At 61.9% G+C, this 86519-nt stretch carries 71 protein-coding genes, 1 tRNA gene and 2 pseudogenes; 39 read left to right on the top strand and 35 right to left on the bottom strand.

Annotated features, from left to right (window positions below; translation table 11 throughout):
- Positions 1 to 293: pseudogene (gene frdB, locus FYJ44_RS10550) on the top strand (fumarate reductase iron-sulfur subunit); the annotation flags it as partial.
- Between the two features lie 570 nt (positions 294 to 863).
- Here frdB and FYJ44_RS10545 read toward each other — a convergent pair.
- The 9 genes from FYJ44_RS10545 to FYJ44_RS10505 form a co-directional block, all read right to left on the bottom strand.
- A tRNA-Thr gene (locus FYJ44_RS10545) sits at positions 864 to 939 on the bottom strand.
- Between the two features lie 130 nt (positions 940 to 1069).
- Positions 1070 to 1441 (bottom strand): hypothetical protein, encoded by a 372-nt coding sequence (locus FYJ44_RS10540; RefSeq protein ID WP_288230584.1) that lies wholly within the window; start codon positions 1439 to 1441, stop codon positions 1070 to 1072.
- A gap of 34 nt (positions 1442 to 1475) precedes the next feature.
- Positions 1476 to 2468, bottom strand: a complete 993-nt coding sequence (gluQRS, locus tag FYJ44_RS10535; protein WP_154511877.1) for a tRNA glutamyl-Q(34) synthetase GluQRS — start codon at positions 2466 to 2468, stop codon at positions 1476 to 1478.
- 4 nt (positions 2469 to 2472) lie between these two features.
- Positions 2473 to 2985: a rhodanese family protein gene (locus FYJ44_RS10530; protein ID WP_154511875.1), complete on the bottom strand. Its 513-nt coding sequence runs from the start codon at positions 2983 to 2985 to the stop codon at positions 2473 to 2475.
- 8 nt (positions 2986 to 2993) lie between these two features.
- On the bottom strand, positions 2994 to 3893 hold the full coding sequence (locus FYJ44_RS10525; protein ID WP_154511873.1) for a C40 family peptidase: 900 nt from the start codon (positions 3891 to 3893) through the stop codon (positions 2994 to 2996).
- 102 nt (positions 3894 to 3995) lie between these two features.
- A complete protein-coding gene (locus tag FYJ44_RS10520) occupies positions 3996 to 4376 on the bottom strand; it encodes a flagellar basal body rod protein FlgC (RefSeq protein WP_154511872.1) in 381 nt (126 codons plus the stop codon).
- A gap of 124 nt (positions 4377 to 4500) precedes the next feature.
- The gene (gene folE2 / locus FYJ44_RS10515) at positions 4501 to 5289 is read right to left on the bottom strand and encodes a GTP cyclohydrolase FolE2 (RefSeq protein WP_154511870.1); all 789 of its coding nucleotides are present in this window, start codon (positions 5287 to 5289) and stop codon (positions 4501 to 4503) included.
- A complete protein-coding gene (nikR, locus tag FYJ44_RS10510; protein WP_154511868.1) occupies positions 5289 to 5708 on the bottom strand; it encodes a nickel-responsive transcriptional regulator NikR in 420 nt (139 codons plus the stop codon). The genes folE2 and nikR overlap by 1 nt, the downstream gene beginning before the upstream one ends.
- A 68-nt stretch (positions 5709 to 5776) precedes the next feature.
- Positions 5777 to 6487: a class I SAM-dependent methyltransferase gene (locus FYJ44_RS10505; RefSeq protein ID WP_195841012.1), complete on the bottom strand. Its 711-nt coding sequence runs from the start codon at positions 6485 to 6487 to the stop codon at positions 5777 to 5779.
- Positions 6488 to 6607: 120 nt separating this feature from the next.
- On the opposite strand from FYJ44_RS10505, the gene FYJ44_RS10500 reads away from it, so the two are divergent.
- The 4 genes from FYJ44_RS10500 to FYJ44_RS10485 are packed head-to-tail and all read left to right on the top strand — an operon-like array spanning position 6608 to position 12069.
- Entirely contained in the window at positions 6608 to 7096 is a 489-nt protein-coding gene (locus tag FYJ44_RS10500; RefSeq protein ID WP_154511866.1) for a CvpA family protein, read from the top strand.
- Between the two features lie 29 nt (positions 7097 to 7125).
- A complete protein-coding gene (gene mazG, locus FYJ44_RS10495) occupies positions 7126 to 7935 on the top strand; it encodes a nucleoside triphosphate pyrophosphohydrolase (protein WP_154511864.1) in 810 nt (269 codons plus the stop codon).
- A 10-nt stretch (positions 7936 to 7945) separates the two neighbouring features.
- Positions 7946 to 10141: a hypothetical protein gene (locus FYJ44_RS10490; RefSeq protein ID WP_154511862.1), complete on the top strand. Its 2196-nt coding sequence runs from the start codon at positions 7946 to 7948 to the stop codon at positions 10139 to 10141.
- Positions 10138 to 12069 carry a hypothetical protein gene (locus tag FYJ44_RS10485; protein WP_229772663.1) on the top strand — a complete coding sequence of 644 codons (1932 nt, stop codon included), beginning with the start codon at positions 10138 to 10140 and terminating at the stop codon, positions 12067 to 12069. Before FYJ44_RS10490 ends, FYJ44_RS10485 begins: the two co-directional genes overlap by 4 nt.
- A 107-nt stretch (positions 12070 to 12176) precedes the next feature.
- On the opposite strand, the gene FYJ44_RS10480 is transcribed toward FYJ44_RS10485, so the two are convergent.
- The 8 genes from FYJ44_RS10480 to FYJ44_RS10445 all read right to left on the bottom strand — a co-directional run bounded on the left by FYJ44_RS10480 (position 12177) and on the right by FYJ44_RS10445 (position 20866).
- Entirely contained in the window at positions 12177 to 13142 is a 966-nt protein-coding gene (locus FYJ44_RS10480; RefSeq protein ID WP_154511860.1) for a GGDEF domain-containing protein, read from the bottom strand.
- 30 nt (positions 13143 to 13172) lie between these two features.
- Positions 13173 to 13697 carry a V4R domain-containing protein gene (locus FYJ44_RS10475; RefSeq protein WP_154511858.1) on the bottom strand — a complete coding sequence of 175 codons (525 nt, stop codon included), beginning with the start codon at positions 13695 to 13697 and terminating at the stop codon, positions 13173 to 13175.
- A gap of 183 nt (positions 13698 to 13880) precedes the next feature.
- The gene (locus tag FYJ44_RS10470; RefSeq protein WP_229772662.1) at positions 13881 to 14396 is read right to left on the bottom strand and encodes a serine/threonine protein phosphatase; all 516 of its coding nucleotides are present in this window, start codon (positions 14394 to 14396) and stop codon (positions 13881 to 13883) included.
- 21 nt (positions 14397 to 14417) lie between these two features.
- Positions 14418 to 15401: a class II fructose-bisphosphatase gene (gene glpX / locus FYJ44_RS10465; protein ID WP_154511854.1), complete on the bottom strand. Its 984-nt coding sequence runs from the start codon at positions 15399 to 15401 to the stop codon at positions 14418 to 14420.
- 104 nt (positions 15402 to 15505) lie between these two features.
- Positions 15506 to 17167: an NAD+ synthase gene (locus tag FYJ44_RS10460; RefSeq protein ID WP_154511852.1), complete on the bottom strand. Its 1662-nt coding sequence runs from the start codon at positions 17165 to 17167 to the stop codon at positions 15506 to 15508.
- 18 nt (positions 17168 to 17185) lie between these two features.
- Positions 17186 to 19054, bottom strand: coding sequence for a UbiD family decarboxylase (locus tag FYJ44_RS10455; RefSeq protein ID WP_154511850.1), 1869 nt, complete (start codon positions 19052 to 19054; stop codon positions 17186 to 17188).
- Positions 19054 to 19551, bottom strand: coding sequence for an NUDIX domain-containing protein (locus FYJ44_RS10450; protein ID WP_154511848.1), 498 nt, complete (start codon positions 19549 to 19551; stop codon positions 19054 to 19056). Before FYJ44_RS10450 ends, FYJ44_RS10455 begins: the two co-directional genes overlap by 1 nt.
- Positions 19552 to 20170: 619 nt before the next feature.
- Positions 20171 to 20866: an L-threonylcarbamoyladenylate synthase gene (locus FYJ44_RS10445; protein ID WP_154511846.1), complete on the bottom strand. Its 696-nt coding sequence runs from the start codon at positions 20864 to 20866 to the stop codon at positions 20171 to 20173.
- On the opposite strand from FYJ44_RS10445, the gene FYJ44_RS10440 reads away from it, so the two are divergent.
- Positions 20865 to 21338 carry a 23S rRNA (pseudouridine(1915)-N(3))-methyltransferase RlmH gene (locus tag FYJ44_RS10440; protein WP_154511844.1) on the top strand — a complete coding sequence of 158 codons (474 nt, stop codon included), beginning with the start codon at positions 20865 to 20867 and terminating at the stop codon, positions 21336 to 21338. The two genes, FYJ44_RS10445 and FYJ44_RS10440, sit on opposite strands and share 2 nt — an antisense overlap.
- A 242-nt stretch (positions 21339 to 21580) precedes the next feature.
- Here FYJ44_RS10440 and FYJ44_RS10435 read toward each other — a convergent pair whose 3' ends face one another.
- Both FYJ44_RS10435 and FYJ44_RS10430 read right to left on the bottom strand, forming a co-directional pair.
- Positions 21581 to 23824 (bottom strand): STT3 domain-containing protein, encoded by a 2244-nt coding sequence (locus FYJ44_RS10435; RefSeq protein ID WP_154511842.1) that lies wholly within the window; start codon positions 23822 to 23824, stop codon positions 21581 to 21583.
- Complete coding sequence (locus FYJ44_RS10430; RefSeq protein ID WP_229772661.1) at positions 23812 to 24531, bottom strand: 16S rRNA (guanine(527)-N(7))-methyltransferase RsmG; 720 nt, start codon at positions 24529 to 24531, stop codon at positions 23812 to 23814. Before FYJ44_RS10430 ends, FYJ44_RS10435 begins: the two co-directional genes overlap by 13 nt.
- Before the next feature lie 288 nt (positions 24532 to 24819).
- Between FYJ44_RS10430 and FYJ44_RS10425 the strand changes: the two genes are divergently transcribed.
- The 10 genes from FYJ44_RS10425 to FYJ44_RS10380 all read left to right on the top strand — a co-directional run bounded on the left by FYJ44_RS10425 (position 24820) and on the right by FYJ44_RS10380 (position 35335).
- Positions 24820 to 25764 (top strand): ACP S-malonyltransferase, encoded by a 945-nt coding sequence (locus FYJ44_RS10425; protein ID WP_154511840.1) that lies wholly within the window; start codon positions 24820 to 24822, stop codon positions 25762 to 25764.
- A 37-nt stretch (positions 25765 to 25801) separates the two neighbouring features.
- Positions 25802 to 27457, top strand: coding sequence for an arginine--tRNA ligase (argS, locus tag FYJ44_RS10420; RefSeq protein ID WP_154511838.1), 1656 nt, complete (start codon positions 25802 to 25804; stop codon positions 27455 to 27457).
- A 5-nt stretch (positions 27458 to 27462) separates the two neighbouring features.
- Positions 27463 to 28305, top strand: a complete 843-nt coding sequence (locus FYJ44_RS10415) for an SPOR domain-containing protein (RefSeq protein ID WP_154511836.1) — start codon at positions 27463 to 27465, stop codon at positions 28303 to 28305.
- Between the two features lie 8 nt (positions 28306 to 28313).
- Positions 28314 to 29117 (top strand): MlaE family ABC transporter permease, encoded by an 804-nt coding sequence (locus FYJ44_RS10410; RefSeq protein ID WP_288230942.1) that lies wholly within the window; start codon positions 28314 to 28316, stop codon positions 29115 to 29117.
- Between the two features lie 8 nt (positions 29118 to 29125).
- Positions 29126 to 29941, top strand: a complete 816-nt coding sequence (locus FYJ44_RS10405) for an ABC transporter ATP-binding protein (RefSeq protein WP_154511834.1) — start codon at positions 29126 to 29128, stop codon at positions 29939 to 29941.
- A gap of 100 nt (positions 29942 to 30041) precedes the next feature.
- Entirely contained in the window at positions 30042 to 30491 is a 450-nt protein-coding gene (mlaD, locus tag FYJ44_RS10400) for an outer membrane lipid asymmetry maintenance protein MlaD (protein WP_154511832.1), read from the top strand.
- A 1-nt stretch (position 30492) separates the two neighbouring features.
- The gene (locus tag FYJ44_RS10395) at positions 30493 to 31146 is read left to right on the top strand and encodes a Tgt2/MlaC family protein (protein ID WP_154511830.1); all 654 of its coding nucleotides are present in this window, start codon (positions 30493 to 30495) and stop codon (positions 31144 to 31146) included.
- Positions 31136 to 32011, top strand: a complete 876-nt coding sequence (locus tag FYJ44_RS10390) for an MlaA family lipoprotein (protein WP_229772660.1) — start codon at positions 31136 to 31138, stop codon at positions 32009 to 32011. The genes FYJ44_RS10395 and FYJ44_RS10390 overlap by 11 nt, the downstream gene beginning before the upstream one ends.
- Positions 32012 to 32150: 139 nt before the next feature.
- The gene (locus FYJ44_RS10385; RefSeq protein ID WP_154511828.1) at positions 32151 to 33134 is read left to right on the top strand and encodes an ABC transporter ATP-binding protein; all 984 of its coding nucleotides are present in this window, start codon (positions 32151 to 32153) and stop codon (positions 33132 to 33134) included.
- Between the two features lie 461 nt (positions 33135 to 33595).
- A complete protein-coding gene (locus tag FYJ44_RS10380; protein WP_154511826.1) occupies positions 33596 to 35335 on the top strand; it encodes a methyl-accepting chemotaxis protein in 1740 nt (579 codons plus the stop codon).
- 93 nt (positions 35336 to 35428) lie between these two features.
- Here FYJ44_RS10380 and FYJ44_RS10375 read toward each other — a convergent pair whose 3' ends face one another.
- Positions 35429 to 35695 (bottom strand): hypothetical protein, encoded by a 267-nt coding sequence (locus FYJ44_RS10375; protein ID WP_154511824.1) that lies wholly within the window; start codon positions 35693 to 35695, stop codon positions 35429 to 35431.
- Positions 35696 to 36361: 666 nt separating this feature from the next.
- On the opposite strand from FYJ44_RS10375, the gene FYJ44_RS10370 reads away from it, so the two are divergent.
- Together FYJ44_RS10370 and FYJ44_RS10365 are read left to right on the top strand one after the other, a co-directional pair.
- Entirely contained in the window at positions 36362 to 38020 is a 1659-nt protein-coding gene (locus tag FYJ44_RS10370) for a methyl-accepting chemotaxis protein (protein ID WP_154511822.1), read from the top strand.
- A gap of 914 nt (positions 38021 to 38934) precedes the next feature.
- Entirely contained in the window at positions 38935 to 40674 is a 1740-nt protein-coding gene (locus FYJ44_RS10365) for a methyl-accepting chemotaxis protein (protein ID WP_154511820.1), read from the top strand.
- A 384-nt stretch (positions 40675 to 41058) separates the two neighbouring features.
- Here the strand turns inward: FYJ44_RS10365 and FYJ44_RS10360 are convergent, their stop codons facing one another.
- Positions 41059 to 41316, bottom strand: coding sequence for a helix-turn-helix domain-containing protein (locus FYJ44_RS10360; protein WP_154511818.1), 258 nt, complete (start codon positions 41314 to 41316; stop codon positions 41059 to 41061).
- Positions 41317 to 42204: 888 nt separating this feature from the next.
- Between FYJ44_RS10360 and FYJ44_RS10355 the strand changes: the two genes are divergently transcribed.
- The 3 genes and pseudogenes from FYJ44_RS10355 to FYJ44_RS14750 all read left to right on the top strand — a co-directional run bounded on the left by FYJ44_RS10355 (position 42205) and on the right by FYJ44_RS14750 (position 49441).
- Entirely contained in the window at positions 42205 to 43944 is a 1740-nt protein-coding gene (locus FYJ44_RS10355) for a methyl-accepting chemotaxis protein (RefSeq protein ID WP_154511816.1), read from the top strand.
- 972 nt (positions 43945 to 44916) lie between these two features.
- Positions 44917 to 46656: pseudogene (locus FYJ44_RS10350) on the top strand (methyl-accepting chemotaxis protein).
- Between the two features lie 745 nt (positions 46657 to 47401).
- The gene (locus tag FYJ44_RS14750) at positions 47402 to 49441 is read left to right on the top strand and encodes a methyl-accepting chemotaxis protein (RefSeq protein ID WP_229772659.1); all 2040 of its coding nucleotides are present in this window, start codon (positions 47402 to 47404) and stop codon (positions 49439 to 49441) included.
- A gap of 122 nt (positions 49442 to 49563) precedes the next feature.
- Here the strand turns inward: FYJ44_RS14750 and ilvC are convergent, their stop codons facing one another.
- The 7 genes from ilvC to FYJ44_RS10310 all read right to left on the bottom strand — a co-directional run bounded on the left by ilvC (position 49564) and on the right by FYJ44_RS10310 (position 55214).
- Complete coding sequence (ilvC, locus tag FYJ44_RS10340; protein ID WP_154511814.1) at positions 49564 to 50565, bottom strand: ketol-acid reductoisomerase; 1002 nt, start codon at positions 50563 to 50565, stop codon at positions 49564 to 49566.
- 142 nt (positions 50566 to 50707) lie between these two features.
- Positions 50708 to 51196 carry an acetolactate synthase small subunit gene (ilvN, locus tag FYJ44_RS10335; RefSeq protein WP_154511812.1) on the bottom strand — a complete coding sequence of 163 codons (489 nt, stop codon included), beginning with the start codon at positions 51194 to 51196 and terminating at the stop codon, positions 50708 to 50710.
- Between the two features lie 9 nt (positions 51197 to 51205).
- A complete protein-coding gene (gene ilvB, locus FYJ44_RS10330; protein WP_154511810.1) occupies positions 51206 to 52897 on the bottom strand; it encodes a biosynthetic-type acetolactate synthase large subunit in 1692 nt (563 codons plus the stop codon).
- Between the two features lie 24 nt (positions 52898 to 52921).
- Positions 52922 to 53149, bottom strand: a complete 228-nt coding sequence (locus FYJ44_RS10325; protein WP_154511808.1) for a DUF465 domain-containing protein — start codon at positions 53147 to 53149, stop codon at positions 52922 to 52924.
- A gap of 198 nt (positions 53150 to 53347) precedes the next feature.
- Positions 53348 to 53650: a YggT family protein gene (locus FYJ44_RS10320; RefSeq protein WP_154511806.1), complete on the bottom strand. Its 303-nt coding sequence runs from the start codon at positions 53648 to 53650 to the stop codon at positions 53348 to 53350.
- A gap of 35 nt (positions 53651 to 53685) precedes the next feature.
- Entirely contained in the window at positions 53686 to 54345 is a 660-nt protein-coding gene (locus FYJ44_RS10315) for an HAD family hydrolase (protein WP_154511804.1), read from the bottom strand.
- Positions 54342 to 55214: a hypothetical protein gene (locus FYJ44_RS10310; protein WP_154511802.1), complete on the bottom strand. Its 873-nt coding sequence runs from the start codon at positions 55212 to 55214 to the stop codon at positions 54342 to 54344. The genes FYJ44_RS10315 and FYJ44_RS10310 overlap by 4 nt, the downstream gene beginning before the upstream one ends.
- 219 nt (positions 55215 to 55433) lie before the next feature.
- Between FYJ44_RS10310 and pdxS the strand changes: the two genes are divergently transcribed.
- From pdxS to FYJ44_RS10290, 4 genes are all read left to right on the top strand, one after another.
- Positions 55434 to 56315, top strand: coding sequence for a pyridoxal 5'-phosphate synthase lyase subunit PdxS (gene pdxS / locus FYJ44_RS10305; RefSeq protein WP_154511800.1), 882 nt, complete (start codon positions 55434 to 55436; stop codon positions 56313 to 56315).
- Position 56316: 1 nt separating this feature from the next.
- Positions 56317 to 56895 carry a pyridoxal 5'-phosphate synthase glutaminase subunit PdxT gene (pdxT, locus tag FYJ44_RS10300; RefSeq protein WP_154511798.1) on the top strand — a complete coding sequence of 193 codons (579 nt, stop codon included), beginning with the start codon at positions 56317 to 56319 and terminating at the stop codon, positions 56893 to 56895.
- A gap of 227 nt (positions 56896 to 57122) precedes the next feature.
- A complete protein-coding gene (locus FYJ44_RS10295; protein ID WP_154511796.1) occupies positions 57123 to 57512 on the top strand; it encodes a TraR/DksA family transcriptional regulator in 390 nt (129 codons plus the stop codon).
- A 44-nt stretch (positions 57513 to 57556) separates the two neighbouring features.
- Positions 57557 to 59302, top strand: a complete 1746-nt coding sequence (locus FYJ44_RS10290) for a bifunctional lysophospholipid acyltransferase family protein/GNAT family N-acetyltransferase (RefSeq protein WP_154511794.1) — start codon at positions 57557 to 57559, stop codon at positions 59300 to 59302.
- A gap of 148 nt (positions 59303 to 59450) precedes the next feature.
- On the opposite strand, the gene FYJ44_RS10285 is transcribed toward FYJ44_RS10290, so the two are convergent.
- Both FYJ44_RS10285 and FYJ44_RS10280 read right to left on the bottom strand, forming a co-directional pair.
- Positions 59451 to 60371, bottom strand: coding sequence for an SPL family radical SAM protein (locus FYJ44_RS10285; RefSeq protein ID WP_154511792.1), 921 nt, complete (start codon positions 60369 to 60371; stop codon positions 59451 to 59453).
- Between the two features lie 164 nt (positions 60372 to 60535).
- Positions 60536 to 62212 (bottom strand): bacteriohemerythrin, encoded by a 1677-nt coding sequence (locus tag FYJ44_RS10280; protein WP_154511790.1) that lies wholly within the window; start codon positions 62210 to 62212, stop codon positions 60536 to 60538.
- Positions 62213 to 62314: 102 nt separating this feature from the next.
- On the opposite strand from FYJ44_RS10280, the gene yedF reads away from it, so the two are divergent.
- The gene (yedF, locus tag FYJ44_RS10275; protein ID WP_154511788.1) at positions 62315 to 62926 is read left to right on the top strand and encodes a sulfurtransferase-like selenium metabolism protein YedF; all 612 of its coding nucleotides are present in this window, start codon (positions 62315 to 62317) and stop codon (positions 62924 to 62926) included.
- A gap of 101 nt (positions 62927 to 63027) precedes the next feature.
- Here yedF and FYJ44_RS10270 read toward each other — a convergent pair whose 3' ends face one another.
- The 3 genes from FYJ44_RS10270 to hydG all read right to left on the bottom strand — a co-directional run bounded on the left by FYJ44_RS10270 (position 63028) and on the right by hydG (position 69310).
- Positions 63028 to 64227 carry an iron-containing alcohol dehydrogenase gene (locus FYJ44_RS10270; protein WP_154511786.1) on the bottom strand — a complete coding sequence of 400 codons (1200 nt, stop codon included), beginning with the start codon at positions 64225 to 64227 and terminating at the stop codon, positions 63028 to 63030.
- A gap of 311 nt (positions 64228 to 64538) precedes the next feature.
- Positions 64539 to 67544: a hypothetical protein gene (locus FYJ44_RS10265; protein WP_326833681.1), complete on the bottom strand. Its 3006-nt coding sequence runs from the start codon at positions 67542 to 67544 to the stop codon at positions 64539 to 64541.
- A gap of 374 nt (positions 67545 to 67918) precedes the next feature.
- Positions 67919 to 69310: a [FeFe] hydrogenase H-cluster radical SAM maturase HydG gene (hydG, locus tag FYJ44_RS10260; protein WP_154511784.1), complete on the bottom strand. Its 1392-nt coding sequence runs from the start codon at positions 69308 to 69310 to the stop codon at positions 67919 to 67921.
- Positions 69311 to 69531: 221 nt separating this feature from the next.
- Here hydG and FYJ44_RS10255 point away from each other — a divergent pair, with 221 nt between their 5' ends.
- Positions 69532 to 70629: a BMP family ABC transporter substrate-binding protein gene (locus FYJ44_RS10255; RefSeq protein WP_154511782.1), complete on the top strand. Its 1098-nt coding sequence runs from the start codon at positions 69532 to 69534 to the stop codon at positions 70627 to 70629.
- A gap of 251 nt (positions 70630 to 70880) precedes the next feature.
- On the opposite strand, the gene FYJ44_RS14490 is transcribed toward FYJ44_RS10255, so the two are convergent.
- A complete protein-coding gene (locus tag FYJ44_RS14490) occupies positions 70881 to 71288 on the bottom strand; it encodes a hypothetical protein (protein ID WP_195841011.1) in 408 nt (135 codons plus the stop codon).
- On the opposite strand from FYJ44_RS14490, the gene tpa reads away from it, so the two are divergent.
- The 11 genes from tpa to FYJ44_RS10195 all read left to right on the top strand — a co-directional run bounded on the left by tpa (position 71287) and on the right by FYJ44_RS10195 (position 84727).
- Positions 71287 to 72663, top strand: a complete 1377-nt coding sequence (gene tpa, locus FYJ44_RS10245) for a taurine--pyruvate aminotransferase (RefSeq protein ID WP_154511778.1) — start codon at positions 71287 to 71289, stop codon at positions 72661 to 72663. The two genes, FYJ44_RS14490 and tpa, sit on opposite strands and share 2 nt — an antisense overlap.
- A gap of 285 nt (positions 72664 to 72948) precedes the next feature.
- A complete protein-coding gene (locus FYJ44_RS10240; protein WP_154511776.1) occupies positions 72949 to 74118 on the top strand; it encodes an NAD(P) transhydrogenase subunit alpha in 1170 nt (389 codons plus the stop codon).
- 91 nt (positions 74119 to 74209) lie between these two features.
- Positions 74210 to 74491, top strand: a complete 282-nt coding sequence (locus tag FYJ44_RS10235) for an NAD(P) transhydrogenase subunit alpha part 2 (RefSeq protein ID WP_154511774.1) — start codon at positions 74210 to 74212, stop codon at positions 74489 to 74491.
- Between the two features lie 58 nt (positions 74492 to 74549).
- Complete coding sequence (locus FYJ44_RS10230; protein WP_154511772.1) at positions 74550 to 77618, top strand: NAD(P)(+) transhydrogenase (Re/Si-specific) subunit beta; 3069 nt, start codon at positions 74550 to 74552, stop codon at positions 77616 to 77618.
- 341 nt (positions 77619 to 77959) lie between these two features.
- Positions 77960 to 78715 carry an ABC transporter ATP-binding protein gene (locus FYJ44_RS10225; protein WP_287700878.1) on the top strand — a complete coding sequence of 252 codons (756 nt, stop codon included), beginning with the start codon at positions 77960 to 77962 and terminating at the stop codon, positions 78713 to 78715.
- Positions 78716 to 78755: 40 nt separating this feature from the next.
- Entirely contained in the window at positions 78756 to 79550 is a 795-nt protein-coding gene (locus FYJ44_RS10220) for an ABC transporter permease (RefSeq protein WP_154511768.1), read from the top strand.
- A 3-nt stretch (positions 79551 to 79553) separates the two neighbouring features.
- Positions 79554 to 80399 carry an ABC transporter permease gene (locus tag FYJ44_RS10215; RefSeq protein WP_154511766.1) on the top strand — a complete coding sequence of 282 codons (846 nt, stop codon included), beginning with the start codon at positions 79554 to 79556 and terminating at the stop codon, positions 80397 to 80399.
- Positions 80400 to 80423: 24 nt separating this feature from the next.
- A complete protein-coding gene (locus tag FYJ44_RS10210) occupies positions 80424 to 81209 on the top strand; it encodes an ABC transporter ATP-binding protein (protein ID WP_154511764.1) in 786 nt (261 codons plus the stop codon).
- 112 nt (positions 81210 to 81321) lie between these two features.
- The gene (locus FYJ44_RS10205) at positions 81322 to 81873 is read left to right on the top strand and encodes a hypothetical protein (protein ID WP_154511762.1); all 552 of its coding nucleotides are present in this window, start codon (positions 81322 to 81324) and stop codon (positions 81871 to 81873) included.
- A 90-nt stretch (positions 81874 to 81963) separates the two neighbouring features.
- Entirely contained in the window at positions 81964 to 83043 is a 1080-nt protein-coding gene (locus FYJ44_RS10200; protein WP_154511760.1) for an ABC transporter substrate-binding protein, read from the top strand.
- A gap of 487 nt (positions 83044 to 83530) precedes the next feature.
- The gene (locus FYJ44_RS10195) at positions 83531 to 84727 is read left to right on the top strand and encodes an MFS transporter (RefSeq protein WP_154511758.1); all 1197 of its coding nucleotides are present in this window, start codon (positions 83531 to 83533) and stop codon (positions 84725 to 84727) included.
- A gap of 90 nt (positions 84728 to 84817) precedes the next feature.
- On the opposite strand, the gene FYJ44_RS10190 is transcribed toward FYJ44_RS10195, so the two are convergent.
- Entirely contained in the window at positions 84818 to 85855 is a 1038-nt protein-coding gene (locus FYJ44_RS10190; protein ID WP_195841010.1) for a bifunctional methionine sulfoxide reductase B/A protein, read from the bottom strand.
- 199 nt (positions 85856 to 86054) lie between these two features.
- On the opposite strand from FYJ44_RS10190, the gene FYJ44_RS10185 reads away from it, so the two are divergent.
- On the top strand, positions 86055 to 86201 hold the full coding sequence (locus FYJ44_RS10185; RefSeq protein WP_229772657.1) for a hypothetical protein: 147 nt from the start codon (positions 86055 to 86057) through the stop codon (positions 86199 to 86201).
- Positions 86202 to 86519: the final 318 nt, after the last annotated feature.

The raw sequence follows: 86519 nt of genomic DNA, 5'->3' as shown, positions 1-86519 counted from the left end.
AGGATTTCATCGGGGCCACGGCCATCAACCGTATGGCCCGCTTTTACCTGGACCCGCGCGACAACCGCACCCCTGCGGACTACTACGAGCTGATCGGGGACGACAACGGGGTGTTCGGCTGCATGGGTCTGCTGGCCTGCGACAACGTCTGCCCCAAGCAACTGCCGTTGCAGGACCAGCTGGGCATCATGCGCCGCATGGTGTCCGCCGAATCCGTACGCGGCATCCTGCCGGAATTCCTGCGTAAAAAACTGCAGGGCTGCGGGTGCGGCTGTCAACAGAAACAGCTTTGATTGATGTGCGGATCAGCTTCCAGCTGAATCCGGCGATCTGCGCGTGCTTGAGGATATAACTATGATGTCAAGATAACTATATAACTTTGCAAACCAGCTGCTTATAGATCTGTCATGACCATTCCCCACACTCAAACCTGGGGTGTGGGGATAGTAGGAGCTTGGAGCGAATACTTGGTTCTGACAGTCCTGCTTGGCCGGCAGCTGGCGAGCGGCCCCGCATTTGCCGGTAACTTATGCGGGGCTTTTCTTTTGGCGAACGACGGCCGCCGGAACGGATTTTTCTGTGCGTGTGGTGTGGTTGTAAAGGCTTGCATTTTCCAGGGTGGAAATATCAAGCGTTTGCCCGCTCTGCGGTAAGGGATAAGATTCGCGGCAAACCACCTTTTCCTTTTCGGACGGACCGGGCATGACTGGGGCATGGCCGCATTGTGAATGGTGCAACGGGTTCCAGTTACGGCTTGCATTCTGCGACCGGGGAAAGAGCAAGGAAGAAGAAGAAGAAGAAGAAGAAGAAGAAGAAGAAGAAGGGCTTACGCAGATACCTCCTGCGTAAGCCCTTATATCTTATGGAGCCGCCTGTCAGATTTGAACTGACGATCTGCTGATTACGAATCAGCCGCTCTACCAGCTGAGCCAAGGCGGCAAGTTCCTATAATTACTAAATTATGTCCCTTTCATGTAGAAATTGCGTGCGAGTCAGTTGCTCTACCAACCGAACCGCGCTGTCGGTCGGCTTCTATTGCCAAAAAAGAACCGCTCTGTCAATACGGGCATCAGGCCCGTTCCAGCACCAAGGGAATGGCATGCAGTTCATGGCTGATTTCTTCCGTAGGTTCCAGCTTCCAGGGTGTGTTTTCGGGCCAGCCCAGGCGTTTCGCCACGGCCTTGGCCACGCCGGCCACATTGAGCACCGGATGGCGCTGAAAAACCTGCGGCAAACCATAGGTCAGGTTGCAGACCAGACATTTGCCGGGCCGCTGGCGCAGTTCAAAGGCCAGTTGCGCCCTGACGGGCGTCACGTTCCGGCAGACCAGCCGGATGTCGTAGGCCCCTTCCTCGGCGCCGCCGAACAGGGCGTCAAAAAAATCATCGGTCCGTTGAGCCGGAAAAATTTCATCCACAAAAGCCTGATCAAGCGTTGCCACGTTCTATACACTCCTGCTGAGAGATACGCGCCTGTTACGGCGCAAGCTGACGCAAATCCTGATCCGTCACGCGCTGATCCGTGCCGGGCAGGCGCTCCAGAGCGAAATCCGGCAGCAGTTCCGCCGGACTCACGGGCACGCCGCGCGGGTTGAGCCCGGCCAGCCGGGACAGCAGTCCCACAATACGGCGCGGGGTTACGCCCTGTTCCCGCAAGGACCGCAGGGCCAGACTCCGGTGGCGTTTGGCCAGACGCCGGCCCTCGCCGTCCAGGAGCAGCGGAATATGCGCATATTGGGGCGCGTTATGGCCAAGCAGCCGCAAAAGCGCGATCTGGCGCGGCGTGGAGGGCAATATGTCGCGCCCGCGCACAACCTGATTCACGCCCATGAGCGCGTCGTCCACGGCCACGGCCAGTTGGTAGGCCACCACGCCGTCGGAGCGCCGCAAGGCGAAATCCCCGCCGCATTCTTCCAGCCGGAAGGACTGCGGCCCCAGCAGCGCATCTTCAAACTCGACGGACTCGCCGGGGCAGCGCAGACGCACCGCCGCCCTGCGGCCGCTCCTGAACAAGGCCTCGCGTTGCGCCGCGTTCAGCTCACGGCAGGTGCCGGGATAAGGCGCGCCCGCGTCATCCACATGCGGGGCCGCGGCCAGCAGGCGCAACTCCTTGCGGGTGCAGAAGCAGGGATAGGTCAGACCGGCGGCCTCCAGCCGGGCCAGCGCTTCCGCGTATGCGGCTCCGCGCCGACTCTGTTCATACGGCCCCAGCGGGCCGCCCACATCCGGTCCCTGATCCCAGTCCAGTCCCAGCCAGCGCAGGTCTTCCAGCAACGCCGCCGCAAACTCGGGCCTGGAGCGCTGGGGGTCAATATCCTCCAGCCGCAGGATCAGAACGCCCTTGCGCGCCCGAACCGCCAGCCAGGCCAGCAGGAAAGCCCAGGCGTTGCCCAGATGGGCATAGCCCGTGGGGCTTGGCGCCAGTCGCCCGCAGATCCGGGCGGACCCGTCCGCTCCGCATGGCGGCATAAAATTATTTTTTGTTCCAGGGCATGGCTGAAAGCAGCAGCCCCAGGCCGCAGAAGCCGGTCACCCCGGCGAACACCAGCCCCGCGCCCACAAAGGCGGACAGCCAGATCATGGGCGGCCAGACGAACACGCCCGCCAGACCCAGCAGCACCAGCGCGCCCGCGCCGATCTGAATCTGGCGGAACAGGGGCATGCGCTGTTGCCCGCGCTCCACAGGCAGGCCTTCCTTGGCCCAGGCGCTGACGCCGCCCTCCATCTGCCAGGCGGGACCACCGGCCAGTTCTTCCAGCAGATCGCTCTGCTTGCTGGTGCGGTTGCCGGAATTGCAGGTGAAGACAATAGGCTGGTCCGCGTCGGACAGGGCCAGATGCGACCATTTGATGACTGAAAGCGGCGCCACTTCCGCGCCGGGCACGCGCACCGCGTTCACTTCATCCGGTTCACGGATATCGACAAGACGGATTTTTCCGTCCCGGAGTTTCTGCAACGTTTCAGCCGGGCTGATGACGGGAAGCATATATCCGCCTATGATTTCTTACGGTTTTTGGCGCCGGAAGTCTTTTTATTTTTCTGATGGGAAGAGGAAAGCGCCTTGCCGGAGGATTTTTTCTCCGCAACGTTGCTCACCGTGCTTTTGCCATTTTTGGCGGACTGAGTGGCTTTGCTTTTTTCCGCCCTGGCGGCCTTGACGAGCGCGGTCTTGCGTTCGCCGGAAACCTTGGTATGGCGGCGCGTGTCGCTGCTGGCCACCTGCACGACCTTGTCGCGTGAGACGCGGCGCGTTTTGACGGCGCGGCGGGATTTGGCCGGACTTTTTTTCGAGGCGGAAAGTTCGCGTACGGCCTTTTCCTCGGCGTAGTCGCTGAGGCGGCTTTCGGCCTGGGCCACCAAATTTTCATTGCCTTCAAAATTCACGCGGCGCGCGCCCAGAAAGGTGCTGCTGAAATAGGGATCGCTGAGAGAGTTGATCCGCACGGTGGTACGACGACGCGGGCTGTGGATGAATTTCCCGTCGCCCACGTAAATGCCCGTGTGGTAGCCCCGGCGGGGGTGGCGGAAGGCCACGATATCGCCGGCGCGCATATCTTCCTGGTTCTTGATGCGCTCGCCCACCACGGACTGTTCCCGGGCGGTGCGCGGCAAATCCACGCCCACGCTCTTGTAGGCCCAGCAGACAAAGCCCGAGCAGTCAAAACCGCCCGGACTGGAACCGCCCCGCACATAGGGGGTGCCGATGGCCGAGCGGGCTTTGCGCAGCAACTGGCGGCTGGCCTGGGCCTGATCCTCGTCCAGCGCCGCCTCATAGGAGCGGCGGAAGCGCTCCACGCGCAATTGATCATCATTGGTGCTGTTCTGCTTGGTCGCGCAGCCGAACGCCAGACCGCAACCCATAATCAGCGCGCATATTTTCAGATACTTACCCATTCGCACTCCATTCCCGGTGATGGCCGCTCCGCCGCGCGGACGGCGGGCAACGGGACAAAAAAACGGGCAGGTCCGTCCCGCCCATTTCGGCATATGCCTGTATCAGGCCTTCATATCCAGCAGTACCCCCAGCATGGCGTCGCCGGTGCGGACGGTTTGGGCGTTGGCCTCATAGGTCCGCTGTGTGGAGATCATCTGCGTCATTTCACGTCCCAGATCCGTGCCGCTGGGATTCACGAACTCCGGCGGCATGGACGGATCACTGTTTGTCGCGGCGTCGAGCCGCCCGGCAGCGCCCGCGTCCTGAAGCACGGCATCCAGACGCACGCCCCGGCCGCCGGGACCGGTGGCGTAGACCGCCCGTTGCGGCGTAAAGCCCGCCGTGTTCACGTTGGCCACATTGTGCGCCGTGACGGCCATACCCCAAGAGTGGGCATCCATGGCCGACGCGCCGATATACATGCTGCCGGTAATGCCGCTCATCAGTCTGCACCTGTTTGCGATTTTTCTAACATAAAAACCTTTCGCTGCAAAACGCTTTTTCCAGGGCCGGTCCGCCCCCGCCGGGGCCAAGGTTCATGCGCTTTTTCGGGCTCTCCGGCCGGGTTCAGTCCCGCTCCGCGTTCAGGACGTCGCGCTCGATGCGGGCAAAGGCGTTGTGATTATGAATGGATTCCATGCTCTCCACTTCCACGCTGAACCACTCCACATGCGCGTGCCGTGAAAGGCGCTGGGCCACGTTGCGCACCACGTCCTCCACAAAGGCCGGATGGGCGAAGGCGTGCTCGGTGACGAATTTCTCGTCCTCGCGCTTGAGCAGGGTATAGACCGCCGAGGAACCCGACTCCTCGGCCATATCAATAAATTCCTCCAGCCAGGAAAAACCGTTCATGCGCACGCTCATGCGCACGATGGAACGCTGGCTGTGCGCGCCCTCGCGGCTGATGGCCTTGGAACAGGGGCAAACGGTCATCACCGGCACGTCCATATCCAGCAGAAAGGATTGGCCGCTCTCGTCCAGTTCGCCGGTGAGGCGGCATTCATAGGCCACCGTGCCGGGGCTGCCCGAAGCCGGGGCCGTCTTGCGGATGAAATAGGGAAAGCTGAAGCGCGCCCAAGCCCGCCGCGCGCCCAGGCGCTCCTTGACGGTTTCCAGCAGGCGGCGCACCGACTGATAGCTGATTTCCTCGTTCCACCCTTCCAGGGCTTCCACAAAACGGCTCATGTGGGTGCCCTTGAAGGCCGAGGGCAGATCCACGCCCAGATCAACGCTGGCCACGGTCTGCTGGCGGCCCTTGGCGCGGTCGCGCACCAGCAGGGGCAGCCTGAGTTCGCGCACCCCCACGCGGTCAATGCTCAGGGGCACCGTGGGGGCATGGCTTTGTACGTCTTCCATCAGGCCAGATCCTGTCCGGTTGTGGTCACGCTGAACGTGCCGTGCTTGACGCCGCGGCAGGAGATCAGCCGGTCGGCCAGAGCCCGCACCCGCGCGGCCTCGCCCTTGAGCACCAGCACCTCCAGGCAGTTGTAATGATCCAGATGCACATGCAGGGTGGTCACGATAATGTCGTGATCGTCATGCTGGATCTTCATCAGCCGCCGGGCCAGATCGTTTTTATGATGATCGTAGACCAGGGTCAGCGTGCCCGCGCCCTGGCCCCCGGCATCCCGCCAGTCATCCTCCACCAGAGCTTTGCGGATCAGATCCCGGATGGCTTCCGAGCGGTTGGAATAGCTTTTGCGCGCGCAGAGCGCGTCAAAAGGCTCCAGCAAATCCTCATCCAGCGATACGCCGAAACGCACTAATTTTCCCATGTATTCCGCCTGCCGTCTGTCTCGTGCCCGGCGCGCGTCCCTAGAGCGGAACCTGTTCCGCCCGGACTTCAGGGCGTCCCGCGCCGGATTTCCCATACCTGCACGGTCACCGGCACAGGCTGGGCGTAAAGGGGCTCCACCCGTGCCGTGTGGACGCGCCGCCCCTGCCAGCCGCCGCCGTGCAGGGCGTGCAGAAAAGCCTCATAGACCGAGCGCCCCGGCTCGGCCACCCAGGCCGCGCCGTCCGGGGCCAGGGCATGCGTCAGAAAACGCAGCACCGGTGCCACAAAACGCTTTTCATACATGATGTCCCCGCCCCAGATCCGCGCCATGCTCCGGGCGCGCACCGCCGGACGCCGCCAGTCCATGACCGTCCAGCAGGGCTGCGCCACCGCGTTGCGGTCCGCATTCAGGCGCGCGAAGCGCAGGGCGTCTTCCTCATAATCCACAGCCGTGACCCGAGCGCCCAGCCATTGGCCCACCAGGGCGGTGAGGCCCAGGCCGCAGCCCAGATCCAGGCAGGCGCGGCCCGCGATTTCCTCCCGCCGTTCCGCCAGCCAGCCGGCCAGAGCCACGCTGGACGGCCAGAGTTCGGTCCAGTAGGGCAGCCGCTCGTCCTCGAAATTGCGGGGATCGTCGGTCATGGCATCCCAGAGCTGCTCCAGGTCGGCGGCGCGCGTCAGACGCCAGAGCCGACCGGCCGCGTTGACGGCGATTTCCGGCGCGTAGGCCTGCAGGGGCGTCTGTTCCACGGCTTCCCGCCCGGCCGGAGCTGGCATTGAGGACGTCGGTTTCACGTCCGGCAATATAGCCCAATGGCCGGGGGCTGTACAGCGGGCCGCATTGTCTCATGGCGGCGCTTCTGCTATGGTGCGCCACGGAGGCTGACGGAACCACATATGGGGCAGGATATTTTTGATCTGATCATCGTCCTGGCGCTGGTCTTTTTCGCCGGGCGGGGTTTTGCGCACGGTTTTGTGGGCGAAGTGGCCGGGGTGGTGTCGCTGGTGGGCGGCTTCTGGGCCGCGCATGCCTATCATCCCCTGCTGTCCCCGCGCCTCACGTCCATCGCCGATCCGGCCTGGCGGACCATCGCCGCCTACGTGCTGATCTTTCTGGCCGTGATCCTGGCCGTGGCCGTGCTGGCCCGCATTCTGCAAAAAATCCTTTCCTTTTCCTTCGTCTCCTGGGCGGACAGGCTGGCCGGCGGGCTGCTGGGCCTGGCCAAGGGCGTGCTGCTCTGCGCGCTGGCTCTGCTGGTGCTGCAAAAATTCTTTCACGATGCGCCCTTTATGCGGCATTCGCGCGCCCTGCCCTATTTCAACGCCCTGATGGAGCAGGTGCGCACCTGGCTGCCGCCCGATCTTGTTTCCCGGCTGGGAATCTGAACCCCATAGTATAAAGGATGCACCGCGTCATGGAAAAAAGCGCCCTGGAAGAACTGCAAAGCGTCATCGAACGCCTGATCAGCCCGGACGGCTGCCCCTGGGACAAGGAACAGAGTCCGGAAAGTCTGACCGACTACGTCATTGAGGAAAGCCACGAGCTTGTCAGCGCCATCCGCTCGGGCAAGGCCGACGAGATCCGGGAAGAACTGGGCGACGTGGCCTTTCTGCTGCTCTTCGTGGCCCGCCTGTGCGAGAAGCGGGGCCAGTTCAACTTTGACGACGCCCTGAACACCAGCCGCGCCAAGATGATCCGCCGCCATCCGCACGTCTTCGGCGATACGGTTTTTGAAAATCTGGACGAGCAGCTCAAGACCTGGGAAGCCATCAAACGCGCCGAACACGCGGACGCCGACGGCAAGCCCCAGGGCGTTTTCGACAGCCTGCCCGCCAGCCTGCCGCCCCTGGTCAAGGCCTACCGCATCCACTCCAAGGCCGCGCGCGCGGGCTTCACCTGGCCCGAGGACGAAGAGGTGGAGCAGCAGGTGGAGGCCGAATGGCTGGAATGGCTCGACGCCTCGGCCAACGGCGACGCGGAAGCCCAGAAGCATGAGCTGGGCGACCTGCTCTTCAGCATCACCGAGCTGGGCCGCCGCAAGGGCATCAAGGCCAGCGAGGCCCTGGATCTGGCCACACTGCGCTTTCTGCGCCGCTTCGCCCGCATGGAGGAGCTGGCCCGGGAGCAGGGTCGCGATTTCACGGAACTTTCCCTGGATGACAAGGACGAACTCTGGAACGCGGCCAAGGCGGAGGAAACAGCCGCATCCGCCGACAAGGCCTGACGGAGACGCCATGCCCCTGCCGCGCCGCACGCCCCGCCTTCTGGCTGTTCTGCCGGCCGTTCTGCTGATCTGCTGTCTGACGGCGGCCTGCACGCCCCCAAAACGCGCGGCGCACCCGACCGGCGTCCCCTCAGCGGCGGCCGCCGCAGGCAACGGCCTGCCCAGAGCCGACCCCGGCTATCTGCAATGGCTTGAACGGCAGTCCATGCTGGGAGCCGCGCCGGAACTCACGGCCCAGGTCTCGGGCACGGAACGCATCTGGCGCAACAGCAGCACGGCCCGGCGTCTGCCCGTTCTGCTGGGAGCCGCGCCCAACTGGTTCGCGCTCAATCCCTACACCGTCAGCGCCGGTCAGCCCCTCTTCCGGACGCTGTCCGGCGGGAGCGGGGGCGGCTTCCCGGACGTTCTGCCCCAGGCCGGGCTCAACGGTCTGTTCATTTCCCCCACCGGCGAACGCGCCGACATCTGGAACAAGCGCAACCAGCCTTCTCCCGGCGGGGAAAACGTGGCCTCCCTGCGTTTTGATCCGGCTCTGGGCGCGGACGCGGATTTCGAAAAACTGGCCCAACGTCTGGAGCGGCTTCAGGTCCAGACGGGCGGCGAACTGCCCCCGGCGGCCACGGGCCTGGGACCGGATTTCATACTTCAGGCCCGGCGGGCCGCGCGTTTCGACGGCGTCTACGCCATGATCGCCGTGCCGCAAAAGGACTGGGACATTCTGCCCCGCCTGCCGGACGAATGGGAGTGCCTGCCCCTGCGACCAGAAGCCGTGGCGCAACTGGCCGGGCGCGGACTTTTGCCCGAAGCCCTGGTGCGCGACAGCCTGCCCTGGGCCACGCCCGGCGGCTGGGCCGCGACCGGCGAGGTGCGCGGGGCCGACGGCCAGATCCGGCGCTGGGTCTATCGCTACAGCGGCGACGCCCTGCGCCCGGTGCTGCTCTGGCAGGATCCTTCGGGCCAGGCCCGGCGCATTTTTTCCGCCGCCATCATCCAGCATACCGGCCTCCAGCAGCAAACCCTCACCGGCCTGCGCCTGGAAGCCCTCATGGGCCTGGACGTGCCCCCCGGCGCGGCGGAAGACGCGGCCCAGACACAGCCCCCCCATCCCAAAGGCGCAAATATGCCGGACCAGACCCGGCTGACCCCGGGCCTGGACGCTCTGGACGAGGCCGCGCGCGAGGTGCACCGCTACGGCGGCTGGGCCATGCAGGACGACGTGCTGCCCCCCTCGCTTACGGCGGCGGTGCTGGCCGGGGCCGTGGATTTCACCCGCGACACCATCACCCCGGCGGCTGCCGCCTATGCCCTGCTCAGCGGCGACGCGGCGCCGCTGGCCGCCCTGCTGCGCGCCGCGCAGGCCGCCGGTGTGGACCAGAGCCGTCTGGCGCGCGGCCTGCACGACTGGCAGGCCGTGGACTGGCGGCCCCTGCTGGACCTGCCGCGCGGCCGGGAACTGATCCGGGAGGCACAGAAAAAAGCCGGCGGCCCGCCCGATGCCCTGCGGCTCTGGACCACACCGGCCTCTCTGGCCGCGCGCGCTCTGGGGCTGAAGCCCTCCGACGCAGCCGCCTCCAGCGGTCCCGCCGCCACTGCGGACAAGAACGCGGCCCTGCGCGAAGCCTGCCTTCTGCTGCTGAGCTGGCGCGTCGGCCTGCCGGGCCTGAGTTTTGTAAGTCCGCAGGATCTGGCCGGGACGCTGGACCTGCCGCGCGCCACGCCGGATCTGCCCGCCAGCCTGGGCCTGACGCCCCTCTGGCTGGAGAGCGCCACAGGCTCCAGACCGCCCGCGCCGCTGGCCTTCGGCCCCCTGGACCGGCAATGGGCGGACGGGCAAAGCTTTCTGCACGCTGTGAGCGGCCTGCTGCACGCCCGCCGCGACACGGGCCTGGCGCGGGGCAGGCTGCTGGCGGTGTTCAGCGGCCCGCCCGGCTGCGCGGCAGTGCTCAGCGCGCTGCCCGATGGCGGCTATTGGCTGCTGGCGGCCAATTTTTCCGCTGAAAAGCGAACCTTTTCCCTGACCCTGCCCAACGGCGTCACAGCGAACGCGGCCCGCGACATTCTCAGCGGCCGGGCCCCGGCCTCCGCTCTGGCGCAAGACGGGAGCGGTCTCAGACTTGATCTTGACGCCCGCCAGGCCCGCCATCTGCTGCTTGGCGGCCGGGCGGCGGATTTGTTTCTCTCACGTCAACCAGGAGCGACGCCATGACCTCAGACAAAGCCCCCAATCCTTCCCCGGACGCCACGCCGGAGAGCGGGACGGACGCCGCTCCGGAAGCTTCGGCAAACGCGGCTTCCGCTCCGGCGGATGCCACGGCCGCGTCCGGCGGCCGGGATGCCGACGGCGGACGGCCCGCGCGGGAAACGCGCAAGGACGGCATGAACGCGCCCGCGTCCAAATCCGCGCCGGTTCCGGGCCGGGCGGACAACTTCTTTCAGGCGCTCTGCCGCCTGGGCCCTCTGTTCCTGCTGCTGGTGCTGGCGGCCCAAGCCTGGCCGGACTTCTGGCAGGCCTGGCGCGGCGACGCCCTGTATTGCCCGGCCGAGATCCAGAACATCCGGATTTTCCTGCACACCGCCCAGAACGGGCCGTGGCTGGCCCCCACTGCGGGTTCGACGCCCGAACTGGCGGGCCAGATAACCTGCCTGGCCGCACAGTGGCCGGGCTTCACCTGGTTCATGGCTCTCCTGGCGGTCCTGCTGCCGCAGGCCGCGTCCGCCCTGCTCTTTCCCCTGGCCGGGGCGCTGGCCGCGGCTCTGGCCCTGCTGGGCGTCTGGGGTCTGAGCCGCGCGGCGGGTTTCGGTCCCAAGGCCGCTCTGGCCGCCGGGCTGATTCTGCTCTGCGCGCCGATTTTTGCACCCCTGGCCCACTTCACCGGCTCGGCGGCTTTATCCGCCGCCCTGCTGCTCTTTTCCCTGCTCTGTTTCTGTCACGGCTGGCAGGCCAAGAGCGCCTGGTTCTGCCTCCCGGCGGGCTTTGTGCTGGCTGGTCTGGCGGGTCTGACCGGCGGGCTTTTCCATCTGCTGCTGCCCCTGCTGGCCAGTGTTGTTTTTTTGCTCTGGCGCGGCGCGTTCCGCCGGGCTCAGGCCCTGGACGCCCTGACCGGCTTTGTCCTGCTTTTGCTGCTTCTGGCCGGCTGGCTGGGCAGCGTCATTCTCTGGACCCACGCCGAAGGCTATATGCAAAGCCTCTACGCCACGCTGGCCCGCTGCCCCTGGCCCCTGCCGGCCCGCTGGTGGTGGCCCCTGGCCGGGGCCGCTCTGGGCCTCGCGCCCTGGCTCGCCCTGGTGGTCTGCGTCTCCTGGCAGCGGGTGCTGCGTTCGGCCTGGAGTGATCTCAAGGCCTCCCGCGCGGAGCGCGCCGGTTCGGCCTTTGTCTGGATCAGCCTGGTTCTGGGCTGCCTGTTCAGCCTGCTGACGCCCGCCGCGCGGATGCAGGGCGTGGCCGTGGCCCTAGCCTGCCTGGCCGCCCCGCTGCTGGGCAAAGCCCTGCTGCGCCTGCCGCACCTGGGCAGCCGCCTGTTCTACCTCATCGCGGCCCTCTGCCTGCTGCACGCCGGCCTGGCCCTGACTGCGGCGGGCTTCGGCTTCTCCCTGGACTGGACGGCGCGCTTTTTCTCCCATCCGCTCAGCCCGGAACAGCGTGAAATGATTCTGGGCCTCACGGCGCTGCCCGTGCTCGGCGTGCTCTGTCTGCTGACCGCCGTGGCCATGACCCGCTTCATCCGGCGGGATCATCCGGGCGGCGCGCTGCTGTTCTGCACGCTGGCGGCCGTGATTCTTACCCAACCAGCGGCCCTGATGCTCGCGCCGGAGCTGGCCGCCCTGCCGCAGGCCGGTTTGAGCCGTCTTCAGGATATCCAGACCCCGGCCGCGCCGGAAAACAGCGTGACGCCCGCCGCGCCGGACGCGGAAAAAATAGGTGAAATTCCGGCCGCGCCGGAAGCCGCTCCGGCTCTGATTCCGGATCAGGCGCCCGCGCGGGAACCCGTTGGGGCGAAGAATGCCCCCTTGACGGAACAGGAAGCCGCGCCCGCCGTTGCTCCGGAAGGCGACGCGCCCTTGGCGGACCCCCAGCCGGAAGCGCCCGATGCGGGGGATGCGCCCGCCGCGCTTCCCGCTCCCACCGGCAATTAAATCCCACCCTCAGACAACAACAAGCCGCTCCGGAGAATATCCTCCGGAGCGGCTTTGTTATTTGAAAAGCCAGACGCAACCTTAAAAACAGTTCGCCGTTTTCAATCTCAAACGCACTGCGCCACAGGTACGTCCTCTTCGCAGATGACGGTATTCCGCCCCGCTTTTTTGGCCTGATAAAGGCAATCATCGGCGCACTTCACGGCCGAAGCGAATTCCACCATGATTTTCTTTCTGGTCCGCGGCTGCGGCACGGTAAAGCTGCTCACGCCGAAACTGGCGGTGATGCGGAGGTCCACGCCCTCGGCGGAGATAGTCATGTCCTCCACGCCCCGGCAGAGCCGTTCCGCCACGGCTACGCCCACCTCAAGCGCCGTGCCCGGCAACAGAATGACGAATTCCTCGCCGCCGTAACGGCAGGACAGGTCATGGGGCCGTAGCAGCGAGGATATTTTTTCGGCGAAGGCGCGCAATACCGCATCGCCGCACAGATGACCGTAGGTGTCGTTGACTTTTTTGAAATGGTCGATGTCCGCCATGATTATGGTTGACGGAAGTTCGCTCTGCCCGGCTCCCTCCAGAGTATCCGCCACCACGCTTTTAAAGGAACGGCGGTTGTACAGACCGGTCAGCGGGTCTTTGGCGGACAGTTCCTTGTACTTCTGGGACAAACGCATCAGTGCGGAAACATTTTTGTCCAGTTCCACGACCATTTGATTGAAGGCCGTGGAAAAGTCGCCCATGAAGTTCACCCGGTGCTGGTATTCCCCCTTGGCGATGCATTGGGTCTGCCAGGTAAGATGGTACAGATTGGATTGCAGGGTCTTGAGCGCGCCGATGACGCAGCCTTTACCCTTGCAGACATACTTGAGATCCCCCCTGCCCAGCGCGTACGCCAGACGGCGGATATCCCAAAGCAATGCGTGCAGATCTTCGATTCCCTTGAGGCCCCGGAGATTTTCGGGGATCTCCCCTTCATGGAACGAGTTCCGCGCAAGCACGTTCATTACGAAGTCGAGAAGCTCCTCCGAGGGATCGGTGAGATTCTCGAGCTGTGCGGAAGGGTTGAGCATGCGGTACGCTTATGGTTTTCAGCGCTCCTGTCAGGCCGCGCTTTTGGGTTTGACCTCAAAACGGCAGGTCCGGTCGCCCGTGCACCAGCAGTCGATTTCCTTTACATCAAAATCCTGGCCGGTGAATACGTTGAAGATGCCGGCAATAAAGCCTTCATCATAGGTGCAGACGGCGTGCTCCATGTCGGGCAGGCCCGAGCAGTCAAGGTCTTCGGCCACGGTCAAGGTGAAACGGGCGTTTTCCCGGTCTTCGCTTTCCATCCGCAGAAGGCCGACCTTGAGATCCAGCAGGGCGCGCTGCACGCCGTCCACGAAATCATCGAACGATTCGCGCGGCCCGACAAATTTTTCGCAAAAATTTTTCCCGGCCAGAAAGCCCGCCTCATAGAGAATGCGGTCGGATTCCTCTGTGCCGTAGCGCGCTTCCAGAACGTCACGCAAGGTATACTGGAACAGGCGGTAGACTTCGATGCGCGTGGTATTGCCGAGGTTGGGCCTGCCGTCCTCAATATCGCCGATAAAATCCCATGAAAACCGGTAAAGCCGAGATTCCATAAAACATCCCCATAGTTATGACTGTATTTAGATGATCCATTAAATAAAGTCAATTTTTGATACCAGCTTTCAGCAGCAACTTCAAGCACACGCCATGCGGAAGAAAAAACTCAAAGAACGCTCCGCGCACAAAAAAACGCTCCGTCAGACGGAGCGTTTTTTTGTGCGCGGAGTGCGCGACGTTCAGCGATTGATAGGCGGCGCGTTGCCGCCGGCCTTGAGCATTGTGCCCAGATGGCGACGGGCCAGGGCCAGTTCCTCTTCCGTGACGCCGGGCATGTCGCGCGGGCGGGTGCCGCTCATATCGTTGCCTTCTTCCACAATCACCAAGGCGGCGGCCATGCGGCCCATGACGCAGAAAAAGCGTACCGGGTCCCAGCCCTGGGCGCGCACCCACTCCGCCGCCTGGGGCGAATAGAGAAAGTCCGCTTTGCCGTTGCGCAGCACCGGATGGGCCTCTTCCTTGTTTTCCTTGGCCCAGGCCCGGAAGCGGGGCAGGATTTCAAGAAAACCGACCAGTTCCTTGTCGGTGACCGGCGGCTGGTTGTCATAGATTGTGGTAACCTGGACGGCCTTTTTCTGGGCGGCGCGCGCCGCCAGCGCTTCCGGGGCCGGAACCGCCAGCAGGCTCAGGGCCGCAGCCAGCACCGCCGCCGAGGCCGGACCGGCCCGGAAAATCCGGCGCCACAGCGCCGACAAAATAAAATAACCATTATTCATTCAATACCGAACCGCACTGATTTTAGAAAGTCTGTCCATATTGTGATAGGACTCCACATACCGCAGGGTGCCGGTTTTGCCGCGCAAAACCAGCGAATGAGTCACCGCGTGACGGGCGCTGTACCGCACGCCGCGCAAAAAATCGCCGCCGGAAATGCCCGTGGCCGCGAAGAAGCAGTCGTCGCTGCGCACCAGATCATTGACTGTAAGCACTTCCCGCAAATCAATGCCGGCCTCGTTGATGGCCTCTTTTTCCACATAGGACTGCGGGTCCAGCCGGGCCAGAATCTGCCCGCCCATGCCCTTGATGGCGCAGGCCGCCAGCACGCCTTCCGGGGTGCCGCCCGTGCCCATCATCAGGTCCACTTCGGAACGCGGGTCCACAGCCATCAGCGAACCGGCCACATCGCCGTCGGTCTGCAGCTGGATGCGCGCTCCGGCTGTGCGGATTTCCTCAATCAGACGCTGATGGCGCGGTTTGTCCAGCACGAAGACCACCAGGTCCTGCACGCTTTTGCCCATGGCCTTGGCCACGTTGACCAGATTGTCTTTAACCGGCGCGTCCAGGTCAATGACGTCGCGCGCCTCTCGCGAAACCACCAGCTTTTGCATATAAAAGCTGGGGCCGGGATTGAACATATTGCCCTTGGGAGCCACGCCCACCACGGAAATGGCGTTGGGCCGCCCGTAAGCCAGCAGATTGGTGCCTTCCACCGGGTCCACGGCCACGTCCAGGCTGGGGCCGTCGCCCATGCCCACCTTTTCGCCGTTGTAGAGCATGGGCGCGTGGTCTTTTTCGCCTTCGCCGATGACCACCATGCCGTCGATGTGCAGGGTGGCGAAGCTGATGCGCATGGCATCCACCGCCGCGCCGTCTCCGGCCTCCTTGTCGCCCCGGCCAAGCCAGCGGGCCGATGCCAGGGCCGCGGCTTCGGTGATGCGTACAATATCAAGGGCCAGGTTTTTCTCCGGTGCTTCCGCCATGACATCCTCCACTCATGGAACTGCGTTGTTTGGAATCTGTTTTTACCCCACTGCGCGTCGGGCTTCAAGGGGAAAGCCGGGCGACGTCACAGGGCCGGCGTTCCTTACGGCAGCCGATAACGCCCGGCCACCGGCGCCTGCCAGCCCGCGCCGAAGGGCACCCGGCTCACATGCAGGGCCAGCGGCTCCTGGCGGCGCTTGAATTCCGCCCGGAACAGCTTGTCGCGCACCTCACGACAGACGTCGTCGAGGGGTTTGTCCACGCTCTCCGCCGGCGGTTCCAGCAGGGCCTCCAGCACGGGATCCAGCTCCTCGTAGGGCGGGATGCTGTCCGCGTCTTTCTGGCCGGGGCGCAATTCGGCGGATGGGGCCTTGTCGAAAACATTTTGGGGAATGATTTCCGCGCCCCGGTATGTATTGTACCAGCGGGCCACGGCGTAGACCTGGGTTTTGGTCAGGTCCGCGATAACCCCCAGCGCGCCCACGGCGTCGCCGTAAAGGGTGCAGTAGCCCATGGCCCCTTCGCTCTTGTTGCCGGTGTTCAGCACCAGGGCTTTGGCCCGGTTGGCCAGGGAGGTCAGCAGCGTGCCCCGGATGCGGGCCTGCACGTTCTCAAAAGTCACCTCCCCCTCATAGGGCGGGAAAAGATCCAGACCCGGTTTGAGCGCTGCCTCAAAGGCGCGCATCAGGGGTTCGATGGGCAGGGTCACGGTGGTCACGCCCAGATTGTCCGCCAGTTGGCGGGCGTCGGTCAGCGAACCCTCGCTGCTGTAGGGCGAGGGCATCAGCACGCCGGTGACGTTGCCCGCGCCCAGAGCCTCCACCGCGATGCAGCAGACCAGGGCCGAATCCATGCCGCCGGACAGGCCCACAATGGCCCGCTGCGCGCCGCATTTATGCACAAAGTCGCGCGTACCCAGGGTCAGGGCGCGCCACTCGGCCTCTTCGGCGCTTTGGCAGAGTTCTTCCACCGCGTCCGCGCCGTGACCGGCCGTGTCCACCACCAGCACATCCTCGGCAAAGGCCTTGCCCCGCGCCAGCAACTGGCCGGTGGGGTCAAAGGCCAGGCTCTGCCCGTTGTAGATGCGGCTGTCGTTGCCGCCCACCAGATTGACCGAAAAAAGGTGCACGTGATGCCGGGCCGCCACGTGTGAAAGCATGTGCTCGCCCGCCTCCTGCGCCCCCACGCAGAACGGCGCGGCCGCCATGTGCACGACGGCGTCCACCCCGCGCTGGATCAGCTCCATAAGCGGGTTGTGCCCGCTGGCGTACTGGGTCTGCCAGAAAGCGCCTTCCTCGGCCACGGCGTCCTCGCAGAGAACCACGCCCAGCCGCCAGCCGCCCAGAGTCAGAATGCCGCAGGACACGCCGCGGTCAAAATAGCGCACGTCGTCGCCCTGGCCGCCGCTCCGGCCCATATTCTGATAGACCTTGCGCGAAATCACCTGCCACTTGCCCTTGTCCACCAGCACACCGGCATTGGAGAGCAGGCCGACGGCATAGACGCTGGGCACCGGCGCGCCCACCAGAAGCGGCGGCCCGTCCTTGAGGGCGTCGGCCAGATTCTGCAGGGCCGCGCGGCAGCCCTGGGCGAAATCGGCGGCGCACAGATAGTGGCCCGGAGTCACGCCGCAAAGGGCCAGTTCCGGCGTGACGCAAAGGTCCGCCCCGGCCTCGGCGGCCCGGCGCGCGGCCTCCAGAATGCGGGTCTGGTTGCCGGCCACGTCGCCGGTGACGCTGTTGCACTGCAGTAAAGCGATTTTCATGAAGTTGCCTCCCCCGAATTAAAAGTATCCATGCAAAGGCCCGCCGGGCGCTGCCAGCGCCTCCACCCGGCGCGTGACGGCCGGGTCCTCTTCCAATGGGGGGGCATGAAAAGGCTTGAGGCGGGCGTCCAGAATCAGGGGCGCGGCGCAGGACCAGTGCTTGGCGCGGGTCTGAGCGTGCGCGCCGTAGCTGTCCGTGGCCGGGTCCGAGCGGGTGAAGACCACCCAGAGGAAATTGTCCAGACCGGCGGCGCAGAAAGCGGGATCGTCCACCACCGCCACCAGCGGAAAGCCTTCGCGATTGGGCCAGGCCTCCAGGCAGCGGGCCAGGTCTTCCAGACGCGGGTCCGGTTCGCCGCGCTCCAGGCTATGCGCCGGGCCACGCAAAACCAGCATCCCCGGCCCGGCCACGCGCGCTTCGGAAAAGCCCTCGGGCAGGTCCGGCAGGGCGCGCGGCTCCAGGGCCAGTTCGCGCCGCTTTTCCCCGGCCGAGGCCCAGATCAGCTTGGAACCCTCGTGCAGACCGCTACCCGTGTAATCCAGGGTGTCGCTGGTGCTGCGGGTCAGAAAATGCAGATCGCGGCTGAAGTCGGCGCGCTCCAGCACATGCCGCAGAAAGGCGGGCACGTCGCGGGCGCGCAGGCCGGGCGCATCCTCATGCGCGGCCAGCAGCACGTACTTTGCCAGGGCGGTCTGGGTGGCGCCCAGCAGGTGCAGGGCCGCCGTGAGCAGTTCGCGCGGCTTGCGCTGCGCCTCATAGGGCGTGTAGCGCTCGCTGCCCAGCGCCAGCAGAAGGGGATGCACCCCGGCGACGTCCACGGCATGCACCTCGAGCACGCCCTGAAAAACCTGCGGCACCAGGGGCGCGGTGAGTTCATGGATGAAGTCACCGAACACCGTATCTTCCTGCGGGGGACGGCCCACGGCCGTAAAGGGCCAGACCGCGTTCCGGCGGTGATGCACGGCGTCCACCTTGAGCACCGGGAAATCATGCCGCAGGCTGTAATAGCCCACATGGTCCCCGAAGGGCCCCTCGGGCTTGAGCTCCGGCACGAGACGCCCGCTGATGCAGAAATCCGCCTCGGCCAGAACGGGCAGGCGCAGACCCGGGCAGCGGGCCAGGGCCATGCGGCGTCCGCCCAGCAGCCCCGCGAAGCGCAGTTCGGAAAGGCCTTCGGGCAGGGGCATCACCGCGGCCACGCTGAGCGCGGGCGGCCCGCCCACATAGACGTGCACCGGCAGTTCCCGGCCCTGGGCCAAAGCATGGGCATGGTGCACGCCGATGCCCCGGTGGATCTGATAGTGCAGGCCCGCTTCATCGGGCGCGTAGGCGTTGCCCGCCAGCTGCACCCGGTACATGCCCAGATTGGAAGCGTTCAGGCCGGGACGGTCGGGATCTTCGGTATAAACCAGGGGCAGGGTGATAAAGGGACCGCCGTCCCGGGGCCAGCAGGTCAGACGCGGCAGATCCGCGAGATTGCAACTGCATTCCAGCACCGGAGCCCTGCCGCCCCGCCCGCCGTCACGGCCTTGAACGCGTTTGACGCGCGGCAGCATATGGACCAGGCCGGGCAACGCCGGCAGCGAACGCCAGGGCCGCCGCAGGGCCGCCATGGGATCGGCCTTGGCCGCCAGCACGGCGTCCACGGCCCGCAGGCTGTCCCGGAAAATATAACGCAGACGTTCATGCGTGCCGAAGAGATTGGCCAGCATGGGAAAGCGCGTGCCCTTGACCCTGGTGAACAGCAGGGCCGGAGCCTTGGCCCGGAAGGCCCGGCGCTGCACGGCGGCCAGTTCCAGATACGGGTCCAGCTCCGCGTCCACGCGTTTGAGCTGGCCCTGGGCCTCCAGGTCCGCCAGGCACTGACTCAGATTGGCGTAGCCCATCAGCTGTTCCTTTCCCGCGCCAAGGGCTCCACCGCGCCCAGGGTCCGCCGCCCGGCCAGAACCTCGCGGAAGTCGGCCAGAATGCGGGCGTGGTCAAAGGCCAGGGGTTCGGGCAGAGCGTCCGGGGGATAAAAAGCGGCCTGGGCCGCGTCGTCCCCGGCGCGCAGGGCCAGGGGATCACGCGGCCTGCCGGTGAAGACCATGCTCAGGGTGTGCTGGCGCGGGTCGCGGTCCGGGCGGGAATACACGCCCAGCAGACCGGTCAGTTCCACGTCCAGGCCGGTTTCCTCGCGCATTTCGCGTACGGCGGCGGCCTCGGCCTGCTCGCCTTCCTCGATGAAGCCGCCGGGCAGCGCGTAGCCCAAAGGAGGATTGGCCCGCGCGATAATCACCACCCCGCGCGTCGGCTCGTAAATGACCACGTCCGTGGTGGGCGTGGGATTGCGGTAACAACTGTAGGCTTTGCCGCAGTGCGGACAGATCACGTCTTTTTTCATGCGCTTCCCTGAACAATGAGGTGCGCCCCATGGTAAGCCAGTCCGGCCCGCGCCGCAAGGTGATGGCGCGGAGCTCACAGGACAGACGCATCTAAAAAATCTTTATTTATTGACTAGATAGCCTAGTAACAGACAAAAAGGGGTAAAGCCGCCTCTGCTCCGCCGAAGCAAAGCGCAGGCGGATGGCTGGTGTCGGGAGAATCCTAAAAAATGCGTTAGCCGTTGCCGCGCCAGCGGCTTACCTTCCCTGGACACAATTTCGTGTAACTCATTGCTGTCTTCAGCCGTAGCTGGCAGTACTGTCTTTATCCGTACGGCTCACAAGCTCGCCTACGGCTAAAGCTCCTGCGTCGCAACGGCTGAAGCAAGATTTTTCGGCGCTGACAAGGAAGATGGCGCTTTTTGCGCGGAAACCGACCGGAAGGCGGCCCAAAGGGCCGTGCCCGTTGGCGAGGCGTAGCGAGCTTACGGGCATCGAGAGCAGAGATGTACTCAGGCACGTGAGCAGCGAAAAGCGCCAGATGACGCCGCCGGCGCCGAAAAGGCCGGTTTTGACGGATAATCACGACAAATAACAGACCGGCAAAACTGAAATGAGATGCGTCTGCCCTGGCGGAGCTCAGTCCACGCAGACGAAACCCGCTTCCGCCAGAGCACGCGCGCTGACGGCTCCGGCCCGCAGCAGGCGCAGGCGAGGCCTCCCGTCCCCGTCGGGCGGCAGGGGTTCGGCCAGGGTGGACGGCGCGCCGCCGGGGGGCTGCTCCGCTTCACTGACGGCGGGCAGCAGGCCGCCCAGATCGCCCAGTTCCGCCAGGGCGGCCAGCAGTTCCGGGTCCAGCTCTTCCAGGCGCCGGGCCGGAGCGCGGCCGCTCAGATTGGCGCTGCTGGCGGTCAGCGCGCCTCCGGCCAGGCGCGCCAGACGGGCGGCCAGCGGATGCGGCGACACGCGCAACGCGGCCTTGCCCGCCGCTCCATCCTCACCTCCGGCCCCGGCGCTGACCAAAGGGGCGGGCAGGCCGGGCCGGACCGGGAGCAGCAGGCTCAAAGGACCGGGCCAGAAACGCGCGGTCAGTTCCGGCGGCGCGGCCTCCAGCCAAACCACGGCCCCGGCCTGGTCCGCGTCGGCGGCCAGCAGGGGCAGAGGGCGCTGGACGGGCCGTCGCTTGAGCTGATAGATACGGGCCACGGCCGCCGCGTCGGCGGCCAGACAGCCCAGGCCGTAAAAGGTTTCGGTGGGGAAAATCACAACGCCGCCACGGCGCAGACATCGGGCCGCGGCGGCGCAATCAAGCACACGGCAGGGGGAATCGGACATGACAGGCAAACCTTTGCGGCTGATCAGCGTGGGCCGGCTGAAGACGCCGTTCTGGAAAGACGCCGCCGCCCACTATCTGGCGCGGATCACGCGCTGGCGGCGTCTGGAATGCACGGAAGTGCGGGACGGCGACGCGGCCCTGCCCCCGGACAAGCGCAACGCCCTGGAAGGCCGCCGCATTCTGGACGCCCTGGACCCGCAGGACGTGCCTCTGGTGCTGGACGAGCGCGGCGCGGGCCTGACCTCGCCGCAACTGGCGGATCTGCTGCGGCAACTGGACCACGAGGCGCGCGGCCGCGCCTGCTTCATCGTGGGCGGGGCGTACGGTCTGGACGAGGCAGTGCGCGGCCGCGCCTTCCGCCTGCTCAGCCTTTCGGCCATGACCTTTCCGCACGAAATGGCCCGTGTGGTCCTGCTGGAGCAGCTCTACCGGGCCGAGTGCATTTTGCGCAAGATCCCCTACCACCATTAGAGCGTTTTCATTTTGAAACGCTCTAACGAGGCTGCACAGCAGCCTCGCGCCATAAAGCCGTAAACGCAATTTAGCGCTATCCGTTATGCGGCTGTGCCGCATTACGGATAGCGACAGCATAGCTTTTGCACTGTTAAGTGTTTGAAATGTACACATTTCAAAGTTAATCTGCTCCAGAGCAATTTTGAAGCAACATTGCTCCGGCAGTTGCGGGAGCAGCCGCCCACCACGAAAAAGGTGTTCTACAGAACTTCATAAATCCGGGCAAAGACGTTGTCGTAGACCAGCTTGAAATAGGGCGAAAAGCGCGCGTCCTGCGGATCGCCCACCAGGAGCTGGATCATCAGAGAATTGTACAGCCCCTCGTCCACAGCCAGCTTTTCGTCCGTGACCCGGTTGAAGAGGAAGTTCACGTTCCGCCGCCCGGCCAGAAATTCCCTCTGCTCCTCGGCCGTGGCCTTGGGGTGGGCGTCGAACCATTCCTGAACGTAATTGCGGCGGGTCACGCCGGTTTCCTCAAACACGCTGATGGACGAGGCGTAAATGGTGCTGGCGCTGTCCTCCAGCCGCACTTCTCCGGTGTCCAGGCGGTAGGCCAGGGCCTGCGGCACAATGGACAGCGCGCCGCCCTCGCCCTGACGGGTCACGAAATTCCAGTTGCCGAAATTGCTGATCCAGAAGCCCAGGCGCAGCATTTCAAAGCTGACCACCACAAAAAGCCGTCCCTTGGCTTCCACCAGCGGGGTTTCCGGCGAACGCAGCCTGTCCATGAGAGCCTGCGCCGCCTGACCGTCCAGACCTTCAAACACATGGCCCGGTTCGTTGCCCATCTTGGCCGTGTAGCGGATCAACTGCCGGGCGAAGCGCGCGTTGTCCGTGGCAAAGACCGCCGCCGGCAGATAAAGAGAGGGCCCGGCGTGCTGCGCGCCGTCCGCGATGGTCGAGCGCCGCGCGAAGTGATGGGCCGCGTAGCCCCAGTCCCACCAGAGCCAGAGTTTGGCATCTTCGGGGGTCATGGTGCGCGCGCGGGTCAGGGCTTCGGCGTGGCGGCGGTTGATGATGGGCCCCTGGGAGATGGCCTGGATCATGTCCGCGAAAGGCGCCACCAGCAGGGCCAGCAGAATGCAGGAAGTGGCCGCTCCGGCCACGGCCCCGCGCAGGTCCGCGCGTAACAGGCGTTGCAGCAGCCAGTACAGGGGCAGGGCCAGGCCCACGGCCACCACCGGCGCGCCGAACATGACCATGCGGCCCCCCAGCTTGGTGCTGAGCAGGCCCAGAGCCGCCAGAGGCAGCAGAAAGAGCGCGCCGGGCCGCCGGAAGAGCACCAGGACAAAGCCCGCCAGGCCCGCGATGGCCGCCTCCATCCAGGGATGGAAATAGGAGAAGAGCGCCGCGAAGCCCAGATCCTGCACTTCAATGATGGATTGGGCCACCGAAGGATAGACCAGGCTGACGCCCTCGCCCGTGCTCCGCACGTCGCCGCTGTGCTTGAGGTAGGCGTTGGCGTGGTTGATCAGGGTGGTCAGGATTTCACCCTGCACCAACAGCGCCGCCACGCCCAGCCAGAGCAGGACCAGCGTCAGCGGGCGGCAGAGAATATGGCGCAGCTTGCGGCCCGCCCGGCTGCCCGCCAGAAGCAGAAGCAGGCTGAAGCCGAAGCCCGCCGGGCCGCCCAATGTGGGCAGGGCGTAGGCCAGCCCGCCCAGCAGCAACAGGCCGCGCCGCCCGCGCGGAGCCATGACCAGACCCATCAGGCCCAGCAACAGCACATTGTACCGGATCAGATAGGGAAAGACCGAATGCCATTCCTGGGTCCACCAGGAAATGACGCCCGACGCGCCCAACAGCAACACCCACGGCCAGTGCAAAGGATTGCCCAGGCGCTCCAGATGCGTCTCGTCCGCGCCGCGCACGCCCCAGAGGCGTTGCTCCGCCTTCAGGCCGGAACCCAGCGCCAGCCGCCGCAAGATCATTTGGGGCAGCAGCATGTAGCGCATGGCCCAGCAGGCCGGGGCCAGGGTCATCAGCAGGGGGAAGAAAAGCGTCACCAGATCGGTGTCGTAATAGCCCAGCAGGGTGCGGGCCAGAAAACCCGGCGCCAGAGAGGTGATCAGCCCGGCGGCCACGCCCGCCTCCATGCTGCCCAGAGCCCAGACCCAGGCGAAGACGATCACCGCCACCATGCTGGCCAGCACGGCCGGAAACCAGAAGGCCACGGCCGCCGGATAGGTGTGCAGAGTCCGGGCCATGAGCCGCAGCATCTCGGCCATGGGATGGTCCACGTCCAGACCGAAGCCCTCGGCGGCGGCCACCCAATGATAGGCGTCGTGGGTGGCCAGCAGCCATTCGCTGCCCAGACGGTATTCCGGATTCTGCCAGCAGGGCCACTCCATCATGCGCAGGCCGAAGGCCAGCCCCAGCGTCAGCAGCCCCCAGAACAGGCCCCGCAGCCAGTAACGCGGCGCCGCCGGGCTTACCCCGGGCATGGACCGTCTTCCCCGGCAGGGCCGTCCAGTGCGGATTTGCCGGCAGCCACGTCCGTGCCGGATGACGGGCTCAGAGCCCAGAACCAGCGGCCGCTGCCGGCCGCCACATAAGAGCGCACGCCCGCCAGCCGCCAGGGCGCGGGCAGACGTTCGGGCGCGGGGGTCAGCGCCAGGATCACCAGCACGCCCTCGGGCCGCAGCCGGGGCAGGGTCAGCTCAAGCAGATCGGGCCAGGGCATGAAGGCTCGGCTCACGATGCAGTCCGCCGGATAATACTGGCCCTGGAAAAAATGCTCCACCGAACCGCGAAAAACATGGGTGGAGGGCAACTGCAGACGGGCCAGGGCGCTGGACAGAAAGAGGGCGCGCTTTTCGCGCACTTCCACCATATAATAGCCGCCCCTGGTCCAGACCATGCGCAGGGGAATGCCCGGCAGGCCCGCACCGGAACCGAGATCCCAGGTCAGCGGCTGTTCCGGCAGGGGCAGTTCCTCCAGAAAGGAGGCCAGATGGAAGCTGTCGGCCGCCAGACGGGTCAGAATATCCCGCCAGGCGCGCGCGCCCACCAGATTCATGGCCGCGTTCCACTGGCACAACATTTCCAGATAGACGGCCAGCGGCTCCAGAGCCGCCGGGGGCACGTCAATGCCCGAAGCCGCCGCAAGCGCGGCCAAATCCTTTCTGTCCACCGTCCGTTGCTCTTGCATGCTCGCTCTCTCCACACTTTCCCGGCGGATACGCCGGGCTTTCTGTCATATCCCCCGCAAGCGGGACTTGCAAGCCCCGCGCCGATAACGTAAAAAAAGCAATTCGGCTGCCTGATACAACGTCCGCGAAGCGGGTTTCGCGCCGTCCATGACGGCAGAGCCGCCAGGCGGAAAGGCACAAAAATCAGTCGCTTACCGGCGCGGCAAGCCGTGACCCGCTCCTGATTTTTGATCGCGTTGACGCTGTCAACGCTCCAAGTTCACCCTCCTTTTGGAGATGCCGCACCTATGATCCAACCTGTTCTGCTTTTTCCCGGCCAGGGCTCGCAGGAGCCCGGCATGGGCCGCGATCTGGCCGAGGCCTCGCCGGAGGCCATGGACCTCTGGAAACTGGCCGAGCGCGTCAGCGGCCTGCCCCTGCGCGAAATTTACTGGGACGGCGACGAAGCCGCCATGAGCGACACCCGCGCCCTGCAACCGGCCCTGACCGTGGTCAACTGCAATCTCTGGCGGGAAATGGCCGGACGCGTCAGCCCGCGCGGCGCCGCCGGGCACAGCCTGGGCGAATTCAGCGCCCTGGCCGCAGCGGGCGTGCTCACGCCGGAAAGCGTACTGGAAATCACGGCCCTGCGCGGCCGCCTGATGGCCGAGGCCGATCCACAGAGCAAGGGGGGCATGGCCGCCCTGCTCAAGTTGGACGAGGCCCGCGTGGCGGAAATCGTGGCCGAGGCCGCCGCCGAGAGCGGCGAACTGCTGCTCACCGCCAATTACAACACTCCGGCCCAGTTGGTGGTCAGCGGCGCGAAAAACGCTGTGGCCCTGGCCTGCCAAAAAGCCAAGGAACGCAAGGGGCGCGGCATCGAACTCAAGGTCAGCGGCGCGTTTCACAGTCCCATGATGGAAGAGGCCAACCGGGAGCTGACCCCCCTGCTGCGCAAGGCCGTCTGGCAAAAGCCGCGTTTTCCGGTCTACTGCAACCTGCACGGCAAGGCGGTTCACGACGGCGAGAGCGCGCGGGACAGCCTGCTGCAACAGATGGTCTCGCCGGTGCGCTGGATTGAAACCGTGCGCAACCAGTACGCGGACGGCGCGCGCTTCTGGCTGGAACTGGGCCCCAAGGCCGTGCTGGGCAAAATGGTCGCCCCCTGCCTCAGCGGCATTGCCGCCGGGGACGCGGACACGCGCGTGGAACTGGTCAGCAATCTGGAAAGCGTCCGGGCCTTCAGCCTGTAATATTTTCCCGCACTATTCCCAAGGATACGAAAAGCATATGCGCGCCACCGAAACACTGCGCACGGCCCTTGCGGCCATTCTGGAAGAAGAAGGCCTGGCCTGGCCGGCCAAAACCGTCATTGAGCCCTCGCGCGATCCCAGACATGGGGATCTCTCCACCAACGCGGCCATGCTGCTGGCCAAAGAAGCCAAATGCAATCCCCGCGAGCTGGCCCGGAAATTCGCCGACCGGCTGCTGGAACGCTGTCCGGATATGGAAAAGGCCGAGGCCGCCGGACCGGGCTTCTGCAACGTGACCTTCAGCCAGGCCTTCTGGCGGCGCACGGTGCTGGACGTGGAGGCCGCCGCGGGAGCTTACGGCTCAAGCGAGGCGGGCGCGGGCCGCAAGGTGCTGCTGGAGTATGTTTCGGCCAATCCCACCGGCCCCCTGCATGTGGGGCACGGCCGGGGCGCGGCCGTGGGCGACAGTCTGGCCCGCCTGCTGCGCAAGGCCGGTTACGCGGTGGACACGGAGTATTACATCAACGACGCGGGCCGCCAGATGCGCCTGCTGGGCCTTTCGGTCTGGCTGCGCGTGCTGGAACTGGCCGGGCGTCCGGTGAGCTGGCCCGAGGATTATTACCGGGGCGGGTACATCATCGACATCGCGCGGGAGATGCTGGACGCCGACCCCCATCTGCCGGACCTGCCCGAAGCCGAAGGACAGGAGCGCTGCTACCAGCGGGCCATGAACGAAATTCTGACCGGCATCAAGGCGGACCTCAATGAATTCCGGGTGGAGCACCAGCGCTGGTTTTCGGAAAAGACCCTGGTGGAAAGCGGCGCGGTGGACGCGGCCTTCAACGCCCTGGGCCGCTCCGGCTACACCTATGAGAAAGAAAACGCCTTCTGGTTCGCCACGGAGCAGCTGGGCGACGACAAGGACCGCGTGCTGAAAAAATCCGACGGCAGCCTGACCTATTTCGCCACGGATATCGCCTACCACCACGACAAGTTCGAGCGCGGCTACGACTGGCTCATCGACATCTGGGGCGCGGACCACCACGGCTACGTGCCGCGCATGCGCGCGGCCATCACGGCCATGGGACGGCCGCGCGACAGCTTCGACGTGGTTCTGATCCAGCTGGTCAACCTGCTGCGGGACGGCAAGCCGGTGAGCATGTCCACCCGCGCGGGCACCTTTGAAACCCTGGCCGACGTGCTGCGCGAAGTGGGCGTGGACGCGGCGCGTTTCATGTTTCTCTCGCGCAAAAGCGACAGCCCCCTGGATTTCGACCTGGAGCTGGCCAAACAGCGCAGCCTGGACAATCCGGTCTACTACGTGCAGTACGCCCACGCCCGCATCCGCGCCGTGCTGCGCCGCGCGGCCGAACGCGGCGTCAGCCTGCCGGATACGGTGAGCGAAGAGATGCTGGCGGGCTTGGACACGCCCGAGGACATGGCCCTGCTGCGCAAGGCCGCCGCCTTTGAGGACATGCTGGCCGCGGCCGCCCAGGCCCTGGCCGCCCACCACGTAAGCCATTATCTGAGCGAACTGGCGGGCCTGCTGCACAGTTATTACGCCAAACATCAGGTGCTGCTGGCCGACGACATGCCGCGCACCCTGGCCCGGCTGGCCTTGCTGCGCGCCGTGGCCCAGGTGTTGCGCAACGGCCTGGACGTTCTGGGCGTCAGCGCGCCGGAGAGTATGTAACGCCTATGCCCCAACCTTTACGGAAAAGTTTTCAGAAAGCGGCGGCCGCCGCCTCCGGCAACAAGCCCCGCCGTTTCACCGTCAGCCTGTCCGGCGTGGCCGTGGCCGCGCTGGGAGTGGTGCTGGTCGCCGCCGTGGGTTGGGCCTTTTTCATGGGCTTCATGGTCGGGCGCGGTCAGAATCCTGAAAAACGCGTGGAACAAATGACCGGCATGGCCCATGAGGATCAGGCTCCGCGGGCCGTCACGCCTCCCGCCGGCCTTCCCGCCGAACCGGCAGCGGCGAATCCCGCCGGGCAGCCTGCTCAGGCCCCTGCGGGCGCCGCCCCCGGCGCGGAGCAGGCCGCCGCTTCCGCTCCGGCGGACCAGTCCCCCCAAACGGCCGCCCCATCCGCTCAGACGCCGCAAGCCGCCCCGCAGAATACGCCCGCCTATCCTTTCAGCCGCCCGCAGGGCGCGGGTCTGGCCGCTTGGGGCATCCGCTCCGACACAGCCGCGGGCACGCCCGCACCGGCTTCCGCCGCCCCGCAGGCGCAGGGCCAGCGCGCCACGGCCCCGGCGGCTCAGCCCAAAGCGCAGCAGGCCGAAGCCCTGTTTGATTTCACCTACCAGGTGGCCGCATTCAAGGACAAGGCCGACGCGGACAAGCTGCGCGCCCGTCTGGAAGGCAAAGGTCTGCGCACCCGCCAGCAGAAGAGCGGCAAGGTGCTGCTGGTGCTGGTCAATCTGCGCGGCACCGAACTGGATGCCGCCAACCTGCGCGAGGAGCTGCAACGCATGAAACTGGGCAAACCCATTCTGGCCTCCAAAAAAACGGTTTCCGGCAAGACCCGGAAAACCGGACGCTGAGGCCGGTCGTGGACGGACACAACGCCGGGCCGGGTTTATTGCGCCTTCTGGGCCGCCCCTGCCTGCGCGGCATCGACGCCGTGGGCGGCATGACATTGTTCATGCTGGCGGGTCTGCGCCAGATCTTCGCCAGCGCCAAAATTTTTCCGCGCACCCTGCAACAGATCTATGTGATCGGCTACAAATCCCTGTTCGTGATTCTGCTGATCGGCATTTTCTGCGGTATGGTGCTGGGTTTGCAGGGCTATTACACCCTGGTCCAGTTCGGTTCCGTGGGCATGCTGGGCTCGGCCGTGTCCCTGACCCTGATCCGCGAACTGGGGCCGGTGCTCACGGCCATCATGCTCACCGGGCGGGCGGGTTCGTCCATAGCCGCCGAAATCGGGGTCATGCGCATCACGGACCAGATCGACGCCCTGGACGTCATGGACATCAATTCCATGGGCTATCTGGTCAGCCCGCGCCTGCTGGCCGCTCTGCTTTCCTTTCCCCTGCTCACGGCCATTTTCGACGTCATCGGCATCATCGGCGGCTATCTCACCGGCGTGCTCATGCTGGGCATCAACGAGGGAGCCTATTTTTACCGCATCGCCAGTTCCGTGACCCTGACCGACGTGACCGGCGGCTTCGTCAAATCCGTGGTTTTCGGCCTGCTGGTCACCACGGTCTGCTGCCACCAGGGCTATTACACCCACCGCCGCCGCGACAGCGTGGGCCCAGAGGCCGTAGGCAACGCCACCACCTCGGCGGTGGTCATTTCCTGCGTGCTGATCCTGGCGGCGGACTATGTGCTGACTTCCTTTTTACTGTAGGCGGAACTATGCAGGCTTGGGACATTGAATTCCGCGCCCTGAGCGTGGGTTACGGCGAGCACGTGGTGCTGCGCGACATCAACGCCGTCCTGCCGGGAGGCAAGGTTTCCGTCATCCTGGGCGGTTCGGGCTGCGGCAAATCCACCCTGCTCCGGCACATCATCGGCCTTTCGCGGCCCCTGTCCGGCGGCGTGTTCATCGGCGGCCGGGATCTTTTCGCCCTGAACCAGGCGGAATTCCGCCGCGTGCGCCGCCAGATGGGCGTGCTTTTCCAGGACGGCGCGCTGCTGGGCGCGCTCTCCCTGGCCCAGAACGTGACCCTGCCCCTGAGCGAACATCTGCGCCTGCCCAAGCCCCTGATCCGCGAGGCGGCCCTGCGCGTGCTGCGCATGGTGGGGCTGGAGGATTTCGCCGATTTTTATCCCAACCAGTTGTCCGGCGGCATGCGCAAGCGCGCGGGCCTGGCCCGGGCCATCATCGCCGAGCCGCGCATTCTGCTCTGTGACGAGCCCACGTCCGGCCTGGACCCCATCACCGCCGCCCGCATGGATGAACTGCTGCGCTCCATGCACCAGCAGTACGCCGACATGACCCTGGTGGTAGTCAGCCATGACTTGGCGAGCCTGCGCGCCATTGCCGACTACGTGCTGGTGCTGCGCGACGGCGGCGCGGTGTTCGCCGGCAATCTGGCCGAGCTGGAGGCCAGCCCGGATCCCTATCTGCGGCAATTCCTCCGGCGTGAGGCCGGGGACCAGCGACTGACCCTGCATCAACCGGCGGACCCGGTGGTGCGCGCGGCCCTGGACAAGTGGCTGGCGTCCTGAACGCGCCCCTGCGGCCGCCGGGCTTGAAACTTTACGGCCGGGTACGTATACTGAAAAATGTAATGTTCTGTCATATGGCAGTCTGGAGTCTGAAAAACGCATGAACAGCGTCCGTGAAACCGCCGTGGGCATCTTTGTGTTGCTGGGTCTGATCTGTGTGGCCTATCTGGCCATCAAACTGGGCCGCATGGAATTTTTTTCCAACCAGGGCTTTGAGCTTTCCGCCCGCTTCGATTCCGCCTCGGGCCTGCGAGTAGGCGCGGATGTGGAGCTGGCGGGCGTGCCCGTGGGCCGGGTGGTGGCCATCAGCCTTGATCCCGATCCCCTGCACAGCCAGGCCGTGGTGCGATTGCGCCTGGACAAGGACCTGCATCTTTCCGACGACAGCATTGCTTCCATTAAAACCAGCGGCCTGATCGGCGACAAATATGTCAGCCTCTCGCGGGGCGGTTCGGAAAAAACCCTCGCGTCCGGCGGCGTCATCACGGAGACGGAATCTCCGGTGGACCTGGAATCGCTGATCGGCAAATATGCTTTCGGAGGTGTATAATATGCCCCGTATTTCGCGCGCGCGCGTTCTTGCCCTGCTCTGCGCTCTGGCGCTGGGCCTGACCTTTTTCTCATCCCCGGCGCAGGCCGCCCCGGCGCCCGCCTCGCCCGCCCGTCAGGCCCTGGAAACCGCCACCAACCGCATTCTCGCCTGCATCAAGAATCCCGACTACGTCAATCCGGCCACCCGCGGTCCCCTGCGTCAGCAGATCGAGGACGAGGTGCTGCATATCTTTGATTTCAGAGAATTTTCCTCCCGCACGGTGGGTCCGCGCTGGCGCAGCTTCACGCCCCAGCAGCAGAAGCAGTTCAGCGACGCTTTCGCGGATCTGCTGATCAGCACCTATGTGAACAAGATCGACGGCTACAACGGCGAACAGGTGGTCTATACCGGCGAAATTTCCTCGGCTGCGGGCGACCGCACGGAAGTGCGCACCGTCATCACCATGAAGGACGGCAAAAAAGTGCCCGTGGCCTACCGCATGCTGCCCAAGGACGGCGGCTGGCGCGTCTATGACGTGCTGATCGAAAACATCAGTCTGGTAAAGAACTACCGTACCCAGTTTCAGGACATTCTGAACAGCGCAAGTCCGGATCAGCTCATTGAGCGTGTGCGCGTCAAAGCCCAGGAAGTACGTCAGCAAGATGCCAAATAACCCGCACCCCTTCCGCTCCGGCGTCCCGGCCTTGCCCATGGGCCGCCGGAGCGTGCTCCCGGCCCTCTGTCTTCTTCTCCTCCTGGCCTGGGGCCAGCCCGGCGCCGCGCAGGCCGCTCCGGCTGACCCGCCCCGCGCGCCTTCCACGGTCTATGCCGCCAGCCCGGCTCTGGCGCCCGGCGCCATTACCGTGCACCCATACGGCCAGTTGCAGCAGTCCGACAGTCTGGACGATTACGACACCTCCCCGGCGGCCAGCATAGCCGACCCGCTGGAACCCTGGAACCGCTTCTGGTTCCACTTCAACGACATTTTCTATCTCTACGTCGCCAAGCCCGCGTATAACGCCTGGGTTTTCGTGACCCCCCACCAGCTCCGCAGCGGCCTGAAGAACTTCTTCTCCAACGCGCTCTTTCCCATGCGTTTCGTGAACAATATCCTCCAGTTCCGCTTTCTGGAGGCCGGGGTGGAGTTCGGGCGCTTTTTCATCAACACCACCACCACGCTCGGCTTCGCGGACGTGGCCAAGGGCAAGAAAACCATCGTGCCCGTGGATCCCACCGGCGAGGATTTCGGCCAGACCCTCGGGCGCTGGGGCATCGGCCACGGTTTTTATGTGGTCTGGCCCTTTATCGGCCCCAGTTCCGTGCGCGACAGCGTGGGCCGGGTGGGCGACTGCTTTACGGACCCCTTTTTCTACGTCTACCCCTGGGAACTGGCCACCAGTTCGGAACTGGCCCTGCGCTTCAACGCGCTGGGCGACGTGCTGCCCCTGTATGAGGATCTGAACAGCGCCGCCGTGGACCCCTATATCGCCATGCGGGAGGCGTATATCAACTTCCGCAATTCCCAGGTCAAACACTGATCCTTGCTCTTTTGCCGCCACCGGCGTCAGACTGCGCGGCCCGGCCGGGTCACGCGGGCGGCCGCGCTCCCGCGCCGGACCGCTTGCCCGCCTTGTCGGCGAACAAAATCCCAAGGATCAGAAAGGCACAGATCCGCACATGCAGCCGTCCTCTTCTCAAGCTGACGCCGCTCCCCTGCTCCGGCTGGAAGACCTTTCCGTGCTTTTCCCCTTTGCGGGCCGTCTGCTGCCCGCCGTGCAGGAGGTCAGTCTTGACTTGCCTCCGGCCGCCGTTACCTGCCTGGTGGGCGAATCCGGCTGCGGCAAAAGCCTCACGGCCCGCGCCGTTTTGCGCCTCACGCCGGAAAACGCCGTGCTCGGCGGCCGGGCGCTGTTGAGCGGCGAAGACCTGCTCAGTCTGCCGGAAAAAGAGCTACGCCGCGTCAGAGGCCGCCGCGTCGGCATGATCTTCCAGGAGCCCATGACCTCGCTCAATCCCGTCTTGCGCGTGGGTGAGCAGGTGGCCGAACCCCTGCGCCTGCACCTGGGCATGGGCCGCGCCGAGGCCCGCCGGGAAGCGGAGCGCCTCTTCGCGGATGTGGGCATCCCCTCCCCGCACAGCCGCTATGACGACTACCCCCATCAGCTTTCCGGCGGCATGCGCCAGCGCGTAATGATCGCCATGGCCCTGGCCTGCCGGCCCGAACTGCTTCTGGCCGACGAACCCACCACCGCTCTGGACGCCACCATCCAGGGCCAGATTCTGCGCCTGATCCTGAACCAGAGCCGGGAACGCGGCATGGCCGTGCTGCTCATCACTCACGATCTGGGCGTGGTGGCCCAGGTGGCGGACGTGGTGGGCGTCATGTACGCCGGTCATCTGGTGGAACGCGCCCCGGCGCGCGACCTCTTCGCCGATCCCCGCCATCCCTATACCAGAGGCTTGATGCATTCCGCGCCCAGCCGCCGTTCCATGGGGCTGACGCGCCTGCCTACCATTCCGGGCAGTGTGCCCTCCCTCCAGAACATGCCGACGGGCTGCCCCTTCCAGCCCCGCTGTCCTCAAGCCCTGCCCCGCTGCACGGAAGAGATGCCGCCCCCCTTTGTCCAGGGCGCGCATGCCGTAGCCTGCTGGCTGGCCTGAACTCCCGCGCCTGAAGCGTTCTTTTTTACGACCAGGCATAAGACTTGTTCTCAAAAAGCCGATAAGAAGATACACAGAGGCTGTTTCGACTCTTCAACGCCGCCGCCGGCCCTCTCACGCCTGGGGATGTACCCTCCCCAAAACTGGAACGGCTTTGCTTCGGCGCTTGCCTTGCTGTCCGTATCCGCAAGGCTCGGGAGAAATACGTCTGTCGAACCCGCTTTGTTCCCTTCGGGCGTCACCGCGCAAATGCATCATGTCTGCGCGGCGGGCGCCCGCTTCCGCAGCCGTCGGAGCCGTTTCAACGTGAAGCAGCTCCGGTCCACGAGATCACACGGCTGCCGGTCTTTTTCCGCGCTTCAGGCCTGGGGAGGCCTGAAACGGACGGTGTCCCGGCAAATCCTTCGGGATTTCAATATCAACGCCTGTCAGGCACTGCGCAACGCAACATGGGGGAAATAATGAAACTGTCCACAAAAATCTGCGTCAGCATGGGGCTCTTGACGCTCCTCATGGCCATTCTCACAACCTATCTGCTGATGCAGATGGCGACGGTCAACGAGGCGTCCACGGAAATCGCCGATCAGAAAATGCCCATCGTCGATCTTGCCGGCAGGCTGAACGCCGAGGTCACCCAGTACCGCGTCATAGAGATGCGCCACATCTACGCCACGGACCCCGCAGCCATGGCCAAGGACGACCAGGAACTCGACCAGCAGCGCGCGAAGATCTCCGATATCATGAACACCCTGGACAAGCGCATCTACATGCCCAATGTCCGCGAAATTTTTAACCGTCTGTCCAAGGCGCGGGACGCCTATCACAGCATTTCAGAGAATATTCTGACGCTCTCCCGCAACATGGAGACGGAAAAAGCCGTCGCGATCATTCTCGGCGATTCGCGCACGGCCTATCAGAACCTGAGCGCCGTGCTCAGGGAGCTCTCGGATATCGCCATGAAAAACGCCGTGGCCGTCAGCCGGGAGGGCGACGCCATGTACGACCGCAGCCGGATGATCGGCATCGGCATGACCCTTGCCGCCATTTTCATCGCCGTGCTGCTGACCGTGCTGACCGTGCGCAATACCATCCGCCAGCTCGGCAAGGACCCCGGCGAACTGAATGCCATTGCCCGGCGTGTGGTGGACGGCGACTACAATATTGACGACGGCGGCAAAAAGCTGGGCGTCTACGGCGCCATTGTGGACATGGTCGCCGCCCTGAAAAACCATATCGAAAACGCCCAGCGCGAGTCGGAAAACGCCAGAGAGCAGTCCGCCAGGGCCCAGGAGGCCATGCAACAGGCCGAAGCCGCCAGCCGGGAAGCTCAAAGCAAGGCCGAGGCCATGCTGGCGGCCGCCGACAAGCTGGAACAGGTGGGCAGCGTTGTTTCCTCCGCCTCCACCCAGTTGTCCGCCCAGATCGAGCAGTCCGACCGGGGCGCGGCCGAATCCGCCTCCCGCCTTTCCGAAGCGGCCACGGCCATGAACGAGATGAACGCCACAGTCCAAGAAGTCGCCCGCAACGCGGGTTCCGCCTCCGCCGCCTCCGCCGAAACCAGGGAAAAGGCCGAGGCAGGCGCGCGGGTGGTGGAAAAGACAGTGCATAATATTGAGGAAGTGCACCAGTTGTCGCTGACCCTCAAGGACGACATGACCCAGCTCAACGAGCACGCTCAGGACATCACCCGGATCATGGGCGTGATCTCGGACATTGCGGATCAGACCAATCTGCTGGCCCTCAACGCCGCCATTGAAGCCGCCCGCGCGGGCGAGGCCGGGCGCGGCTTCGCCGTGGTGGCCGACGAAGTGCGCAAACTGGCCGAAAAGACCATGTCATCCACCAACGACGTGGGCAACGCCATCAAGGCCATTCAGGAAAGCACGGCCAAAAGCATGAGCGGCGTGGACAATGCCGTGGAGCGCATCGGCGAGGCCACGGAACTGGCCAACCAGTCCGGTCAGGCCTTGCAGGAAATCGTGGCCACCGTGGAAGCCACCGGCGACCAGGTCAACGCCATTGCCACGGCCAGCGAGGAGCAGTCCGCCGCCAGCGAGGAAATCAACCAGTCCATCGTCCAGGTCAACGACATGTCCCGCCAGACCGCCGAGGCCATGGGCGAGGCGGCCAAGGCCGTGTCCGACCTGGCCGCTCAGGCCCAGGGACTTACGAATCTGATTCAGGAGCTGAAGCAGGCCTGACCCCGGCACGCATCTCAACAGCACGCCTTGCCTGGGCGCGCCTCGCAACAGACAGCGGGGCGCGCCCTTTCTGTTGTATGCGCCGGAACAGTTTCAACGTGCAATCGCTGCGGCAACCAGTCCTTCTTCCCATCCGTCACGGAAACGCTTCACACGCGCCGGCGACAGGTTACGGCCGCTTACGGGATCAAGAGCGGCGCTGCGAAAATAAAGATGTTCGGCAAGGTTGCGGCCATGCGCAATGCCTTGAAGGAATTCAAAGTGGATCGCCTTTGAGACGCTGCGCTGTTCCCCAAATCCATTTCGCCGGAAACCGTGTTTTCCGGAGGAATCAACACCGCAGCGTTTCACGTCGCACAAACGAATTTTGATGAAAAATTATGAAATAGAACCATATTCCTCAGCATATAATATAAAAATTTTTCCAATGTAAGCTACTTTTTAAAAAATACATACTTTTCACTGTATAAAGAATATATTTATTTTATTTAAACACACTGTACCTCTTGCTTAAAAAAATAATTAGCATATAATATTAATTTTCGGTCTTGATTATTGTAATGTTATACTCAATATTTTTCTGAAACACTAAAGGTAGTCAGCCTTGTTCCGATAAAGATGAGCAGAAACGCGTAACGTTTTCACCTGTTACATGGTTATCAGTCCGCCGGTACAGCAAAACGTGCGTAGCATGCGCCTCAACCCGAACGGTTGAGCGGCGGCAAATGTTTTTCACGTGAGGGCGTGTGATGCGGCAGGCAAACATATATCCGCTTTTTGCAAACCGGCGTAACGCCGGTTGCCGCGCGTCGCGCAATATTGCGGTAGAGAGAGAGAGAGAGAGAGAGAGAGAGAGATTGTAAGAACGTGGAATGATTTTTCCATTCCTCTTTTGAATTTTTGCAGCCTTTTGAGTAAAAGATACCGCCTGACGCGCGCATCTTTTACTTAAAAGGCTGCAACTGTTTTTTGGGCGAATTATATTTCAATGATAGAGGATAGCTTGTCGTAACAAGGGAGGAAACCATGACACTGAGGACAAAACTTCTGCTGCTTACAGCCATACTCTTGCTTCTGCTTTGCGGGCAAGGGCTTTTCAGTCTGTACCAGATGAACAGCATCAATGACGCTTCCACAGAAATCAGCAAAAACTGGCTGCCTTCCTGCAACGCGGCAAACAGTTTGAATACCCTCACGTCTGACTATCGCCTGTACGAAGTCATGCATGTCTATTCCACAACGCCTGAGGACATGGACAATTATGAAAAACTGATGGCGGAAACGCTTGAAAAAATACAAAACAGCTATTCCAAGCTGATCTCAAGCCCTGATGAACAGTCCATGTATAATGATTTTGTCGTCGCATGGGATGATTTCAGCAAGATTCACGATCAAATATTCGCCCTTTCCAAGCAGAATCGCACCGAGGAGGCCATGGCGCTGCTGCTCGGCCAATCCAGGACAGCCTACCTCAAGGCCTCCGACCAGCTTCTCAAAATTGTGGCGCTCAACACGGAAGGCGGCGAAAAATCCAGCCTTGCCGGTGATGAACTGTATGACGCGTCCAAGGCCCTGGTTTCCATCCTGCTGGCGGCCGGCATTCTCATCGGCGCGATTCTGGCCCTCTTCATCATCCGCGGCGTGCTGCGCCAGTTGGGCAAGGACCCCGGCGCGCTGGACGGCGTCGCCAAACGCGTGGTGGGCGGCGACTACAATGTGGACGACGGCAGTCCCAAGATAGGCGTGTACGGTTCCATTGTGGAAATGGTCAACGCCCTGAAAACCCATATTGAAAACGCCCAGCGCGAGTCGGAAAACGCCAGGGAACAGTCCGCCAGGGCCCAGGAGGCCATGCAACAGGCAGAGGCGGCCAGCAAGGAAGCCCAGGCCAAGACCCAGGCCATGCTGGTGGCCGCCGACAAGCTGGAAGCCGTGGGCAATGTGGTTTCCTCCGCCTCCGCCGAACTTTCGGCCCAGATCGAGCAGTCCGACCGGGGCGCGGCCGAATCCGCCTCCCGCCTCTCCGAAGCGGCCACGGCCATGAACGAGATGAACGCCACAGTCCAGGAAGTGGCCAAAAACGCGGGTGCGGCCTCCACCGCTTCCGCCGAAACCAGGGAAAAGGCCGAGGCAGGCGCGCAGGTGGTGGAAAAGGCCGTGCACAGCATTGAGCAGGTCCATCAGATGTCTCTGGAACTCAAGGACGACATGGCCCAGCTCAACGAGCACGCCCAGGACATCACCCGGATCATGGGCGTGATCTCGGACATCGCGGATCAGACCAATCTGCTGGCCCTCAACGCGGCCATTGAGGCCGCCCGCGCGGGCGAGGCCGGACGCGGCTTTGCCGTGGTGGCCGACGAGGTGCGCAAACTGGCCGAAAAAACCATGGCCTCCACCAATGACGTGGGCAACGCCATCAAGGCCATTCAGGAAAGCATGAGCAAGAGCATGACCGGTGTGGACAATGCCGTGGAGCGCATCGGCGAGGCCAATGAACTGGCCAGTCGGTCCGGCGCGGCCCTGCAGGAAATCGTGGCTACGGTGGAGGCCACGGCGGACCAGGTCAACGACATGTCCAAGCAGACCGCCGAGGCCATGGCCGAAGCGGCAAGGGCCGTGTCCGATCTGGCCGCCCAGGCGCAAGGACTCACGGATCTGATTCAGGATCTGAAACAGGCCTGATCACAAATCGCGGCCGGGGATCAGCGCAAATCCCCGGCCGCAAGCAGGCGCATTCTGGACAGCACGCGCCTCCCCAGCGCGCTCCTGATAATGAGATCAGGGCGCGCTTCCCAACAGGCCGGGTGTCGGATGCCCGGCCTGTTGCTCTGTGTCTGCCGGTGTGAATCGGCTGCAGGCCGCGCCCGTTTTCACGGGCGCGGCGTTTCGGCCCGGGCAAGGCTGGCGGCCAATGCCCGGCGCTGCAACCGGAACCAACGCCCGGCGACGGATATATATGCTTATAAAATATTCTGAAAGAACTACCGCATAATTATCTTATATCAACAAAAAATGTAACTGTTTTTAGTGCATTTATTTTATTTAATTTTATTGAATAACTTTTTTATTTAAAATAATAAAAAATATTTATTTTTTCATTATATAAAACATAATCTTACTTTATTACACGCTACATAGAATTGATTGGTAACAAAAATGAAGCTGTTTGCTAATTTTGCCATCTAAATTTATACAGTTTCATTACGATTAAAAGCTGTATGACTTTCCGCTTTCCCAATCAGCAAGTATTTTTTGCTGATTGAGCCTAAAAAACAGATCGGTTATACAGTTTTAAGAGTTTAAGCCGTAAAGGTGCAAATTATGACGCGCAGCAAAATTTCCAGCTTCCTCCCTTCCCCGCGCGCCCTCGGCAATGCCGTCTCCGAGAGAGAGAGAGAGAGAGAGAGAGAGAGAGAGAGAGAGAGAGAGAGAGAGAGAGAGACTAGCTTCCTTGTAGGAAGTTCTTCTTCCATTATCTTTATTTAAAGCCTGCATTCCCCTGTCAGAGGAGGAATGCGGGCTTTTTTATATTCCGGGGAAGCCTGACGGCAAACAGCAGCTACTATCGCTGCATGAATCAAAAGAGGAGTCGCAGCATGAAATTGTCCACAAAAATTTCTTTCAGTATGGGCACACTGACGGTTATTATCGCCATTCTGGCAGTGTATCTGCTGGTGCAGATGGGCAGCATCAACAATATATCCACAATTCTCGCGGGAAGGAACATCCCTGTCATTGATGTGGCTGGCAAACTGAACAATGATGTGTCTGAATACCGCATTGTGGAAGTGCGCCATATTTACGCCACGGATGCGACGGTGATGCAGGCCAATGAAAAAGAGCTGGCCGATTGGAAAAAAGCCGTCACCGGCTATCTGGCCGAACTCAACCGACTGGTCAAAGTGGGGGATGTCAAGGCGGCGCTGGACAAGGTCAACAGCCAGTTGAACGGGTATTTCAGCATCTCCGACAAACTGCTGGACATCTCTCGCCAGAACCATACGGAAGAAGCCGTCAAGCTGCTGCTGGGCGATTCGCGCCAAGTTTATCGCGATTTGAGCGCGCAGCTCAATGAGCTTGTGACCGCGGCCCGCAAGAATGCTGAGAGCAACAGCGCTCAGGGCGACGAGATGTACGCCAACAGCAACATGGTCGGTACGGCCCTGACCGTGCTTGCCATTCTGATCGCCGTGCTGCTCACCGTGCTGGTCGTGCGCAATACCGTGCGCCAGTTGGGCAAGGACCCCGGCGAGCTGAACGCCATTGCCCGCCGCGTGGTGGACGGCGATTATAATGTGGACGACGGCGGCAAGAAAATGGGCGTCTACGGCGCCATTGTGGAAATGGTCAACGCGCTGAAAAGCCATATTGAAAATGCCCAGCGCGAATCGGAAAACGCCAGGGAGCAGTCCGCCAAAGCCCAGGAGGCCATGCAACAGGCCGAGGCGGCCAGCAAGGAGGCCCAGGGCAAGACCCAGGCCATGCTGGCGGCCGCCGACAAGTTGGAGGAAGTGGGCAATGTGGTTTCTTCGGCCTCCAGCGAGCTTTCGGCCCAGATTGAACAATCCGACCGGGGCGCGGCAGAATCCGCCCAACGCCTCTCCGAAGCGGCCACGGCCATGAACGAAATGAACGCCACGGTCCAGGAAGTGGCCAGAAACGCGGGTTCCGCCTCCGCCGCTTCCGCCGAAACCAAGGAAAAGGCCGAGGCCGGGGCCCACGTGGTGGAAAAGGCTGTGCGCAGCATTGAGGAAGTCCATCAGCAGTCCCTGCAACTCAAGGACGACATGACCCAGCTCAACGAACACGCCCAGGATATCACCCGGATCATGGGCGTCATCTCGGACATCGCGGACCAGACCAACCTGCTGGCCCTCAACGCGGCCATTGAAGCGGCCCGCGCGGGCGAGGCCGGACGCGGCTTTGCCGTGGTGGCCGACGAAGTGCGCAAACTGGCTGAAAAGACCATGGCCTCCACCAACGACGTGGGCAACGCCATCAAGGCCATTCAGGAAAGCACGGCCAAAAGCATGACCGGCGTGGACAATGCCGTGGAGCGCATCGGCGAAGCCACGGAACTGGCCAACCAGTCCGGTCAGGCCTTGCAGGAAATAGTGGCCACTGTGGAGGCCACCGGCGATCAGGTCAACGCCATCGCCACGGCCAGTGAGGAGCAGTCCGCCGCCAGCGAGGAGATCAACCAGTCCATCGTCCAGGTCAACGACATGTCCCGCCAGACCGCCGAGGCCATGGGCGAGGCGGCCAAGGCCGTGTCCGACCTGGCCGCTCAGGCCCAGGGACTTACGAATCTGATTCAGGAATTGAAACAGGCCTGATTGCAATGTTGCGGTTGGGATCTGATCCCCGGCCGCAGGCGGGCGCGTATCGACAGCACGCGCCCGTCAAGCAGCCTTGACCTGGACAATCAGGGCGCGCTTCCCCATTGGGCGGGTGTCGCGAGACATCCGCCCTACTATTGCCGCTCTCCGCCGAGGTCATGGCCGCAAGTCGCCGGGGCCGTGTCCGACCCGGCGGCCCACATTCAGAGGCTCACGAAGTTGATTCAGGAATTGAAACAGGCATGGTCACAGCAGCGGGCTTATTCTCTGCCGCCATCTTGCGGAATCGGAAATCCGGTTTCATGAACACGGGTCGTCCGGCGAAACGCGGCACAAGCATTATACTTCCCGTCAGTCGGCGCGGATGCCGTTTAACCGATCTTACTGATTTTCTTTTGCCATCCTCTCCAGCTCATCCTCGATCAGGCATATCAGTTTATCAGCCCGTATCCCCAGAGCCTCACTCAGATAGAACAGCGCATTTAACGTCGGCCTTTTCTTCCCCTGTTCAAGCTGGATTACATAAGCGCGCTCCAGATAAGCCAGTTCAGCCAACTTACGTTTGCTCAACTTCAGCTCTTCGCGCCGACTTCGCAAAATATTCGCAAGAGCCTCATTTAGCTTAGGATATTCTTTCATTCCTTAAGCATACTCGAAATGACTTGACCAGAATATGTAACTATAGTAAACACAAATAAGTAGCGCGAACGGCATATCTATTACGCCTCCTCACAAGGAGGATATGTATTTTCAATCAACATGATGAATATAAAATTTTTGTTATTATTTTAATATTAATAAGATGTTATAATTTATTAAAACTCTATAAATACAATAATTGGTACATATTAATTGTATGTAGTGAACATGTTCTGTGCACAATACTATGCTTTTCTTTTATTATATTGAATTTATTAAATATTTTTAAATATATTTAAAATTATATAATTATACTCATAATTGATTATTTATTGTCACTCTATCAATAGAACATAAATAAATATTCGATTCAATACTTATTGAAATATAGATAACTTAAACAAAAATTTTATATAAAATTGTAATATAAATATATAAATATAAAAATAAAATTATGCGCAACGGAATATTCTCATGCATATTTCTGATGCGAAAGAATAACCGTCGGGCACAGCCTTTATAAATTACAATACACTGGTTGGCATACAAGAAGCGGCTGCTTTTGCGCTCGTCATAATGACGTCAGCCTCTCCGGCAATGCCGCTATGATCATATATATTTCTTTTGATTCTGAAGATCATTGTACGATCGTCATGCTATGATCCGGCTTTTTAGCCGCTCATCTGCATGCCGTCAGTGATGCCTTGCGCCCAAAGAGGCCCGCGACACTTTAGTAGTATCGGGCAAAGAACATTTTGCCATTCAGAATAAGGAACCGAAGCCGGGAACCGTCCTCATCGACCGCTTCATATCGCTTGCAGGAAGCAGCCAGCAACCGGAATGTCCTGACTGTGAAACAGCAACATGAAAAACAAAGGAGATGCTTTTATGAAGTTGTCGTCCAAAATTTCTTTCAGCATGGGGACATTGACGGTGCTGATCGCCATTCTGGCCTCTTATCTGTTGCTACAAATGCAACAAATCAACAGCACGGCCACCGTCATGGCTGAGCGATATATTCCGGTCATCGATCTGGCGGGAAAGCTGAACAATGATGTGTCGGAATATCGCATTATGGAAATACGCCACGTCTACGCCACTGACAGCGTCATAAAAGAGGACAGGGAAAAAGCCATGAGCCCCCTGCTGAAAAATATTGACGGTTATCTGCGGGAAATTAACGCCATCCTGCGCGCTCCGGCAACCAAAGCGGCATTGAAGCAGGTCGACGAACGCCTGAAAGACTATCTCAGTCTCTCCGGCAAGCTGCTGGACATCTCCCGTCAGAATCAGCCGGAAGAAGCCGTCAAATTATTGTTGGGCGACTCCCGCACCCTTTACAATGACCTGAGTGAACAGATCAACAATCTAGTGCTGGAGGTCAGAAAAAATGTCGACACAGCCAATGCCGAGGCAGATGTCAATTTCAACAAAAGCAATATGATGGGCATCAGCTTGACCGTACTGTCAATTTTTATCTCCGTGCTGCTCACCATCATGATTGTACGCAACAGCGTGCGCCAGTTGGGCAAGGACCCCGGCGAACTGAACACCATTGCGCGACGGGTGGTGGACGGAGACTATAACGTGGACGACGGCGGCAAAAAAATGGGGGTCTACGGCGCCATTGTGGAAATGGTTCATGCCCTGAAAAGCCATATTGAAAACGCCCAACGCGAATCGGAAAACGCCAGGGAACAGTCCGCCAAGGCCCAGGAAGCCATGCGACAGGCTGAAGACGCCAGCCGGGAGGCCAAGGCCAAGACGGAAGCCATGCTGGCGGCCGCCGACAAACTGGAGGAAATGGGCAGCGTGGTTTCCTCTGCCTCCACCCAGTTGTCCGCCCAGATCGAACAATCCGACCGTGGCGCGTCCGAGTCCGCCCAGCGCCTCTCCGAAGCGGCCACGGCCATGAACGAGATGAACGCCACGGTTCAGGAAGTGGCCCGTAACGCTGGTTCCGCCTCCTCCGCATCCGCCGAAACCAGGGAAAAGGCCGAAGCCGGAGCGCAAGTGGTGGAAAAGGCCGTGCGCAGTATTGAAGAGGTGCACCAGATGTCCCTGGAACTCAAGGGCGATATGGCCCAGCTTAACGAGCACGCCCAGGACATCACCCGGATCATGGGCGTCATCTCGGACATCGCGGATCAGACCAATCTGCTGGCCCTCAATGCCGCCATTGAAGCGGCCCGCGCGGGCGAGGCAGGGCGCGGCTTTGCTGTGGTCGCCGACGAGGTGCGCAAGCTGGCCGAAAAAACCATGGCCTCCACCAACGACGTGGGCAACGCCATCAAGGCCATTCAGGAAAGCACGGCCAAGAGCATGACCGGCGTGGACAATGCCGTGGAGCGCATCGGCGAAGCCACGGAGCTGGCCAGCCGGTCGGGCGCGGCCCTGGAAGAAATTGTGGCCACCGTGGAGGCCACCGGCGATCAGGTCAACGCCATCGCCACGGCCAGCGAGGAGCAGTCCGCCGCCAGCGAAGAGATCAACCAGTCCATTGTCCAGGTCAATGACATCGCCAGGCAGAGCGCCGAGGCCATGGGCGAGGCGGCCAAGGCCGTATCCGATCTGGCCGCCCAGGCGCAGGGGCTTACGAACCTGATCCACGAGCTGAAAGAGGCCTGATCACAATGTTGCGGCCGAGGATCAGCGCAAGCCCCCGGCCGCACACGCGGACGCGTATTTGACAGCACGCGTCCGTCAAGCGCCCTGAAGTGGACAGCAGGGTGCGCTTCCCCATAGGGCGGGTGTCGGGGGACACCCGCCCTACTGTGGAGGGTGTTGCCGGACCGGCGCAAGGCCGTAACCGCCATCGAGCGGGCATACCATCCGGCCTGAGGCGCGCTTTTTCCGTTTTTACCGGCCGCATGCGCCTGATTATGGGCGGATCGTTCCGGCTTGATGCGCGGCGGTCTTGCTGTATCGTGAAGAAAGTTCGCCGCATCCGACCGAAAGGCGGAAAACCCGGCATAATGCCATGCGTCGGGACGAACCAATTTACTGCTTAAGGAGTATATATTTTATTCAGTCATATTTTTAACGCGTTCCGCAGTAAGCAATGGTGGCATGTTTTTATATTTTGTACATTTTATGCATTGCAATATTAATGTCTAAATAAAAAATATTTTTTAGTGAAACTCTTATTTTATTAAGAGCAATATTTACAACATACAATAATATTTTTAACTTTATTTTCCTATATAATTTTATATTCATCGTGATTTTTCTTGATTTCACCAATATTTTACAGGATAATGTTTCAAGATACTAATGCTTTTATTTCTTTTTCCGATAATACATGGCAGAAGTGCATTCGATAGTGTCAACCTGTAGCGTAACCCACGGAATTTTTCCACCAATGGCATATGATGAATAAAAACGCCGGATTTTTCTTCCCTCCAACCCTTATGACGCGAGTCTGCCCCGCGCCGTTCTTTATTGCGGAGAGAGAGAGAGAGAGAGAGAGAGACTAGCTTCCTCGTAGGAAGTTCTTCTCCCATTCGCTTTTTTTAACGCCTGCATTCCCCTGTCAGAAGGGGAATGCAGGCGTTTTTGCGCTGGGGGACTGCTTAGCCTAATCATCAAAGGAGAAGGATTATGAAACTTTCAACGAAAATTGCGGCGGGCATGGGTTGTCTGGCTGTGCTCATGGGCATCCTCGGCGGGTATCTGCTCATGCAGATGGCCCAAATCAACGACAGCTTTACCCTAGTGACCAATCAGATGCTCCCGGTCCGGGCAAACGCAAACAATATCGACAAGGCGGCCACGGAATACCGCTTGGCCGAAGTGCTGCATCTCTACGCACCAGAACCTGCCCAGATGAAGGAATACGAAAAAAGACAGGAGAAATGGAAGGAAGTCATCGACAACGGCATCAGGAACCTTGAAGGCTTGATTTTCCGTCCCGAGGTCAAGCAGGTTTTTCAGACCTATCTGGCGGTTCGGCAGACATATCAGGACACGCATCAGCGCTTGCTTGAGCTTTCTCGGCAAAATCGTATGCAGGAAGCCGTGGCTGTGCTGAACGGCGATTCACGCACCCAATACGACGAGATGAACGAGAAGCTGAAGCAGTTGGTAGGAAGCATCAACGGGGCTATTGATAAAGCCAATGCCGCGGGCGACGTGATATACGACACCGCGCGTCTGATCGGCATTATTTTGGTAGTTGCGGCCGTGCTGATTGCCGTCCTCCTGACCCTGCTGCTGGTACGCAATACTCTCCGCCAGTTGGGCAAGGACCCCGGAGAGCTGAATACCCTTGCCCACCGCGTGGTGGACGGCGACTATAATGTGGACGACGGCGGCAAAAAAGTGGGCGTCTACGGCGCTATTGTGGAAATGGTCAACGCCCTGAAAACCCATATCGAGAATGCCCGGCGCGAGTCGCAAAACGCTAAAGAGTAGTCCGCCAAGGCGCAGGAGGCCATGCAACAGGCCGAAGCCGCCGGCAAAGAGGCCCAGGCCAAGACAGAAGCCATGCTGGTAGCCGCCGACAAGTTGGAAACCGTGGGCAACATTGTTTCCTCCGCCTCCGCCGAGCTTTCGGCCCAGATCGAGCAATCCGACCGGGGCGCGGCTGAATCCGCCTCCCGTCTTTCCGAAGCGGCCACAGCCATGAACGAAATGAACGCCACGGTCCAGGAAGTGGCCAAGAACGCGGGGTCGGCCTCCGCCGCCTCCGCCGAAACCAGGGAAAAGGCCGAAGCAGGCGCGCAGGTGGTGGAAAAGGCCGTGCACAGCATTGAAGAGGTGCACCAGATGTCGCTGGACCTCAAGGAAGACATGACCCAGCTCAACGAGCACGCCCAGGACATCACCCGAATCATGGGCGTCATCTCGGACATCGCGGACCAGACCAATCTGCTGGCGCTGAACGCCGCCATTGAGGCCGCCCGCGCGGGCGAGGCCGGACGCGGTTTCGCCGTGGTGGCCGACGAGGTGCGCAAGCTGGCCGAAAAAACCATGACCTCCACCCAGGATGTGGGCAATGCCATCAAGGCCATTCAGGAAAGCACGGCCAAGAGCATGACCGGCATGGACAACGCCGTGGAACGCATCAGCGAGGCCAACGAACTGGCCAGCCAATCCGGTGCGGCCCTGCAGGAAATCGTGGCCACCGTGGAAATCACGGCGGACCAGGTCAACGCCATTGCCACGGCCAGCGAGGAGCAGTCCTCCGCCAGCGAAGAAATCAATCAGTCCATCGTCCAGGTCAACGACATGTCCAAGCAGACCGCCGAGGCCATGGCTGAGGCGGCCAAGGCCGTGTCCGACCTGGCCGCCCAAGCACAAGGGCTTACGGACCTGATCCGCGAGCTGAAAGAAGCCTGATCACAATGTTGCGGCCAGGGATCAGCGCAAGCCCCCGGCCGCACACGCGGGCGCGTATTTGACAACACGCGTCCGTCAGGCACCCTGAAGTGGACAGCAGGGTGCGCTTCCCCATAGGGCGGGTGTCCCCCGACACCCGCCCTTTTGCGCTTTGCCGCCATGCTTTGTTGGCGACGCCCGCCTTCACAGGCAAAGCCGCGTGTTGCCCCTGACCTTGCGCGCGCAGCCCAGCGGAGCTTGTGGCCGCTCCTGGAAAAATGCCAAACGGGCCATGCCTGAGGCGCGATCCGCAATGACCAGCGGACCGCGCTTTTTTTTATTTTAAAAACACTAAAAATCATAAATACACGATAAAAAGCGTATTTATATGATTTTTTGACAATATAATTACGTTATTTAATGTACTTTGAAAAACCCATAATTATCTGTTAACCACTTTGATTAACAAAAAAATATTCCAAATAATACCCGTATTGCACTAAAGATGAATTCACGCATTCCGATAAATAATGCCGACAGAGGTCAACAACGCCGCGTCACGCTGCATACGCGCAAGGCATGGCGGGCATATAAACATGGCCGTTGAGGATGGCCGCCTTGTGCGAGAGACGATGGCATATCCATTATGGGGGCTTTGTCAAAAACAGACCTCCTCTCTGTGGACAGGGAGGAGGCGCGAGGGCGGGGCGGTAATCGCCCCGCCAAAAGGGCATCATTGTTTCATCTGCGGCGTGGGAGGTTACACATGAAGTTGCAGACAAAGTTGGTACTGGGTTTTTCGCTGGTTCTTCTGATGACGCTGGGCCTGGGCATCGCCAGCTACTATCTGACGGAGAACATGAGCGTCTATTCCGCTGAGGCCGCCTATCTGGACAACGGCAAAACCGCCCTGCTGAAGGTGCAAGGCAACTATCTGAGATTCATCGTCTATGGAGAAGAAAGCTTCGCCAAGGCTGCCATGAAGGAACTGGAGGGGGCCATACAGCATTTCGAGTCGTGCCTTCCCCTGATTATGGCGGCTGAAAACAGGCGGAAAGTGGAGGACGGCATCAAGCAGGTGCGGGAGCTCGGCAACTTCTTGAAAACGGTGATCGAAGACCACAAGAAAAGCCAAAAAACCCTGGCCGGGGCCGAGGAAATTTTCGCCGGTCTGTGGAAGCGGTTTAATGCCCTGGAAGAGGGCATCCGCACTGCCATCGCCGAGCAGGGTTTTGAACAGCGCAGGATAGACAATCTGACGCGGTCCATGAACCTGCGGGATGAGACCACCCGTCTGCGGGCCGCCATCAACAAGCTCGCCATCAGCTCCTCTCAGGAAGAGCTCAACAACGTGGTGGAATTTCTGGAAAAGACGCGCGCCCGCATGATCGAACAAAAGGAACTTTTCCTCACTTCGTCCAACAAGACGCAGATGGCCGCTGTTGTTGACGAAATGGAAAAATACTCCACCCTGACGCGCGACTATCTGGAAATTCTGGGCAGACAGGCGCGGGATTTGAAAAAACTGGCCGCGGCATTCCGTGACGTAGAGGCCAGCGCCACAGAGCTGTCGCTTTTCGGCGTTCAGGAAGTGCAGAAAGCCAACGCCAGAGCCGACACCGTGATCGTGTCTTTCTGCACCGCGGCTCTGCTCTGCGGCATTCTGCTCACCCTCTACCTTTCCCGTAACGTAATGCGCCAGTTGGGCAAGGATCCCGGCGAGCTGAACGCCATTGCCCGCCGCGTGGCGGGCGGCGACTACAATGTGCACGACGGCGGCAAGAAGCAGGGCGTGTACGCCGCCATTGTGGAAATGGTGGCCGCTCTGGAAGCCAATATCAAGAAGGCCGAACAGGAAACCCGGAATGCCGGCGAGCAGTCGGCCAAGGCACAGGATGCCATGCGGAAAGCCGAGGCGGCCGGACAGGAAGCCCAGGCCAAGGCTCAGGCACTGCTGACCGTGGCCGGCAGGCTGGAAGAAGTGGGCACTGTGGTTTCCTCCGCCTCCACCGAGCTTTCCACCCAGATCGAGCAGTCCGACCGGGGCGCGGGCGAGGCCGCCCAGCGCCTTTCCGAGGCCGCCACGGCCATGAACGAGATGAACGCCACCGTGCAGGAAGTGGCCCGCAACGCCTCTTCCGCCTCCTCAGCTTCGGCCGACACCAAGGAAAAGGCCGAAGCAGGCGCCCAAGTGGTGGAGCGCTCCCTGCGGCGCATTGAGTCCGTGCATCAGGTCTCGCTGGAACTCAAGGAAGACATGGGCCAGCTCAACGAGCACGCCCGCTCCATTGACCAGATCATGGGCGTCATTTCGGACATCGCGGACCAGACCAACCTGCTGGCGCTGAACGCCGCCATTGAGGCCGCCCGCGCGGGCGAGGCCGGACGCGGCTTTGCCGTGGTGGCCGACGAGGTGCGCAAGCTGGCCGAAAAAACCATGGCCTCCACCCACGATGTAGGCAACGCCATCAAGGCCATTCAGGAAAGTACCGCCAAGAGCACCGCCTCGGTGGACAACGCCGTGGCCCAGATTGAGGAAGCCACGCAGTTCGCCAACGAATCCGGGCGCGCTCTGGAAGAAATCGTGGCCACGGCTGAAGTCACGGCCGATCAGGTCAACGCCATCGCCGCAGCCAGCGAGGAGCAGTCCGCCGCCAGCGAGGAGATCAACCACTCCATTCTCGAATGCAACGATATGAGCAGACAGATCGCCGAGGCCATGGCCGAAGCGGCCAAGGCCGTATCCGATCTGACCGGCCAGACCCAGGAGCTTACGGAACTGATTCGTGAGATGAAAACCGCCTGACCAAGGCTCGTTCTGGAACGGGGCAACCTGCGGGGGAACCGGCGAATACGGCCGGTTCCCTTTTTTTGTCATAAAAAAGGAGCGCCGGAGCGCTCCCTGAAAAAAAGCAAGATGATGCTGGATTAGTCTTTCTTGTCCTTCTTCAGCCAGGACATCATGCCGCGCAGGTTCCTGCCCACCTGTTCGATCTGGTGTTCGGACTCGTTACGGCGCGTGGTCAGGAACATGGGGTACTTGGCGCGGGCTTCCAGAATGAAGTCGCGGGCGAATTTGCCGCTCTGGATGTCCTTGAGCACGCCCTTCATTTCCTTTTTCACGTTCTCGTTGATCAGACGCGGACCGGAGACATAGTCACCGTATTCCGCCGTGTTGCTGATAGAATAACGCATACGCGAGAGGCCGCCCTCGTACATCAGGTCCACGATCAGCTTCATTTCGTGCATGCATTCAAAATAAGCCATTTCCGGCTGGTACCCGGCTTCCACCAGAGTTTCGAAACCGGCCTTGATCAGGGCGGAGATGCCGCCGCAGAGCACGGCCTGTTCGCCGAAGAGGTCGGTTTCCGTCTCTTCGCGGAAGCTGGTTTCAATGACGCCGGAGCGGGTGCCGCCGATGCCCTTGGCATAGGCCAGGGCCACCTTGAGGGCCTCGCCCGTCGCGTCCTGCTCAATGGCCACCAGGCAGGGCACGCCGCCGCCCTCGGTAAAGGTGCGGCGCACCAGATGGCCGGGACCCTTGGGCGCGATGAGGAAGACATCCACGTCCTTGGGCGGCTGGATCTGGCTGAAATGGATGTTGAAGCCGTGGGCGAACAGCAGGGCCTTGCCCTTGGTCAGGTGGGGCTTGATGTCGTTTTCATAGACCGCCGCCTGCACTTCGTCAGGCAGCAGAATCATGATCAGATCGGCCTGTTTCGCGGCTTCGGCGGCGGACACCGGCGTGAAGCCGTGTTCCTTGGCAAGCTCGTAGTTGGCGCCGCCGGGGCGCTGGCCCACGACCACCTTGACGCCGGAATCCCGCAGGTTCTGGGCATGGGCATGGCCCTGGCTGCCGTAGCCGATGATGGCCACAGTTTTATTTTTCAAAACATTGAGATCGGCATCCTGATCATAATAAACTTTCATCTGAACATCCTCTGTAATCGCTCACGGTTAAACAAAACGCCTCCCGGCCGCACATGCGGAGGGGAAATGGGAAATAGGGGGGCGCGGACTGCCGCGCTCCGTTCTCGCTTCGAACTTGGCATGCACCTTTGCGGGCGACGCGTCAATCCACCTTCTTGGAGCGGCGCATGGCCACAGAGCCGGTGCGCGCCAGTTCCTTGATGCCAAAACGCTGCAGCAGGCTGATGATGGCCTCCAGCTTGCCGTAGTCGCCCGTGGCCTCAATGGTCATTTCATTGCAGCTGACGTCCACGACCTTGCAGCGAAAGATCTCTACCGTGCGCAGAATTTCACCGCGCATGGGACCTTCGGCCTGCACCTTGACGAACATCATCTCCCGCTCCACGGCGGGGGTGTCCGCAAAATCCATCACCTTGATGACCGAGACGATTTTGTGCAGATGCTTCATGATCTGCTCCAGAATCATGCTGTCGCCATAGGTGGTGATGGTCATGTGCGAAACGCCGTCCTCAAGGGTCGGGGCCACATTGAGCGAATCGATATTGAAGCCGCGCCCGCTGAACAGGCCCACCACGCGGGAAAGCACGCCGGGTTCGTTTTCCACCAGCACGGAAAGCACGTGTCGTTGCATAGCCATCTCCTACACCAGCAGCATTTCGTCCAGCGCCGCGCCGGCGGGCACAATGGGATAGACGTTTTCCTCGCGCTCCACCACCACGTCGATGAAGGCGGGGTTGGGCGTGGCCAGGGCCTTTTCCAGCTCGGGCAGGAGATCCTCAGGCTTTTCAATGCGGTAGCCTTCGGCCCCGTAGGCTTCAGCCAGCTTCACAAAGTCAGGCTGAGCCTCCATATTGGTGGAGCTGTAATTGTGGTTGTAGAAAAGCTCCTGCCACTGGCGCACCATGCCGAGATGGCGGTTGTTCAGAATAACCACCTTGACCGGCAGTTTATAGGCCACGGCCGTGGCCAGTTCCTGAATGTTCATCTGCAGCGAGGCGTCGCCGGCCACGGCGATGACCATCTTGTCCGGCAGGGCGAACTGCGCGCCGATGGCCGCCGGAAAGCCGTAGCCCATGGTGCCCAGGCCGCCGCTGGTCAGCAGGGTGCGCGGCTTGGTGAAGCTGTAGAACTGGGCCGCCCACATCTGGTGCTGTCCCACTTCCGTGGCGATGATGGCGTCGCCGCGGGTGAGTTCGCGCAGGGCTTCCACTACCTGTTGGGGCTTGATGTTGCCGTTTTTCTGGTAACTGAGGGGCTTGCTTTCCTTCCATTCGGCCACGGCCCTGACCCATTCGGCGTGCTCCGCGGCCCAGTCCTTGCCGGACAGCTTGGCCTCGCAGATTTCCATGATGCCCGCCAGAGCCTGCTTGCAGTCGCCCACCACCGGCACTTCCACCGCCACGTTCTTGCGGATGGAGGTGGGGTCGATGTCGATATGCACAATGCGCGCCTTGGGCGCGAAGGCCGTCAGTTTGCCGGTGACGCGGTCGTCAAAGCGCGCGCCCACGCAGACCAGCAGGTCCGCGTTGTTGATGGCGAGATTGGCGGCGTAGGTGCCGTGCATGCCCACCATGCCCAGCGAAAGCGGGTCCGTGGCCGGAAAGCCGCCCAGCCCCATGAGCGTGCAGGCCACGGGAATGTGCAGGCGGCGCGCCAGGGCGGTCAGTTCTTCGGCGGCATTGGCCATGATCACGCCGCCGCCTGCCAGCAGCACCGGGCGTTTGGCCTGGGCCAGCTCTTCCACCGTGCGCCGCAACTGGTTGAGATTGGGCTTGTAGGTGGGGTTGTAGCTGCGCATGTAGATGTCTTCGGGCCAGGTAAACTCCGCCCTGGCCTGGACCACATCCTTGGGCAGGTCCACCAGCACCGGGCCGGGCCGCCCGGAACGGGCCAGATAAAAGGCCTGGCGGATGGTCAGAGCCAGCTTGTTCACGTCCTTGACCAGAAAATTGTGCTTGGTGCACGGGCGGGTGATGCCCACAATGTCCACTTCCTGGAAGGCGTCGTTGCCGATGAGCTTGGTAGGCACCTGGCCCGTGACCACAACCAGCGGAATGGAGTCGGAATACGCTGTGGCTATGCCCGTCACCGTATTGGTGGCGCCCGGCCCGGAGGTCACCAGGCAGGCCCCGACCTTGCCGGAGGCGCGGGCATAGCCGTCAGCCGCGTGCACAGCTCCCTGCTCATGGCGGACCAGCACATGGCGGATCTCGGGATGTCGCGGCAGCTCGTCATAAATATCGATCACCGCGCCGCCCGGATAGCCGAACAGCACGTCCACGCCTTCACGCTTCAGGGATTCAAGAAGAATCTGCGCACCTGTGCATTCCATAGACCGGCTCCTCAACCACTTTTATTAGTCTTGCTTTTTCAGACGATCCAGGATGTCCATCAGCCTGGTTTTGCCTTCCAGCTTCTGCTTCTTCAGTTGTTTCAGGGTCTGCTCTTCGGTGGGCGTGCGGTAGGCTTTGCCTTCCAGCTTTTCCACCTGCTTTTCGTAGAGCACGTGATCTTCCCAAAGGGATTTCAGCTCCGGATCAGTGGGCGCGTACTTTTCCAGCAGGTCAATTTCATGCTGATCCATAAGAAATCTCCAGCGTTAGATGTTCAAGTGCGGACGATCCGCGCAAAAAGCCCGTCTGGGGGGCATCCCGGCCTTGAAACATGAGAACTTCAAAGCAGCTCGGCCCGGGGGCGGTTTTCCCATGGAGGTTTTTGCCCTCCCGGCAGGGAAAAAGTCTGGCGCGGCCGGAAGGCAAAACAACCGCTTCGGGAAGCGCCCTTAATGCAGGGCGATGGCATACTGCGCCAGCGAGGCGATCACGATACGGTTGATCAGCTCAATGGCCAGCAGCACCACCACCGGCGAGAAATCCAGGCCGCTCGTATAGGTGAAGGGCAGCCATTTGCGCACCCGGTAAAAGACAGGCTCGGTCAGGAGCCGCAAGGTCCGCACAATGGGATTGTAAGGATCGGGCCGCACCCAGGTCAGCACGGCGGAGATGATTACAATCCAGAAATAGATATTCAGCAGCGAACCCAGCACCAGGGCTATGGCGCTCAACGTATTGGCAAGCACAATCATGCAGTCTCCGACCTAACCTTAAGACTAGACGTGAATCAATGGCGGCTCGTCAGAACCGGAGCCAGGGCCCGGCCCAGAGCGGCGAAATCCGGCGCGACGATCCGGCCTTGCAGGTCGCCGCCGTTGAAAGCCGCGAACGTCACCCCCGCCGCTTCGGCGGCCTCCTTGTCATGCGGGCTGTCGCCCACAAAAAGCGTATCCCGGGGCCGCACGCCCCAGTCCGCACAGATGCGCAACGCGCCCTCGGGCGACGGCTTGGGCGCGGCGTTGCTCGCCGTGAGCACAGGATTAAAATAGGGGGGCAAGGCGAAAAAGTCCAGAACCCTTTGTATGCCCTGCTCCGTGCGGTTGGTGGCGATGGCCATGCGCACGCCCCCGGCGTGCAGCTCTTCCGCAAATTCGCGAAAACCGGGCATGAGGCGCAGCAGGGGCAGGATATCGCGCTGGTAGTTGATTTCGTCCCTGGTCACGCGGTCGATCTCGCCGTGCAAACGCTCGGGCAGGATGTAGCGCAGGGCCTGACCCGCCGTGGCCATGAAGGAATAGGCCTCCTGCTCCGGCGTCATGGGCGGCAGGCCGAAATAGGCCAGCACGCGATTGTAGAACTCGTCATTGGCCGCGCGGGAATTGATCATCACGCCGTCGCAGTCGAAAATCACGCCGCTCAGACCGTGGGGAAAAAGCGCTCCGCTCATGCGCGCCCCCAGGTCAACCAGACGCGCTCCACGGCCAGGGGGCCGTCCGCTTCCCGCCCCGGCGGACGCGAATGCCCCAGCGCCCGCCAGAGCGGGGCGCGGGCTTCCACTATCTCGTCGGCCTGCTCCGCCGGGCAGCCCAGCAATTCCGCGTAGTGCGGCGCGGGGCTGAAGTCGAGCCGTTCCAGCAGGTCCGCGCGCATGGGGCCTTCCGCCGCCAGCGCCGCGTCCCCGGGCAGAAAATACGCGGCATTGGCCGCCGCCAGTCGCCAGGGCGGAACCAGGGACGGGTCCAGAGCGATGGACGCGCCCAGAAAAGGCAGACCGCGCGGGCGTTCGTCCTCTTCCACGCCCAGGGCGGCGGTCAGGCGGCCCGCGTTGTCCGCATAGCGCCGCGCCAGATCGGCCAGTTCGGCCAGGCGTTCTTCCTGAAGCCAGAGCCAGAGCAGGGTCTTCTGGGCCTGTTCGCGCTCCAGCCGCTCCCGACGGGCGGCTTCCGCCGCCGGAGGGGTCGCGCCGTCGAGCCTGTCCAGGTCTTTCAGCGCGGCCAGCTCGGCCTGCTGCCGCGCGTTGCGCGCGTTGCCCGCCACGGCGGCGCCCAGCGGCAGGCCGGAAAGCGCCGCCACGTCCATCTGGCGCAGATCCGCCAGACAGGCCGCGGCCTCGCGTTCGCTGAAGGGATAATTTGACGGGCGGTGGCGGCCGCAGGCCGGGGCCGCTGCATCATGCACAGCGCAAAGATCGTCCGGCAGGCCCGGCCAGAGGCGCAGGGCTCCCGGCCAGGCCGGGGCGGAGGAGGAATCCGGGTCCAGTCCCCGGGGCAGCGGCCCGCGCAGGAACGGCAGTCTGAGGCACAAGGTCACATTCATACTTTTTTCCTTCGGAGTTGGTTAACATAGCTGTTGCCGGGCCTGAGCGCAAGCCGCCGCGCACGCCGCGTCCCGGCCCAGCCCGTCGCGGCGGCGCTGCGCGGATGTATTGTCAGTCGGTTGATTATCGCATATATACACGCCAGCAACGTCGCGGGCACGCGCGGCGATCCGCCAAATCATCCGCCGGGCCGCGCCCGGCATAGAAGGAGTACAGCTATGGAACAGGGCACCATCCGCCTCAAGACCGGCCTTGCCGAAATGCTCAAGGGCGGTGTGATCATGGACGTCACCACCCCCGAACAGGCGAAAATCGCTGAAGAAGCGGGCGCCTGCGCCGTTATGGCCCTGGAACGCGTGCCCGCCGACATCCGCGCCGCCGGCGGCGTGGCCCGCATGGCCGACCCCACCATCGTCAAAAAGATCATGGAAGTGGCCAGCATCCCGGTCATGGCCAAGGCGCGCATCGGCCACTTTGTGGAAGCGCGCATTCTGGAAGCCTTGGGCGTGGACTACATTGACGAAAGCGAAGTGCTGACTCCCGCCGACGACCGTTACCACATCGACAAGCGCGACTTCACCGTGCCCTTTGTCTGCGGCTGCCGCAATCTGGGCGAAGCCCTGCGCCGCATCGCCGAAGGCGCGGCCATGATCCGCACCAAGGGCGAACCCGGCACCGGCAACGTGGTGGAAGCCGTGCGCCACTGCCGTCAGGTCATGGATGAAATCCGCATGCTCTGCGCCCTGCCCGACGCCGAAGTGCCCAACTTCGCCAAGGAATGCGGCGCGCCCCTGGAAATCTGCCTGCTCGTGCGCAAGGAAGGCCGCCTGCCCGTGGTCAACTTCGCCGCCGGCGGCATCGCCACCCCGGCCGACGCGGCCCTGATGATGCATCTGGGCTGCGACGGCGTGTTCGTGGGCTCGGGCATCTTCAAGTCCGGCGATCCGGCCAAGCGCGCCAAGGCCATTGTGCAGGCCGTGACCAACTACAAGGACTACGCCATGCTGGCCGAAATCTCCCGCGATCTGGGCGAACCCATGGTCGGCATCGAGATCTCCTCCATCCCGGACGCCGAACGCATGCAGGAACGGGGCTGGTAAGATGGCCAAACCCTGCGTGGGTGTTCTGGCGCTGCAAGGGGCCTTCCGCGAGCACGCGGCCTCGGTGACCCGCCTGGGAGCCGAGGCCCGCGAAGTGCGCCAGCTCGGGCACATGGACGGCATCGACGCCATGATCATTCCCGGCGGCGAAAGCACCACCATGGGCAAACTGCTGGTGGAGCTGGGCATGCTCGATCCCCTGCGGCGGCGCATTGAAGACGGCATGCCGGTCTACGGCAGTTGCGCGGGCCTGATCCTGCTTTGCCGCGAGATCGAAAACTCGGACCAGCCCCGTCTGGGCGTGCTGGATGCCGTTGTGCGCCGTAACGCCTTCGGCCGCCAGGTGGACAGCTTCGAAACCGAGCTGGACCTGCCGGAGCTGGGCATGCCGCCGTTTCCGGCGGTGTTCATCCGCGCGCCCGTGCTGACCGGCGTGGGTCCGCGCGTGCGTGTGCTGGCCGAGGTCAAGGGGCAGGCCGTGGCCGTACGCCAGGACAACGTGCTGGCGACTTCCTTCCATCCCGAGCTGACTCCCGATACGCGGCTGCACCGCTACTTCCTTGAGATGTGCGGAAACTGAACAGCCCTTCCCCTGAATGAAAAGCCCTTGCGCTTACGGCGCGAGGGCTTTTTTTATTGCTGAACCCCCTTCGCGGCGCTTGCGCGGCCCTCGGCCCGTTTTCAAGTAAACTCGCCGGACGCGAATTTTTTATGCCCGCGCGAATTCACCCAACCGTCACCGTTCCGCCAAATGATCCGGGTAGATATGGATCATTCATAAACCACATATGGATATGGAGACGGATCATGGACCACACACTCACGTACATTCAGACCGAACTGGCTGAAGCGCGGACGCGCCTGTCGCTCCTGCGCGAAGCTTTTCAGATCCAGCCCTGCGCCGACGAACTGGACGCGGCCGGGCATCTGACGGCGGTCCATCTGGCCGAGAGCTGCGCCACGCACAGCGCGGAGCGCATTCGCGGCCTGCAAAGCCTGCTGGACTTTCTGCGTCACGGAGGTTCCCCACTCTGCGAGGACTGCGGGGAAGAAATCCCGCTGGCCCGCCTGCTGGCCGCCCCCGGAACCACACGCTGCTGCGAATGCCAGCAGGCGCTGGAAAACGGTGAAGGCGGCTCCGCGCCGGGCTTCCTTGCCGAAACCAGTTCCACTCAAGGCCTCGCCGGGAATTACTGAGACATCCCGCCGGGGCCTTTTTATTTTCATCCGCAGGAGGATATATGACAAGCGATGTAGGCGCGCTGAGCCTGCCGGGCCGGCGCGACCCCCTGGACAAGACACTGAAGCTTCTGGGTAAGAGCCTGGGACGGCGGATTTCCGGACTGGGCCGTCTGGAAAAAATGGCCCGGCGCCTCCCATGCCGCGCGGCGCCAGCCGACTACGCCGAAGCCTGCCTGACGGCTCTGGAAATAAACGTGGACTGCGCGCCGGAAGAAATGGCGCGCATCCCTCCGCACGGACCGCTGCTGTTCTATGCCAACCATCCTTCGGGCGCGCTGGAAGGCCTGATCATGGCCGCCCGCTGCGGCGGCGTCCGGTCCGACCTGAAAATCCTGGCCAACGACGCGCTGCTGAGCCTGCCCCAGCTTGCACCCATGCTCCTGCCCCTGGATCTTTCCGGCCGCCGCAAAGGCCATAATGCGACCATGTTGCGGCAGGCCCTGCGGCATCTGCGCGAGGGCGGCGCTTTGGGCATCTTTCCGTCGGGCCGGGTGGCCCGCCGCCTGACGCGGCGCGGCCCGGTCGAAGAGCCCTGGCTCCCCTTGCTGGGACGCTTGAGCCGTTGCGGCGGAAGCGACGGCCCACGCCTGCTGCCGCTGCATTTTGACGTGCGCGTCAGCCCGCTGTTTCTGGCGGCGGCCCGCTGCAACGACGAGTTGGCCGGGGCGCTGCTGCCGCGCGTGCTCTATGGCCAGCGCCGCAGCCGGGCGGCCATGCGCGTGGGCCTGCCTGCCAGCTCCACCGGTCTGGCCGCCCTGGACGACGCCCGGCGCGTGCACTGCCTGCGCCTCTGCCAGTCCGCCTTGGCGGACGCGGGCCGGACGGCGCGCCCCGCCCGTTGCAGGCCACTGGCCCCGGCCGTGTCCGCCGGGGAATTCATGGAAGTGCTGGCCGCCCTGCCCCGCAACCGCCGTCTGGCAGAGGACGGACGCTACGCGGTTTATCTGCTGCAAGGCAACGAATCGCCGCTGTTGCTGGATGCCCTGACCCGGCGACGCGAGGAAGCCTTCCGCGCTCTGGGCGAAGGCAGCGGCCGGGAGCGGGACCAGGACCGCTATGACGCGCATTATGAACACTTGTTGCTGGTGGATGAAAAGGGCCGCGCCCTGGCGGGAGCATACCGTACGCGTCTGGTCCGGCCCGAACTGGCCCGGACCTATGGCAGGGAGACGCTCTATACGGCCTCGCTGTTCCACTTCAAACCGGAATTCTTCCGCCAGTGCGGCAATGCCCTGGAACTGGGCCGGGCTTTTGTGAGCGCCGAATACCAGCGTGATTACGCGCCCCTTCTCCTGCTCTGGAAAGGCATCGGGCAACTGGCGCTGCGCTACGGCGTGCGGACGCTCTTCGGCCCGTCCAGCATGGGCCTCAATTACCGCCCCCAGTCCGTGGACCTGCTCTGGCGGCATCTGCGTCTGCGCCACTGGCACGCGCCTTTGGCGGGCCTGGCGGAGGGACGGCGGCCCCGCGTCCTCCGCGAGGAGCTGAGCTTCGCCCGCGATCTGGATTACGCCACGGTGAACGCTCTGGTGCGTCAGATGGAGGACGGCCGCGCCCTGCCGATCCTCTTCAAGCATTACCTGCAACTGGGCGGGCGCATCGCGGCCTTTCACGAGGACAGACGGTTCGGCACGCTTGACGCCCTGCTGGTGGTGGACCTGCTCAACGCGCCGGACAAACTCCTGCGCCGCTATGTGGGGGACGACGGCCTGAAACGCCTGCGTGACCGCATGTGGTACACATAGGATTCTCCGGCAGGCCGCCGAGGCATGCGGCGGCCTGCCTCTTGTACGAAAAAACGCCCCGTCCGCCGCGATACGGCATAAACCGCCCGTCCGAGCGAGTAAAAAATATGCCGCGCAGCGGGCCGGGGGCAGAACACAAACGATGCTTTTATTCTCCCCCGGGCGGCAATGCCTTACCAACCGAAGCCCTATTCAGCATGCCATACAGACTTACTTGCACATTATGTTGTTTTTTTTCAAACGTTTTCAAATAGTCAAATATTTTCTTGTTATCATGCGCAATGCCGTTTTTCTCGCAGACCTGATGAAACATTCGCATCAATGCTTTGTCATTGGGGCTGGCAAGCGCATATTGCGTCCCATAAATGTGCATATATTTTTCTTTCAGATACGGAAACAAGCGGTCCAGTTGGCTGTAGAAATATTCCCGGCTTCCTTCGCGAAGCGTCACCCCCATACCAAAGCAGATAATGCCGTAAACCTTTGCCTCAATGCAATACTCTAAAATTCCCGCTATATTTTTTTCAGTATCGTTGATGAAAGGAAGAATGGGGCAAAGCCAGACGACTGTGGGAATACCGGCATTGCGTAATTGCTGTAATACTTCAAAGCGTTCCCGTGTTGTGCTGACGTTCGGCTCAATTTTTTTGCACAACTCATCGTCATAGGTAGTTAATGTCATCTGAACGACGCATTTTGTTTTTTCATGTATGTTTTTCAGCAGATCCAAATCTCTCAAGACAAGGTTTGATTTTGTTATCAATGTGAATCCGAAACCATATTGATGGGCCAATGACAACGCTTTTCTGACATGTTTGATTTCATTTTCCAGCGGAATATACGGATCGGTCATGGATCCGGTAGCCAGCATGCATTTTGCGCGTTTCTTTTTAAGAATATCCTCTAATAATACAAGCGCGTTTGATTTAACTTCAATATCTTCAAAATCATGTCCCATATGGTAGCATGTACTTCTTGAATCGCAATATATGCAGCCATGCGAGCAACCGCGATACAGGTTCATCCCATTCTTTGCCGATAAAATCCCCCGTGCAGTCACAAAATGCATTGCGTCTCCTCACCCGACAGGTATCCTTTCAAACGGCGCAACAGCAGTACACGCCCGGCCTTTCCAACACCGCGACCATACTGAACCCCGCCGCATAAAACGCCAAGCGCCCGAATCCGTATCCGGGCGCTTGGGCTTTGAAAGATTTCGAAAGGCGCGGCCGTTTAGCCGCCGTTCTCGACCATATCCTGGATATAGGGCAGATAGGTGGGATCCGTGCCCGCAATATGGTTGATGAGCCAATCCTTGAGGAAGCTCAGCAGATCCATGCTCACCGTGGCCGTACCGTCTTTGAGCTGCGCCTCAAATTCGTCCAGCTTGGCCACGAACTTGCGGTGAATGGCCTTGTGCTCCTCGGTGCCGGGATATTGCGAAGGCGCAAAAATCTTTTCCTCGTCACTGAAATGCGAGGCCGTGTAGTCCCGCAGTTTCTTCACAATGGCCTGAAGCTCCTCGCCGGTGCGGTTGTTCTTCATGGCCCGGTAGAGATCGTTGATGTAACCGCAGAGCCGGCGGTGCTGGCTGTCGATAGCCGGCACATGCAGGTCCAGCTTGGGCGTCCACTGCACGAATTTGTCCGTTGCGGCGGCCTGGGCGTAATCGCCCGTCACCAGAGCGTTGACGATCATGTCCAGCTCTTCCATGCCGCTTTTGAACGAAAGCAGGGCCGCCGTGAAGGTTTCCATATTGGTGGCCGTGCTTTCGGCCACGTGGCGGATTTCCTCCAGAGCGCCGTTGGTCTGCGTGCTGCTTTCAGACTGTTCGGCCGCGCCCTGGGCGATGATCTTCAGATGTTCGGCGGTTTCTTCCATGCCGCCCACAATCTTGCCCATAAACTCTCCGGCGCGGGAGGCCCGTTCCGCGCTTTCCACGGTCAGCCGCGCGGCCTCTTCCACATTTTCCACATTGCGTTGCGTTTCTTCCTGAATCGCGTGGACGGCTTCCTCAACTTCCTTGGTGGCGCCCATGGTCTTTTCGGCCAGTTTGCGCACCTCGTCGGCCACCACGGCGAAACCGCGCCCGGCCTCGCCCGCGCGCGCCGCCTCAATGGCCGCATTGAGCGCCAGCAGATTGGTCTGGTCCGCCACTTCATTGATGACGCTCATCACCTGGCCGATGTTGCTGGCCTTTTCGCCCAGACCGGCCATGGCTTCCTTGAGATGCAGAATGGTTCTTTTGACCGTTTCGATGGAAGCCACCGCGCCGCGCACTTCCTCTTCGCCGGTAACGGCCTGACCGCGCGAGGTTTCGGCATTGTCCGAGACTTCGCGCACGCGGATGGAGGATTCCTGCGCGGCCTCGGCCACGCGTTCCATGGCTCCGCCGGTTTCACCCAGACGCACGCGCTGCACTTCCACGCCCTTATCCACATCCGCAACCAGTTGCGACAAATGGCGCACGTCCGTGGACAGCTTGTTGCAGACGCTGTGGGCCTTGTCCAGCACGGGCGCGCTCTGCGCCAGCTTGTCGGCCAGTTCCCGCTCATGCCCGCGCGCCTCGGCCAATTCGGCCCGCAGGCTCCCGGCCGCGTCGCGCAGGTCGCGGGCCTCGGCTTCCGCAGCCTCCGCGGCCTGCTGCCGGGCGGCATGCATATCCGCCAGACTCCGGCGCACGCGCTCCAGCCCGTCGCCTTGCGGCACGGGACTCCCCGCGTCGCGCAGGCTGTCGGCAAAGGCCGACAGTTCGGCCTGCTTTCGCCGGACCGCCAGCCACAGGCTCAGGTCCGCCGCGGCGCACACGGCCAGACCCGCCAGCAATATCCAGAATACAGCGCCCTCCGGCCGGATGGCAACCAGCCCCACCACCAGCAGTAAACTCACGATTTGCAGCAAAATCCCCATACTATCCTCGCCAAGTTTGCCTTGCTTATCGACTGTTTTGAAAATAGGCTTAGCCTTATTTCAGATAAATGGCAATTATTCTTAACAACAGAGAGGGATTCCATGATTCTAGTGGATTGTCGGGGCCTTACCTGCCCGCAGCCGGTTATCCGCTGCCGGGACAGTTTGGCGGAAGGCGCGACCGCGCTGGAAATTCTGGTGGATAACGACGCGGCCAGGGAAAACGTGGCCCGTTTTCTGCGCGGCCGTGGCTTCGAAGTGGCGTGGGCCGCGGAAAACGGTGGTTTCTGGCGGCTCACGGCCCGCGCCGAGAACCAAGCCGTTACCGACGACGAGAAAACCGCCGCGCCTGAAGCGGCATCCGCCACCCGGCGCGAGACGCGGACCCTGGTGCTGGTCACTACGGAAACTCTGGGCCGGGGCGACGAGGAGCTGGGCGGCAAACTAATGGCCAATTTTCTCACCACCCTGCCGGAACTGGGAGCGCGCCTCTGGCGGCTGGTGCTGCTCAACGGCGGCGTGAAGCTGGCGGCCCGGCCGGGCCCGGCCCTGGACGCCCTGCGGAATCTGGCGCAAAACAATGTCTCGGTGCTGGTCTGCGGCACCTGTCTGGCCCATTACGGCCTGCTGGAGGCCAAGGCCGTGGGCGAAACCTCCAACATGCTGGATATCGTCACCAGCCTTGATCTGGCGGACAAGATCATCCGGCCCTGAGCGCGCGCCATGCGGCGCGGCGCGCGGATACGAAAAAACGGCATGGCCCGCAAGCCATGCCGTTTTCTTTTTTCAACGGGGCGCGTAACGCGCCGGAAGCGCTACAGGGCGGCCTTGTAAATGGCGGCCACGGCGGCGTCGGTCATCATGCGCGGATTGGTCAGGCCGCAAGCGTCCTTCTGGGCGTTGGCGGTCATGGTCGGAATGTCTTCCTCGCGCACGTCCTTGCCATACTTCTTGCCCAGGGCGATGAGGCCGTCAGGAATGCCCACGTCCTTGGACAGAATGGTGATGGCGGTGATGGCTTTCTGCGAAGCGTCGGTGGGGCTGAGGCCCTCGGTGCGTTCGCCCAGCAGGCGCGCGATGCGCCCAAAGCGACGGCGGCTGGAAATCAGATTGTACTGGCTGACATGGGGCAGCAGAATGGCGTTGCATTCGCCGTGTGGCAGGTCGTAGAAGCCGCCGAGCTGGTGGGCCATGGCATGCACATGACCGAGGCTGGCGTTGTTGAAGGCCATACCGGCCAGATACTGGGCGTAGCACATGCCTTCGCGGGCTTCCTTGTCCCGGCCGTTGGCCACGGCGCGGCGCAGATAGCGGTTGATGTATTCGATGGCTTTTTCAGCGCAGGCGTCGGTCATGGGAGTGGCCGCGGTGGAGACGTAGGCTTCCACGGCGTGCGTCAGGGCGTCCATGCCCGTGGCGGCGGTCAGGGCCGGGGGCATGCCCATCATCAGCAGCGGGTCGTCAATGGCCACGCTGGGCGTGCAGCGCCAGTCCACAATGGCCATCTTCACCTTGCGGGAAGTATCGGTGATGATGCAGAAGCGCGTCATTTCCGAAGCGGTGCCGGCGGTGGTGTTCACGGCCACATAGGGCGGGAAGGGTTTGGAGGACTTGTCCACGCCTTCGTAATCATGAATCTTGCCGCCGTTGCCGGCCAGAAAACCCACGCCCTTGCCGCAGTCGTGCGAGCTGCCGCCGCCCAGGGTGATCAGGCTGTCGCATTTTTCTTTTTTGTAAACCTCAAAGGCCGCTTCCACATTTTTATCCGTAGGATTGGGCACGGTCTGATCGAAAATGGCATACTTCATGCCCGCGCTGTCAAGAATATCAGTGATCTGCTTCAGGATGCCGGCTTTGACAATACCCTGGTCGGTGACGATCAGGGGTTTGACGCCGCCGATGCTTTTCAGGCGGGCGGGAATTTCCTTGGAACAGCCTTCACCCACCAAGGTGACGTTAGGGATGAAGAAGGAGGTAATCTGCCCCATGTGCATGCTTTTGACATCGGTGCTCATCTACGACTCCTTAATGTTGCTCGGCCTTCCCGGCAGGGGAATGCCATGAATAATATGAAAAATATCTTGTAGATACGATATCGCATGTATCTTGCTGTTGCAAGATGTCTCTCGAAAAAAAGTCGTGTTCTTTTTTGTACAAGCGTAGAATGATCAAACAACCAATAAAATGTATCAACAAAACTGAAGAGTTGCCGTAACTGCATGAAAGAAATTTTTTTCACGCAAACAGTAAAGAGCGGGAACACTCTGTCCCCGCTCTTTACTGTTTGCGCGTTCAAACTCCGCAGACGCGCGCCGTCAGGCATGGCTCACTGAAAGCAGCCCGGTTCGCGCATCCTGCCCGGACGGCAAAGGCGGGTCAAACGCCGCAGATACTGCTTGCGCTTGTCCAGGAAAAAGGCCAGGGGCCGCGAGAAATTGCGTCCCAGCAGGCCGTCCACCAGCATCTGGCTGATCTCGCGTTCACGGGTGAGCACCAGTTGGGCGCGGGCCAGCACGTTGCGGTCGGCCTCGGGCATGCCGCGCACCATCTGGCGGAAGGCGTCCTGCGCGCGCGGCTGATAGAACCAGAAGTACATGAGATCCAGAGCGTTGATGATGAAGGCCCGCTCCAGTTCACGGCCTCTGGCGCCGCCGCGTCCGCCGAGCCCGCCGGGCCGGGCCAGGTTGATCAGGGCGTCTTCCTGCGGGAAAAGCAGCTCCAGCCGGGTATAGCAGGCAAAGACATTGTTCACCTTGCCTTTGTAGTCCCAGCGGCGCATGCGCAGGTTGACCTGGCTGTCGGCGTAGCCTTCGATCAGGGCCGCCACCGTATCCGAGGCCATTTTGGAGACTACGGCCGCGCTGGGAACCAGATAGATTTCGGGATTTTCCACCCCCACGCTCAGCAGCCCTTCAAAGAGCGCAAAATCGTAGAACGAGGATACCGGAATGGCCAGGGCGCTGCGGAAAAGGTTGCCGATGGCCGCTTCCTTGGGAAAACCCCGGTAGAGATTGTGGGCGAAGATGTAAAAGCCGTTGACAATGTTCAACACGGTGAAGACCAGAGTGGGATTGCCGTCCACAGTCACGCCCAGCCCCTCCTGCAGCAGCCAGACGCGCACCATGACTTCCAGCAGCAGCACGGAGATGCCGGTATACATCAGCGAGTCGCACAAACGGCTGATGCTGACCTGCTCCTTCCAGTGAATGAGCGTGTCGCGCGTGGCCCCCTTGGCCGCCAGAACCATCTGCACCACATTGCGCACCCCGGTGATGCCGAACCAGATGAAGGTGCCGAACCAGGCCAGAAACCACCAGTCCTGGGTGTAAAGAAAGGAGAAAAAGGCCGGGATGAAACCCAGCAGCACTTTAAGCCAGTTGCTGACCGCGCTGTTCAGGTAGGGGAATCCCGGGCGGACCTCGCCGCAGACCCCGCTCTTGCCCAGCAGATTGTTGCCCGTGACCAGATTCAGGCCGCCCAGATTGGCCACATTGCCGTTGGGGCAGATCCGGCAGCCCTCGCTGGCGGCTTTCCATTCGCGCCGCCGCTCCATGCCCAGATGGCGGCAACCCGGCAGAATGCGCAGCCGCGCGCCCAGACGCTGCCAGAAGGAGGGATTCTCCGGCGTGCGGAAGGTCAGGCGCTCCTCCACCGGCGAGCAGATGGGAATGGGCCGGGTGTGCCGCTGCTTGCGCCGCAGTTCGGCCAGCGAACGCCGGGGCAGGGTTTCCTTGAGCACCAGGCCCATGCCGAAGGAACGGCGGCTGGCCGAGCTGGTGCCCAGGCGGGACTTGAGCGGATTGTGGCGGTAATGCTCCCACAATTTGGGCACATTGTGCAGAATATCCCGGAATTTGGCCGCGCGGACGTCATCGCCCCGCTGCTCCATATGCCGGACCATCTGGCGCACTATCTGCTTGACGCGCGGTCCCAGCCCCAGATTCAGGGCGCGCTGCAATTCGCCGATGGCCCCGATCTCGACCATTTTGCCTTCCATCCAGCCCTTCATATTGAAGATTTCCAGATGGGTGACGGCTCCCCGGCAATCCCAGAGCAGTTCGGCCACATCCTCGACGCTCAGACCGGCGGTGCCGAGCACCAGGCGGTAGCCGGGGTTGAGATCCTGAAGTTCGCGCGTCAGTTCATAGGGCGAAAGGCGCAGCAGCGCGGGCATTTCCTCCGGCGGCGCGGGACGGTTCAGGTCCGGCAGTTCCGGATGCTTATCGGCTGAAAGCCAATTGTCGGTAATGACATCCGGACCCAGATTTTCCAGGCTCTCCAGTTCGGCGCGGGAGGCTTCGTCCTCCACCTCGGCCAGTTTGGCGGCGCGGGCCTTGGCCGCGGGCAGCACATGCTTGTGCAGGCACTCGGCCAAATGCAGGTTGGAGGGCTGGCCACGGCCCACGAAACGTAAAAAAACCTCGGCCGTGAGTTCCGGCACGGGCACGCCCCAGACCTCGGCCAGTTGTGGGCGCTGGATCTCGTTCCAGGCGGCCAGCACCCGGAGCACCCGCTCACGCCGCCAGTTCAGCACGTCCCGTCCCTGTTTCATCATGGCCGCCAGTTTGGGGCTGTGCAGGAATTCCAGAAAGTCCTCGTTGGAACTGAAACCGCGCGGAACCCAGAACAGGCTGGCGAAGCGGTCATAAAACGGCACCTGGAATTCCAGGCCGATGCGCACGGCAATGCCGGTGATTTCCGCGGCGCGCAGGATTTCCCTGGCCGCCTCCGGGTCCACCCAGTACTCATAGGCCACGGTCAGGGTCCGCAGTCCCTTGATCCAGGCGTCCATGATCAGATGCGTGGGGGTTTTGCGGCCCTTGGTGTTGGCGTCGTAGACATGGTCGTCGAAAGCCAGCTGGTTCCAGTCCTCGGGCATTTCCGGCAGATGATAGCGGGCCAGCATGCGCCGCACCACCCGGGGCGTGCCCTGGACCACGCGGCGGAAATCGTGCGCCAGCTTGAGCTGGGCCAGACGCTGGCCGTGCGCCCGCACCATGCTCTTCATAATCTGCATGAGCACGCGGGCCGTGTTGCGGCGCAAGGTCGAATGCGCGCTGTTGAGCACTTCGTCATAGAGGGTCTGCAAAGCCAGCAGGCGGTCCCTGGACTGCGTGCCGCCGGCCTCCAGGTTGCGCAGCAGGTTGATGACCGCGTAAGCCATGCGCGACACCGGCGTGGCCACCATTTCCTTGATGCCGTGCGGGTGCAGATTGGGATCAAACAGGCAATCTTCGGAAGGCCCGCAATGGGATTCCAGAATGCGGTTGACCAGGGCTAGGATGTCCTTGTCCTGCTTATCGAAATATATCTCGCTCCATCGTTCCGCCACGCTTCGCTCCTTCCCCCGCGCCGTCCGCTCCAGGCGTAGCGCGTTGCTCTGGGAGTTACCCCGCGGACGGCCCGGCGTCAAATTTTCGGGACCTCCGGCGGGGACAGACGCATCTTACAGCAGATGACCCTTACGAACTTATATTTTTAAAGTTCAAATGCGCCCGCTCCAGCGCTTGACAGCGCAATAAATTGCTCTGCTTGAGAACAGACGGAGAAGGGAAAGGCATATCGGCTTCAGCCCTTCTGTGGGAAAGCAGGATGCGTCTGACCTTGTCTCCCCGGCTTCCGGTCTTCCGAATGTTGTCGCCGCCGCTGCCCCGGAAAAACCAGTCCGGAGCCGCGGCGGCGGCAGTCGACAACTATGGAAAAAACTTAAATAAATTCGTCCATACGCCCGGACCTGACCTTTTGCAGGAGGCGCTCGGCCGCGCCCCGCTCAGGCCCCGGCAGACCGTCCAGCTTTTCGGAAATCAGCTTTTCCCCCATCTGACGGGTATACGGCGTGGCGTAGTTGAGTAAAAATTCCATAAATGAGGCGATGGAATTGGGCCCGCACTGGCTCTTCATGCCGCATTCCTGCACCATGGAGAGGAATTCAGGGCCGCTGCGGCCCAGACGCGGACAGGCCGTGCAGAAGGACGGCAGATGCCGGGCCTCTTCCAGCAGGAAGCGCACCACTTCGTCCACATGGCAATCCTCACCAATGGGGAAAGGAATCTTTTCGCCGGGGGCCTCGTTCCAGCTTTCATACGGATTTGCCACGCTGCCCGTGAGCAGTTGCGAACAGCCCACGTTGCAGCCGTCGCGCCAGAGGCCCGCGGGCTCCTTGGTGGTCAGCACAATGCCGGTATAGGGCACGGCCAGACGGGCGATGGCCACGCAACGCAGATATTCGCCGTCGCTCAGGGGATAGGGAACTTCAAAGCCGCCGCCGGGCACGGGGCGCAGGCGGTGCATGCTCACAGTGCGGCTGCCCGCGTCGTAAACGCGCGTCAGATGCGCGGCGTGCAGCATGACGGCCAGCAGGTCGTACTGCCAGGGCCCCAGGCCCAGCAGCAGGCCCAGCCCCACATCCCCCACCCCGGCCTGAAAAGCCGTGTCGGGGGCGTGCAGGCGGCCCAGATAATCGCTCTTGGGCCCGCTCACATGCGCGGCGCGGTAACTGGCTTCGTGATAGGTGTCCTGATAAATCAGCACCGTGCCCACGTCCGCAGCCTGAAGAATCGCATACTCCTCGGGCTTCAGCGGCCCCACATTCACGTTGACCCGGCGGATCTCGCCCATGCCGTCAAAAACGGTATAGAGCACGCTGACGGCTTCTTCCAGATATTCCACTTCCGCATTGGGCAACTGGCCACTGACCAGAATGACCCGCTTGTGGCCCTGGCGGATCAGCTTGCGCCCGGCTTCGCGCATTTCCGGCGGGGTCATGTATTTGCGCGCCACCGTCGTGTTGCCGCGGCGGTTGGCGCAGTACAGGCACTCGCTGCCGCAGTAATTGGAAATGTGCAGCGGCGCGGAAAGCACGATACGGTCGCCGTAAACCTTCTGCTTGACCTGATCCGCCGTGTTCATCAGCAGAACCAAGTGCTCGGGGTCGCTGACCCGCATCAGCGCGGCGGCCTCCTGAATGCTCAGGGACTCCAGAGCCAGCGATTTGTCCAGAATATCCCGCAACTCGGCATTGTCCGGCGCGCTTTCGCGGCCCAGAGCCTTGTCGATTGCTTGATGATCCAACCAGGGGGGCAACGTATCCGTGGGCATGCTGACCATCCTTGCAGACAGAAATGAAAACAGGCGGCGCGACAGAGGGCCGTGCCTTCCTCGCGTGCGGAAGACTGTAGCATGGAGCGGAGGGAAATGCTAGTTATTTATTTCACAGCTCAGGCGCGCCTTCACCGGGGCCTTGCCGGATACGCGGCGCGGTCCTACACTGCGGAACGAAAAGCGGATCTGTATTTTCAGGTTGTTAAGGAGTCAAGACAATGTTCTGTTCTTACCGGTACCGGTTTGCCGCCGGTTTATTGTGGCTGCTTGTTGCCCTTGTTTTTACCCCCCTGGCCGTCCCGGCGGCCCCGGATGCTCCGATTCCCCAGCCCGGCCGGAATGACCAGGCCGCGCCCGCCGGCGCCCTGCGCGTTACCCTGCTGCTGGAGCACGACGGCAACCAAGCCTGGACCGACCTGCTGCGCGCCGGTCTGTCCCAGGCGGAGCGGGATTTCCCCCTCCAGGCCACCGTACGTGTCGCCCCGCCGGAAAGCGACCAGCAGGAGATCTTCCGCCAGGCCGCGCGCGAGTCCGACCTTGTGCTGGTGGCTTCCGGCCGGCTGCATGAAATTCTGCGCAACAATGCCGCCAACTTCCGCACGACCATGTTCGGCTGCATTGACGCGGGCGTGCGCGCGCCCAACATCATGTCCGTCACCTTCGCCGACGAGCAGGCGGCCTATCTGGCCGGAGCGGCGGCGGCCATGCTCACCCGCCGGACCGCCCTGCCCGGCGTCAACGAAGCGAACGTCATCGGCTGGATTTCCGGTGAGGACACGCCCGCCCTGCGCTCCCAGTTCAACGGGTTCAGCGAGGGCGCGCGCCTCATTGATCCGCAAATCCGGGTCATCAACGCCGTGGCCGGTTCCTTCACCGATGCCGGAGCCTCCCGCCGGGAGGCCCGCCGTCTGCTGGAGCAGGGCGCGGACGTGCTGGCCCTGGCCGCCGGCGCGGGCAACGCCGGCGCGCTGGCGGAAGCGCGGGAGCGCGACATATATATAGTAGGTCTGGATACGGATCAGGCCGCGGCCATGCCCGGCCATGTGCTGACGTCCATCCTCAAGCGGGCGGACAAGGCCGTTTACGACATCGCGGCTTCCGCTGCCGGGGGAAACTTTCAGGGCAAAACAATCCTCACCTATGATCTGAGCAACGGCGGGGTCGACATTGCCAGCATGGCCCCTTTCCTGGCCGCAGCGGGCAAAAACGCGCCGCCCGATCTGGAACGCCGTCTCAAAGAGCTGCGCGCGGAACTACTGAATGGTTACATCCGCCTCAAGTCCTTACGGGCCCGCACCCTCTGCGATTGTCTGTAGCGCGTGCGCCGGCCGACCGCCTGAAAGGTTTTGCGCTGAAAGTCCCATGTGGCCGTCGGCATGAATCCGCGCGACAACCCGCGTCGCCGCTTCGCGCAAAAGCGCTATGGGGGGACACGCAAAAGGACATCGCTTCTGATACGGCCTGTTGGGGGCATTTTCCGCAACTGGCCGTCGGACGCGGGCGAGTTGCCCATGCATCACAAGTCAAAATTGACTTATAGAATAACGGGAGGTTGAGTGACATTGAGTTAAGAGTGACTTAATCCTGTTGAAAGGCCCATGAACGACATGTCAGCCCCAAGAAATAACCCGCTGCTATTGCACGGCATCCAGGCCGCGTTCAATTTGGCACAAGGATTGCTTATAGGAGAACTGCCAGTGACCGCTGTTTGGTCCTCATGCCATTTCCAGCAGCTTTCCCGGAGGTCGCCATGATTGTCGGCACTGCCAAAGAAAACAAAACCATCGGATGCCGCACCGGGCGTATCCCGGCCGGTTTCAAGGGTCTTTCCGGCCCCGGGCGGCGCATGCTCCCCGTGACCGACGTCTCCGGCCGCTCCGTGCCGCCGGACTGTTGAAGTAACTGTCTCCTCCCTCACCGCTTCACCGGAGGGGAAGGCAACCATTCCGAAAACCTTTTCTTTGGAGGAAATCATGGCCCAGTCCCTTGATGCCGCACAACTGATCGCGGACGACAAAAAATACGTCTGGCATCACCTCACCCAGCACAAAGTCTTTGAAAAATCCGATCCCACCATCTTTGTCGAAGGCAAAGGCATGCGGATCAAGGACATCCACGGCAAGGAATACCTGGATGCCGTTTCCGGCGGCGTCTGGACGGTCAACCTCGGCTATGCCAACGAAACCCTGGCCAAGGCCGTGAGCGACCAGCTCATGCAGCTCTGCTACTTCGCCAACGGTTACGGCAACATCCCCACCATTCAGTTCTCCAAAAAACTGATTGAAAAGATGCCCGGCATGAGCCGCGTATACCTGTCCAACTCCGGTTCCGAAGCCAACGAAAAGGCCTTCAAGATTGTCCGCCAGATCTCCCAGCTCAAGCACGGCGGCAAGAAATACAAGGTCGTCTACCGCAACCGCGACTACCACGGCACCACCATCACCACCCTGAGCGCCTGCGGACAGGAAGAACGCAAGAACCAGTACGGCCCCTTCACCCCCGGCTTTGTGGAATTCCCGGCCTGCTCCGCCTACCGCTCGCCCTATCCCGCCGGCACCGCCAACCTGGGCGAAAAATTCGCCCGCGAGCTTGAAACCGTGGTGCAGAAGGAAGATCCGGACACCGTGGGCGCCGTGATCATCGAGCCCATCACCGCCGGCGGCGGCGTCATTGTGCCGCCCGAAGGCTACTACGAAACCCTGACCGAAATCTGCAAGAAGTACGGCCTGCTGCTGATCATCGACGAAGTGGTCTGCGGTCTCGGCAGAACCGGCAAATGGTTCGGTTACCAGCACTTCAACGTCAAGCCCGACATCGTGACCATGGCCAAGGGCGTGGCCGCCGGCTACGCGCCCATCTCCTGCACGGTGACCACCGAAGAGGTCTTCCAGGACTTCATCGCCGATCCTTCCGACCGTGACAGCTACTTCCGCGACATCAGCACCTTCGGCGGCTGCACCGCCGGTCCCGCCGCCGGTTACGCCAACATCAACTACATGGAAGAGCACAACGTCCTCGATAACGTCGTCAAAATGGGCGATTACCTCATGGACGGCCTCAAGGCTCTGGAAAAGAAGTATGAGATCATCGGCGACGTGCGCGGCAAGGGCCTGTTCTGCGGCCTCGAACTGGTCAAGAACCGCACCACCAAGGAGCCCGTCTCCGAAGCCGTGGCCGGCGCCGTGGTGGGCGAATGCATGAAGCAGGGCGTGATCATCGGCAAGACCAGCCGCTGCTTCCGTGAACTGAACAACACCCTCTGCCTGGCTCCGGCGCTGATTGCCACCACGGCCGAGATCGACGAGATCCTCAAGGCTCTGGACAACGCCTTCCAGGTGGTCAAGGCCTAAGGTTCGGAACAATCCGGCCGCGCTCCGTACGGAGCGCGGCCGGGCATCCATCGCCGTTTCCGCCGACGGGCGCGTAACGGCCAGAAACGGGGGGACATGTCTGAGGCTTTCATCCCCGCCCGGCATGTCCCCTCTATGCGACATCGGCAACAAGCCGGCGTTTGTCCGGCAGTCTTGCGGCTGCCGTTGCGGGTTCAGCGCGGGAGTGTGTTCCGCCCCGGCCCCGGCAGCCTGAGGGAAGCTCCACACCAACCAGCACTTCCAACGTACTAAGGAGTAGCATCCATGAAATTTCAGGGTATGATCATCGGTGTCCCCAAAGAAATTATGCCCGGCGAAGGCCGCGTCTCCTCCACCCCCGAGACCGTGAAAAAAATGGTCGCCGAGGGCGCTACCGTGCTCGTGCAGAAAACGGCCGGTGACGGCTCGTTCTTCTCCGACGCGGAATATGTGGCCGCCGGCGCGACCCTGGTTGACGGTGCGGAAGAAGTCTTCGCCAAAGCCGACGTCATTCTCAAGGTGAAAGAGCCGCTGTTCAACAAGGACGTGAACAAGCACGAAAGCGACATGCTGCGCGACGGGCAGTACCTGATCACCTTCCTGCACCCCGCCGCTCCGGTGAACCGCGAACCCATGAAAAAACTTCGCGACACCGGCTGCATCAGCCTCACCCTGGACGGCATTCCGCGCATCTCCCGCGCCCAGAGCATGGACGCCCTGACCTCCATGAGCACCGTGGCCGGTTATAAGAGCGTGCTCATGGCCGCCAACTACATGAGCAAGTTTATGCCCATGGTCGGCACCGCCGTGGGCGTGATCAAGCCCGCCAACGTCGTGGTCATCGGTACCGGCGTGGCCGGCCTGCAGGCCGTCGCCACCGCCAAGCGTCTGGGCGCCGTGGTCACCGCCATCGACATCCGTCCCGACGCGAGCGAACAGGCCAAGTCCCTGGGCGCCAAGGCCTTCGACACCGGCGTGCCGGCTGACGTGGCCATCGGCGAGGGCGGCTACGCCCAGCGCCTGCCCGACGAATGGCTGGCCAAGGAAATCGAGGCCATCAAGCCCGTCATCAAAGAAGCCGACATGGTGATCCTCACCGCGCTGATTCCCGGCAAGCTCGCTCCGGTGCTGATCACCGAAGAAATGGTCAAATCCATGGCTCCCGGTTCCGTCATCGTGGACGTGGCCATCGACCAGGGCGGCAACTGCGCCCTGACCAAGGCCGGCGAGGAAATCGTCGCCCACGGCGTGACCATCAGCGGCATCAAGAACATCCCCGGCATGATGCCCACCAGCTCCACCTGGATGTTCGCTCACAACATCTACAACCTGCTTGCCTTCCTGGCCAAGGACGGCAAGATCGTGCTGGATCGCAACGATCCCATCGTGGCTTCCTCGCTGACCACGATCAACAAGGAAATCGTCCACGCCGGCGCCAAAGAAGCCGGCCTGTAGGCATCGCGGAGGAGGAGCGCGCGGCTCTTGGGGCCGCGCGCTCCCCTCATCCGCATTCCGGTAAGACTTTTAACCTGCGGAGGCAGTCCTCTTGAGCACATTCATCCTCTTACTGGTCTTTGTTGCCGCGCTGGTCATCGGCTATAAAGTGCTCAGCCACATTCCCAGTCTTTTGCATACGCCGTTGATGTCCAGCATGAATGCGCTCGACGGGGTCATCATTCTGGGCGCGCTGACGGCCACCCATCTTGCCAGCACTCCCCTGGGCGCTTTCCTGGGCGGTTGCGGCATCGCGCTGGCCATCACCAATGTTTTTGGCGGCTTTGACATCACCCACAAGATGTTGAAGATGATCGCGGGGAAAAAGCGCTAGCAGATTCTTTTCGCGCGTCCCGAACGACCCCTGAAAAATTAAGAGAGTTGTCTGCGAAATGAGCACATTACTATACAACGTCATTGCTGCAATACTCGCCCTTGCCATCCTGTATGGCCTGAATCTGATGAGCAACGTCAAAACGGCCGTGCGCGGCAATATTCTCTCCGCCGCCGCCATGGCCTGCGCCATTCTCATCACCATGTACAAGGACAATTCGCTCGGCTCTCCGACTCTTTGGATAGCGATAGCGCTGGGCACGGCCTTCGGCCTGTTTCTGTCCAACAAGGTCAAGATGATCCAGATGCCCCAGCTCGTGGCTTTTTTGCACGGCTTCGGCGGCGGCGCGGCGGCCCTGGTCGGCATCATCATGCTGACGGACGTGGGCACGCCCTCGGCCTTTCATCGCATTGACGCCTGTCTGGCTCTCTGCTCGGGCATGACGACCATCGCCGGTTCCTTCGTGGCCGCGGGCAAACTGCACCAGCTGCTGCCGCAACGGCCCATCGTGCTCTCCAACCACAGCAAGATCATCAACGTCCTGCTGGGCATCATGCTCATCGCCCTCTGCATTTACAACATTGCACCGAATTTCCTGCCTTCGCTGTTCATCTTCATCATGTTCGCCACGGGCGCGCTGTTCGGCATCGTCTTCACCATCCGGGTGGGCGGCGCGGACATGCCCATCACCATTTCCCTGCTCAACTCCATGGGCGGCATTTCCTGCGCCATCGCCGGCTTCGCCGTGTCCGACCCCCTGCTCATCGCCGTGGGCGGCATTGTCGGCTCCGCCGGTCTGATGCTCACGCGCGTTATGTGCAAGGCCATGAACCGCACGCTGATGCCCATCCTGCTGGGTCAATCCTCCGTGTCCGGCAAGGCCGGCGCCCCGGCGGCAGCCGCGTCCAAAGCGCCCGCGCCCCAGGCCGCGAAGCCCGCGCAGCCGGCCCAGGCCGCCGCGCAGAAGGATGCGGAAGTCGCCAAGCTGCTGACCACGGCCAAGAACGTGATCATCGTGCCCGGCTACGGCATGGCCCTGGCCCAGGCCCAGCACAAGGTCAAGCAGTTGGCTGACGCTCTGGAAGCCCGTGGCGCCACGGTCAACTACGCCATCCATCCCGTGGCCGGACGCATGCCCGGACACATGAACGTGCTTCTGGCCGAAGCCAACGTGGATTACGAGCATCTGCTGGAAATGGACGTGGTCAACCCCATGTTCGCGGACGCCGACCTGGTCGTGGTGGTGGGGGCCAATGACGTGGTCAACCCGGCGGCCAACACCGCCGAAGGCACTCCCATTTACGGCATGCCCATCCTGGAAGCGGACAAGGCCAAGGCCGTGATCATCTGCAACTATGACGAAAAGCCCGGCTACGCGGGCGTGCCCAATCCGCTCTACACCAAGCCCGGCGTGTATATGCTGCTGGGCGACGCGGCCAAAACCGTAGGCGCCCTGGCCGGTTACGCCGCCGGAGAAGCCCCGGTCGCCGCCGCGTCCGCCGAAACCGGCGATGCGGATAAGGCCACCGAGGCCGCCCGCCTGCTGACCACGGCCAAGAACGTGATCATCGTGCCCGGCTACGGCATGGCCCTGGCTCAGGCCCAGCACAAGGTCAAGCAACTCGCTGACGCCCTGGAAGCCAGAGGCGCCACGGTCAACTACGCCATCCATCCCGTGGCCGGGCGCATGCCCGGACACATGAACGTGCTTCTGGCCGAAGCCAATGTGGATTACGAGCATCTGCTGGAAATGGACGTGGTCAACCCCATGTTCCCGAATGCGGATCTCGCCATCATTATCGGGGCCAACGACGTGGTCAACCCGGCGGCCAACACCGCTGAAGGCACCCCCATTTACGGCATGCCCATTCTGGAAGCGGACAAGGCCAAGGCCGTGATCGTCTGCAACTATGACGAAAAGCCCGGCTACGCGGGCGTGGACAATCCCCTCTACACCAAGCCCGGCGTAATCATGATGCTGGGCGACGCGGCCCAGACCGTGGGCGCCCTGGCCGGTTACGCCGCCGGGCAGGCTCCTGCCGCGCAGGCCGCTCCCGCCGCCGAGCGTGATGACGACGCCGACGCCGCCCGTCTGCTGACCACGGCCAAAAGGGTGATCATCGTGCCCGGTTACGGCATGGCTCTGGCCCAGGCCCAGCACAAGGTCAAGCAACTGGCCGACGTGCTTGAGGAACGGGGCGCCAAGGTCGATTATGCCATTCATCCCGTGGCCGGACGTATGCCCGGGCATATGAATGTGCTTCTGGCCGAAGCCAATGTGGATTACGAGCATCTGCTGGAAATGGACGTGGTCAATCCCATGTTCGCGGACGCGGATCTGGTCGTCATCGTGGGGGCCAACGACGTGGTCAACCCGGCGGCCAACACCGCCGAAGGCACTCCCATTTACGGCATGCCCATTCTGGAAGCGGACAAGGCCAAGGCCGTGATCGTCTGCAACTATGACGAAAAGCCCGGCTACGCGGGCGTGGACAATCCCCTCTACACCAAGTCCGGCGTAATCATGATGCTGGGCGACGCGGCCCAGACCGTGGGCAAGCTCGTGAACCTGGCTTCCGGACCGGCCCCGGCGGCCGCCGAAGCCCCCAAGCAGGAAACAGCGCAGGACGGTCTGCAGGCGCTCAAGACCGCCAAGAATGTGATTATCGTGCCCGGCTACGGCATGGCCTTGGCCCAGGCCCAGCACAAGGTCAAGCAACTGGCCGACGTGCTTGAGGAACGGGGCGCCACGGTCAATTACGCCATCCACCCCGTGGCTGGGCGCATGCCCGGACATATGAACGTGCTCCTGGCCGAAGCCAATGTGGATTACGAGCATCTGCTGGAAATGGACGTGGTCAACCCCATGTTCGCGGATGCCGATCTGGTCATCATCGTGGGGGCCAATGACGTGGTCAACCCGGCGGCCAACACCGCTGAAGGCACCCCCATTTACGGCATGCCCATCCTGGAAGCGGACAAGGCCAAGGCCGTGATCATCTGCAACTATGACGAAAAGCCCGGCTACGCGGGCGTGGACAACCCCTTGTATACCAAGCCCGGCGTTACGCTGCTGCTGGGCGACGCCGGAGCCAGCCTGGACAAGCTGCTGGCCATGGCGCGGTAGCGCAAAGCATGGATTATCGGCGGGACGGCGCATGCCGTCCCGCCCTTCCGGCCTCCAGGCCGGATAAATGTACCCAACTATGTGCTATCTTTCACAATTTTTAGGCCAAAGCGCCAAAGGAGATGACAATGATGAAATAAACCCGTAAGTTATTGCAACCGACAATACATTTACCGGCATCTCACGCGGCGCGCATTTTCGCTCAGCCATTGAGTAAGACGCCAACATAGTGAAATTTTACACTTTATCCGTATACAGTTTTCCGGTTTGAGGCAAAACCCCAACCGGGGTTCATAAAGGAGTCCAAAGGAGTCCCTCACGTCAACAGTAAGGAGCTGCCAGTGCCCTGTCAGGAAGAAGCTGACGTCAAAATCCGGGTGAATAACCTCACCAAGCGTTTTGGCGCTCTCACAGTTCTTGATGGCATCAACTTCACCATCAAAAAAGGGGAGCTGCTGGCCATCGTCGGTCCCACCGGTTGCGGCAAGACCACATTTTTGAATTGCCTTTCCAAACTCATGCCCGCCACGGAAGGCGATATCCTCATCGACGGGCAGGAAGCCAATCCTAAAAAACACAATATCGCCTATGTCTTTCAGGAACCCACCTGCCTGCCCTGGCGCACCGTGCGCGAAAACGTGGCTTACGGCATGGAAGTCAAAGGGGTTTCCAAAGAGGAACGCGAGCAGCGCGCCTCGGACATCATGGATCTTGTCGGCCTTTCCTCCTGCGCCGACCTCTATCCCAATCAGGTTTCAGCCAGTATGATGCAGCGCATCGCTGTGTCGCGCGCTTTCGCCGTGAACCCCGATCTTTTGCTCATGGACGAGCCCTACGGCCAGTTGGACGTGAAGCTGCGTTTCTACCTTGAAGACGAGCTGGTCAATCTCTGGCAAAAGCTGAACAGCACCATCCTCTTTGTCACGCACAATATTGAGGAGGCCGTGTACGTGGCCGAGCGCATCCTGGTGCTGACCAACAAACCCACCAAGGTCAAGGCGGAAATTCAGGTGGACCTGCCCCGCCCCCGCAAACTTATTGATCCCAGATTTGTGGAGCTGCGCAGGCAGGTCACGGAACTTATCCGCTGGTGGTGAGGCGCGCGCCTGACCATACCAACGCAGCCCGGAGGATGTTATGGCTTATCAGACTGTCGTTGTAAAAGAACCGCCTCTGCTTCGAGCGCTCCCCTATATCAGCATCATCGCTTTTTTCCTTATCTGGGAAAGCGCGGTGCGCTCGGGCATGATTCCCCAGACATTGCTGGCCGCGCCCAGCCAGGTTTTCGACGCCTTCATGGACAAACTGACCAACCCCAATCCTGACGGGGCGGTCATGATGACCCACTTCAAGACCAGCCTTCAGGAAGCCTTCATCGGTTACGTGCTGGCGCTGCTGGTGGGCCTGCCCCTGGGGCTGGCCATGGGCTGGTTTAAAGTGGCCGAAGGCCTTTTCCGCCCCATTTTCGAACTCATCCGCCCCATCCCGCCCATCGCGTGGATTCCCCTCACCGTGTTCTGGTTCGGCATCGGCCTGACCGGCAAGGTGTTCATCATCTGGATAGCGGGCATCGTGCCCTGCGTGATCAACGCCTATGTGGGCGTGCGCATGACCAATCCCGTACTGATCCAGATGGCCAGAACCTACGGGGCCAATGACTGGCAGATCTTCACCCAGTTGTGCATCCCGTCTTCGCTGCCCATGGTTTTCGGCGCGCTCCAGCTTGCTCTGGCTTACTGCTGGACCAACCTGGTGGGCGCGGAGCTGCTGGCCGCCGACTCCGGCCTGGGCTTCCTCATCACCATGGGCGGACGCGTGGCCCGGCCTGACCTGATCGTGCTCGGCATGATCTGCGTGGGCGTTTCCGGCGCTATCATCGGGATCATCATCGACTATGTTGAAAAGAAGCTGCTGGCCGGCATCAGGAGGTAATTCATGGCGTCTTCATCCATTGCCAACGAAACCGTCGACCATGCCGCGGAACGCGGACGGTTTACGCTCTATAAGCTGATCACCAACACGTACTTCCTGTACGCCGTGTCCATCGTGGCCTTTTTCTCGCTCTGGCACTGGACCGCGGCCGAGAAAATATTCCGCGATTCCCTGGCCACCCCCGCCCAGGTGCTGGATCAGATGATCCGCCTGACCAGCATGAAATTCGCGGGCACCAATCTTTGGGGCCACATCTGGGCCAGCTTCCAGCGCGTCATCATCGGCTTTGCGCTGGCCAGCGTCGTGGCCGTGCCTCTGGGCTTGTTCATGGCCCTGAACAAAACAGTCAATGCCGTCGTCAAGCCGCTGTTCGACCTGTTCAAGCCCATGCCGCCCATCGCCTGGGTGTCCATCGCCATTCTGTGGTTCGGCATCGGCGAATTCTCCAAGGTCTTCATCATCATTATCGGCACCTTCGTGCCCTGCCTGCTCAACGCCTACAACGGCGTGCGTCTGGTGGACCCGGACCTGTACGACGTCATCCGCGTGCTCGGCGGCAACCGCCGGGACGAAATCTTCCACGTCTGCTTCCCGGCCTCCTTCCCGGCGGTCTTCGCGGGCCTGCAGATCTCGCTCAGCGCGGCATGGACCTGCGTGCTGGCCGCAGAGCTGATGAACTCCCGCGACGGTCTGGGCTTTTTGATCAAGCGCGGCATGGACACGCACAATCCCTCCCTGGTCCTCAGCGGCATGCTGCTCATCGCGGCGGCGGCCTGGGTCAGCTCTTTGGGCGTCTCCCTCCTCGAGCGCAAGCTCTGCCCCTGGAAGCGCAGCATCGACAACGTCTAATGCGACAGCACGAAGGATAGACACATGAGTGAGCAGAACGTCAAAAGCCCTCCGGTCCTGAAGATCCACTGCGAGGACATCAGCAAGACCTTCATCCAGAAGGGCAATCAGGAAGTGCCGGTCATCAAGGACATCAGCCTGGACGTCTACGAAAATGAATTCCTGGTGGTGCTTGGTCCCGGCCAGAGCGGCAAATCCACTCTGCTGAAGATTATCGCGGGCCTGGAAATTCCGGACAAGGGCTACGTTACCCTGGACGGCGAGCCGGTCACCGGCCCCGGGCCGGACCGCGGCATCGTGTTCCAGAGCTATATGCTCTTCGCCTGGAAAACCGTGCGCGACAATGTGGAGCTGGGCCTCAAGCTGCGTAACGTGCCCGCCGCCGAGCGTCACAACATCGCTGACCACTATATCAAGATGGTGGGTCTGGAAGGTTTTGAAAACCACTACCCCCACCAGTTGTCGGGCGGCATGAAACAGCGCGTGGGCATTGCCCGGGCCTATGCCAATTCGCCCAAGGTCATGCTGCTGGACGAGCCTTTCGGCCAGCTCGACGCCCAGACCCGCATGTACATGCAGGTGGAAACCTCCCGCATCTGGGAACACGAAAAACGCACGGTGCTCTTCGTCACCAACAATATCGACGAAGCGCTCTTCCTGGGCGACCGCATCGTGCTGATGGAAGGCAAGCTGCCCGGCACCATCAAGACGGAGTACACCATCAATCTGCCCCGTCCGCGCGAGCACACTTCCATGGAACTGCTGGAACTGCGCGAAGAGATCATCGCCAACACCGAACTGATTCTCTAGGGCTGTTTCAACGTGAAAAGGCTCTGACAGGGCGAGACATCGCCCTGTCAGCCGACCGGACAAAGTTTACCCGCACCATGAAACGACCGGATACTCCGAGGAACGCCAAGGCATGACCACAAGCACGCTGCTTTTCAATCTGCTGGCCGGAGCGCTGGGCGCTGTCGCGGTCTGGCTGCTGGTTCGCGCGCTCTGCGCGCGCTTCGCCGCCGGACGCGCGCGTCCCGGTTGCGGTCCGAACCCGTCCACGGCCCAGGCGGACCTGAACGGTCAACCGGACGGCCGGAAGAATGCAGCGGAAGACGGCGGGCTGGACAGCACGCCCGAAGCCGTCGCGGCTGTGTACCGGCGCGTGCTGGTGCGGCGCCTTGGCGGTCTGCTGCTTTGCCTGGCAGCTTTCTGCGCGTGGCTGTGGGGCGCGCACTGGCTTGTGGGACTGTTCCTGGCCGGAGTCGGTTGTCTGCTGCAATACCTTGCTTACCGTCTGCGCACCTGCTATGCTTTATCCATAGCCCGGCAAAGACAGGCTGAAGCGGCGCAGGCCATTGAGAACGTCCCGGCAGGCGACGGCGAACGGGAAAAAATACTGTCGGGCCATGAGAATGCGAGCCTTTCGGACAAGAGCTCTCCGGAGCTGCTCCATAGTATGGGAAAAGGCGTATAGCCGTAGCCGTAGACGGCCCCATGTCCGGCTTTGTACGGAACGCGCTCAAGCGTGACAAACCGGACGTAACCGTTATTCTGGAGGATGAGTATGTTGAAAAAATGGATTGCCCTGGCGATGGCCGCCGTGTTCGTTCTGAGCCTTTCCGGCGCCGCCATGGCCGCCGGCAAACTGGTGAAAGTGCCCACCGCCTGGATGGACGAGCATGAAACCTTCCTGATGTGGTATGCCAAGGAAAAAGGCTGGGACAAGGACGCCGGTCTGGACGTTGAAATCAAATACTTCAACTCCGGCGCCGACATTCTGAACGCGCTGCCGTCCGGCGAATGGGTCTTCGCGGGCATGGGCGCCGTGCCTGCCATGCTGGGCAACCTGCGTTACGACACCATCATCATCGGCAACGGCAACGACGAATCCATGACCAACGGCGTGGTGGTCCGCAAGGACAGCCCCATCGCCAAGGTCAAAGGCTGGAACAAGGACTATCCCGACGTGATGGGCAGCCCCGAAACCGTGAAGGGCAAGACCTTCCTGGTCACCACCGTGAGCTCCGCCCACTACGCCCTGTCTTCCTGGCTGAACGTGCTGGGCCTCAAGGACAGCGACGTGGTCATCAAGAACATGGACCAAGCCCAGGCCGTGGGCGCGTTTGAAAACAACATCGGCGACGGCGTGGCCCTGTGGGCTCCGCACCTCTTCCTGGCCATGGACAAGGGCGGCGTGCTGGCCGCCGACCTCAAGATGTGCAAAAAGGGCAACCCCATCGTGCTGATCGCCGATGCCAAGTACGCCAACAGCCATCCTGAGATCACCGCCAAGTTCCTGGGCGTCTATCTGCGCGCCGTGAACATGCTCCAGAAGGAAAGCGCCGAGAGCCTGGTGCCCGAATACCGCCGCTTCTTCCTGGAATGGGCCGGCAAGGACTATGCCAAGGATCTGGCCCTGAAGGACATCCAGAAGCACCCCGTGTACAACCTGGAAGAACAGCTGGTCATGTTTGACGACTCCAAGGGTCAGAGCCAGGCTCAGAAGTGGCAGGGCGAAATCGCCGAGTTCTTCACCACTGTGGGCCGCATCACCCCTGAAGAAGCCAAGAAGGTCAACGACGGCAAGTACGCCACCAACAAGTTCCTGAAGCAGGTCCAGACCCCCATCCCTGCCTACAAGTAAACTGAATGATACTGTCCGCTCCGGCGGGTGAGACAAGGGCCCTTCTTCCGGAGAAGAAGGGCCCGCTTTTTGTCTGCAGAACAGCGCGAGACGGCCCTGGAGCATTTTGCTTTTTGAAAGCACAACGCCTGGCGGCTGCCGGAGCAGGCGGCGGAACCCCCATTGCAAGGAAAACGGCGTTCCCCCAGCACGCGGGCAGCGTAGCCGTTGGAAATAGAATATATTCAATGGCAAGCGGACCTACGGACCCTCAGCATCATGCCTTCTGCCCGCCCTGCCGCGCGCGTCGGCCGTTTGTCTGACTGATTGTCGGGCAAGCCGTTGAGCAGATTATTTTCGAAATGTTGAAATGCTCACGATGCGCTTGACCGGAAAACAGCTCTTGCGGGAGCTTTTCAACCGCGGGTTTTGGCGCTACAAGCGCTATTGTTTGGTTGATCAAACCATTGTTCCCCAAACCCCTCGCCGCGCACGGCAGGAGATTCGCATGCGCCATATTTTCGCGGACCATCTGCACCACTTGCGCCCGCATTCCCCCAAGGCTTACTACCGCACGGCCATCAGCAGTTTTTTTCTGGTCATGGGCCTGATTTTCGCCAGTTGGGCCAGCCGCATCCCGGACGTCAAACAGCATCTGGGCCTCAGTGACGCCCAGCTCGGCGGCGTGCTGTTCGCCGCGCCGCTGGGACAGGTGCTGTCCATCGCCTTTTCCGCCTGGCTCATTGAACGTTGCGGCAGCCGCAACGTGGTGATCCTGTCCATGATCCTTTTCGGCTCAAGTCTGGTGAGCCTGGGGCTCGCCCCTTCCACCGTTCTGCTGTTCGCGGCTCTGTTCAGCTTCGGCTTTACGGACAATATGCTGAACATTTCGCTCAATTCGCAGGCCGTGGGCGTGGAAACCCTGTACGGCCGCAGCATTATGGCCACTTTCCACGGCATGTGGAGCCTGGGCGGCCTGGCGGGCGGCATTCTGGGGGCGGTGCTGGCCCCGCTGGGCGTGAAGCCCCTGGTCCATTTCTGTCTGGTGTTCGCGCTGAGTCTGGCGGTGCTGGCCGGCCTGCGGCGCTGGACCCTGCCGCGCGACGTGCGCCTGGGCAAAAAGCGGGATGCCGCGACGGACAAACCTTCCTACCGGCCGGATCTTTATCTGATCCTGCTGGGATTCATCGCTTTTGGCAGCATGGCCACGGAAGGGGCCATGTATGACTGGAGTTCGGTCTATTTCGCCCAGGTCATCCGCCCCGGCGAGGAACTGATCCGTCTGGGCTACGTGGCCTGCATGACGGCCATGGTCATAGGCCGCTTCGTGGCCGACCGGCTGGTGAGCCGTTACGGCGTGACGCCAGTGCTGCAACTGAGCGGCTGCTGCATTGCCGGGGGCATGGCTCTGGCTCTGCTCCTGCCCCGGCTGGAGGCCGCCACCGCGGGTCTGGCCCTGGTGGGCTTCGGCATGGCTTCGGTGGTGCCGCTCTGCTACAGTCTGGCGGGCAAATCCCGCAAGGTGCCCACCAGCGTGGCTATTTCCCTGGTTTCTTCCCTGAGCTTTCTGGGCTTCCTGGCCTGCCCGCCCATGGTGGGCTTTCTTTCCCACCTGCTGGACCTGCGCTGGGCCCTGGCGCCTATTGTGGGGGCGGGCGCGGCCATCGTCTGCCTGGCGCCGGTGCTGCGGCGGCTGCACGCCTAGACGCTTCGGAAAAAGAGCGCGTGGACTTCTTATGGCAAATGGAGGCGGACAAAGCCCGCCTCCATGCTATGCTGCATCCGTCGCGCTCCCCTATTCCGCCGGGCTGCCGTCGGCGCGGCGCTCGAAACGCGGCACCGGCAGATGACAGGCTCCCCGGCCGGTGCGCTCCGCAAAGCGCTGGTGATAGGCTTCAGCCTCATAAAAGGCTCCGGCCGGACACAATTGCGTGACCACCTTGTAGCCCAGTTCCCTGAGCCGGGCCATGAGCTTTTCGGCCACGGCCTTCTGCTCCTCATCCAGATAAAACACAGCCGAACGGTATTGCTCGCCCACATCCGGACCCTGGCGGTTGAGCTGGGTGGGATCGTGAATCTCGAAAAAGCGCCGCAAAATCTGTTCATAGGAAACCTTGGACGGATCAAAACGCACCCGCACGGCTTCGGCGTGCCCGGTACCGCCCCGGCTGACCTCTTCATAACTCGGCTCCGGCGCATGCCCGCCCGTATAGCCGGAAACGGCATCGCAAACGCCGGGCAACTTGCGGAAGGCGTCTTCCACGCCCCAGAAGCAACCCCCGGCCACGACGGCTGTGCCGGAGCAGGCGGCAGCCTCTTTTGCGCGTGCAAAGGCCGCCTTTTCCTCCTCGCCGCCCGCCGGAACGAAGCTCATGGACAGGGAATTGACGCAATGGCGGGTGTCCTTGGCCGTGAATCCCTCGCCCTCAAAAACATGGCCCAAATGGCCGCCGCAATACGCGCAGAGGATTTCCACCCGCCGTCCGTCGGCATCGGGCACACGGCGCACCGCGCCGGGCACGGCGTCGTCAAAGCTGGGCCAGCCGCAGCCGGATTCGAACTTGTCCTCGGAATGGTAAAGCGGCATGCCGCACTGACGGCAGATATAGGTGCCTGCCGCGTGATTGTCGAGATAGCGGCCCGTGTACGGGGCCTCCGTGGCTTTGCGCAATAAAACGTCAGCCTCCCGCTCGCTGAGCGGCGGCATGGAATACTTTGCGTTCATGGGCGCCTCGTGTGGCGCGGCCGGGACCGGCATGGCCGGTGCGACCAGCCAGAGCAGCAAAAAAATTCCCAGCGCGCGCCGGAAGATGTTGAGGATTGTTGAGTACATATACTTTCCTTGTACAGGTTGCGGCCAATGCGGTCGCGTCTGGAATGCCTCAATATGGGCAAAAAAGTTCGCCCATTCTCCTCAGAATATACTCACCGCCCGCCCCTGGCAATGCCGTATGACGGGAACACCCCGCGCCGTCTCCGGCCGATGTGGGCATGGTGGGGCGAATGCGGACATCTGCGTGCAGCATTCCTCTGTGCCCATCACGTGCTCCTTGCATCCACAGGCCACCCTGGCCAGAGCGCTGCAAAAGCACAAGCAGCACAGCGTAATTTCCGCCTTCACCACCCGGAAAGTGCAGATCAGCAACTGGAGTCTTCCGCTCTCTCTGGCCAGCCGCTGACGCAAAACGCCTTACCCGGATATGACTTCCGCGTCCGGGCACGTTGCCGCGCAACCGCCCGATGGCAATCACATAATAGAGTGATAATTTCAAAAATGAACCCAATTATAATTACCATTATTTATTACAATAAATAAAATACATATATTAGGGTAATAATAAATATGTTTTCCAATAACGCTTGATAAATCGTAAATTTCCTGTTGCATCTTCCCATATTTCGTTTACGCTTAACAGGCATACCATGTTGTGGATGTAGATTGGGGAAAATCTCCGCGGCACAGGCTTGAGCGTCACGTTCGCGCGCCTGAGGTCCCG

It is taken from the genome of Desulfovibrio porci, from assembly GCF_009696265.1.
Classification (GTDB): domain Bacteria; phylum Desulfobacterota; class Desulfovibrionia; order Desulfovibrionales; family Desulfovibrionaceae; genus Desulfovibrio; species Desulfovibrio porci.
The sequence above is the reverse complement of the archived record's forward strand: the minus strand, read 5'-3'. Positions and strand labels throughout refer to the sequence as shown.

Bases quoted from the DNA above. Each gene is read 5' to 3' on its own strand.
- gluQRS (WP_154511877.1), bottom strand. From the start codon at position 2,468: ATGCCGCCATGCGGAGCGGACGGGTCCGCCCGGATCTGCGGGCGACTG.
- FYJ44_RS10530 (WP_154511875.1), bottom strand. From the start codon at position 2,985: ATGCTTCCCGTCATCAGCCCGGCTGAAACGTTGCAGAAACTCCGGGAC.
- FYJ44_RS10525 (WP_154511873.1), bottom strand. From the start codon at position 3,893: ATGGGTAAGTATCTGAAAATATGCGCGCTGATTATGGGTTGCGGTCTG.
- FYJ44_RS10520 (WP_154511872.1), bottom strand. From the start codon at position 4,376: ATGAGCGGCATTACCGGCAGCATGTATATCGGCGCGTCGGCCATGGAT.
- folE2 (WP_154511870.1), bottom strand. From the start codon at position 5,289: ATGGAAGACGTACAAAGCCATGCCCCCACGGTGCCCCTGAGCATTGAC.
- nikR (WP_154511868.1), bottom strand. From the start codon at position 5,708: ATGGGAAAATTAGTGCGTTTCGGCGTATCGCTGGATGAGGATTTGCTG.
- FYJ44_RS10505 (WP_195841012.1), bottom strand. From the start codon at position 6,487: ATGCCAGCTCCGGCCGGGCGGGAAGCCGTGGAACAGACGCCCCTGCAG.
- FYJ44_RS10500 (WP_154511866.1), top strand. From the start codon at position 6,608: ATGGGGCAGGATATTTTTGATCTGATCATCGTCCTGGCGCTGGTCTTT.
- mazG (WP_154511864.1), top strand. From the start codon at position 7,126: ATGGAAAAAAGCGCCCTGGAAGAACTGCAAAGCGTCATCGAACGCCTG.
- FYJ44_RS10490 (WP_154511862.1), top strand. From the start codon at position 7,946: ATGCCCCTGCCGCGCCGCACGCCCCGCCTTCTGGCTGTTCTGCCGGCC.
- FYJ44_RS10485 (WP_229772663.1), top strand. From the start codon at position 10,138: ATGACCTCAGACAAAGCCCCCAATCCTTCCCCGGACGCCACGCCGGAG.
- FYJ44_RS10480 (WP_154511860.1), bottom strand. From the start codon at position 13,142: ATGCTCAACCCTTCCGCACAGCTCGAGAATCTCACCGATCCCTCGGAG.
- FYJ44_RS10475 (WP_154511858.1), bottom strand. From the start codon at position 13,697: ATGGAATCTCGGCTTTACCGGTTTTCATGGGATTTTATCGGCGATATT.
- glpX (WP_154511854.1), bottom strand. From the start codon at position 15,401: ATGGCGGAAGCACCGGAGAAAAACCTGGCCCTTGATATTGTACGCATC.
- FYJ44_RS10460 (WP_154511852.1), bottom strand. From the start codon at position 17,167: ATGAAAATCGCTTTACTGCAGTGCAACAGCGTCACCGGCGACGTGGCC.
- FYJ44_RS10455 (WP_154511850.1), bottom strand. From the start codon at position 19,054: ATGGGCTACGCCAATCTGAGTCAGTGCCTGGCGGACCTGGAGGCCCAG.
- FYJ44_RS10450 (WP_154511848.1), bottom strand. From the start codon at position 19,551: ATGAAAAAAGACGTGATCTGTCCGCACTGCGGCAAAGCCTACAGTTGT.
- FYJ44_RS10440 (WP_154511844.1), top strand. From the start codon at position 20,865: ATGACAGGCAAACCTTTGCGGCTGATCAGCGTGGGCCGGCTGAAGACG.
- FYJ44_RS10445 (WP_154511846.1), bottom strand. From the start codon at position 20,866: ATGTCCGATTCCCCCTGCCGTGTGCTTGATTGCGCCGCCGCGGCCCGA.
- FYJ44_RS10435 (WP_154511842.1), bottom strand. From the start codon at position 23,824: ATGCCCGGGGTAAGCCCGGCGGCGCCGCGTTACTGGCTGCGGGGCCTG.
- FYJ44_RS10430 (WP_229772661.1), bottom strand. From the start codon at position 24,531: ATGCAAGAGCAACGGACGGTGGACAGAAAGGATTTGGCCGCGCTTGCG.
- FYJ44_RS10425 (WP_154511840.1), top strand. From the start codon at position 24,820: ATGATCCAACCTGTTCTGCTTTTTCCCGGCCAGGGCTCGCAGGAGCCC.
- argS (WP_154511838.1), top strand. From the start codon at position 25,802: ATGCGCGCCACCGAAACACTGCGCACGGCCCTTGCGGCCATTCTGGAA.
- FYJ44_RS10415 (WP_154511836.1), top strand. From the start codon at position 27,463: ATGCCCCAACCTTTACGGAAAAGTTTTCAGAAAGCGGCGGCCGCCGCC.
- FYJ44_RS10405 (WP_154511834.1), top strand. From the start codon at position 29,126: ATGCAGGCTTGGGACATTGAATTCCGCGCCCTGAGCGTGGGTTACGGC.
- mlaD (WP_154511832.1), top strand. From the start codon at position 30,042: ATGAACAGCGTCCGTGAAACCGCCGTGGGCATCTTTGTGTTGCTGGGT.
- FYJ44_RS10395 (WP_154511830.1), top strand. From the start codon at position 30,493: ATGCCCCGTATTTCGCGCGCGCGCGTTCTTGCCCTGCTCTGCGCTCTG.
- FYJ44_RS10390 (WP_229772660.1), top strand. From the start codon at position 31,136: ATGCCAAATAACCCGCACCCCTTCCGCTCCGGCGTCCCGGCCTTGCCC.
- FYJ44_RS10385 (WP_154511828.1), top strand. From the start codon at position 32,151: ATGCAGCCGTCCTCTTCTCAAGCTGACGCCGCTCCCCTGCTCCGGCTG.
- FYJ44_RS10380 (WP_154511826.1), top strand. From the start codon at position 33,596: ATGAAACTGTCCACAAAAATCTGCGTCAGCATGGGGCTCTTGACGCTC.
- FYJ44_RS10370 (WP_154511822.1), top strand. From the start codon at position 36,362: ATGACACTGAGGACAAAACTTCTGCTGCTTACAGCCATACTCTTGCTT.
- FYJ44_RS10365 (WP_154511820.1), top strand. From the start codon at position 38,935: ATGAAATTGTCCACAAAAATTTCTTTCAGTATGGGCACACTGACGGTT.
- FYJ44_RS10360 (WP_154511818.1), bottom strand. From the start codon at position 41,316: ATGAAAGAATATCCTAAGCTAAATGAGGCTCTTGCGAATATTTTGCGA.
- FYJ44_RS10355 (WP_154511816.1), top strand. From the start codon at position 42,205: ATGAAGTTGTCGTCCAAAATTTCTTTCAGCATGGGGACATTGACGGTG.
- FYJ44_RS14750 (WP_229772659.1), top strand. From the start codon at position 47,402: ATGAAGTTGCAGACAAAGTTGGTACTGGGTTTTTCGCTGGTTCTTCTG.
- ilvC (WP_154511814.1), bottom strand. From the start codon at position 50,565: ATGAAAGTTTATTATGATCAGGATGCCGATCTCAATGTTTTGAAAAAT.
- ilvN (WP_154511812.1), bottom strand. From the start codon at position 51,196: ATGCAACGACACGTGCTTTCCGTGCTGGTGGAAAACGAACCCGGCGTG.
- ilvB (WP_154511810.1), bottom strand. From the start codon at position 52,897: ATGGAATGCACAGGTGCGCAGATTCTTCTTGAATCCCTGAAGCGTGAA.
- FYJ44_RS10325 (WP_154511808.1), bottom strand. From the start codon at position 53,149: ATGGATCAGCATGAAATTGACCTGCTGGAAAAGTACGCGCCCACTGAT.
- FYJ44_RS10320 (WP_154511806.1), bottom strand. From the start codon at position 53,650: ATGATTGTGCTTGCCAATACGTTGAGCGCCATAGCCCTGGTGCTGGGT.
- FYJ44_RS10315 (WP_154511804.1), bottom strand. From the start codon at position 54,345: ATGAGCGGAGCGCTTTTTCCCCACGGTCTGAGCGGCGTGATTTTCGAC.
- FYJ44_RS10310 (WP_154511802.1), bottom strand. From the start codon at position 55,214: ATGAATGTGACCTTGTGCCTCAGACTGCCGTTCCTGCGCGGGCCGCTG.
- pdxS (WP_154511800.1), top strand. From the start codon at position 55,434: ATGGAACAGGGCACCATCCGCCTCAAGACCGGCCTTGCCGAAATGCTC.
- pdxT (WP_154511798.1), top strand. From the start codon at position 56,317: ATGGCCAAACCCTGCGTGGGTGTTCTGGCGCTGCAAGGGGCCTTCCGC.
- FYJ44_RS10295 (WP_154511796.1), top strand. From the start codon at position 57,123: ATGGACCACACACTCACGTACATTCAGACCGAACTGGCTGAAGCGCGG.
- FYJ44_RS10290 (WP_154511794.1), top strand. From the start codon at position 57,557: ATGACAAGCGATGTAGGCGCGCTGAGCCTGCCGGGCCGGCGCGACCCC.
- FYJ44_RS10285 (WP_154511792.1), bottom strand. From the start codon at position 60,371: ATGCATTTTGTGACTGCACGGGGGATTTTATCGGCAAAGAATGGGATG.
- FYJ44_RS10280 (WP_154511790.1), bottom strand. From the start codon at position 62,212: ATGGGGATTTTGCTGCAAATCGTGAGTTTACTGCTGGTGGTGGGGCTG.
- yedF (WP_154511788.1), top strand. From the start codon at position 62,315: ATGATTCTAGTGGATTGTCGGGGCCTTACCTGCCCGCAGCCGGTTATC.
- FYJ44_RS10270 (WP_154511786.1), bottom strand. From the start codon at position 64,227: ATGAGCACCGATGTCAAAAGCATGCACATGGGGCAGATTACCTCCTTC.
- hydG (WP_154511784.1), bottom strand. From the start codon at position 69,310: ATGCCCACGGATACGTTGCCCCCCTGGTTGGATCATCAAGCAATCGAC.
- FYJ44_RS10255 (WP_154511782.1), top strand. From the start codon at position 69,532: ATGTTCTGTTCTTACCGGTACCGGTTTGCCGCCGGTTTATTGTGGCTG.
- tpa (WP_154511778.1), top strand. From the start codon at position 71,287: ATGGCCCAGTCCCTTGATGCCGCACAACTGATCGCGGACGACAAAAAA.
- FYJ44_RS14490 (WP_195841011.1), bottom strand. From the start codon at position 71,288: ATGATTTCCTCCAAAGAAAAGGTTTTCGGAATGGTTGCCTTCCCCTCC.
- FYJ44_RS10240 (WP_154511776.1), top strand. From the start codon at position 72,949: ATGAAATTTCAGGGTATGATCATCGGTGTCCCCAAAGAAATTATGCCC.
- FYJ44_RS10230 (WP_154511772.1), top strand. From the start codon at position 74,550: ATGAGCACATTACTATACAACGTCATTGCTGCAATACTCGCCCTTGCC.
- FYJ44_RS10220 (WP_154511768.1), top strand. From the start codon at position 78,756: ATGGCTTATCAGACTGTCGTTGTAAAAGAACCGCCTCTGCTTCGAGCG.
- FYJ44_RS10215 (WP_154511766.1), top strand. From the start codon at position 79,554: ATGGCGTCTTCATCCATTGCCAACGAAACCGTCGACCATGCCGCGGAA.
- FYJ44_RS10210 (WP_154511764.1), top strand. From the start codon at position 80,424: ATGAGTGAGCAGAACGTCAAAAGCCCTCCGGTCCTGAAGATCCACTGC.
- FYJ44_RS10205 (WP_154511762.1), top strand. From the start codon at position 81,322: ATGACCACAAGCACGCTGCTTTTCAATCTGCTGGCCGGAGCGCTGGGC.
- FYJ44_RS10200 (WP_154511760.1), top strand. From the start codon at position 81,964: ATGTTGAAAAAATGGATTGCCCTGGCGATGGCCGCCGTGTTCGTTCTG.
- FYJ44_RS10195 (WP_154511758.1), top strand. From the start codon at position 83,531: ATGCGCCATATTTTCGCGGACCATCTGCACCACTTGCGCCCGCATTCC.
- FYJ44_RS10190 (WP_195841010.1), bottom strand. From the start codon at position 85,855: ATGTACTCAACAATCCTCAACATCTTCCGGCGCGCGCTGGGAATTTTT.